Annotated in this window: 118 protein-coding genes and 1 pseudogene (2 of these 119 only partly in view); 33 read left to right on the top strand and 86 right to left on the bottom strand. The window is 57.5% G+C overall.

Features of this window, described 5'->3' with window-relative positions; translation table 11 throughout:
• A protein-coding gene (gene lnt, locus V6L79_RS06120; RefSeq protein ID WP_261740812.1) for an apolipoprotein N-acyltransferase crosses the window boundary here: on the top strand, nucleotides 1-274 show its 3' portion. The gene continues 1250 nt to the left of window position 1, outside the view; 274 of the gene's 1524 nt are visible here — the last part of the coding sequence; the start codon falls outside the window, past its left edge; the stop codon is at nucleotides 272-274.
• Between the two features lie 108 nt (nucleotides 275-382).
• Here the strand turns inward: lnt and V6L79_RS06115 are convergent, their stop codons facing one another.
• Complete coding sequence (locus V6L79_RS06115; RefSeq protein ID WP_261740811.1) at nucleotides 383-1144, bottom strand: YdcF family protein; 762 nt, start codon at nucleotides 1142-1144, stop codon at nucleotides 383-385.
• 146 nt (nucleotides 1145-1290) lie between these two features.
• Nucleotides 1291-1590, bottom strand: coding sequence for a hypothetical protein (locus tag V6L79_RS06110; protein WP_261740810.1), 300 nt, complete (start codon nucleotides 1588-1590; stop codon nucleotides 1291-1293).
• A 233-nt stretch (nucleotides 1591-1823) separates the two neighbouring features.
• Between V6L79_RS06110 and leuS the strand changes: the two genes are divergently transcribed.
• The 5 genes from leuS (at nucleotide 1824) to V6L79_RS06085 (ending at nucleotide 7897) form a co-directional block, all read left to right on the top strand.
• Nucleotides 1824-4430, top strand: coding sequence for a leucine--tRNA ligase (gene leuS / locus V6L79_RS06105; protein ID WP_261740809.1), 2607 nt, complete (start codon nucleotides 1824-1826; stop codon nucleotides 4428-4430).
• An 89-nt stretch (nucleotides 4431-4519) separates the two neighbouring features.
• Nucleotides 4520-5125: an LPS assembly lipoprotein LptE gene (gene lptE, locus V6L79_RS06100; RefSeq protein ID WP_261740808.1), complete on the top strand. Its 606-nt coding sequence runs from the start codon at nucleotides 4520-4522 to the stop codon at nucleotides 5123-5125.
• Between the two features lie 42 nt (nucleotides 5126-5167).
• Complete coding sequence (gene holA / locus V6L79_RS06095; RefSeq protein WP_338579931.1) at nucleotides 5168-6205, top strand: DNA polymerase III subunit delta; 1038 nt, start codon at nucleotides 5168-5170, stop codon at nucleotides 6203-6205.
• A gap of 187 nt (nucleotides 6206-6392) precedes the next feature.
• Nucleotides 6393-6542, top strand: coding sequence for an alternative ribosome rescue factor ArfA (gene arfA / locus V6L79_RS06090; protein ID WP_003444166.1), 150 nt, complete (start codon nucleotides 6393-6395; stop codon nucleotides 6540-6542).
• 50 nt (nucleotides 6543-6592) lie between these two features.
• A complete protein-coding gene (locus V6L79_RS06085; protein WP_261740806.1) occupies nucleotides 6593-7897 on the top strand; it encodes a lytic murein transglycosylase in 1305 nt (434 codons plus the stop codon).
• Nucleotides 7898-7972: 75 nt separating this feature from the next.
• Here the strand turns inward: V6L79_RS06085 and V6L79_RS06080 are convergent, their stop codons facing one another.
• From V6L79_RS06080 to V6L79_RS06020, 13 genes are all read right to left on the bottom strand, one after another.
• Nucleotides 7973-8926, bottom strand: a complete 954-nt coding sequence (locus V6L79_RS06080; RefSeq protein ID WP_338579930.1) for an LD-carboxypeptidase — start codon at nucleotides 8924-8926, stop codon at nucleotides 7973-7975.
• Nucleotides 8927-8930: 4 nt separating this feature from the next.
• A complete protein-coding gene (lipA, locus tag V6L79_RS06075) occupies nucleotides 8931-9971 on the bottom strand; it encodes a lipoyl synthase (protein ID WP_261740804.1) in 1041 nt (346 codons plus the stop codon).
• 1 nt (nucleotide 9972) lies between these two features.
• Entirely contained in the window at nucleotides 9973-10626 is a 654-nt protein-coding gene (gene lipB, locus V6L79_RS06070) for a lipoyl(octanoyl) transferase LipB (protein ID WP_261740803.1), read from the bottom strand.
• Nucleotides 10626-10901 (bottom strand): DUF493 domain-containing protein, encoded by a 276-nt coding sequence (locus tag V6L79_RS06065; protein ID WP_261740802.1) that lies wholly within the window; start codon nucleotides 10899-10901, stop codon nucleotides 10626-10628. Before V6L79_RS06065 ends, lipB begins: the two co-directional genes overlap by 1 nt.
• A gap of 78 nt (nucleotides 10902-10979) precedes the next feature.
• Nucleotides 10980-12137, bottom strand: coding sequence for a D-alanyl-D-alanine carboxypeptidase family protein (locus V6L79_RS06060; protein WP_338579929.1), 1158 nt, complete (start codon nucleotides 12135-12137; stop codon nucleotides 10980-10982).
• A gap of 176 nt (nucleotides 12138-12313) precedes the next feature.
• A complete protein-coding gene (locus V6L79_RS06055; RefSeq protein WP_261740800.1) occupies nucleotides 12314-13303 on the bottom strand; it encodes a septal ring lytic transglycosylase RlpA family protein in 990 nt (329 codons plus the stop codon).
• Entirely contained in the window at nucleotides 13303-14313 is a 1011-nt protein-coding gene (gene mltB / locus V6L79_RS06050; protein ID WP_261740799.1) for a lytic murein transglycosylase B, read from the bottom strand. Before mltB ends, V6L79_RS06055 begins: the two co-directional genes overlap by 1 nt.
• 17 nt (nucleotides 14314-14330) lie before the next feature.
• Complete coding sequence (gene rodA, locus V6L79_RS06045) at nucleotides 14331-15434, bottom strand: rod shape-determining protein RodA (RefSeq protein WP_261742363.1); 1104 nt, start codon at nucleotides 15432-15434, stop codon at nucleotides 14331-14333.
• A 31-nt stretch (nucleotides 15435-15465) separates the two neighbouring features.
• Nucleotides 15466-17361 carry a penicillin-binding protein 2 gene (gene mrdA, locus V6L79_RS06040; protein WP_261740798.1) on the bottom strand — a complete coding sequence of 632 codons (1896 nt, stop codon included), beginning with the start codon at nucleotides 17359-17361 and terminating at the stop codon, nucleotides 15466-15468.
• A gap of 12 nt (nucleotides 17362-17373) precedes the next feature.
• Nucleotides 17374-17841: a 23S rRNA (pseudouridine(1915)-N(3))-methyltransferase RlmH gene (rlmH, locus tag V6L79_RS06035; protein WP_003444191.1), complete on the bottom strand. Its 468-nt coding sequence runs from the start codon at nucleotides 17839-17841 to the stop codon at nucleotides 17374-17376.
• A gap of 9 nt (nucleotides 17842-17850) precedes the next feature.
• On the bottom strand, nucleotides 17851-18345 hold the full coding sequence (rsfS, locus tag V6L79_RS06030) for a ribosome silencing factor (RefSeq protein WP_261740797.1): 495 nt from the start codon (nucleotides 18343-18345) through the stop codon (nucleotides 17851-17853).
• Nucleotides 18346-18416: 71 nt separating this feature from the next.
• A complete protein-coding gene (gene nadD, locus V6L79_RS06025; RefSeq protein WP_261740796.1) occupies nucleotides 18417-19139 on the bottom strand; it encodes a nicotinate-nucleotide adenylyltransferase in 723 nt (240 codons plus the stop codon).
• The gene (locus tag V6L79_RS06020; protein WP_338579928.1) at nucleotides 19108-20379 is read right to left on the bottom strand and encodes a glutamate-5-semialdehyde dehydrogenase; all 1272 of its coding nucleotides are present in this window, start codon (nucleotides 20377-20379) and stop codon (nucleotides 19108-19110) included. The genes nadD and V6L79_RS06020 overlap by 32 nt, the downstream gene beginning before the upstream one ends.
• Before the next feature lie 176 nt (nucleotides 20380-20555).
• On the opposite strand from V6L79_RS06020, the gene V6L79_RS06015 reads away from it, so the two are divergent.
• Nucleotides 20556-21224: a DNA-3-methyladenine glycosylase gene (locus V6L79_RS06015; protein WP_261742362.1), complete on the top strand. Its 669-nt coding sequence runs from the start codon at nucleotides 20556-20558 to the stop codon at nucleotides 21222-21224.
• Nucleotides 21225-21386: 162 nt separating this feature from the next.
• Entirely contained in the window at nucleotides 21387-22703 is a 1317-nt protein-coding gene (locus V6L79_RS06010; protein WP_338579927.1) for a bifunctional DedA family/phosphatase PAP2 family protein, read from the top strand.
• 12 nt (nucleotides 22704-22715) lie between these two features.
• Here V6L79_RS06010 and V6L79_RS06005 read toward each other — a convergent pair whose 3' ends face one another.
• From V6L79_RS06005 to V6L79_RS05995, 3 genes are read right to left on the bottom strand one after another with little or no spacing between them, the layout of a single operon-like run.
• Entirely contained in the window at nucleotides 22716-23306 is a 591-nt protein-coding gene (locus V6L79_RS06005) for an LON peptidase substrate-binding domain-containing protein (RefSeq protein WP_261740793.1), read from the bottom strand.
• Nucleotides 23307-23316: 10 nt separating this feature from the next.
• On the bottom strand, nucleotides 23317-24033 hold the full coding sequence (locus tag V6L79_RS06000) for an LrgB family protein (protein ID WP_261740792.1): 717 nt from the start codon (nucleotides 24031-24033) through the stop codon (nucleotides 23317-23319).
• Nucleotides 24030-24392: a CidA/LrgA family protein gene (locus V6L79_RS05995; RefSeq protein ID WP_261740791.1), complete on the bottom strand. Its 363-nt coding sequence runs from the start codon at nucleotides 24390-24392 to the stop codon at nucleotides 24030-24032. The genes V6L79_RS06000 and V6L79_RS05995 overlap by 4 nt, the downstream gene beginning before the upstream one ends.
• 186 nt (nucleotides 24393-24578) lie before the next feature.
• On the opposite strand from V6L79_RS05995, the gene V6L79_RS05990 reads away from it, so the two are divergent.
• Together V6L79_RS05990 and V6L79_RS05985 are read left to right on the top strand one after the other, a co-directional pair.
• Complete coding sequence (locus V6L79_RS05990; protein WP_261740790.1) at nucleotides 24579-26261, top strand: C13 family peptidase; 1683 nt, start codon at nucleotides 24579-24581, stop codon at nucleotides 26259-26261.
• A gap of 50 nt (nucleotides 26262-26311) precedes the next feature.
• Nucleotides 26312-26953 carry an oxidoreductase gene (locus V6L79_RS05985; RefSeq protein ID WP_261740789.1) on the top strand — a complete coding sequence of 214 codons (642 nt, stop codon included), beginning with the start codon at nucleotides 26312-26314 and terminating at the stop codon, nucleotides 26951-26953.
• 14 nt (nucleotides 26954-26967) lie between these two features.
• On the opposite strand, the gene V6L79_RS05980 is transcribed toward V6L79_RS05985, so the two are convergent.
• The 4 genes from V6L79_RS05980 to V6L79_RS05965 form a co-directional block, all read right to left on the bottom strand.
• On the bottom strand, nucleotides 26968-27255 hold the full coding sequence (locus V6L79_RS05980) for a YceK/YidQ family lipoprotein (RefSeq protein WP_261740788.1): 288 nt from the start codon (nucleotides 27253-27255) through the stop codon (nucleotides 26968-26970).
• Nucleotides 27248-27877, bottom strand: coding sequence for a flavin prenyltransferase UbiX (gene ubiX, locus V6L79_RS05975; protein WP_019824244.1), 630 nt, complete (start codon nucleotides 27875-27877; stop codon nucleotides 27248-27250). Before ubiX ends, V6L79_RS05980 begins: the two co-directional genes overlap by 8 nt.
• The gene (gene mpl, locus V6L79_RS05970) at nucleotides 27874-29223 is read right to left on the bottom strand and encodes a UDP-N-acetylmuramate:L-alanyl-gamma-D-glutamyl-meso-diaminopimelate ligase (RefSeq protein ID WP_261740787.1); all 1350 of its coding nucleotides are present in this window, start codon (nucleotides 29221-29223) and stop codon (nucleotides 27874-27876) included. Before mpl ends, ubiX begins: the two co-directional genes overlap by 4 nt.
• 155 nt (nucleotides 29224-29378) lie before the next feature.
• Complete coding sequence (locus tag V6L79_RS05965; protein WP_338579926.1) at nucleotides 29379-31301, bottom strand: sigma-54-dependent Fis family transcriptional regulator; 1923 nt, start codon at nucleotides 31299-31301, stop codon at nucleotides 29379-29381.
• A 345-nt stretch (nucleotides 31302-31646) separates the two neighbouring features.
• Here V6L79_RS05965 and V6L79_RS05960 point away from each other — a divergent pair, with 345 nt between their 5' ends.
• The 8 genes from V6L79_RS05960 to V6L79_RS05925 all read left to right on the top strand — a co-directional run bounded on the left by V6L79_RS05960 (nucleotide 31647) and on the right by V6L79_RS05925 (nucleotide 40385).
• Entirely contained in the window at nucleotides 31647-33167 is a 1521-nt protein-coding gene (locus V6L79_RS05960; RefSeq protein ID WP_019824248.1) for an aldehyde dehydrogenase family protein, read from the top strand.
• Nucleotides 33168-33368: 201 nt separating this feature from the next.
• Nucleotides 33369-34814, top strand: a complete 1446-nt coding sequence (gene eat, locus V6L79_RS05955; RefSeq protein WP_261740785.1) for an ethanolamine permease — start codon at nucleotides 33369-33371, stop codon at nucleotides 34812-34814.
• A gap of 52 nt (nucleotides 34815-34866) precedes the next feature.
• A complete protein-coding gene (locus V6L79_RS05950) occupies nucleotides 34867-36267 on the top strand; it encodes an ethanolamine ammonia-lyase subunit EutB (RefSeq protein ID WP_261740784.1) in 1401 nt (466 codons plus the stop codon).
• Nucleotides 36268-36269: 2 nt separating this feature from the next.
• Nucleotides 36270-37079, top strand: coding sequence for an ethanolamine ammonia-lyase subunit EutC (eutC, locus tag V6L79_RS05945; protein ID WP_261740783.1), 810 nt, complete (start codon nucleotides 36270-36272; stop codon nucleotides 37077-37079).
• Nucleotides 37080-37359: 280 nt separating this feature from the next.
• On the top strand, nucleotides 37360-38013 hold the full coding sequence (locus V6L79_RS05940) for a DedA family protein (RefSeq protein ID WP_261740782.1): 654 nt from the start codon (nucleotides 37360-37362) through the stop codon (nucleotides 38011-38013).
• 17 nt (nucleotides 38014-38030) lie between these two features.
• Nucleotides 38031-38843, top strand: a complete 813-nt coding sequence (locus V6L79_RS05935) for a zinc-dependent peptidase (RefSeq protein WP_261740781.1) — start codon at nucleotides 38031-38033, stop codon at nucleotides 38841-38843.
• Nucleotides 38844-38944: 101 nt separating this feature from the next.
• Complete coding sequence (ppa, locus tag V6L79_RS05930) at nucleotides 38945-39472, top strand: inorganic diphosphatase (RefSeq protein ID WP_338579925.1); 528 nt, start codon at nucleotides 38945-38947, stop codon at nucleotides 39470-39472.
• 193 nt (nucleotides 39473-39665) lie between these two features.
• A complete protein-coding gene (locus V6L79_RS05925; protein WP_261740779.1) occupies nucleotides 39666-40385 on the top strand; it encodes an XRE family transcriptional regulator in 720 nt (239 codons plus the stop codon).
• A 293-nt stretch (nucleotides 40386-40678) separates the two neighbouring features.
• Here the strand turns inward: V6L79_RS05925 and V6L79_RS05920 are convergent, their stop codons facing one another.
• The 4 genes and pseudogenes from V6L79_RS05920 to V6L79_RS05905 form a co-directional block, all read right to left on the bottom strand.
• The gene (locus tag V6L79_RS05920; RefSeq protein ID WP_321835653.1) at nucleotides 40679-41344 is read right to left on the bottom strand and encodes a DUF799 domain-containing protein; all 666 of its coding nucleotides are present in this window, start codon (nucleotides 41342-41344) and stop codon (nucleotides 40679-40681) included.
• Nucleotides 41341-41700 (bottom strand): DUF4810 domain-containing protein, encoded by a 360-nt coding sequence (locus V6L79_RS05915; protein WP_261740777.1) that lies wholly within the window; start codon nucleotides 41698-41700, stop codon nucleotides 41341-41343. Before V6L79_RS05915 ends, V6L79_RS05920 begins: the two co-directional genes overlap by 4 nt.
• Nucleotides 41701-41729: 29 nt before the next feature.
• The gene (locus V6L79_RS05910) at nucleotides 41730-42410 is read right to left on the bottom strand and encodes a CsgG/HfaB family protein (protein WP_321835649.1); all 681 of its coding nucleotides are present in this window, start codon (nucleotides 42408-42410) and stop codon (nucleotides 41730-41732) included.
• Nucleotides 42411-42690: 280 nt separating this feature from the next.
• Nucleotides 42691-43774 (bottom strand): annotated as a pseudogene (locus tag V6L79_RS05905) (YhcG family protein).
• A gap of 412 nt (nucleotides 43775-44186) precedes the next feature.
• On the opposite strand from V6L79_RS05905, the gene V6L79_RS05900 reads away from it, so the two are divergent.
• Nucleotides 44187-44537, top strand: a complete 351-nt coding sequence (locus tag V6L79_RS05900) for a DUF6124 family protein (protein ID WP_261740774.1) — start codon at nucleotides 44187-44189, stop codon at nucleotides 44535-44537.
• A 51-nt stretch (nucleotides 44538-44588) separates the two neighbouring features.
• Here the strand turns inward: V6L79_RS05900 and V6L79_RS05895 are convergent, their stop codons facing one another.
• The 5 genes from V6L79_RS05895 to V6L79_RS05875 all read right to left on the bottom strand — a co-directional run bounded on the left by V6L79_RS05895 (nucleotide 44589) and on the right by V6L79_RS05875 (nucleotide 50324).
• Nucleotides 44589-45368, bottom strand: coding sequence for an acetoin reductase (locus V6L79_RS05895; RefSeq protein WP_261740773.1), 780 nt, complete (start codon nucleotides 45366-45368; stop codon nucleotides 44589-44591).
• A gap of 69 nt (nucleotides 45369-45437) precedes the next feature.
• A complete protein-coding gene (gene lpdA / locus V6L79_RS05890; protein WP_321835642.1) occupies nucleotides 45438-46835 on the bottom strand; it encodes a dihydrolipoyl dehydrogenase in 1398 nt (465 codons plus the stop codon).
• Nucleotides 46836-46843: 8 nt separating this feature from the next.
• The gene (locus V6L79_RS05885) at nucleotides 46844-48328 is read right to left on the bottom strand and encodes a 2-oxo acid dehydrogenase subunit E2 (protein WP_338579924.1); all 1485 of its coding nucleotides are present in this window, start codon (nucleotides 48326-48328) and stop codon (nucleotides 46844-46846) included.
• Between the two features lie 2 nt (nucleotides 48329-48330).
• On the bottom strand, nucleotides 48331-49350 hold the full coding sequence (locus V6L79_RS05880; protein WP_261740770.1) for an alpha-ketoacid dehydrogenase subunit beta: 1020 nt from the start codon (nucleotides 49348-49350) through the stop codon (nucleotides 48331-48333).
• 11 nt (nucleotides 49351-49361) lie between these two features.
• Complete coding sequence (locus V6L79_RS05875; RefSeq protein ID WP_321837465.1) at nucleotides 49362-50324, bottom strand: thiamine pyrophosphate-dependent dehydrogenase E1 component subunit alpha; 963 nt, start codon at nucleotides 50322-50324, stop codon at nucleotides 49362-49364.
• 200 nt (nucleotides 50325-50524) lie between these two features.
• Between V6L79_RS05875 and V6L79_RS05870 the strand changes: the two genes are divergently transcribed.
• From V6L79_RS05870 to V6L79_RS05850, 5 genes are all read left to right on the top strand, one after another.
• Nucleotides 50525-53233: a LuxR C-terminal-related transcriptional regulator gene (locus V6L79_RS05870; RefSeq protein WP_338579921.1), complete on the top strand. Its 2709-nt coding sequence runs from the start codon at nucleotides 50525-50527 to the stop codon at nucleotides 53231-53233.
• A 134-nt stretch (nucleotides 53234-53367) separates the two neighbouring features.
• Nucleotides 53368-53610 carry an exodeoxyribonuclease VII small subunit gene (locus V6L79_RS05865; RefSeq protein ID WP_016779237.1) on the top strand — a complete coding sequence of 81 codons (243 nt, stop codon included), beginning with the start codon at nucleotides 53368-53370 and terminating at the stop codon, nucleotides 53608-53610.
• A complete protein-coding gene (gene ispA, locus V6L79_RS05860) occupies nucleotides 53607-54494 on the top strand; it encodes a (2E,6E)-farnesyl diphosphate synthase (RefSeq protein WP_338579920.1) in 888 nt (295 codons plus the stop codon). Before V6L79_RS05865 ends, ispA begins: the two co-directional genes overlap by 4 nt.
• Nucleotides 54495-54625: 131 nt before the next feature.
• Entirely contained in the window at nucleotides 54626-56524 is a 1899-nt protein-coding gene (gene dxs / locus V6L79_RS05855; protein ID WP_338579919.1) for a 1-deoxy-D-xylulose-5-phosphate synthase, read from the top strand.
• Between the two features lie 116 nt (nucleotides 56525-56640).
• Nucleotides 56641-58512: a TonB-dependent receptor domain-containing protein gene (locus V6L79_RS05850; protein ID WP_338579918.1), complete on the top strand. Its 1872-nt coding sequence runs from the start codon at nucleotides 56641-56643 to the stop codon at nucleotides 58510-58512.
• 52 nt (nucleotides 58513-58564) lie between these two features.
• Here the strand turns inward: V6L79_RS05850 and V6L79_RS05845 are convergent, their stop codons facing one another.
• From V6L79_RS05845 to nrdR, 10 genes are all read right to left on the bottom strand, one after another.
• A complete protein-coding gene (locus tag V6L79_RS05845) occupies nucleotides 58565-59359 on the bottom strand; it encodes a cobalamin-binding protein (RefSeq protein WP_321835619.1) in 795 nt (264 codons plus the stop codon).
• Complete coding sequence (locus V6L79_RS05840; RefSeq protein WP_261740763.1) at nucleotides 59359-59778, bottom strand: MFS transporter; 420 nt, start codon at nucleotides 59776-59778, stop codon at nucleotides 59359-59361. The genes V6L79_RS05845 and V6L79_RS05840 overlap by 1 nt, the downstream gene beginning before the upstream one ends.
• Nucleotides 59775-60392, bottom strand: coding sequence for a GTP cyclohydrolase II (gene ribA, locus V6L79_RS05835; protein WP_261740762.1), 618 nt, complete (start codon nucleotides 60390-60392; stop codon nucleotides 59775-59777). The genes V6L79_RS05840 and ribA overlap by 4 nt, the downstream gene beginning before the upstream one ends.
• Nucleotides 60393-60672: 280 nt before the next feature.
• Nucleotides 60673-61632 carry a thiamine-phosphate kinase gene (thiL, locus tag V6L79_RS05830; protein WP_321835615.1) on the bottom strand — a complete coding sequence of 320 codons (960 nt, stop codon included), beginning with the start codon at nucleotides 61630-61632 and terminating at the stop codon, nucleotides 60673-60675.
• Nucleotides 61633-61647: 15 nt separating this feature from the next.
• A complete protein-coding gene (gene nusB / locus V6L79_RS05825; protein WP_133077063.1) occupies nucleotides 61648-62148 on the bottom strand; it encodes a transcription antitermination factor NusB in 501 nt (166 codons plus the stop codon).
• Nucleotides 62145-62621: a 6,7-dimethyl-8-ribityllumazine synthase gene (gene ribE / locus V6L79_RS05820; RefSeq protein ID WP_003444275.1), complete on the bottom strand. Its 477-nt coding sequence runs from the start codon at nucleotides 62619-62621 to the stop codon at nucleotides 62145-62147. The genes nusB and ribE overlap by 4 nt, the downstream gene beginning before the upstream one ends.
• Before the next feature lie 91 nt (nucleotides 62622-62712).
• Nucleotides 62713-63804 (bottom strand): bifunctional 3,4-dihydroxy-2-butanone-4-phosphate synthase/GTP cyclohydrolase II, encoded by a 1092-nt coding sequence (gene ribBA, locus V6L79_RS05815; protein ID WP_261740760.1) that lies wholly within the window; start codon nucleotides 63802-63804, stop codon nucleotides 62713-62715.
• Nucleotides 63805-63820: 16 nt separating this feature from the next.
• Entirely contained in the window at nucleotides 63821-64483 is a 663-nt protein-coding gene (locus tag V6L79_RS05810) for a riboflavin synthase (RefSeq protein ID WP_261740759.1), read from the bottom strand.
• A 46-nt stretch (nucleotides 64484-64529) separates the two neighbouring features.
• Entirely contained in the window at nucleotides 64530-65663 is a 1134-nt protein-coding gene (ribD, locus tag V6L79_RS05805) for a bifunctional diaminohydroxyphosphoribosylaminopyrimidine deaminase/5-amino-6-(5-phosphoribosylamino)uracil reductase RibD (protein WP_261740758.1), read from the bottom strand.
• The gene (gene nrdR, locus V6L79_RS05800) at nucleotides 65660-66124 is read right to left on the bottom strand and encodes a transcriptional regulator NrdR (protein WP_029611200.1); all 465 of its coding nucleotides are present in this window, start codon (nucleotides 66122-66124) and stop codon (nucleotides 65660-65662) included. The genes ribD and nrdR overlap by 4 nt, the downstream gene beginning before the upstream one ends.
• Nucleotides 66125-66263: 139 nt before the next feature.
• On the opposite strand from nrdR, the gene V6L79_RS05795 reads away from it, so the two are divergent.
• Genes V6L79_RS05795 through trxA form a run of 3 tightly spaced genes read left to right on the top strand, consistent with a single transcriptional unit; the run spans nucleotide 66264 to nucleotide 68306 of the window.
• Nucleotides 66264-66713, top strand: coding sequence for a hypothetical protein (locus tag V6L79_RS05795; protein WP_261740757.1), 450 nt, complete (start codon nucleotides 66264-66266; stop codon nucleotides 66711-66713).
• Nucleotides 66710-67399 (top strand): 50S ribosomal protein L11 methyltransferase, encoded by a 690-nt coding sequence (locus V6L79_RS05790; protein WP_338579917.1) that lies wholly within the window; start codon nucleotides 66710-66712, stop codon nucleotides 67397-67399. The genes V6L79_RS05795 and V6L79_RS05790 overlap by 4 nt, the downstream gene beginning before the upstream one ends.
• Before the next feature lie 31 nt (nucleotides 67400-67430).
• Complete coding sequence (trxA, locus tag V6L79_RS05785; protein WP_321835603.1) at nucleotides 67431-68306, top strand: thioredoxin; 876 nt, start codon at nucleotides 67431-67433, stop codon at nucleotides 68304-68306.
• Between the two features lie 173 nt (nucleotides 68307-68479).
• On the opposite strand, the gene V6L79_RS05780 is transcribed toward trxA, so the two are convergent.
• Nucleotides 68480-68827, bottom strand: coding sequence for a hypothetical protein (locus V6L79_RS05780; protein WP_321835601.1), 348 nt, complete (start codon nucleotides 68825-68827; stop codon nucleotides 68480-68482).
• A 135-nt stretch (nucleotides 68828-68962) separates the two neighbouring features.
• Here V6L79_RS05780 and V6L79_RS05775 point away from each other — a divergent pair, with 135 nt between their 5' ends.
• The 5 genes from V6L79_RS05775 (at nucleotide 68963) to V6L79_RS05755 (ending at nucleotide 73166) form a co-directional block, all read left to right on the top strand.
• A complete protein-coding gene (locus V6L79_RS05775; protein ID WP_338579916.1) occupies nucleotides 68963-69520 on the top strand; it encodes a DUF2796 domain-containing protein in 558 nt (185 codons plus the stop codon).
• A gap of 114 nt (nucleotides 69521-69634) precedes the next feature.
• On the top strand, nucleotides 69635-70345 hold the full coding sequence (locus V6L79_RS05770; RefSeq protein WP_261740752.1) for an ABC transporter ATP-binding protein: 711 nt from the start codon (nucleotides 69635-69637) through the stop codon (nucleotides 70343-70345).
• A gap of 1 nt (nucleotide 70346) precedes the next feature.
• On the top strand, nucleotides 70347-71612 hold the full coding sequence (locus V6L79_RS05765) for an ABC transporter permease (protein WP_261740751.1): 1266 nt from the start codon (nucleotides 70347-70349) through the stop codon (nucleotides 71610-71612).
• Between the two features lie 25 nt (nucleotides 71613-71637).
• Nucleotides 71638-72147 carry a DUF3299 domain-containing protein gene (locus V6L79_RS05760; protein WP_395247180.1) on the top strand — a complete coding sequence of 170 codons (510 nt, stop codon included), beginning with the start codon at nucleotides 71638-71640 and terminating at the stop codon, nucleotides 72145-72147.
• 320 nt (nucleotides 72148-72467) lie between these two features.
• Nucleotides 72468-73166 carry an OmpW family protein gene (locus V6L79_RS05755; RefSeq protein ID WP_261740749.1) on the top strand — a complete coding sequence of 233 codons (699 nt, stop codon included), beginning with the start codon at nucleotides 72468-72470 and terminating at the stop codon, nucleotides 73164-73166.
• A 57-nt stretch (nucleotides 73167-73223) separates the two neighbouring features.
• Here V6L79_RS05755 and V6L79_RS05750 read toward each other — a convergent pair whose 3' ends face one another.
• From V6L79_RS05750 to V6L79_RS05730, 5 genes are all read right to left on the bottom strand, one after another.
• Nucleotides 73224-74153, bottom strand: a complete 930-nt coding sequence (locus tag V6L79_RS05750; protein ID WP_321835594.1) for an NAD-dependent epimerase/dehydratase family protein — start codon at nucleotides 74151-74153, stop codon at nucleotides 73224-73226.
• Entirely contained in the window at nucleotides 74146-75030 is an 885-nt protein-coding gene (locus tag V6L79_RS05745) for an NAD(P)-dependent oxidoreductase (protein ID WP_261740747.1), read from the bottom strand. Before V6L79_RS05745 ends, V6L79_RS05750 begins: the two co-directional genes overlap by 8 nt.
• A gap of 143 nt (nucleotides 75031-75173) precedes the next feature.
• The gene (locus V6L79_RS05740; RefSeq protein ID WP_338579915.1) at nucleotides 75174-77288 is read right to left on the bottom strand and encodes a mechanosensitive ion channel domain-containing protein; all 2115 of its coding nucleotides are present in this window, start codon (nucleotides 77286-77288) and stop codon (nucleotides 75174-75176) included.
• A 206-nt stretch (nucleotides 77289-77494) separates the two neighbouring features.
• On the bottom strand, nucleotides 77495-78028 hold the full coding sequence (locus V6L79_RS05735) for a single-stranded DNA-binding protein (RefSeq protein WP_338579914.1): 534 nt from the start codon (nucleotides 78026-78028) through the stop codon (nucleotides 77495-77497).
• Nucleotides 78029-78037: 9 nt separating this feature from the next.
• Complete coding sequence (locus V6L79_RS05730; protein WP_338579913.1) at nucleotides 78038-79429, bottom strand: MFS transporter; 1392 nt, start codon at nucleotides 79427-79429, stop codon at nucleotides 78038-78040.
• Nucleotides 79430-79626: 197 nt separating this feature from the next.
• Here V6L79_RS05730 and uvrA point away from each other — a divergent pair, with 197 nt between their 5' ends.
• The gene (gene uvrA, locus V6L79_RS05725) at nucleotides 79627-82461 is read left to right on the top strand and encodes an excinuclease ABC subunit UvrA (RefSeq protein ID WP_261740743.1); all 2835 of its coding nucleotides are present in this window, start codon (nucleotides 79627-79629) and stop codon (nucleotides 82459-82461) included.
• 181 nt (nucleotides 82462-82642) lie between these two features.
• On the opposite strand, the gene bfr is transcribed toward uvrA, so the two are convergent.
• The 39 genes from bfr to rplA all read right to left on the bottom strand — a co-directional run.
• A complete protein-coding gene (bfr, locus tag V6L79_RS05720) occupies nucleotides 82643-83107 on the bottom strand; it encodes a bacterioferritin (RefSeq protein WP_261740742.1) in 465 nt (154 codons plus the stop codon).
• Between the two features lie 155 nt (nucleotides 83108-83262).
• A complete protein-coding gene (locus V6L79_RS05715; RefSeq protein WP_338579912.1) occupies nucleotides 83263-84711 on the bottom strand; it encodes a catalase in 1449 nt (482 codons plus the stop codon).
• A 173-nt stretch (nucleotides 84712-84884) separates the two neighbouring features.
• Nucleotides 84885-85271, bottom strand: a complete 387-nt coding sequence (gene rplQ / locus V6L79_RS05710; protein ID WP_003444357.1) for a 50S ribosomal protein L17 — start codon at nucleotides 85269-85271, stop codon at nucleotides 84885-84887.
• A gap of 42 nt (nucleotides 85272-85313) precedes the next feature.
• Nucleotides 85314-86315, bottom strand: a complete 1002-nt coding sequence (locus V6L79_RS05705) for a DNA-directed RNA polymerase subunit alpha (protein ID WP_003176403.1) — start codon at nucleotides 86313-86315, stop codon at nucleotides 85314-85316.
• A gap of 22 nt (nucleotides 86316-86337) precedes the next feature.
• Nucleotides 86338-86958 carry a 30S ribosomal protein S4 gene (rpsD, locus tag V6L79_RS05700; RefSeq protein WP_003444359.1) on the bottom strand — a complete coding sequence of 207 codons (621 nt, stop codon included), beginning with the start codon at nucleotides 86956-86958 and terminating at the stop codon, nucleotides 86338-86340.
• 18 nt (nucleotides 86959-86976) lie between these two features.
• Nucleotides 86977-87366 (bottom strand): 30S ribosomal protein S11, encoded by a 390-nt coding sequence (rpsK, locus tag V6L79_RS05695; protein ID WP_002555466.1) that lies wholly within the window; start codon nucleotides 87364-87366, stop codon nucleotides 86977-86979.
• A 30-nt stretch (nucleotides 87367-87396) separates the two neighbouring features.
• Complete coding sequence (gene rpsM, locus V6L79_RS05690) at nucleotides 87397-87753, bottom strand: 30S ribosomal protein S13 (protein ID WP_016779184.1); 357 nt, start codon at nucleotides 87751-87753, stop codon at nucleotides 87397-87399.
• Nucleotides 87754-87882: 129 nt separating this feature from the next.
• Nucleotides 87883-87999 (bottom strand): 50S ribosomal protein L36, encoded by a 117-nt coding sequence (gene rpmJ, locus V6L79_RS05685; protein WP_002555468.1) that lies wholly within the window; start codon nucleotides 87997-87999, stop codon nucleotides 87883-87885.
• Nucleotides 88000-88031: 32 nt separating this feature from the next.
• Nucleotides 88032-89360, bottom strand: a complete 1329-nt coding sequence (secY, locus tag V6L79_RS05680; RefSeq protein ID WP_003444361.1) for a preprotein translocase subunit SecY — start codon at nucleotides 89358-89360, stop codon at nucleotides 88032-88034.
• On the bottom strand, nucleotides 89361-89798 hold the full coding sequence (gene rplO, locus V6L79_RS05675) for a 50S ribosomal protein L15 (protein ID WP_003444362.1): 438 nt from the start codon (nucleotides 89796-89798) through the stop codon (nucleotides 89361-89363).
• A gap of 3 nt (nucleotides 89799-89801) precedes the next feature.
• Nucleotides 89802-89978 carry a 50S ribosomal protein L30 gene (rpmD, locus tag V6L79_RS05670; RefSeq protein WP_003444363.1) on the bottom strand — a complete coding sequence of 59 codons (177 nt, stop codon included), beginning with the start codon at nucleotides 89976-89978 and terminating at the stop codon, nucleotides 89802-89804.
• Between the two features lie 2 nt (nucleotides 89979-89980).
• Nucleotides 89981-90481: a 30S ribosomal protein S5 gene (rpsE, locus tag V6L79_RS05665; RefSeq protein WP_003186035.1), complete on the bottom strand. Its 501-nt coding sequence runs from the start codon at nucleotides 90479-90481 to the stop codon at nucleotides 89981-89983.
• Nucleotides 90482-90484: 3 nt separating this feature from the next.
• Nucleotides 90485-90835 carry a 50S ribosomal protein L18 gene (rplR, locus tag V6L79_RS05660; protein WP_016779181.1) on the bottom strand — a complete coding sequence of 117 codons (351 nt, stop codon included), beginning with the start codon at nucleotides 90833-90835 and terminating at the stop codon, nucleotides 90485-90487.
• Between the two features lie 10 nt (nucleotides 90836-90845).
• Nucleotides 90846-91379 carry a 50S ribosomal protein L6 gene (gene rplF / locus V6L79_RS05655; protein WP_261740740.1) on the bottom strand — a complete coding sequence of 178 codons (534 nt, stop codon included), beginning with the start codon at nucleotides 91377-91379 and terminating at the stop codon, nucleotides 90846-90848.
• Between the two features lie 12 nt (nucleotides 91380-91391).
• A complete protein-coding gene (gene rpsH, locus V6L79_RS05650) occupies nucleotides 91392-91784 on the bottom strand; it encodes a 30S ribosomal protein S8 (RefSeq protein WP_003444366.1) in 393 nt (130 codons plus the stop codon).
• A gap of 212 nt (nucleotides 91785-91996) precedes the next feature.
• Entirely contained in the window at nucleotides 91997-92302 is a 306-nt protein-coding gene (gene rpsN / locus V6L79_RS05645; protein WP_019409906.1) for a 30S ribosomal protein S14, read from the bottom strand.
• A gap of 13 nt (nucleotides 92303-92315) precedes the next feature.
• Nucleotides 92316-92855 carry a 50S ribosomal protein L5 gene (rplE, locus tag V6L79_RS05640; RefSeq protein ID WP_003444368.1) on the bottom strand — a complete coding sequence of 180 codons (540 nt, stop codon included), beginning with the start codon at nucleotides 92853-92855 and terminating at the stop codon, nucleotides 92316-92318.
• A gap of 22 nt (nucleotides 92856-92877) precedes the next feature.
• Complete coding sequence (rplX, locus tag V6L79_RS05635; protein ID WP_003444369.1) at nucleotides 92878-93192, bottom strand: 50S ribosomal protein L24; 315 nt, start codon at nucleotides 93190-93192, stop codon at nucleotides 92878-92880.
• An 11-nt stretch (nucleotides 93193-93203) separates the two neighbouring features.
• The gene (gene rplN / locus V6L79_RS05630; protein WP_002555479.1) at nucleotides 93204-93572 is read right to left on the bottom strand and encodes a 50S ribosomal protein L14; all 369 of its coding nucleotides are present in this window, start codon (nucleotides 93570-93572) and stop codon (nucleotides 93204-93206) included.
• A gap of 23 nt (nucleotides 93573-93595) precedes the next feature.
• Nucleotides 93596-93862, bottom strand: coding sequence for a 30S ribosomal protein S17 (gene rpsQ, locus V6L79_RS05625; protein ID WP_003194644.1), 267 nt, complete (start codon nucleotides 93860-93862; stop codon nucleotides 93596-93598).
• Nucleotides 93863-93864: 2 nt separating this feature from the next.
• Nucleotides 93865-94056 (bottom strand): 50S ribosomal protein L29, encoded by a 192-nt coding sequence (gene rpmC, locus V6L79_RS05620; RefSeq protein WP_003444371.1) that lies wholly within the window; start codon nucleotides 94054-94056, stop codon nucleotides 93865-93867.
• On the bottom strand, nucleotides 94056-94469 hold the full coding sequence (rplP, locus tag V6L79_RS05615) for a 50S ribosomal protein L16 (protein WP_261740739.1): 414 nt from the start codon (nucleotides 94467-94469) through the stop codon (nucleotides 94056-94058). The genes rpmC and rplP overlap by 1 nt, the downstream gene beginning before the upstream one ends.
• A gap of 12 nt (nucleotides 94470-94481) precedes the next feature.
• Nucleotides 94482-95168: a 30S ribosomal protein S3 gene (gene rpsC, locus V6L79_RS05610; RefSeq protein WP_003176422.1), complete on the bottom strand. Its 687-nt coding sequence runs from the start codon at nucleotides 95166-95168 to the stop codon at nucleotides 94482-94484.
• A 13-nt stretch (nucleotides 95169-95181) separates the two neighbouring features.
• The gene (rplV, locus tag V6L79_RS05605) at nucleotides 95182-95514 is read right to left on the bottom strand and encodes a 50S ribosomal protein L22 (RefSeq protein ID WP_261742361.1); all 333 of its coding nucleotides are present in this window, start codon (nucleotides 95512-95514) and stop codon (nucleotides 95182-95184) included.
• Nucleotides 95515-95527: 13 nt separating this feature from the next.
• Nucleotides 95528-95803 (bottom strand): 30S ribosomal protein S19, encoded by a 276-nt coding sequence (rpsS, locus tag V6L79_RS05600; RefSeq protein ID WP_003232420.1) that lies wholly within the window; start codon nucleotides 95801-95803, stop codon nucleotides 95528-95530.
• A 16-nt stretch (nucleotides 95804-95819) separates the two neighbouring features.
• Entirely contained in the window at nucleotides 95820-96644 is an 825-nt protein-coding gene (rplB, locus tag V6L79_RS05595) for a 50S ribosomal protein L2 (RefSeq protein WP_019824364.1), read from the bottom strand.
• Nucleotides 96645-96658: 14 nt separating this feature from the next.
• On the bottom strand, nucleotides 96659-96958 hold the full coding sequence (gene rplW / locus V6L79_RS05590) for a 50S ribosomal protein L23 (RefSeq protein ID WP_003444375.1): 300 nt from the start codon (nucleotides 96956-96958) through the stop codon (nucleotides 96659-96661).
• A complete protein-coding gene (gene rplD, locus V6L79_RS05585; RefSeq protein WP_003444376.1) occupies nucleotides 96955-97557 on the bottom strand; it encodes a 50S ribosomal protein L4 in 603 nt (200 codons plus the stop codon). The genes rplW and rplD overlap by 4 nt, the downstream gene beginning before the upstream one ends.
• Nucleotides 97558-97569: 12 nt before the next feature.
• The gene (rplC, locus tag V6L79_RS05580; protein ID WP_003444377.1) at nucleotides 97570-98205 is read right to left on the bottom strand and encodes a 50S ribosomal protein L3; all 636 of its coding nucleotides are present in this window, start codon (nucleotides 98203-98205) and stop codon (nucleotides 97570-97572) included.
• An 81-nt stretch (nucleotides 98206-98286) separates the two neighbouring features.
• On the bottom strand, nucleotides 98287-98598 hold the full coding sequence (gene rpsJ, locus V6L79_RS05575; RefSeq protein ID WP_003186070.1) for a 30S ribosomal protein S10: 312 nt from the start codon (nucleotides 98596-98598) through the stop codon (nucleotides 98287-98289).
• A 142-nt stretch (nucleotides 98599-98740) separates the two neighbouring features.
• Nucleotides 98741-99934, bottom strand: a complete 1194-nt coding sequence (gene tuf / locus V6L79_RS05570) for an elongation factor Tu (protein ID WP_003444379.1) — start codon at nucleotides 99932-99934, stop codon at nucleotides 98741-98743.
• Nucleotides 99935-99969: 35 nt separating this feature from the next.
• A complete protein-coding gene (gene fusA / locus V6L79_RS05565) occupies nucleotides 99970-102075 on the bottom strand; it encodes an elongation factor G (RefSeq protein WP_261740738.1) in 2106 nt (701 codons plus the stop codon).
• A 30-nt stretch (nucleotides 102076-102105) separates the two neighbouring features.
• Nucleotides 102106-102576, bottom strand: coding sequence for a 30S ribosomal protein S7 (gene rpsG / locus V6L79_RS05560; RefSeq protein ID WP_019824369.1), 471 nt, complete (start codon nucleotides 102574-102576; stop codon nucleotides 102106-102108).
• Between the two features lie 123 nt (nucleotides 102577-102699).
• Nucleotides 102700-103071, bottom strand: a complete 372-nt coding sequence (gene rpsL, locus V6L79_RS05555) for a 30S ribosomal protein S12 (RefSeq protein WP_002555494.1) — start codon at nucleotides 103069-103071, stop codon at nucleotides 102700-102702.
• A gap of 216 nt (nucleotides 103072-103287) precedes the next feature.
• Entirely contained in the window at nucleotides 103288-107487 is a 4200-nt protein-coding gene (rpoC, locus tag V6L79_RS05550; RefSeq protein ID WP_261740737.1) for a DNA-directed RNA polymerase subunit beta', read from the bottom strand.
• Between the two features lie 64 nt (nucleotides 107488-107551).
• Nucleotides 107552-111625 (bottom strand): DNA-directed RNA polymerase subunit beta, encoded by a 4074-nt coding sequence (gene rpoB / locus V6L79_RS05545; RefSeq protein WP_261740736.1) that lies wholly within the window; start codon nucleotides 111623-111625, stop codon nucleotides 107552-107554.
• 219 nt (nucleotides 111626-111844) lie between these two features.
• Nucleotides 111845-112210, bottom strand: a complete 366-nt coding sequence (gene rplL / locus V6L79_RS05540) for a 50S ribosomal protein L7/L12 (protein ID WP_060696753.1) — start codon at nucleotides 112208-112210, stop codon at nucleotides 111845-111847.
• 80 nt (nucleotides 112211-112290) lie between these two features.
• Complete coding sequence (gene rplJ, locus V6L79_RS05535; protein WP_003444392.1) at nucleotides 112291-112791, bottom strand: 50S ribosomal protein L10; 501 nt, start codon at nucleotides 112789-112791, stop codon at nucleotides 112291-112293.
• Nucleotides 112792-112986: 195 nt separating this feature from the next.
• Nucleotides 112987-113108: the 3' end of a 50S ribosomal protein L1 gene (rplA, locus tag V6L79_RS05530; protein WP_261740735.1), read on the bottom strand. Its footprint extends 574 nt past the window's final position; 122 of the gene's 696 nt are visible here — the last part of the coding sequence; the start codon falls outside the window, past its right edge; it ends in the stop codon at nucleotides 112987-112989.

Genomic DNA, 113108 nt, shown 5'->3' with positions numbered 1-113108 from the left:
GTTGCAGCACTTGCAGATGGCGCAAATGCGCGCCCTGGAAGCCGGGCGCTGGATGATCCGGGCGACCAACAACGGCGTGACTGCGCTGATCAACCCGTTCGGGCAAATCACCACGCAAATCCCGCAGTTCGAGCAAGGCATCATGTATGGCGAAGTAGTGCCCATGCACAACCTCACGCCTTACCTGCAATGGCGCTCGTGGCCGCTGATCATCCTGTGCAGCCTGCTCATTGGCTGGGCACTGATCACCAGCCGGATTGCCAAGACGGTTTAGTGCTCACATAACCCGCTGCTCACAAGCCATTGTGGGGGGCGGGCCTGCTCGCGAACGCATCACTGACCGCAGCGTTTGCATCGCGAGCAGGCAGGTTACTCCCCTCAATTACCGATAAAACAACGGGTAGGAAATCTGCCCCACTGCCTCGTTGATCAGTAACCCGGACTGCCAGAACGACTTGTATTCGGGCATCCAGCCCCCCAGCGGGCGCGCATTGTCGGCACTCAAGAACCCGACAGGTGCGGGCACCACCTCAAAACCGGCCTTTTCGAAGCACCAAACTGAACGCGACATATGCCAGCCGTGAGTCACCACGACCACGCGCTTGATACCCAGCGGCAACAGAATGTCGGCTGTCATTTTGGCGTTTTCCCACGTGGTCCGGCTTTTCTCTTCTTTCCAGCGCACTTGCACATCAAAGTCATCACGCAGCGAATCCGCCATCAACTGCGCTTCGCTAGGTGGCGTACCGTAATGCAATCCACCTGTGGTCAATACCGGCAGGCCTGATGCCTTGGCCAGGCGGGCTGCATAGCGCTGGCGCTCCAGGCCGATGCCTGTCGGCTGATCACTGCCCCAAGCCGGATCACCCCGCTCACGCCCTGAGCCCAGCACCACGATCGCGTCAGCGCGCCCGGCCAGCGTCGACCACTCGCTCTGAGCCAGCGCGGGCTCTCGCTCGAGCAAGCGGGCGCTCCACTCCACCATGATCGGCAAACTCATCAACCAAAGCCCGCCCACCCCTAGGGCAAACAGTACGCCCGCCAAACGCGGGCGTGAACGCCGCAGCCACCAGGCGAGTACCAGGAGCAGCAAAAGAATTCCGGGAGGTAAAAGAAGTTGTTTCAAAAAATATCGAATAGGCATCGGACATCTCCAAAGATGCCCGAAGCCTAAGTGGGTTGAGTGACCGCATCAACAGCGCTGGTTAGAAACTCAAACACAATCGCCTTATGCATCAACCCGGGGTGTACCTCTGATTAATACGATTTTCACTGAAGGGCCGGTTTGAATCACCGGGTGACCCTTCCCCCCTGCACCCTGTCCTTGAGCCAGATGACCTTGGCTTTATAAGGGGCATCCTGTTGGTTCATGCTGCCTTGCGAGCGTTCTACAGCCTCACGCCCGATCCGGTTCAAATAGATGTTGATCAACTCCAGTTCGGCACGACTCAAGCCTCGCAACTCCAACTCGACAGGACGTTCATCACGTAATTGGACAGCCGTCTTTGCTGAATCAAGAGCCACACTCAAACGATCGATCAGCCGCTCATACACTTGCGATGTTGCTACGCTGCGTTGCAACTCTGCCATCCGTTCACCTCATTTAAGGAAATCAATCTCCCCCAGACAGAGCTTAGCCGCGCTTGTAAAACCAGAGTGCTGCCGCGACCAACGGAGTGATGTGGCAATCAGGGTTTCCCTCGATAGAGCGGGGTCATGTATGCTACGGGACTTCCTGTAACCCCTGCTCCAACCTGATCGGCAACACTGTCGCCGGTCTATGTTGAAGAGGATTAGGCCACCCTTTATTAGTACAAGTAGCCATGCACGAACAATATCAGCCCCGTGAAATAGAAGCCGCCGCCCAATCATTCTGGGACAACCAAAAGTCCTTCGAAGTCAGCGAAGATCTAGGCAAAGAGACGTTCTACTGCCTATCGATGTTCCCGTACCCAAGCGGCAAGCTACACATGGGGCACGTGCGCAACTACACCATCGGTGACGTGATCTCCCGCTACCAGCGCATGCTTGGCAAGAATGTCCTGCAACCTATGGGCTGGGACGCCTTCGGCATGCCGGCTGAAAACGCCGCGATGAAAAACAAGGTCGCGCCGGCCAAGTGGACCTACGAAAACATCGCCTACATGAAAACCCAGCTGCGTAGCCTGGGTCTGGCTGTTGACTGGTCCCGCGAAATCACTACCTGCCAGCCGGATTACTACCGCTGGGAACAATGGCTGTTCACTCGCCTGTTCGAAAAAGGTGTGATCTACCGTAAAAACGGCACCGTGAACTGGGACCCGGTGGACCAGACCGTACTGGCCAACGAACAAGTGATCGACGGCCGCGGCTGGCGTTCGGGCGCGGTGATCGAAAAACGCGAAATCCCGATGTATTACTTCAAGATCACCGCCTACGCGGATGAACTGCTCGAAGGCCTCGACGATATGCCAGGCTGGCCTGAGCAGGTCAAAACCATGCAGCGCAACTGGATTGGCAAATCCCGCGGCATGGAAGTGCAGTTCCCTTACAACGTCGAGTCCATCGGCGAAGCGGGCGCACTCAAAGTCTTCACCACCCGTCCGGATACCCTGATGGGCGCAACCTACGTGGCCGTAGCTGCCGAGCACCCGCTCGCCACCCTGGCTGCGCAAAACAGCCCTGAGCTGCAAGCGTTTATCGCTGAATGCAAAGGCGGCAGCGTTGCCGAAGCCGACATGGCGACCCAAGAGAAAAAGGGCCTGCCAACGTCGTTGTTCGTCGAACACCCGCTGACCGGCGAAAAGCTCCCGGTATGGGTCGCCAACTATGTATTGATGCATTACGGCGACGGCGCAGTCATGGCCGTGCCTGCACACGACGAGCGTGATTTCGAATTCGCCACCAAGTACCACCTGCCGATCACCGCGGTAGTGCGCACCAGTGCTGGCGACGAATCCCCTGCTCCATGGCAGGACGCCTATAACGAGCACGGCATTCTGATCAACTCAGGCGAGTTTGACGGCCTGAACTTTGATGAGGCATTCGCAGCCATCGAAGCCGCCTTGACCGCCAAAGGCCTGGGCCAGTCACGCACCCAGTTCCGCCTGCGTGACTGGGGCATCAGCCGTCAGCGCTACTGGGGCTGCCCGATCCCGATCGTGCATTGCGACACCTGTGGCGACGTTCCGGTACCTGAAGACCAGTTGCCTGTGATCCTGCCAGAAGACGTCGTACCCGATGGCGCAGGTTCGCCACTGGCGCGCATGCCCGAGTTCTACGAGTGCAGCTGCCCTAAATGCGGCGCACCGGCCAAGCGCGAAACCGACACGATGGACACTTTCGTCGAGTCGTCGTGGTACTACGCCCGCTACGCCTCGCCGCACTATGAAGGCGGTCTGGTCGAGAAGTCGGCAGCAGACCACTGGTTGCCGGTTGATCAGTATATCGGCGGCATCGAACACGCAATCTTGCACCTGCTGTATGCGCGCTTCTTCCACAAGCTGATGCGTGACGAAGGCCTGGTCAGCTCCAACGAGCCGTTCAAGAACCTGCTGACTCAGGGCATGGTGATCGCCGAGACTTACTTCCGTACGCTGGACAACGGCGGCAAGGACTACTTCAACCCGGACGACGTGGAAATCGAACGTGATGCCAAGGCCAAGATCATCGGCGCCAAGCTGAAGACTGATGGCCTGCCAGTAGAAATCGGCGGCACGCAGAAAATGTCCAAGTCGCTGAACAACGGCGTCGATCCGCAATACATGATCGAGCAATACGGCGCAGACACCTGCCGCCTGTTCATGATGTTTGCTTCGCCGCCTGACGCAAGTCTGGAATGGTCCGACTCGGGTGTTGAAGGCTCGCACCGCTTCCTCAAGCGTGTATGGCGCCTGGCCCATGCCCACGTAGGCCAAGGCCTGCCGGGCGCGTTGGATATCGCCAGCCTGAACGATGAGCAAAAAGTCGTTCGCCGCGCCATCCACCATGCTATCAAGCAAGCAAGCCAGGACGTTGGCCAGCATCATAAATTCAACACTGCCGTCGCCCAGGTGATGACCGTGATGAACGTGCTCGAAAAAGCACCGCAAGTGACCGAGCAAGACCGCTCCCTGTTGCAGGAAGGTCTTGAGACTGTTGCACTGGTACTGGCACCCATCACTCCGCACATCAGCCATGAGTTGTGGAACCAGCTAGGCCACGCCGGCGCCATCATCGACGCAGCATGGCCCACCCTGGACGAAAGCGCGCTGGTACAAGACACCCTGCAACTGGTTATCCAGGTCAACGGCAAGCTGCGCGGGCATATCGAAATGCCAGCCAGCGCCAGCCGTGAAGATGTTGAAGCCGCTGCCCGTACCAACGAAAACGTACTGCGGTTTACCGAAGGCCTGACGATTCGTAAAGTCATCGTGGTGCCCGGCAAACTGGTCAATATCGTCGCCAGCTAACTGGAACAGGCGCCCATGCCATGCACGGGCGCCCAACAAGACCTTCAGGGCCGCTTAGTCGGCCTATCTGGTTTCAAGGGGAGCAACACATGATCAAACGCAACTTGCTGGTGATGGGTCTCGCAATTTTGTTGAGCGCCTGCGGCTTCCAGCTGCGCGGCACCGGCACCAACCAGCTGACGATCACCGAACTCAACGTCAGCGCTCGCAACGCCTATGGCGATACCGTGCGCCAGCTGCGTCAGGTACTGGAAAACAGCGGTGTAAAACTCACCGCCAATGCGCCATACAAACTGATCTTGACCAACGAGAAAGAAACTCAGCGCGCTGCCACCTACTCCGGCAACGGTGGCACCGTCGAGTATCAACTGACCAACGTAGTGAGCTATGAAGTACGTGGCCAGAACAACTTGCCGCTACTGAACGACCGAGTTGAGGCGCAAAAAGTTGTCATGGAGGACGGCAGCAACATTGCTGGCGCCAACCAGGAAAGCCTGCTGATCCGCAAAGAGATGCGTCGCGACCTCATTCAGCAACTGGTCATGCGCCTGGAGCAACTGACCCCGGCCAAGCTGGAAAAACTGCAAGAGCTCGCAGATGCGAAGGCCAAGGCTGAAGCCGATGCCATTGAAGCTGCACGCAAGGCTCAAGAGGAAACTCCTCAACAGTCGCCACTTGAACTGCAAAACCAGTAAGGCATACGGGGCGCTCAAGCGCCCCGCTATCGTTATAGCCCTATGAAACTCGCCCCCGCTCAACTCGCCAAGCATCTGCAAGGCAATCTTTCGCCTGTCTACATCATCAGCGGCGATGACCCGTTGCTGTGCCAGGAAGCTGCCGACGCCATTCGCAGTACTGCACGCCAGCAAGGTTTCGACGAACGCCAGGTCTTCAGCGCCGATGCCAGTTTTGACTGGGGCACGTTGCTGCAAGCGGGCGCCAGCATGTCGCTGTTTGCCGAAAAGCGCCTGCTGGAACTGCGCTTGCCATCGGGCAAGCCCGGCGACAAGGGCGCGGCAGCACTGATCGAATACTGTTCACGCCCGGCCGAAGACACCTTGCTGCTGATCAGCCTGCCCAAGCTTGATGGCAGCGCGCAGAAGACCAAATGGGGCAAGGCGCTTATCGAAGGGCCACAGACCCAGTTCGTGCAGATCTGGCCAGTGGACGCCAACCAGTTGCCACAATGGATTCGCCAGCGCTTGTCTCAAGCTGGCTTGTCAGCCAGCCAAGACGCCGTTGAACTGATTGCCGCAAGGGTCGAAGGCAACCTGCTGGCCGCTGCGCAAGAAATCGAAAAGCTCAAGTTAATGGCCGAAGAGGGCCAAATCACGGTTGAAACAGTGCAAGCGGCGGTAGCCGATAGTGCGCGTTTTGACGTGTTTGGCCTGGTGGATGCCGTGCTCAACGGCGAAGCTGCCCATGCCTTGCGCATGCTTGAAGGCCTGCGCGGCGAAGGCGTTGAGCCTCCGGTAATTTTGTGGGCACTGGCACGCGAGCTGCGGGTGCTGGCCAATATTGCATTGCAATACAGCCAAGGCATTCCGCTGGACAAGGCTTTCAGCCAGGCACGCCCACCGGTGTGGGACAAGCGCAAGCCACTGATGAGCAAAGCCTTGCAGCGTTACTCGGCACAACGCTGGGCACAATTGCTGCTGGATGCGCAACATATCGATGCGCAAATCAAGGGTCAGGCAGCGGGTTCGGCCTGGAGCAGCCTGGGCCGTCTCGCCCTGTTGATGTGTGGGCAACGGCTGAATTTGCCTGCGCAATAAAGGCAAAACCTTGTAGATACTCTGTTCCAGGTCAAGCCCCAGTGGGAGCGAGCCTGCTTATTGATGGGCCAGCGGCCCATATCGCAGCCTTCGGCAGCGGCAACAGAGGGTTATGCCGTCGGGCTGGACAATGCAAAAAATCTGGCCGATGATTTGTACTTGTTTAAACCCAGTGAGAGCAAATGCCATGAGCAAGCGCCCCAACAAGGCCAAATCCATTGTTGCCCAACCCCTGTTCCGCAGCCGCCAGGAACGCCCCGCCAAAGGCAAAGGCAGCTACCGCCGCGAAGCCTTCCAGTCGAGAGACCGGGAGGCTTTTTACTTTCTGGCTGCCTGACAGCGGGGATGATAAGGTCTGCATCTGATTTGCATTACCTGGACCTGCGCATGCCCTTAAGTCATAAACGTGGTTGGCCGATGCGCCAACTGATCGCTGCTTCCAGCGTCATCCTTCTAGTCGCCTGCGCAGAGAAACCTACCGCAGCCGATGCTCAGCCCCTGCCTGTGACGCCTCCCGCCCCTGCGGTGACCACTATCGCGCCAGGTACCGATATCCCCTTTGTTCAGCCCGCACAGAGTTTCAGCGAGTGGCAGGCCAACTTCCGCGCGCAGGCACTTGCAGCCGGAATCAGCCCGCTGGTATTCGATAACGCCTTTGCTGACATCACGCCCGATATGAGTGTGATCAAGGCAGATCGCAGCCAACCTGAATTCAGCCGCCCTGTCTGGGAGTATCTCGACGGCGCGCTGTCGCCTTTGCGTGTGCGTAACGGTCAGCGTTTGCTGGAGCAAAATGCCGAGCTGCTAAGCCGCATCGAGCAGCGTTACGGCGTCGATCGCCAGGCCCTGGTTTCGGTATGGGGCATGGAGAGCAACTTCGGTACGTTCCAGGGCAACAAGTCCGTCATTCGTTCGCTGGCCACCCTGGCCTACGAAGGGCGGCGCCCTGAGTTTGCCCAGAGCCAATTGATCGCAGCGCTGAAGATCATTCAGCAAGGCGATATAAGCCCCGAGAAAATGCTCGGTTCCTGGGCGGGCGCAATGGGCCAGACCCAGTTCATCCCCACCACCTATGAAACCCACGCCGTGGATTTCGATGGCGATGGTCGTCGGGATATCTGGAACAGCTCGGCCGACGCCTTGGCCTCGACTGCGCATTACTTGCAAAGCTCGGGCTGGAAACAAGGTCAGCCGTGGGGCTTCGAAGTCACACTGCCTGCCGGTTTTGACTACGCGCTGGCCGATGGTGCGGTGAAAAAAAGTGTAAGTGAATGGCAGAAACTGGGGGTCACCCTACCTGCCAGCTCAGCCGGCTCGGATCAATTGAGCGCTACCCTGCTCCTGCCTGCGGGTTATCGTGGCCCGGCGTTCCTGGTACTGGATAACTTCCGCGCCATCCTTCGCTACAACAACTCATCGTCCTACGCTCTGGCCGTAGGTTTGCTGTCGCAACGCTTCAACGGTGGCGGAACCATTCTGGCCGACTGGCCAAAAGATGACCGACCATTGAGCCGCTCCGAACGCGTTGAACTGCAAACACTGCTCAGCCAACGCAATTACGATGCGGGCAATGCTGACGGCATCATCGGCGCCAACACCCGCAAAGCGATCCGCAGCGCGCAGCAAGCCATGGGTTGGCCTGCTGATGGCTACCCGAGTCATAAGTTGCTGGAAAGTTTGCGTAGCAACTAGCTAGCAGATGTGGGAGCGAGCCTGCTCGCGAACGGATTACGACGGCTGTTCGCGAGCAGGCTCGCTCCCACAGGATTAGCCCACAGCTGTTACTACCGCCTGCTCAAGCACCAACTGCTGCTTGTCCGCATCGAGGCGCACCTGAGCGCCCATCGGCAATGTCAGGTTCGGGTCGCAATGCCCGCTGCGCCATCCCGCCAACACAGGAATGCCAAGCGTGCCCAGCTCCCGTGCAAGCAACCGCTCAAGCGCCTGAACATCAACGCCTGCCACATCCCCCACCAAAACCCCGCGCAACCTGTTGAGCTTGCCTGCCAACCGCAAATGCGTGAGCAGGCGGTCAACCCGGTACAGCGGCTCGTTGACGTCTTCGATAAAGAGAACGATGTCCTCGCCATCCAGCTCGAACGCGGTCCCCATAGCGGCGCAGATCATCGACAGGTTACCGCCCAGCAAACGCCCGCTGGCGCAGCCCGGGGCAATGGTCGTTAACGGGTAGGCAGCTGGATGCTCCAGGACGGGCGATTGCTGCCCACTGAGCATACGTAGCAGTGAAGACTCGGTCGGCGGCTGTTTATTGCCCAACAGATCAGCGTTAAGCATCGGCCCGTGAAAGGTCACAAAGCCCGCGTAACGGGTGATCGCCAGATGCAACGCGGTGATATCGCTGTAACCCACAAATGGCTTGGGATGACGGCGCAGAAGCTCAAAATCGATACTATCCAGCAGACGCGGGCAGCCATAGCCGCCGCGCAAACAGAAAATCGCATCAATATTGTCATCGGCAAAGGCAGCGTGCAGGTCGCGTAAACGCACCGCATCGGAGCCTGCGAGATAGCCATCTTTTTCCCACACGCCTGGAAAAACCCGTAGCTGATAGCCACGAGCCTGCATCCATTGGGTAGCGAGGTTCAGATCAAGTTCGGCGGGACCTGCCGGGGCGATCAGTGCGATCACCCCGCCAGCGGGCAACGCGGGCACCGCGCTGTGAGCCTTGAAAGACACGTGCGCGGTGAGCCGGCTGTTCATGGAATCAAGCACTCACCAGCATGGATTTGACCAGCTTGGCTTGCTCATCGGCGTGGTACGAAGAACGTACCAGCGGGCCCGATGCCACGTTTTTGAAGCCCATTTTGTAGCCTTCCTCGGCGAACCAGGCAAACACGTCCGGGTGTACGAAACGCTGTACCGGCAAGTGGCTACGCGACGGCTGCAAGTACTGGCCCAGGGTCAGCATATCGATGTCGTGCTCACGCATGCGCTTCATTACTTCGATCACTTCTTCGTCCGTCTCGCCCAGACCCAGCATCAGGCCGGATTTGGTCGGGATGTGCGGCATCATCTGCTTGAAGCGCTGCAGCAAGGTCAGCGACCACTGATAGTCGGAACCAGGACGCGCAGCCTTGTACAGGCGCGGCACGGTTTCGAGGTTGTGGTTGAACACGTCCGGTGGCTCGGCTGCGGTGATTTCCAGCGCAACGTCCATGCGACCACGGTAGTCCGGGACCAGGGTTTCGAGGAGCACGCCCGGCGACAGCTTGCGGATCTCGCGGATGCAGTCTGCAAAGTGCTGAGCGCCGCCATCACGCAGGTCGTCGCGGTCAACCGAGGTGATCACTACGTACTTCAAGCGCAGGTCAGCAATGGCAACTGCCAGGCTTTGTGGCTCGTTGACGTCCAGAGGCTTCGGTCGGCCGTGACCCACGTCGCAGAACGGGCAGCGACGGGTGCAGATATCGCCCATGATCATGAACGTCGCAGTGCCGCCCGAGAAGCACTCGCCCAGGTTCGGGCAGGAAGCTTCTTCGCACACGCTGTGCAGCTTGTGCTTGCGCAGCAATGACTTGATGCGGTCGACCTCAGGCGAAACCGGGATGCGCACACGAATCCAGTCAGGCTTCTTCGGCAGCTCGGTGGTCGGAATGATCTTGACCGGGATACGCGCAACCTTTTCGGCACCGCGCAATTTGACGCCGGTCTCAACTTTGGAACGGGCCTCGCTTGCGCGGGCTGCACGTTCTGAGATGTCCAGCGTCGGGATCAGGGTTTGAACAGCGTCTTGCGCAGTAGTCATATCAGTCGATTCCGCCCGTCAGGGTCGTCTGCTCAGCATAGTCGAGGTGTTTGACGAGCTGCGCACGCAGCCGGGCACCTACCTCGGCAAATTCAATCGGCCCTGCATGGTCACGCAGCTGGGTCATCGCCAGCCCCGCGTAACCACAGGGGTTAATCCGTCGAAACGGTTCCAGGTCCATGTCCACATTCAGGGCCAGACCGTGGAAGGAGCAGCCATTACGTATCCGCAGCCCCAGAGAGGCTATTTTCGCGCCATCAACATACACCCCAGGCGCATCGGCCTTGGCTGCAGCGCTCACGCCATAGCTGGCGAGCAGGTCGATCAGGCACTGTTCCATCCGCGTTACCAGCTCACGTACACCATAGCCCAGCCGGCGTACGTCAAGCATCAGGTAAGCGACCAACTGGCCAGGACCGTGATAGGTCACCTGACCACCGCGATCCGACTTGATTACCGGGATATCACCCGGTAGCAACAGATGCTCGGCCTTGCCTGCCTGGCCTTGGGTAAACACCGGTGGGTGCTGCACCAGCCAGACTTCGTCTGGCGTGTCCGGGTCAAGTTTGCGCTCATCGGTAAACCGCTGCATCGCCAGCCAGCTGCGCTCGTAGTCAAGCAAACCCAGCTCGCGAATACCCAAGGCCTGCAACATCACAACACCATATGCACGAAGCCGGTGGCTCGCAGATCGCTGTTGATGTTGTAAAGCTGGTCCTGATCAGTTGCCACGATGTGCAACTGGATCGTCGTGTATTTGCCGTTACTGCTTTGGCGCTCGTCAACACGGTCATGATTGATCGTCGCGTGTTTCTTGACGATGTCGATGATCTTGTCCTTGTTACCCACGCCTGTATCGCTGATCACCTTAACCGGGTAGTCAACGTTAGGAAATTCGATCTTTGGCGCCTTTACTTCGGTATCGGTCATGGCGTAACGGCCTCGTAAGCCCTGAGCTACAAACGTGCCCCGCGCAGGGTGGGCGCGGGGTCACACTGGTGGATGAAATCAGTTGAACAGCCCGTAAAAGAATAGACGGATGCTGTCCCAAACGCGTCGGAAAATACCACCTTCCTCAACGGGTTCAAGTGCGATCAGGTCAGCGCTGTGCACAACCTTGTCATCGAGCTTGACCTCAACCTTGCCAATCACATCGCCTTTGGCGATAGGGGCCATCAGTTGCGGGTTCATGGTCATGCTTGCAGCCAGCTTTTTCAATTGGCCTTTAGGCAGGGTCATGGTCAAGTCTTCGGCCAGACCGGCTTTAACCTGGTTGGTCGTGCCTTTCCAGACTGGCGCCTGAGCCAGTTCTACGCCCTTCTGGTAGAAGGTCTGGGTTTCGAAGAAGCGGAAACCGTAGGTCAGCAGCTTCTGGGTCTCGGCAGCACGGGCCACTTCGCTGTTGGTACCGAATACCACAGCGATCAGGCGCTGGCCGTCACGAACAGCTGACGACACCATGCAGTAGCCAGCTTCGTCGGTGTGACCGGTTTTCAGACCATCAACGGTCTTGTCACGCCACAGCAACAGGTTGCGGTTAGTCTGCTTGATGCCGTTCCAGAAGAACTCTTTCTGCGAGTAGATCGCGTAGTGAGTCGGGTCTTCGTGAATGATGGCACGGGCCAGCAACGCCATGTCATGAGCCGACGAGTAGTGCTCCGGGCTCGGCAGGCCGGTCGGGTTCATGAAGTGGCTGTTGGTCATGCCCAGCTCGCCAGCAGTCTTGTTCATCATGTCGGCGAATCCGTCTTCGCTGCCGGCAATGTGCTCGGCCAGAGCCACGCTGGCGTCGTTACCCGACTGAATGATGATCCCGTGCAGCAGATCGCTGACCGACACCTGGGTGCCGACCTTGATGAACATGCGCGAGCCGCCGGTACGCCATGCGTTTTCGCTGACGGTTACCGGATCGCTTTCACCGACCTGGCCACGACGGATCTCCAGGGTCGCAATATAAGCGGTCATCAGCTTGGTCAGGCTGGCTGGCGGCAGACGCTGGTCGCCGTTGTTCTCGACCAGCACGTTACCGCTGCTGGCATCCATCAGAACGTAAGCCTTGGCAGCCAGTTGCGGCGGTGCGGGCATCATCTCGACCGCCCAGGCGGCAGGCGTGATGATCAGCGGTACAAGCAGGCACAGGCGTTTGGCAAAGGTGGTGATGTTCATCCGTCTCTCGAAGTTGTTAATGGAAACTTACCCTCACGGGCAAAACTGTACAGGCAGTCCTTTGACTGGCTGCCGCGTATTCAGTTGCAAGCCTGGCCCCTCGAAGGGCTTTTATTCTTGACCTCTACAACTGCGTTTGGGCCTGGAACACTCCTGGCCCAACGCTTTGATCGGTGTTACTGATCCGACGTCACAACGCTTGGCTGGCCCAAATTGGCCAGACGCACGCTGTTTTGCATTTGTGTCACCTCGCCTGCCGAGGCGATAGGCCCCAGACGCACGCGGTGCAAGGTCTGCTGATTGCGCACAATCGAGCTGATAAATACAGGAGCGCTGACCATGCCACTGAGCTTGGAACGAAGCAACTCGGCAGCGTCAGGATTGGCAAAGGCGCCTACCTGCAAATACGTACCCTGGCCCTTGACCATCGGGGTAACAGGCACGACATCGGCGGCATGCTGCTGGGCTGGCGGCGTCCACTGTTCCACCTTGCCGGTCGACACGGTCGGAGCTGTGTTCTGGGCCATTTTCGGCTCATTGAGCATCAAGGGTGCCGGGCGACCACGCTGGGCCCACCAGGCTTGAGGATCAATACCTTCAACCTTGACCCGCGCCGTGCCAGTTTCGGCATAACCGAGTTTTTTGGCGGCAGCGTAGGACAGATCGATAATACGGTCCGAATAAAACGGGCCACGATCGTTAACCCGCAAAACCACAGCCTTGCCGTTGTCGAGATTGGTCACCTTGACGTAGCTGGGCAGCGGCAGGGTCTTGTGTGCCGCGCTCATGCCATACAGGTCATAGACCTCGCCATTGGCGGTGTTCTGCCCGTGGAACTTGGTGCCGTACCAGGACGCAGTGCCAGAGGCGACATAGGTCTTTGACTCTTGCATCGGGAAGTAGGTCTTGCCCAGCACCGAGTACGGCGCAGCCTTGTAGGGACCGCTGTGCAGGGTCGGCGTGGCATCGGGGATACGCGATACGTCGACATCCCACCACGGCGCGCCGTCCTTGTGCGCGCGGTTGATGTCCAGGCCCGGCTTGGAACTGACGCCACTTGATGTCTGCGGGTTGCTCGAGCGACTGCTGGAGCAGCTCACCACCAGCAGCGCGATAGCGGCGCAGGCAGCGAGTTTCAAAGGTGTGCGAATCGCTAAAAACGGCATTACTTGTTGCCCCGTGCTTGAACCAGCAGGTCGGACAGTTGATGCACTGCCATGGCGTACATCACGCTTCTGTTATAGCGCGTGATCGCATAAAAGTTCTTCAGGCCCATCCAGTATTCAGGGCCATTGGCGCCTTCAAGACGGAATGCCGTAACCGGCATGTCGTCGCGCAGCGCATCATGACTCGACCAGCCCAGCGCTCGCAACTCCCCGACTGTTTTGACCGGCTCGATGCCCTGGGTCAAGCCTTCATCGGCCCGATCGCCCGTCACATCAGCCCGTATTACTACCGGCTCACCGGCTACCCAGCCATGCCGCTTGAAGTAGCTGGCAACGCTGCCAATGGCATCGTCCGGGTTGCTCCAGATATTGATGTGGCCGTCACCGTCGAAATCCACGGCATAGGCACGGAAGCTGCTCGGCATGAACTGCGGCAAACCCATCGCACCGGCATAGGAGCCTTTGAGCGTCAGCGGGTCAACCTGCTCTTCGCGGGTCAGCAGCAGAAACTCTCGCAACTCCTTGCGGAAAAACTCGGCACGCGGCGGGTAATCAAAACCCAGGGTCGACAGTGCATCGATCACCCGGTAGTTACCGGTATTGCGCCCATAAAAGGTTTCGACGCCGATGATCGACACAATCACCTGGGCCGGGACTCCGTATTCCTGCTCGGCACGAGCCAGCACGGCTTCGTGTTCACGCCAAAAGTCGACACCGCGGGCAACCCGGGCGTCGGTGAGGAACATCGGACCGTACTCTTTCCACTGTTTGACACGCTCAGCCGGGCGCGAGATCGCATCGAGGATGCTCTGCTTGCGTTCCGCCTCACGGAAAACGCCCATCAACTGCTCACCGGCAAACCCATAATCGCGGGTCATTTCACCTACGAACTCAGCCACCTGGGGCGAGCCTTCGTAGTCGCCGGCCACCGCACTCTGCGCTGCCCCGAACAGACCCAGCAGGCCCACCCATGACGCGTATCGAGCGGCCCAGCCACGCATTGCTTGCATTGAATTGTTCACCTTAATCAAACTTGTGCGATCCACTTGCGATGTGTGTGAATCGACATCAAAACCCCAAACGCTGACAACAGCGTCACGAGCGAAGTGCCGCCGTAACTGATAAATGGCAATGGCACGCCCACCACCGGTAACAAGCCACTGACCATACCGATGTTGACGAAAACATAAACAAAAAACGTCATGGTCAGGCTGCCAGCCAGCAATTTTCCGAACAGGGTCTGCGCCTGGGCGGTAATCACCAGGCCACGACCAATCAACAGCAGGTAAATCAGCAGCAGTGCGCAAATACCTACCAACCCGAACTCTTCGCCCATTACCGCAATAATGAAGTCGGTGTGGCTTTCAGGCAGAAAGTCCAGGTGCGACTGGGTGCCCAGCAACCAGCCTTTACCAAATACCCCGCCCGAGCCGATGGCGGCCTTGGACTGGATGATGTTCCAACCGGTGCCCAGCGGATCGCTTTCAGGGTCGAGGAAGGTCAGTACGCGCTGCTTCTGGTAGTCGTGCATCACGAACATCCACATGGCAATCGCCACCGGCACTGTCGCTGCCAACACGCTGAGGATCCAGCGCCAGCGCAACCCGCCCATAAACAGTACAAACGCGCCACCCGCCAGCACCAGCAAGGCGGTACCCAGGTCGGGCTGGCGCACGATCAGGGCAAAGGGTACCCCGATCAGCATCAGGCTAACCGCCACATGCTTGAGTTGCGGCGGCAAGGTGCGCTTGGACAGATACCAGGCAATCGTCGCCGGCATGAGGATTTTCATGAATTCCGAGGGTTGGAAGCGAATAACCCCCGGAATGTTGATCCAGCGCGTTGCCCCCATGGCGTTGTGGCCCATGACGTCCACCACCACCAGCAACATGACCCCGATCAAGTAGCCAATCGGCACCCAGCGTGCCATAAAGCGCGGCTCCAGCTGGGCGATGATAAACATCGACACCAGCCCGATTCCGAATGAAGTCGCCTGTTTGCTCAGCAAATCCCAGCTTTTGCCGCTGGCCGAATACAGCACAAACAAACTGCCAGCCGCCAGGGTCAGGAGCAAAATCAGCAGCGGGCCATCGATATGCAAGCGCTGAAGCAGCGTGGCACGGCGACGCATCACGTCCTCACTGGAGAGGATGCGGTCAAAATTACTGATCATTGGCCGTAACCTCTGCCTTTACGGGACCGCCGTACTCGGGTTTGAGTTTGCCGTCTGCACCCAGCAACCAGGCGTCCATGACCGAACGCACCACCGGCGACGCCACTCGACTGCCGGCTTCGCCGTTTTCAATCATGACCGAGACAGCAATTTGCGGGTTATTGGCCGGAGCAAAGCCAACGAACAGGGCATGGTCACGATGACGTTCCTGAACCTTGGAACGGTCGTATTTTTCGCCCTGTTTGATCGCCACCACCTGCGCCGTACCACTCTTGCCAGCAATCAGGTATTGCGCGCCAACCCCCGCAACCCGCGCCGTACCGCGTGCGCCATGCACCACTTGCTGCATGCCGTGAGTGACCTTGGCCCAATTGGACGGGTCACGCAGGACGATATCGGGCATCGGGTTCGGATCAACAGGCGGCACGCCCTCGATGGTCTTGGCCAGATGCGGACGGATCCACTTGCCCTTGCTGGCAATCAGCGCCGTGGCTTGGGCCAGCTGCAAAGGCGTGGACTGCATATAGCCCTGACCGATCCCCAGGATCAGCGTCTCACCCGGGAACCAGGCCTGGCGCCGGGTCGCTCGTTTCCACTCACGGGACGGCATAAGCCCGGCAGACTCTTCGAACATGTCGAGGGAGACTTTCTGGCCAATGCCAAACTGGTTCATGTAGGAAGACAGGCGATCAATACCCAGCTTGTGGGCCAGATCGTAAAAATAAGTGTCGTTGGAGCGCATGATTGCGGTATCCAGATCGACGTAGCCATCACCCGTGCGGTTCCAGTTACGGTATTTGTGATCGTAATTGGGCAACTGGTAATAGCCGGGGTCATAAACCCGCGTTGCGCCGCTGATCACGCCGCTGTCCAGGCCTGCAATCGCCACTGCGGGCTTGATGGTCGAGCCCGGAGGATACAGACCGCGCAAGATGCGGTTGAACAACGGTCGATCAATCGAATCGCGCAGCTCTGCATAAGCCTTGAAGCTGATACCGGTCACAAACAGGTTAGGGTCGAAGCTCGGCTGGCTGACCATGGCCAGCACTTCGCCCGTCAGCGGGTTGAGTGCGACCACCGCGCCACGACGCCCGGCAAGGGCTTCTTCGGCAGCCTCCTGCAGCTTGATATCGAGGCTGAGCACGATGTCTTTGCCGGGGATCGGGTCTGTGCGCTTAAGTACTCGCAACACGCGACCGCGGGCATTGGTTTCGACTTCTTCGTAACCCACCTGACCGTGCAGCTCGGCTTCGTAGAAACGCTCGATGCCGGTTTTGCCAATATGGTGGGTGCCGCTGTAACTGACCGGATCGAGGGTTTTAAGCTCTTTCTCGTTGATCCGCCCCATATAGCCCACCGAGTGCGCAAAATGCGCGCCCTGCGGGTAATGACGCACTAACTGCGCGTCCACCTCAACCCCGGGCAGGCGGAACTGGTTCACGGCAATCCGGGCGATCTGTTCTTCGTTGAGCTCAAACAGGATGGGCACGGCCTCAAATGGCCGCCGCCCCTGCTTCATGCGCTTTTCAAACAGGGCGCGATCTTCAGGCGTGAGCTCCAGTATCTCGACAACAACGTCGAGTTCCTGCTGCCAGCCCTTTGAACGCTCACGGGTCATGGTCAGGCTAAAGCTGGGCCGGTTGTCCGCGATAACCACACCATTGCGGTCAAAAATCAGGCCGCGGGGAGGAGGAAGCGGCCGCACATGCACCCGGTTGTTTTCTGACAAGGTGGAGTGGTATTCGTACTGCACCACCTGCAGATAGTACAGCCGCACAATCAACGCGCAAATGAGCGCTACAACGACAATTGCGCCGACCACGACTCGGCTACGCACAAGGCGTGCGTCTTTCTCGTGGTCTTTAAGGCGAATCGGCTGAGACATTCAGGACGCTGACTATTTGTGGTAAGGGTGCCCGGACAACACTGTCCAGGCGCGGTACAACTGCTCACCGATCAGAATCCTTACCAACGGGTGCGGCAACGTCAACGGCGACAGCGACCAGCGCTGATCAGCGCGGGCGCAGACTTCCGGCGCCAACCCTTCCGGGCCGCCGACCATAAAGTTCACCGTTCGCGAATCCAGGCGCCAGCGGTCGAGTTCAACCGCCAGTTGCTCGGTACTCCACGGCTTGCCGTGCACTTCGAGGGTGACGATCCGCTCACCCGGGCCGACCTTGGCCAGCATGGCCTCGCCTTCCTGACGGATGAAGCGAGCCACGTCGGCATTCTTGCCACGGGTATTGAGCGGTATTTCCACCAGTTCGAGAGCCAGTTCGGATGGCAGACGCTTGGCATACTCATGCCAGCCTTCTTCCACCCATTTAGGCATGCGCGAACCGACAGCGATCAAACGCAGGCGCACAGCGAACCCTTACTCTTGGTCTTTGTTGAGCTTCAGAAAATGCTCATGGGTGTTTTCCGGGCTGTGGTGAGCAGCGCTGCCTGCACGGCTTTGCTCAGCACCGGCCCACAGACGCTCCAGGTCGTAGAACTGACGAGCGCTGGCGGTCATCATGTGAACGATCACGTCGTCCATGTCCAACAGAACCCAGTCGCTGTCGCCCTTGCCTTCTTCGCCCAAAGGCTTGACGCCCAGAGCCTTGACCGCTTCGCGGATCTTGTCGAGCATCGCGCCGATCTGACGGTTGGACGTACCGGTAGCGATGATCATGAAGTCAGTGATGCTGTGCTTGTCACGAACGTCGATAACCTGAATGTCCTGGGCCTTGACGTCTTCCAGAGCAGCTACAGCGATCTTGACCAGCTCTTCGCCCTTGAGAGGCTCGCCGTTGAAGGTTTTTTCTGGCAGCGGGGCGCTTTTGAATGTGCCTTTGCGCTTTACTTTGCTTACATCTTTGTCAGTCATATAAAACTCGTTTTGCTCGTATGTTCGGGTGTTTCAATACACGTCAATTCGCGCCTTGAAACACACCCTTTTTAGTTCGACGCACGGTAAAGCCCGTGCGCATCGATGTAGGCCAGGACCGCGTCGGGCACCAGGAAACGTACCGACTTACCGCTGGCCAGCAGTTGACGGATCTGGGTGGCTGATACCGCGAGCGGCGTCTGCCAAACGAATGCAATCTGTCCGCTTGCCCCCTTCAGGGCCAGCGGGTCGCTTACCGAGCGCGCTGCCAGCAGGTTGCGCAAGGCATCCGGCGGTTCGCTGTCGGCATCCGGGCGCTGTAGCACCAGGATATGGCAATGCTGGAGCAACTCTTCCCAGCGATGCCACGTGGGCAGGCCGCAAAAAGCGTCCCAACCCAACAGTAAAAACAACTGGTCATCCGCGGCCATCTCGGCCCGCATCAGTTCCAGCGTATCGATCGTGTAAGACGGCTTGTCCCGTTGCAGCTCCCGGGCGTCCACCACCAGCGTAGCCACTCCTGCGACAGCGCACTCAACCATCGCCAAACGGTCGTGGGCTGACACCTGGGGCGTGTCGCGGTGGGGCGGCCTGGCGTTGGGTGTCAGACGCAGCTCGTCGAGCCCCATCATTTCAGCCACTTCAAGCCCGCCACGCAAATGCCCGATATGCACCGGATCGAAGGTTCCGCCCAGTACGCCAATGCGCCGGGGTAACGCTTCGATTATCGGTGCCAGCACTGACGCTTTAAGGTTGACCAAGTCAAACCGGCTCCTGACCGCGCAACTGGCCATCACCGACCACAATGTACTTCTCGCAGGTCAGACCTTCGAGACCCACCGGGCCGCGGGCGTGCAGCTTATCAGTAGAAATGCCAATCTCCGCACCCAATCCGTATTCAAATCCATCGGCAAAGCAGGTTGGTGTGTTGAGCATCACGGAACTGGAGTCCACTTCGGCCATAAAACGCCGGGCATCCCCCTGATGTTCGGTCACGATCGAGTCAGTATGGTGGGAGCCATAATGATTGATGTGTTCAATCGCCTGGTCCAGCCCATCGACAATGCGAATCGACAAAATAGCGTCCAGGTACTCGGTGTTCCAGTCTTCTTCAGTCGCTGCAACTACGTCAATCAGCGCCTGAGTGCGCTCACAACCGCGCAATTCGACGCCCTTGGCGCGAAATTGTTCAGCCATCGCCGGCAAAAACCGGGCTGCCACTGCCTGATCCACCAGCAGGGTTTCCATCGCCCCGCAGATCCCGTAGCGGTAGGTCTTGGCATTGAACGCAATACGCTGAGCCTTGGCCAGATCGGCCTGGGCACTGACGTACACATGGCAAATACCGTCCAGATGCTTGATCACCGGCACCTTGGCGTCACGGCTGACGCGCTCGATCAGGCCTTTGCCGCCCCGAGGCACGATCACATCAACGTACTCGGGCATGGTGATCAGCGCGCCAACAGCGGCGCGATCGGTCACTTCAACCACTTGCACCACGGCTGGTGGCAGCCCGGCCTCGGCCAGGCCGCGTTGAATGCAGACCGCAATGGCTCGGTTGGAGTGAATCGCCTCGGAGCCACCACGCAGGATGGTCGCATTACCTGACTTCAAGCACAGACTGGCCGCATCGATGGTCACGTTCGGACGCGACTCATAAATGATTCCGACTACACCCAACGGCACGCGCATCTTGCCTACCTGAATACCCGAAGGACGGTAGCTCATGTCGCGGATTGCGCCGACGGGGTCTGGCAAGCTTGCCACCTGACGCAAACCGACAATCATACTGTCGATGCGTGCAGGGGTCAGCGCCAGACGCTCCAGCATCGCAGGCTCAAGGCCTCTGGCTCGGCCAGCGGCCAAGTCCAGTTCGTTGGCAGCAACCAACTCCAGACGAGCGGCATCCAATGCCGCAGCAGCACTGTGCAGGGCACGGTTCTTCTGCGCCGTACTGGCACGGCCAATCACGCGGGAGGCTTCGCGAGCAGCGCGACCCAAGCGGGTCATGTAGTCAAGAACGGACTCAGTCATGGTCTCAAAGGTCTTGGCAGGGAGGAAAGCGGCCGATTATAGCGGTCCCGCCGCCTCACGCACAGCGGTGGCAGGCGGATGGTCGAAATGGGCAGTAAATACACTGCGTTCAGCCCCGATTAAGCATGACTTGCTATGATCTGCCACTTTTCAGCTATCCACTGACCGCCCTGAAAATGCCAATGATGCTGCCTGATGCCTTTTTCGACCGCGATGCCCAACTTCTTGCCCGCGATCTGCTGGGCAAGGTCATTCGGCATCGGGTCAACGGTCTGTGGCTCAGCGCACGAATAATCGAAACCGAAGCCTATTACATCGCCGACAAGGGCAGCCATGCCTCGCTGGGCTTCACGCAGAAGCGCAAAGCGCTGTTTCTCGATGGCGGGCACATCTATATGTATTACGCCCGTGGCGGCGACTCGCTGAATTTCAGTGCTCACGGGCCCGGCAATGCTGTACTGATCAAGTCGGCTTACCCGTGGCTCGATGATCTGTCGGGCCCCGACAGCCTGGCGCAGATGCAACGCAACAACCCCGATGCCCAAGGCCAGCCGCGAACCGAGCAAAAGCTCTGTGCTGGGCAAACCTTGCTGTGCAAGGCGCTGGGCCTGAAAGTGCGCGATTGGGATGCCAAATGTTTCGACCCCGAACGTTTATGGGTCGACGACGTCAGAGAACAACCTTCGCGGATCATCCAGACCACTCGTTTGGGCATCCCCCACGGGCGAGATGAACACTTGATGTACCGCTTTGTCGACGCTGACTACGCTGCTTTTTGCACCCGCAACCCGCTGCGTCGTGGGCAGATTGAGGGGCAGGACTATTTGATTCTGGAAACCCCATGATCTCTATTGTGAGAGCGGGCTTGCTCGCGATGCAGGCGACGCGGTCTGCCTGGTAAACCGCAGTGATGCCATCGCGAGCACGCCCGCTCCCACAAAAAAAGCGATCCACTTCAAGACACTAACCCCAACAAAAAACTTAAAAGCGAACAAGGAAATTGAAACATGGGCCCATGGCTCGATAGCTTGACTGGCTGGCTGACAGCCAACCCGCAGTGGCTGGGCCTTGCGGTACTTATTGTGGCGTTTATGGAGTGCCTGGCCATTGTCGGGACTATCGTCCCCGGCACCGTGCTGCTCTTTGCAATTACCGTCATGGCCGGCAGCGGAGCGCTATCACTGGGCGAAACCCTGGTGCTGGGCTTTCTCGGCGGGCTGCTGGGCGATGTGGTGTCTTACTTCCTGGGCAGACGTTTCCACCAGAACATCCGGCGCTTGCCACTTTTGCGCACTCACCCTGAGTGGATGAGCGGGGCCGAGAGCTATTTTCATCGTTACGGCATTGTCAGCTTGCTGATCGGGCGCTTTATCGGCCCGCTGCGCCCTATGCTGCCGATGGTTGCCGGGATGTGCGATATGCCACTCCCGCGTTTTATCGCCGTCAGTCTGCTGGCCGGAGCTGGCTGGTCGGTGGCGTATCTGCTGCCGGGGTGGGCAACCGGAGCGGCAATTCGCCTGCCGCTGCCCGAAGGCTTCTGGCCTCAGGCAGCCATCGTTGCCGTAGGCCTCGCCGCCCTGCTGGGTCTGAGCATCAATGCCAGTATTCGCCGCCAACCCAGGACCACCTTGCTGATCGGCGCATTAAGCCTGACCCTGCTGCTCGCGGTGTTTATCGGCTACCCGCACATGACAGCCTTCGACGAGGGCATCACCGCGCTGGTCCAGGAACATCGCAGTAGCGTCATGGATACCGCCGCCGTAATGGTCACGCAAGTCGGCAACTTCGGTACCCAACTTTTAGCCGCGGCGCTGGTGTGCGTCATTCTGTTCTGTACACGCCAATGGCGGGCGATGTGGTTCTTTGGCGGGGTCACCCTATTTACCGCCGTGGCCAATACGCTGACCAAGCACTTCTTTGCGCGGGTACGCCCCGAAGTGCTGGTCGACCCGCTGACCAGCTACAGCATGCCCAGCGGTCACAGCTCCGGCGCGTTTGCGTTTTTTGTCGCCCTGGCGATTCTGGCCGGGCGCAATCAGCCGCAGCGCATGCGCGTCACTTGGGTGCTACTGGGATGTTTGCTGGCGATCACCGTGGCGATGTCGCGGGTTTACCTGGGTGCTCATTGGCCAACCGATATCACTGCTGGTGCCCTGCTCGCCATCACCGTCAACGCATTCGCCATGGCGCTGAGCCAGCGATTCATGCCACTGGAACCGATACCGCAGAAAATCTGGTGGCTGCTCTTGCCTTCAGTAACCGCCTTATACGGTTTCTTCATGCTGGGGCACTTGCCCAAAGAGCTGCTGCGCTACGCCTATTAACGGATAGCGCAATCAGTTAAGCGCCTCACCCTGGATCTCATCGAGCAATACCTGGATCCCATCCAGACGCTGCTGCGGGTCATCAACCTGCAGCAGCTCGATCTTGTCCGCCTCGGCAAAAGGCAGCAGGTATGCCAGTTGATTGGCCAATGACTGCTGCCCCGCCACCTCGGTACTCATATTCAAGGCCGCAACCATCGGGTGCTCGGCCAGAGCCTTGAGCAAGGCCAACAGGTCCTGGTCTTCTTCCTGCAGCGGCTGCTCGGGAACCTCTTCCAGCCACTCGACCTCGGCCAACAGTAACTGGTCGCGCTGCAACTCGGTGCTCAGCACTTCAAAGCGCCGCCCGCCTTCGACCCTGATCCCCAGCAGGCCATTGTCCTGCTGCTGAAAGTCACGAATCAGCGCTTCGCAGCCGATTCTGGCAATGTCCTGCGGAGCATCCCCGACTTCACGGCCATCCAGGATGCACACCACGCCAAAGCCTGTGCCTTGCTTCATGCAGCGGGCAATCATGTCCAGATAGCGCGCTTCAAATATCTGCAAATCCAGCACACAACCCGGAAACAGCACCGTACTCAAAGGAAACAGCGGCAATCTCATACACTCACCCTTACACCACGAGGGTCACGGCCAGGGGCAAGAACACCGCCGTGGCAACGCCCATTAGACTCATCGCCAACGCCGCAAAGGCGCCGCACTCTTCACTCTCCTGCAGGGCTGCCGATGTGCCGACCGCATGCGCCGTCATGCCCAGCGCCATACCCCGTGCTTCAGGGCTGTGAACCCCCAAGATGCGCAGCAGGCCCGGCCCGAAAATCGCACCGATCACCCCGGTAATCAGCACAAACACCGCTGCCAGAGCAGCCACACCGCCAATTTGCTCCGCCACCAGCATGGCAATCGGCGAAGTCACGGACTTGGGCGCCAGGGTCATCAGCATCATGTGCTCGGCCCCGAACAACCAGGCCAGCCCCACCACCAGCCCGGTGGCAAATACGCCGCCAACCACCAGCGTAGTAAAGATAGGCCAGAACAATTGACGAATTCGGCGCAGGTTCAGATACAGCGGTACCGCCAGCGCCACGGTCGCGGGCCCCAGCAAAATACTTAAAATATCCGTGCTTTTACGGTACTCGGCGTAGCTCAAGCCGCAACTGAGCAACACGCCGATCACCAGCAGCATCGAGGCCAACACCGGTTGCAGGAAGATCCAGCGGGTTTTTTCGTAGGCTGCGAGCACCAGTTGATAAGCCCCGAGGGTGATCCCGATACCAAACAGCGGATGGTGGATGACTGACTCCCAGGCCCCTTGCCACTCAAGACTCATGGCCGCTCCTCGGGATGGCTGTGCCCCTTGAGCAAGCGCTGCATCAGCACCCCGATGAATGCCATGGAGATCAATAGCGACAGCACCAGCGCCCCGGCAATGGCCCAAAAGTCAGCTGCAATGTCGGCGGCATACACCATCACGCCCACCGCGGGGGGCACCAGCAGCAAAGGCAAGTAACGCAACAACCCGCTGGCAGCCTGGCTCAACGGCTCACTGACCTGACCGCGCACCATCAAAAAACCCAACAGCAGCAACAACCCGATAATGGGTCCGGGCAGTACGGGGACGAACAAGTGATTGAGGGCCGTGCCGAGCAATTGAAACAGCACCAGCCAAGTCAAGCCGCGTAACAACATCTCACCTCTCCAGCGAATATTCTTGTGCCGCATTATAAGCACGTCCCACCGGCCATCGGCATTGCTGCACCTTGCAGGCTTGGGTACATGCCCCCGGCATTGAATATCTATCGATGTTTCATCTGGGCCTATAGACAGCTTCTACTGCTGCGGCATACTCGCAGGCTTAATTATCCGGATCCCGCTATGCGCCCATTTGCCCCCCTTGCTTTGACCCTGCTGCTGACGGCCTGCGGTGACGGTGAATCACTGTTACCGCCAGACGCACGCCTGCCCGATGGCGGGCGTTATCGGGGCGAAGTGGTCAATGGGTTGCTGCAAGGCCAGGGCCGTATCGACTACCCGAACGGCAGTTGGTACACAGGCGACTTCAAAAATGGTCTGTGGCACGGTCAGGGTGAATGGCATGCCAGCAATGGCGATGTTTATCGCGGCGGGTTCGAGCAGGGGCAGTACAGCGGCCAAGGCAGTCTGACCACCCACGACAGCACTTATGTCGGCGGTTTCAAGCAAGGCCGGCGCGAGGGTGAAGGCACGCTAAAAGAAGGCGCCATGAGCTATCGCGGCCAATTCAAGGATGACCAGTTCTCGGGCGACGGTCATCTTGAGCTGGAAGACGGCAGCCAGTATCAAGGCCAATTTGCCCACGGCAAACCCCACGGCGAAGGCAAGCGCAGCGATGGCAGCGGCAACGAATTCAGCGGCCAGTTCGTCAATGGCGAGTTGGAAGGCAACGGTGTCTTTAACAGCGCTGACGGCGACCAGTACGAGGGAGCGTTCAAGAACAACCAGCTGAATGGCAAAGGGCGCTATGAAAATGCCGACGGTGATGTCTGGATCGGCAACTTCAAAGACGGCGCATTGACGGGTAAAGGCGAGCTGATCGGTATCGACGGTAGCCACTATCGCGGCATGTTCAACGAATGGCGCTTCAACGGCACCGGCCACTTGAACATGGCCGACGCAAGCAGCTATGTCGGTGAGTTCGCGGCAGACACCTATCAAGGCCACGGCAGCCTGACCCTGAGCGACGGCACCGTGCAAAGCGGTTTTTGGCTTAACGGGCAACGGGTCCGCGATGCCAATGGCGCTTTATTGCCTGATCCGCTGGAGCTGGGGCTGCTCAACCAGGGCACCTTGCTCAACGAGGCACTGGCGGGCGTTGCGCCATCGACTCCGGCTATTGAACTGTACAGCCTGGTGTTGGCAGGCGACGGCAAACAAAGCGTCTTCAAGCGCGAAGCCGATTATGTCAACGACATGCTCGCCAGCCGTTTTGGCAGCCGCGGCCAGATCACGCTGGTGAACCATCGCGACAATCTGCTGGATCGGCCCATGGCAACTCGCGAGAACCTGCACCGTGCAGCCAAAACCCTGGCCGAACGCACCGGCCCCGAAGACCTTGTGTTCATTTACCTGACCAGCCACGGTACACAGGAGCACGAACTGGTACTCGACCAGCCCCGCCTTGAACTGGCGGACCTGCCTGCCGATGAACTGGCAGCGGCGCTGGCTCCGCTGAAAAATCGCGACAAAATCATCGTGATTTCGTCCTGTTACTCAGGCGGCTTCATCCCGGCACTCAAGGATGAAAAGACCTTGATCATGACCGCATCGCGCGCAGACAAGGTATCGTTTGGCTGCTCGGAAGAAGCCGACTTCACCTACTTCGGCAATGCCTTGTTCGCTCAAGCCCTGAACCAGACCGACGACCTGCAAAAAGCCTTCAAGCTGGCCAAACAGTACGTCGCCGAGCGCGAACAGGCTGACGGCTACGAACCTTCCGAACCGCAAATCTGGGCGCCAAAAGGCGTTCTGAATCACTGGCAACGCTTACGTCAGCACCAAGCAAAACAGGCTTTGCAGTAAGCAAATAAACCTGGAATGACTACGCTGAATGTATCAAGGGGGGAAACACTATGCACTTGACGCCTTCACACATCCTGCTCGCTGGAGCCACTGGCCTTACAGGTGAGCTGCTGCTCGACCGTTTGCTCAATGAGCCCACCATCGCCCGTGTCCTTGCACCCTCTCGCAAGCCTTTGGCGGCGCATCCACACCTGGAAAACCCGGTAGGCGATCCGGTTGTGTTCTTGCCCCTGCTCAGTGGCAGGGTTGATGTTGCCTTCTGCTGCTTGGGTACCACAATCAAGCAGGCAGGCTCTGAAGCGGCCTTCCGTGCGGTTGACCATGACATGGTGGTGGCTTTCGCCAAGCGTGCCCGGGACATGGGCGCCCGGCATCTGATTGTTCTCAGTGCGATTGGTGCCGACCCTAAATCCTCGGTGTTCTACAACCGGGTCAAAGGTGAAATGGAGCACTCGGTGCGCGCCCAGGACTGGCCGCAACTGACTATCGCACGCCCTTCGCTACTGCTCGGCGATCGCGTTGAACCGCGACTGGCCGAACAAATAGCGGGGCCACTGTCAAAACTGCTTCCAGGCAAATACCACGGCATCGAAGCCTGCCAACTGGCCCGCGCCCTGTGGCGCTTGGCGCTGGAAGAACAGGACGGAGTGCGGGTGGTTGAGTCCGATGAGTTGCGCAAACTAGGCAAGTAAGCCCAACAGGCCAGCTACAACCCGCCGCTGGCCTGAAACCCGACACCCAGCACCGTTAGCACTGACAACGGCAACAGCACCGTGTCGAGCAGCGCGCTGGCAGGCAGATCAAGACCTGGATAGCGCGGTGCGTCCGCGCCAAAGCGATCTTTGGCGCAACACCCGCCCCCCAGCGCATACAAATCCAGTCTCGTCCCTGAATAGACAATCGGCGCACCCGGCATGGCGGCGTCCAGCGTGCGTACACTTGCGCACCCACAGACCAGAGCAGCCACCAACAAAGCCAGCAGCGCTTTACTCATCGCCGCCTACGTGGTGTTCACCCCAACGCGGGAGCATGTCTTGGGGGATGTTGAGCAGGTTGAGAATGCGTGCCACCACAAAGTCCACCAGGTCATCAATGGTCTGCGGCTGATGATAGAAGCCAGGCGAAGCCGGCATGATCACCGCGCCCATATTGGACAGCTTGAGCATGTTTTCAAGATGAATACTGGAGTACGGCGCCTCACGGGGTACCAGAATCAACTGGCGACGCTCCTTCAGAGTGACATCGGCCGCCCGCTCCACCAGGTTGTTGCAAGCGCCCGTGGCAATCGCCGACAACGTACCGGTCGAGCAAGGCACAACGACCATCGCTGCCGGAGCACCAGACCCCGAAGCCACGGGGGACATCCAGTCTTCCTTGCCGTACACCCGAATCTGCCCGGCAGCAGCCCCGGTGTATTCAGTCAGGAACGTCTGCATCGCCTGCGGCTTGGCCGGCAGGCTGACGTCGGTTTCGGTAGCCATCACCAGTTGCGCCGCCTTGGAGATCAGGAAGTGCACCTCGCGATCTTCGCGCACCAGACAGTCGAGCAAGCGCAATGCGTACTGCATGCCTGATGCACCGGTGACGGCCAGGGTTATACGTTCAGGGCCACTCATTGCAGCGAGTCCGCCAACTTGCCATGCAACCCGCCGAAACCACCGTTACTCATGATGACTACATGAGCGCCCGGCTTAACCTGAGCCTTGACCTCGGCGATGATGGCTTCCAGCGAATCGCACACCTTGGTCGGCACCGGGCTCGAAGCCACGGTAGCGGCCAAATCCCAGCCCAGATTGGCCGGCGCATACCAGACCACGTAGTCTGCCTGGACCACGCTTTGCGGCAAACCATCACGGTGGGCACCGAGCTTCATGGAGTTGGAGCGCGGCTCAATCACCGCAATCAGCGGTGCGTCTCCAATGCGCTTGCGCAGACCATCGAGCGTGGTCGCAATAGCGGTCGGGTGGTGGGCAAAGTCATCATAAATAGTAATACCGTGAACTTCGGCGACTTTTTCCATGCGGCGTTTAACGCTTTTAAAGGCGCTCAAACCATCAATTGCCATGCTCGGCACCACGCCCACATGACGTGCAGCGGCCAAGGTCGCCAGGGCATTGGCCACGTTGTGCTGGCCGGTCATATCCCAATCGACGGTGCCTTGCATCACACCCTCAAACAGCACTTCAAAGCGTGAGCCATCCTCGCTGAGCAGCCTGGCTTGCCATTGGCCATCAACGCCGGTGGTTTGTACCGGAGTCCAGCAGCCCATCTCGATCACGCGCTGCAACGCAGGTTCGGTGGTCGGGTGAATGACCAGCCCTTCACTCGGGATAGTACGTACCAAGTGGTGGAACTGGCGCTCGATTGCTGGCAAATCCGGGAAGATATCGGCGTGATCGAACTCAAGATTGTTGAGGATCGCCGTGCGCGGGCGGTAGTGAACGAACTTCGAGCGTTTGTCGAAGAAGGCACTGTCATATTCATCGGCTTCAACCACAAAGAACGGCGTGTCACCCAAGCGGGCCGACACGGCAAAGTTCTGCGGTACACCACCGATCAGAAACCCCGGCGCCATGCCCGCGTGCTCCAGCACCCAGGCCAGCATGCTGCTGGTAGTGGTTTTGCCATGCGTACCGGCCACGGCCAGCACCCAACGGCCTTGCAGCACATGGTCCGCCAGCCACTGCGGGCCGGAGACGTAAGGCAGGCCTTTGTTCAAAACGTATTCCACCGCCGGGTTGCCCCGCGACAGTGCGTTGCCGATCACCACCACATCCGGCGCAGGATCGAGCTGAGACGGGTCGTAGCCCTGAGTCAATTCAATACCTTGAGCCTGCAGCTGGGTGCTCATTGGCGGATAAACGTTGGCGTCAGAGCCAGTAACGTGATGGCCCAGTTCTTTGGCCAGAACCGCCAGCGAACCCATGAAAGTGCCGCAAATACCAAGAATATGAATGTGCATAGTCGACCTCGTAAATCATCGGCGAAGGGTAGCCCAGAGGGCTTTTTTTCGCACCTGATGATTCACTGCTCTGGCCACACTGCTTTGCAGTGGGAGCGAGCGTGCTCGCGAAGAATTCAAAAGCACTGCGATTCACCCGCAAGCACGCGCTATCGTTAACGACCTTCGCGAGCAGGCTCGCTCCCACCGTGGCTTTTCTCTATCCCATGCTTGCGCAGCTTTCTATAAAGGGTATTGCGGCTGACCCCAAGTTGCAGCGCGGTATGGGTCATGTGCCAGCGATGCAGTTCCAGCGCCAGGAGCAGCGCCTGCTTTTCTGCGTCTTCGAGTGGATGCTCACAGGGTTCAGGGACTTTGGACGGCGCCAGGCGAATATTGGCTGGCAGGTCGTCGAACTGGATCACCTCGTCTTCACAGAGGGCGGCCAAGGTGCGCAGCACGTTGCGCAGTTGGCGCACGTTGCCCGGCCACGGAAAACCCAGCAGCGCTTCGCGCGCCGCATGGCTAATTACCAGCCGTTGCTCACAAGCTTCTTCGGCCAGCAAGAAGTCCAGTAACTGCGACTTGTCAGTGCGATCACGCAATGCTGGCAATCCAACCTCAAGCCCGTTGAGACGGTAATACAAGTCTTCGCGAAAACTGCCAGCGGCCACGCGTTCCTGCAGGTTACGGTGGGTGGCGCTGATGATGCGCACGTTAACCGCCAACGGTTCACCGCCAATCGGCACTACCAGACGGTCTTCCAGAACTCTTAACAAACGGGTTTGCAGCGCCAGCGGCATGTCACCGATCTCGTCCAGAAACAAGGTGCCGCCATCGGCCTGCTGCAGCTTGCCCTGCATGCCTTCCTTACGCGCCCCGGTAAAACTGCCCCCGCGATAACCGAACAGCTCGCTTTCGATCAGGCTTTCCGGGATCGACGCGCAATTGAGCGCCACAAAAGGTTTGCTGCTGCGCACGCTGGCCTGATGTACCGCTTTGGCAAAGGCTTCTTTGCCAGAGCCGGTTTCACCATTGATCAACAGCGGTACATCACGTTCAAACACCCGTAGCGCACGGCGAAAATCGACCTGCAGGGCTTCATCCCCCAGACAAATCCCGCTCAGGCGCGGACGCTGCGGTTCAACGTGTACGGCGACCGGCGCTGGCGCATGCCGCGGTTGACCGCGCAGCGCTGCAAACAGTCGGCGGCCATCGCGGGTACGCAGCGGCCAACTGGTACTGGCCTGTGAGGTGGCCCGAGCGAACAGATCATCCCGCGAGCAATCGAAAACACTCTCGACCAACTGCCCAATCAACCCGCCGCGCACGTGGCCCAGCAGGTTCAGGGCACTCTGGTTAACCGCGCAAATAACCCCGTCACCATCAAACGCCAGCATGCCCTCACTGAACAGCCCGACCGATTCTGCCTGGAGATGAAAACGCAGCAGCCACTGGTTATCGAAATGACCCAAAAAGTAGCTGTTTTCGATGATTTTGGCCGAGAGATTGACCAACGCCATGGTGTGAAACTGGCTCTGACGCGAAACGTCATGGCGTGCCGACGATACGTCGAGCACCGCCAGCAACTCACCCTGTGGATCAAATACCGGGCTGGCCGAGCAGGTCAGCCCGGTGTGGCGACCACGAAAGTGCTCGTCCTGATGGATAGTCAGCGCCTGACGCTCTACCAGGCAAGTGCCAATGCCGTTGGTGCCCTCACACGCCTCGCTCCAGTCGGCGCCCAGCCACAGCCCGGCCTGCTCAAACACCTTGCGTTCGGAGGGAGCAGTAACACAGTTGAGAATGACCCCGCGAGCATCGGTCAGCAGCACCGCATGCCCGGCACCGGAGAGTTGCTGATGCAGGCTGTTCATTTCGTGACCGGCGATTTTCAGCACCTGCTGCAAACGCTCACGGCCTTCGAGAATGCGGCCCTGCTCAAGCACGGTCGGGGCGATGGTTTGCGCAGGATCGAGATGGTAATCCTCCAGGCAGCGCTGCCAGGAGCGGACGATAGACGGGTCACACCCTTGAGGACGGCCCTGGGTTACATCAATGACTTGCCGTGCGTGACGGCTCAAATCGGTGCTGTGCATTTCTTATTGTTCTCCGCTCTGCTTCGGTGGTCTCAGGCTCGACAGAGGCAACCCACCCTCAGCGGCAACAGAGATCCAGTCCAAACCGAACGCCCAGCATCCTCTCGCGTGCGAGCCATTGCAATCACGAACTGACTCACCGGTCGCCGACTGTGTCACCGATGGGACATTTTGTCACAGCTACTGTGTCACACCTGTTACAGCCGCCCTGTCACATCCCCCAGCTGAAACCCGCAAAGCCACGGTTTACAAGGCTTTCATAAATATGGCCCAGCCCTTGCTCCTGCTTATGTCAGCGCCACAGCGCGTCCCCCCATAAGCACAATAAAGCCAGGAGACACCCCCATGCGTTACGCACAACCCGGTACTGAAGGCTCGATCGTCTCGTTCAAGAGCCGCTACGGTAACTACATCGGCGGCGAATTCGTGGCGCCCGTCAAAGGCCAGTACTTCACCAATACCTCGCCTGTGAACGGCAAAGCTATCGCCGAATTCCCGCGTTCAACCGCAGAAGATATCGACAAAGCCCTCGACGCTGCCCACGCCGCTGCCGATGCCTGGGGTGCAACTTCAGTGCAAGCGCGCTCGCTGGTACTGTTGAAAATCGCTGATCGCATCGAACAAAACCTCGAACTGCTGGCTGTGACCGAAACCTGGGACAACGGCAAGGCCGTGCGCGAAACCCTGAACGCCGACGTACCGCTGGCCGCCGATCACTTCCGTTACTACGCCGGTTGCATCCGCGCACAAGAAGGCAGCGCGGCCGAGATTGATGGCAATACTGTGGCCTATCACATCCATGAGCCGCTGGGCGTGGTCGGGCAGATCATCCCGTGGAACTTCCCGCTGCTGATGGCCGCCTGGAAACTCGCGCCAGCACTGGCTGCCGGTAACTGCGTGGTGCTCAAACCTGCTGAGCAAACCCCATTGAGCATCACCGTGCTGATGGAGCTGATCGGCGACCTGCTGCCACCTGGCGTGCTCAACGTGGTGCAGGGTTTCGGCAAGGAAGCGGGCGAAGCCCTGGCGACCAGCAAACGCATCGCCAAGATTGCCTTCACTGGTTCTACGCCAGTGGGCTCGCACATCATGAAATGTGCTGCCGAAAACATCATCCCGTCGACGGTTGAGCTGGGCGGCAAGTCGCCGAACATCTTCTTCGAAGACATCATGCAGGCCGAGCCGACCTTTATTGAAAAAGCGGCAGAGGGCCTGGTGCTGGCATTCTTCAACCAAGGCGAAGTCTGCACCTGCCCATCGCGGGCACTGATTCAGGAATCGATCTACGACGACTTCATGAAAGTGGTGATGAAGAAAGTTGAATCGATCAAGCGTGGTGACCCGCTGGATACCGACACCATGGTCGGCGCCCAGGCCTCCGAGCAGCAATTCGACAAGATCCTGTCTTACCTCGAAATCGCCAAGGCTGAAGGCGCCGAACTGCTGACCGGCGGCCAGGTGGCGAAACTCGAAGGCGACCTGGCAACCGGCTATTACATCCAGCCGACACTGCTCAAGGGCACCAACAAAATGCGCGTGTTCCAGGAAGAAATCTTTGGCCCGGTGGTCAGCATCACTACCTTCAAGGACGAAGCCGAAGCGCTGGCCATCGCCAACGACACCGAGTTCGGTCTGGGCGCAGGCCTGTGGACTCGCGACATCAACCGCGCCTACCGCATGGGCCGGGCGATCAAGGCCGGGCGCGTATGGACCAACTGCTATCACCTGTACCCGGCCCACGCCGCGTTCGGTGGCTACAAAAAATCCGGCGTTGGCCGTGAAACTCACAAGATGATGCTCGACCACTATCAGCAGACCAAAAACCTGCTGGTGAGCTACGACATCAACCCACTGGGTTTCTTCTAACCACCCCAACCCTACCCCTGTGTGGGAGCGGGCTTGCTCGCGATTGGATCGCTGCGTTGTTACTGAACCACCGCAGCGCCTGCATCGCGAGCAAGCCCGCTCCCACAAGGGCACCTGGCGCTCTAACCCGTGCCTTTGGCCCAGCTCTTGCTTTGCTCCCTGTCATATCTTCTCAAACTATAAAAGAACAGGTGAATTCACATGCCTAGCGAACCTACTGCCGCTTCGGCGGCGTCTTCGGTCGACTTTGAAAAAGTCGGCTCCGAATATTTCCAGCAAAGAGAACTGAAAAAAGGCGCTGCCGGCTGGGTCCTGCTGGTGGGCCTAGGCGTTGCCTACGTGATATCCGGCGACTACGCCGGCTGGAACTTTGGCCTGGCCCAGGGCGGCTGGGGCGGGATGTTTATCGCCACATTGCTGATGGCCACCATGTACTTGTGCATGTGTTTCTCGTTAGCCGAACTGTCCTCGATGATCCCCACCGCGGGCGGCGGCTACGGCTTTGCGCGCAGCGCATTCGGGCCTTGGGGCGGGTTTCTGACCGGCACCGCGATCCTCATCGAGTACGCCATCGCTCCCGCTGCCATTGCGGTTTTTATCGGCGCTTATTGCGAGTCGTTATTCGGAATTGGCGGCTGGATGATCTATCTGGCGTTCTACATCATCTTTATCGGCATCCATATTTTCGGCGTCGGTGAAGCGCTCAAACTGATGTTTATCATCACCGCAGTAGCCGCCATTGCCTTGGGCGTGTTTCTGGTGGCGATGGTGCCGCACTTCAGCGTCGCCAACCTGTTGGACATCCCAGTCACCCAGGCCAAAGGGGCCAGCGCCTTCCTGCCCTTCGGCTATGTCGGCGTCTGGGCTGCGATTCCTTACGCGATCTGGTTTTTCCTCGCGGTCGAAGGCGTGCCGCTGGCCGCCGAAGAAACCAAAAACCCCAAGCGCGACCTGCCTCGCGGCCTGATCGGCGCCATGCTGGTGCTGGTCACCTTCGCCCTGCTGATTCTGGTAATCGGCCCGGGCGGCGCAGGCGCACACAACTTGATGGCATCGGGTAACCCGCTGGTTGAAGCGCTGAGCAAGGCCTATGGCGGCTCGACCTGGATGGGCGGCTTTGTGAACCTGGTCGGCCTGGCCGGTTTGATTGCCAGCTTCTTCTCGATCATTTACGCCTACTCGCGTCAGATCTTTGCCCTGTCCCGCGCAGGTTACTTGCCGCGCAAACTGTCCGAAACCAACAAGAGCAAGGCACCCGTACTGGCCTTGATCATTCCCGGCATCATCGGTTTTGGCCTGTCGCTGACCGGTCAGGGCGACTTGCTGATTCTGGTGGCGGTGTTTGGCGCGACAATTTCCTACGTGCTGATGATGGCCGCGCATATCACCCTGCGTATTCGTCGCCCCAAAATGGAGCGTCCGTATCGCACGCCGGGCGGTATTTTCACTTCAGGCATCGCTTTGGTGCTTGCTTGCGTGGCCGTAGTCGCCGGTTTCCTGGTGGACCCGCGCGTGGTGATTGGCGCCGCGGTGATCTATGGAGTATTAATTGCCTACTTCGCTTTTTACAGTCGGCACCACTTGGTAGCCGGTACGCCGGAAGAGGAATTCGCGGCTATCCAACAGGCCGAAAAAGCCTTGCACTAACCGCTGAGAATCCCGCCAGACGCGCTGCGTCTGGCGTTATGGAGAACCCTGAATGGCAACTTTCTCTCATGCGGTTGGTGCCCAGACCTACCGTTTCGACAGCCTCAAAGACGTAATGGCCAAGGCCAGCCCGGCGCGTTCCGGGGACTTTTTGGCAGGCGTGGCCGCGCTGAACGACGGTGAACGGGTCGCCGCGCAAATGGCGCTGGCTGACATCCCGCTCGCGTATTTCCTGCAAGAAGTGCTGATCCCTTACGAGTCCGATGAAGTCACTCGGCTGATAATCGACAGCCATGACCCGCTGGCCTTCACTGCGGTCAGCCACCTCACTGTCGGTGGCTTTCGCGACTGGCTGCTCAGCGACGCAGCCGATGAACACAGCCTGCGTGCACTCGCACCGGGACTGACCCCCGAGATGGCCGCTGCCGTATCGAAGATCATGCGCGTACAAGACCTGATCCTGGTGGCGCAAAAAATCCGCGTGGTCACCCAATTTCGCGGCACCATGGGCCTGCGTGGCAGGCTTTCAACCCGCCTGCAACCCAATCACCCCACCGACGACCCCGCCGGGATCGCGGCGAGCATTCTCGACGGGCTGCTGTATGGCAACGGCGACGCCATGATCGGCATCAACCCGGCCACCGACAGCATCGCCTCAATCTGCGACTTGCTGAATATGCTCGACGCCATCATCCAGCGCTATGAAATCCCCACCCAGTCCTGCGTGCTGACCCACGTCACCACCTCAATCGAAGCGATCAATCGCGGAGTTCCGCTGGATCTGGTGTTTCAGTCCATTGCCGGTACCGAAGCGGCCAACGCCAGTTTCGGCATCAATCTGAATGTGCTGCAGGAGGGTTATGACGCGGGCTTGAGCCTTAATCGCGGCACGCTGGGCAATAACCTGATGTATTTCGAAACTGGCCAGGGCAGCGCGTTGTCAGCCAATGCACATTTCGGGGTCGATCAACAAACCTGCGAGACTCGGGCCTACGCCGTGGCGCGGCATTTCAAACCGTTTCTGGTCAACACCGTGGTCGGTTTTATCGGCCCCGAGTACCTGTACAACGGCAAGCAGATCATCCGCGCCGGCCTTGAAGATCACTTCTGCGGCAAGCTGCTGGGCGTGCCGATGGGTTGCGACATCTGCTACACCAACCATGCCGAAGCGGATCAGGACGACATGGACAACCTGCTGACGTTGCTGGGCGTAGCCGGGATCAACTTCATCATGGGTATTCCGGGCTCGGACGACATCATGCTCAACTACCAGACCACCTCGTTCCATGACGCGCTGTATGCACGCAAAACCCTGGGCCTCAAACCGGCGCCCGAGTTTGAGCAATGGCTGAGCAAGGTCGGGATTTTCACCCAGACCGATGGCCGGATTGAGTTCGGTCATCAGTTGCCGCCAGCGTTTCGCCAGGCGCTGGCTCACTTGGGAGGACGCTAAGCATGGCCAATACCCCCACCGACAGCCTCAACCCGTGGCTGGAACTGCGCCGCCTGACCCCAGCGCGTATTGCGTTGGGCCGCACTGGCACCAGCATGCCGACCCAGGCCCAGCTTGATTTTCAGTTTGCCCACGCGCAAGCCCGTGATGCGGTGCATCTGCCGTTTGACCACCCGGGTTTGAGCGCACAACTGACCGAGCGTGGCCGTGAGAGCCTGTTACTGCACAGTGCAGCGCCAGACCGTCACAGCTACCTGCAACGCCCGGACCTTGGGCGCAAGCTCAACGACGACTCCGCTCAGCAATTGCGCGACTATGCCCTGGCCAACCCCGGCGGCATTGATGTAGCGGTGGTGGTCGCCGATGGCTTGTCGGCGCTGGCCGTTCATCGCCACACCCTGCCCTTTTTGGCGCGTATGGAGGAGCACACGGCAACAGAAGGCTGGTCGCTGTCGCCGGTCATTCTGGTGGAGCAAGGACGAGTCGCCGTGGCCGACGAGATCGGTGAATTGCTTGGCGCACGGATGGTGGTGATGCTGATTGGCGAACGCCCCGGTCTCAGCTCCCCCGACAGCCTGGGGCTGTACTTCACCTTCGCGCCCAAGGTCGGTTTGACCGATGCGTACCGCAACTGCATCTCCAATGTGCGGCTCGAGGGGCTGAGCTACGGCATGGCCGCTCACCGGCTGGCGTACCTGATGCGCGAAGCCTGCCGTCGGCAATTATCGGGGGTTAACCTGAAAGACGAAGCGCAAGTGCAAACCCTGGACGTGGACGCCCCGAGCGAGAACTTCTTGCTCAAGAACGATTGAAACCCGCTCCGCCCGGCTGTGTAGCCGCTGCCGAGGAACGATGGCTGCGAGCTGTTGAGGGCACAGGCACTCAAGCTCGCAGCCATCGTCCCTCGGCAGCGGCTACAGCTTTTGACGCTGAATACACGCTTCGCTACAAACTCAATAAGCAGAACTTGCATCAATACGTATAATCCGATTTCTTTAACGAAAGTACGAAAAATCTACATTCTTTGTAGTTAACTACTTCTCCCTCCCCGCACAGACCTGCAGAGCCGGGTCATCAACACAGGTGCTTTACATGGATTTCAACCCGATCGACATTATCCTGCACCTCGATGTGTACCTCGACATGCTGGTGAACAATTACGGGCCATGGATCTACGCCATCCTGTTTCTGGTGATCTTTTGCGAGACCGGCCTGGTGGTCATGCCATTTTTGCCGGGTGATTCGTTGCTCTTTATCGCAGGCGCTGTAGCCGCAGGCGGCGGCATGGACCCGGTACTGCTCGCAGGCTTGCTGATGCTGGCGGCGATCATGGGTGACAGCACCAACTACGTCATTGGACGAACGGTCGGCGAGCGTTTGTTCAGCAACCCCAACTCGAAGATTTTCCGCCGCGATTACCTGGAAAAAACCCACGACTTCTATGAGCGTCATGGTGGTAAAACCGTGACCATGGCGCGCTTCCTGCCGATTTTCCGTACCTTCGCGCCGTTTGTAGCCGGTGTGGCACGCATGTTTTACCCGCGCTTTTTCATGTTCAGCGTGTTTGGCACGATTCTATGGGTCGGCGGCCTGGTGACCCTGGGTTACTTCTTCGGCAACGTGCCTTTCATCAAGTCCAACTTGTCCTTGCTGGTAGTGGGCATCATCTTGCTGTCGCTGGTACCGATGATCATTGGCGTGATTCGCAGCCGTATGGGCCGCAGCCCTTCTAAAGCCAAAGCCTGATCGGGACCTCGCCCACTATGTGGTCTCTAAGTGAATGGCGGCGCCAGCGGATTCTGGCGCAACACCCGGTGGCGCCCGACCTGTGGCATGACGTGCGCCAGCGGTTGAGTATTCTCGACGGGCTGGATGACGAGCAGGACAAGTGGCTGCGCGACAGCAGCGTGTTGTTCCTGCAAGACAAGCACCTGACGCCCATGCCCGGGGTTGAGCTAACCGAAGAGGGCCGGCTGTTGCTGGCCGCTCAGGCACAACTGCCGTTGCTCAATCTGGGCGACCTGGACTGGTATCAGGGTTTTCACGAAATCGTGCTCTACCCCGACGACTTCATCAGCCCTCAGCGCCATCGCGACTCAAGCGGTGTCGAACATGAATGGGAAGGCCATCACAGCGGCGAAGCATGGCAGCATGGCCCCGTGGTGCTGGCCTGGCCGGGGGTGCTAAGTAGCGGCGGCTGGGAAGGCTATAACCTGGTGATTCACGAACTGGCGCACAAGCTGGACATGCTCAACGGTGCCGCCAATGGCATGCCGCCACTACACAGCAGCATGCAGGTGAGTGACTGGACCCAGGCCATGCAACAGGCCTACGACCATCTCAATCACTACCTTGACCATCACAACCCCGATCACGCACCTATCGATCCGTATGCGGCCGAAAACCCGGCGGAGTTCTTTGCGGTCACCAGCGAGTACTTTTTCAGCGCGCCAGACCTTTTGAGCCATGCTTACCCGCTGGTCTATCAACAACTGAGCCTGTTTTACCGTCAGGACCCGCTCGCACGCCTGAAACGACTGCAAAGCGAGCACCCCGAATACCGCGCACAGCACTGAGCGGCCAAGGGTGACGTGGTAACAGGAATACGCCTATAATCGCCGCCACTTTTTGGCCAAATCGGCCAAGTAAACTGGCCTACACACGGGGGCACCGCCCAATGAGCTACAGCAAGATTCCGGCTGGCAAAGACCTGCCGAATGACATCTACGTCGCTATCGAGATTCCGGCTAACCACGCGCCGATCAAATATGAAATCGACAAAGACAGCGATTGCCTGTTCGTTGACCGCTTCATGGCTACCCCGATGTTCTACCCGGCCAACTACGGCTTTATCCCTAACACCCTGGCTGACGACGGTGATCCGCTGGACGTGCTGGTTGTTACCCCTTACCCGGTAGCGCCAGGTTCGGTTATCCGCGCTCGCCCGGTTGGCATCCTGCACATGACTGACGACGGCGGCGGCGATGCCAAAGTAGTTGCAGTGCCTCACGACAAGCTGTCCCAGCTGTACGTTGACGTGAAAGAGTACACCGACCTGCCTCCTCTGCTGATTCAGCAAATCCAGCACTTCTTCGAGAACTACAAAGATCTCGAAAAAGGCAAATGGGTGAAGATCGAAGGTTGGGGCGATGCTCAAGCTGCCCGCGACGAAATCATCAAATCGGTTGCTGCCTACAAAGGCTAAGTAACCGGTTAAAAAACCTCGGCTCGCCGAGGTTTTTTTATGCCTGCATAAACGCAATAAAACAGCCTGTTCAATCCGGCTAACAGTCGTAGGAAGCAGCCCTGAAAGCCATAGGAATACCCGCACTTAGCCATGTTTTTTTGAACGCTTGGTTTATTTAAACGGGCTTGCCTTGCCCGTAGACTCTGTATTCATGAATACATCCGGTGATCGCCTCAAAACCCTCCTGAGGGAGTGTCATTTAACTGCTTCTGACTTCGCAGCCAATCGCCGCGTTACGCCGCAGCACGTCAACAACTGGTTCAAACGAGGCATCCCCATGGCTCGGCTGGACGAAATCGCCGAGCTGCTGTGCGTCAACAGCCGCTGGCTGCGCACTGGCGAAGGTCTCAAACACCCGGGCCTTGCACCTGCACAAATGGCAGAGCGCCTAAAACCTGCGGTCTGTGCTGCGGACATTGTTGCGCCCTTCTACAACGAAGCCCTGCACCCCGATGGCTCAGGTAGAACCCGGGTCGTGCAAATTCCTGACTGCACGGTGCGGCTGGCTGGCTCAATTCTGCAGGCCATGGACGTCAGCCCCGACCAAGTGATGTGCGTGCCCATGATCGGCAACAACATGGCACACAAAATCCCGGACGGTTCCACCGTCGCCATCGACCGCAGCCTGACTCAAATCGTCGACGGCGAAATCTACGCCCTCGAACAAGACGGCATGCTGCGCATCAAATACCTCTACCGCCTGCCGGGCAATGGCCTGCGTTTGCGCAGCGAAAACCGGTTGGAATACCCCGACGAACTACTCGACGACGCGCAAGTACAAGCGCAGCAGATACGCGTACTGGGTTGGATATTTTGGTGGTCCACGCTTAACCATCGGCGCCCACCTGTGCCGTACAAACTGGACGAATAGTGTTGGAGGCAGGCTTTTTCTGGGAAAAACGCTCTAACCCCAGTATGATTCGCCGCACTTGCGCATCCCCCTCGCGGCAAGCGAGCCGGAATGCAGGGCCAGGCAGCAAAAAGCCGCCACGCCCCACACCCAGCCACCACGCGCTGGATGTCCCGATTGAAGGCGAGTAAGGCTTATCAAAAATAAGCCAAACCCGCCCCCGAGAAGCCGGCCACAAGCCGGCTTTTTAATGCCTGAAATAAAGCTGACCTGCCGTCCTTAAGCTGGGCTTAATGCAGACTCTGCGTCACATACTAGTCCGACCCATACTTGGGTGAACGTGGGCCGTAGAGGATCCCCACGGGCCGAGCTGGTGACAGCATGCGCGCACTCGCGATACCGGCCATTGGGTGTGCTGCATCGGTCGAGGAGTTGAACACTTGCTTGACCGCTGCGCTGATCAACATGCCGATAAGCCCCCCACCGCTATTGCTTTTGCCTTCTTCGCTGGAGGCCCGCGCCGCGCCTGCCCACAAGGTAGTGCCCGTTTTCAGGTCTACCAGTTTGGCCGTCGCTGTCACTGACGTGTCACTGGAAAGCACCCTGTAACGAGTACCGTACTCGGTAACGGTGATATACAGCGCCGCGTCCGCGCCAAAAATCTCATGCAGTTTGTCCGTATCAACGGCCTGGATGTCGTGCGCAGTCGTCAAACCGTTCTGTCGGAAGGTCTCGTCTACCAGTGCAATGGGCAGAACGTAGTAGCCCGCTTCAGCCAGCGGAAAAGTAACTTGCGATAACAGGCTATAGGGGGCCTGAACTTCGGGTGACTCGTTGATCGGCGCTAGCACCAAAATACTTTTAGGACGGCTTTGTTTAAACGCCGAGTAATCATAAGCAATGGTCTTGGGCCCGGCACAGCCTGCGAGCAATACCGCGACCACCAACACAGCCGAATACTTTAGAAAACGCGGCATCATTTAGCGCCTCCGGTCTTGGCGTTCTTGAGTAAAAAGTCCATGTAGGGAGCCGACTCGGGAAACAGCGCCTTCTCGGTACTGAACTGCTGCACCATCTGATCATCCTTGCCTGAAGCGAGATACAACATGCCCAAATGCGCGTGATAACCCGGTGGCACCATACGACCACTGGCGCTGATCTTTTGCAGATCCCGCTCCAACGCCTCGATTTGAGCTTCCTTGGGCTCACCTTTTAAATATTCATACACTTGCGGCTGGTAACTTTCCCACTGATAGAGCGTTTTAGGTGCACTTTGGCACCCGACAACACTCATTATCGCGGTTAGCATTAGCGCCAACTTCACCGAATGATTCATTAGTGCTCTACTCCTTGAGTTGCAGTTGATCAGTTACCCGGTTTCCATGCGCCAGCATTGATGCCATCAACCAGTCGATTGATTGCTTCACGCATAGCCAAATCCAGCACTTTTCCATTCAGTGTCGAGTCGTAGCTGGCGGTGCCACCAAAACCAATGATTTCTCGATTGGAAAGTGCGTACTCCCCCGCCCCCTGGGTTGAATACACAACTTCCGAGGTATTGATATTGACGATGTTTAAATTGACTTTGGCGTAGGCCACCTGAGTTTTGCCGCGACCCAAAATGCCGAATAACTGACGATCACCGGTTTCTTTGCGCCCAAACTCGGTCACATCGCCGGTTACCACAAAATCTGCACCTTTCAATTTTTGCGCTTGCCCCTTGATCGCTGCTTCCTGGGCGATTTCACCCATATTGTCTCGATCCAGAACAGTGAAACGGTTGGTCTGCTGCAAGTGGGTGATCAAAATGGTCTTGGCTTGTCCGCCCAGGCGATCTACACCACTTGAGAATATTCCGCGCATATAACTGGAGCGGTTATCGAACTTGCCCACGGCAATGGGTACGCGTACGCCGTTATAGATAACTGCAACACTGGCGACTTTTTCCACTGGCAGGGCTCGCGAGTTCTCTGTGGCGCAACCCACAAGTGCCAGTAACACTGCAGCAGCGGTGCCAGACAGCAAAACTTTAAACAGTTTTTTCACGTAATAGCCCTTTTGATATAACGGACAGTCTTAAACTACAGGCCCGCCAATAGAGTAAATAAAAATAAAAAACTTATTTGTAACAAACAAACCGAATAAGCAGCACTTATTTTTAAATCAAGACACGCTCACAGGCACGAACGAAGCGCGTTATTACAGGGTTTGTTGATTATTTTTTCGCGCCCTCTGACAGGGTGTCAAAGGGCGTAATTATTAGTTATTTATGAAAATAATCATCTAGGACTTTTCCGAAGCTTAACTACGAATCATCTTGTTAGTCTTAAGAAGCGTCTGCTGCGCCCTCTAACAAATCGTCTTGCGCAGACACTTCTTCGCCTGCCAACTCACGTTCAATCTGTTCAATACTGGGCAGGCTGGTTTGCAACTCTTCCGGCAGGGACTCTACCAGCTGGTATTCGGCCACCCCGATGGGGCGGGTGTTATCACGCAAGGCGTACTCGGCCACTACCTTGTTCTTGCTGGTGCACAGCAGCAAGCCGATGGTGGGGCTGTCTTGTGGATGCTTGACCTGCCCATCCACGGCGGCCAGGTAAAACCCCAGTTGCCCTAGGTGCTCCGGTTTAAATTTACCGCCCTTGAGTTCGACCACTACATAGCAGCGCAGCTTGAGGTGATAGAACAGCAGATCAATGAAAAACTCGTCCCCCCCCCACATTCAGCAGCACTTGTTTGCCGACGAAGGCAAAGCCTGCGCCCAGTTCCAGCAGAAACTCGGTGACATGCTTGACCAAGGCTCTTTCGATCTCGCGCTCATGCGCATCAGCGCTCAGGCCAAGGAAGTCGAAACGGTAGGGATCTTTCAACGATTCACGCGCCAGATCAGACTGCGGCTTGGGCAAGAAGCTTTCAAAATTGCTCACCGCCTTGCCACTGCGCTCCAGCAAACGCCCCTTGATCTGCAGAGCCAGAACATTCCGCGACCAGTTGTGCTCGATTGCCTTGGCGGCATACCAGCGGCGGGTTTCGGGGCCGGGGAGTTTGTCCAGCAGCACTAGGTTGTGCCCCCAAGGCAATTGTGCAACAGCCTGCTGCACAATTGCCGTGTCCGGCCAAGCCTCGGCAAAGGCACGCATGTATTTGAGGTTGCGTGGAGAAAAGCCTCTCATGCTGGGGAAGGCTGCACGCAAATCCTGCGCCAGACGCTCAATCACTTTCGTACCCCAGCCCTGCTGAGATTGACGGGTCAAAATATCGTGGCCGATCTGCCAATACAGCAGCACCAGCTCACGATTGACTGCCAGCGTGGCTCGCTGCTGGGCACCGTGAATACGGCCTTTAAGGTCAGTCAACCAGTCACCGTAGCCCTCGGGCGGTGTGCTCAAACGGGCGGGAGTTTCACTCATGTATTGTTCTCGCGTGGCCAATTCCGGAGGAGGGATTTACCTGCTCGACAGCGGGCAGGCCACACAACATAAGCCTTTAAATTCAGCCGTTTCGTACGACGATTCGCTTTCATTCCAGTGAAACTTCCGAGAAAATCTCGTTCGCTTGCGCCTGCCAAAATCGGGGAATAGTCTCGGCCCATCGCTGCAAAATCAGCGGTCGGGTTTAGTAGCCCGATCTGTAATCCGGCGCAAGGCGCCACCTCCGCGAGGCGCTTTTTTACGGCCTGCGTTTTATGGTGGCCGTGCGCAGGGCGCCCTTGTGGCGCGCCGGGTTCCGGATGCACCGGTCTACTAACCTGCGTACGGCTGCCACCCAATTCGTTTAGTAGCGACAAGTGGTAGCTCCTTTGAATGCATCTGGAGTTACGTCATGAAAAAGATCACCCCCGATCCCCCCTCTTTTACCCTGCAAGATGCTGCTCAGTGCGATTCACAGTCGCTGGACCGTGCCGCCGCTGATCGTGCGCTCGATTTCTACCTGCAAGACCATAAGCCAGCTCGCCCCATGAGCATGGCCATGTTTGCCATCCCCAGCAGTGTCAATTCAGAAGCGGCTTTGGCCCAGGCGTCAGACTTGTTGCGCTGCGCGGGTGCCTCGGCGAGTGAGGCGGGGAATGGTTTGAGCGGGGTGCAGCGTGATCTGGTGTTGTCGGTAGCGCATTTGGTGGAGCTGGCCAAAGCGTATGTCGACAAGTCGCTGGATGGTCTGGCGATGCACTAAGCAGCACGCGCCTGGGGACAGCAGGCGCGTCTTTTCTGTTAACGGTCTGGCTTAACGGAACACCAACCCCCCATCAATCAGCGGCGCCTGACCGGTCATGTAGTCCGCATCCGGGCTGGCCAAATAGGCCACAAATGCCGCGACGTCATCCGGTGTTTCAGCCCGGCCCAAGGCAATACCGCTGACAAACTTTTCATAGGTTGCACCAATCGGCGCGCCGGTGAGTTCTGCCATGCGTTTGTCGATGTCGACCCACATATCAGTGCCCACTACGCCTGGGCAGTAAGCGTTGACGGTGATGCCGTGTACGGCCAGTTCCTTGGCCGCCGCTTGGGTCAGGGCGCGAACGGCAAATTTGGTGGAGGAGTAAACCCCCAGTAACGCATAGCCTTCATGCCCGGCAATGGAGCTGGCGTTGATGATTTTTCCCTTGCGCTTGAGCGCCTGGAATTTCTCGGCAGCGGCCTGAATGCCCCACAGGGTGCCTTGAACGTTGATGCGGTAAATGCGCTCGACTTCTTCCTGGGTGACATCAGCCAGCGGTTTAACCTGAGAAATGCCCGCGTTGTTGACCATGATGTCCAGCCCGCCAAGCTGGTTATGGGCGTAGTCAACCGCCGAGAACACTTGCTCGCGGTCGCCCACGTCAGCCACAAAAGTGACGGCCTTGCGCCCCAGGGCCTGAACTTCCCTGGCCACGTGTTCCAGCTTTTCCAGGTTCAGGTCAATCAGTGCGATATCAGCGCCATCCTTGGCCAGCCGCAGTGCAATACCGCGACCAATACCCTGCGCCGCCCCCGTTACCAATGCGATTTTGCCTGTGAGTCTCATTCGTTGGTTTCCTTTCAACAGTGGGTCCACGTCCAGCCAGCCTTCACCATAAGCCAACCAATACGCGGCTTATTGATGCAGGGCACGGTCCCGTGCCGCCAGCACCGCTTCGTGCATGGCTTCGCTGAGCGTGGGGTGGGCAAAGATGACCTGGCTCAATTCCACGTCGGTGGCTTCGAGGGTTTGCGCAATGCCGAAGCCCTGGATCTGTTCGGTCACGTGCGGGCCGACCATATGGGCGCCGAGCAATTCGCCGCTGTGCGCGTCAAAGATGGTTTTCACAAAACCTATGCCTTCGCCCATGGCCAGCGCCTTGCCGTTGGCCTGATAGTCGAAGCGCCCGACTGCGATGTTATGGCCGTTGGCCCTGGCTGCCGCTTCGGTCAGCCCGAGGCTGGCAACCTCTGGCCGGGCATAGGTGCAGCCGGGGATACGGCTTTTATCCAGTGGATGTACGCCTTCTACTCCCGCCAGTTTTTCTACGCATAGCACGCCTTCATGGCTGGCCTTGTGCGCCAGGCACGGTGCCCCGGCCACGTCGCCGATGGCATACAGCCCGGCAACACTGGTGCGGCACCACGGGTCGGTTTTGATAAAGCCTTTTTCAAACTCCACGCCCAGTGCTTCTAGGCCCATGTCCTGGGTATTGGGCTCGATCCCGGCCGCGAGTAATACCTGCGCTACGTGCAAGGTCTGCTCACGGCCATCACTGAGCACGACCTGACATTGCAGTGCACCGACGTCCCCATGCACGCTGTTGACTCGTGCTTGAGTCAGCACACGAATCCCCCGTTGTTCGAACTCACGCTGTACCAGGCTGGCCACGTCCTGATCCTCGACCGGCATGATTTGTTTGGCCACTTCGACCAGCGTGACCTGGCTGCCCAGATCGCTGTACAGGCTGGCGAACTCCACGCCAATGGCCCCGGAGCCGATCACCAGCAGTGACGGCGGTACGCTTTTGGGCACCAGCGCCTCAAAGTAGCTCCAGATTTTTTGCCCATCGGCGGCCAGACCGGGTAACGGTCTGGGGCGGGCACCAGTGGCCAGGATGATATGTCGCGCCTGCAGCACCTGATCGCCCTGCTCGGCGCTCACCGTCACCACGCCTTTGGCGGTGACGCGACCACGACCATCGATCACAGTGACGGCGTTTTTTTTCAACAGGTAAGCAATCCCCGTCGTGAGGCGTTGCGACACCCCACGGCTGTGGGCCACCAGTTGGGCGATATCGAACTGGACGTTTTCTGCGCTGAAACCAAAGGTGCCCAGGTGCTTCAAGGTATGCCCGACTTCGGCCCCTTTGAGCATTGCCTTGGTGGGAATGCAGCCCCAGTTCAGGCAGATGCCGCCCAGGTGCTGCTGCTCGACCAGCGCGGTGCTGAGCCCCAGCTGTGCGGCGCGAATAGCCGCGACATAGCCACCGGGGCCGCCGCCGATGACGACCACATCAAATTTATCGGTCATGGTCGCTCCTAGAGCATCATCAGGCTTGGGGTTTGCACCAGACGCTTGAGTTCCTTGAGGAACGCAGCACCCAGCGCGCCATCAATCACCCGGTGATCGCAGGACAGGGTCACGGTCATTTGCGTGCGCACCGCGACTTGCCCGTTGTGGGCCACGACTCGCTGCTCGCCCGCACCAATGGCCAGAATCGCCCCCTGGGGCGGGTTGATGATTGCGTCGAACTGGCTGACACCCAACATGCCCAGATTGGAAATACTGAAGCTGCCGCCCTGAAACTCTTCCGGCTTGAGGGTGCCCGCTTTGGCCCTGGTCACCAGGCTGAGCATTTCACCAGAGATTTGCGCCAGGCTTTTACGGTTGGCCTGACGCACGATAGGGGTGATCAAGCCACCGGGCAGGGCCACGGCCACAGAGATGTCGGCATCGCTAAAACGCAGCACCGCCTGGCGCGCTTCATCAAATTGCACATTCACGTCGGGTACTTTGATCAGCGCCAGCGCGCACGCCTTGATCAGCAAGTCATTGACCGACAGTTTGATCGCCGGGGCCGCAGCATTGAGTTCGCTGCGCAGGGTCAGCAGCGCTTCCAGATCCAGGTCCGCGTGCAGGCGGAAATGCGGCGCGGTGCGCTTGGACTCCTGCAAGCGCGCGGCAATCGCCTTGCGCATGCCTGTCATCGGTAGCACCTCGGCTTGTGCCTGCTCGGGGGCCACTTGAGTCGGCGCCGCCAGCACCGGGTTCTGCACCGCGCTGACTTGCAACACGTCCGCCTTGCTGACTCGCCCACGACTGCCGGTTACGCGGCAATCATTCAGATTGATGCCCAGCTCGGCGGCCAAACGACGCGCCAGCGGTGTCGCCAGCACTTGGCTGTCATCGCCACGGGAGCGTGCAGGCCCGGACGCTTTGAGCGCGGGCTCGAGCACTGCGACCTTACCGCCGCTATCGCGTACCGCCTGTTCAATGTCCGCCACACTGATCCGACCTTCGGGGCCCGATCCGCTGATACGGCTCAGGTCGATACCAAGTTCCTTGGCCAGACGCGTGGCATGCGGCGTAGCAAATACCGGGGCAACACTTGCGCCCAGCAACGCTTGAGGCACCTGCCAACCACCCGCTGATTTCATGCTCGGCACCGGTGCGGGCTCAGTTGCCTTCACGGTCACAGCAACTGCTGGCTCAGGGCTTGCGGCACCGGCGGGCGCGGCGCGTTGCGCCAAAAACGCATCAATATCGGCATCACTGACCGACGCATCCGCAACCACGCCCAGCACACCGCCCACCGGCAGGGTTTGCCCGGCAGTAGCAACCTTGCGCCGCAGCACACCATCGAATGGGGCCTCGAGCACGTTGGCAATTTTGCTGGTCTCGATTTCGCACACTTCCTGGTGCTGCTTGAAGCTGTCGCCCTCTTCGATCAACCAGCTGTTGAGCGTGCCTTCTTCCATCGACAGGCCCCACTTGGGCACTTCGATAATCTTGATCGCGCTCATGCTCAGGCCTCCATCACTTTGCGCACGGCCGCTTCAATGCGGTCAACGCTGGGTATCCAGGCCTGCTCCAGCACCGGCGAGAACGGCACCGGGGTATGCGGCGGCGTGACCATGATGATCGGCGCTTTGAGTTGGTAGAACGCTTTGGTGGCAATCAGCGCCGCCAGATCATGCGCAAAGCCAAGGCGCGCGGCGGACTCGTCAACAATCACTACGCGGCCGGTGGAGGTCACCGATTCCAGAATGCCGTCTTCATCCAATGGCGATACGGTGCGCGGGTCGACCACTTCGACAGAGATACCCTCGCCAGCCAGTTTGTCTGCCACCTGATTGGCTTTGTGCACCATCGCCGCCAGCGCGATGATGGTCACATCGGTGCCTTCGCGGGTGTAATTGGCCACGCCGAACGGGATGGTGTAAGGCTCTTCGGGCACTTCGCCCTTGATGTCGTAAAGCGCCTTGTGTTCACAGAACACCACCGGGTCGTCGTCACGAATTGCCTGAATCAACAGGCCCTTGACGTCGTATGGGCACGATGGCACCACGACTTTGAGGCCGGGTGTCGTCGCAAAAATATGGTAGGGCGACTGCGAGTGTTGCGCCGCTGCCGAAAAGCCGGCGCCGATCATGCCTCGCACCACCATCGGGGCCTTGGCCTTGCCTCCGAACATGTAGCGAAACTTGGCCGCCTGGTTGTAGAGCATGTCGTGGCAGACGCCGAAAAAATCCATAAACATCAGTTCGGCAACCGGGCGCAGGCCGGTCATGGCCGCGCCTGCCGCCATGCCGATAATCGCCGACTCGGTGATGGGCGTATCGATCACCCGCGCCGAACCGAACTCGGTCCACAGGCCCTTGGTCACGCCCAGTACGCCACCGAACGCTTCGCCCTTGCTGCCGACTTCGGCAGTGCCTGCCTGGCCGCCGCATACGTCTTCACCTATCAGCACCACTCGGTCGTCGAGGGCCATTTCCTGAGCCAGGGCTTCTTTGACCGCTTCACGATAAGTACGAATTGCCATGGTTCAAATCCTCAGTAAGACACGTAGACGTCGGTCAGCAAGCTCTCTAGCGCGGGGAAGTCTGCCGCCCGGGCCTTGGCCACGGCGTCATCGACCAAGGCATTGACCTCGGCGTCGATGGCTTGCAGTTCCTCGGGGGAGATTTGACCGGCAACGTGTTGACTGAAAATTTGCAGCGGATCGCTGTCCTTGCGCAGGCGCTCGACTTCGCCATCAGCGCGATAGAGCATCGGGTCGCCTTCAAAGTGGCCGTACCAACGATGGGCAACCGCCTCAATAGCGGTCGGGCCTTCACCGGCTCGGGCCCGTTCTACGGCAACCGCGACGGCCTCATATACGGAGAAAAAATCCGTACCGTCGACCTTGACCGCTGGCATCCCGAAGCCCGCGGCACGCTGCGCGATATTGCGCCCGCCGACGGCATAGTCATGCCCGGTAGCCTCGCCAAAACCATTGTTCTCAAACATGAAAATGACCGGTAATTGCAGCACCACGGCCATGTTCATGGCCTCGAATACCAGCCCTTGGTTCGAGCCGCCGTCACCGGTAAACGACACCGCCACACCACGATTGCCCAGGGTTTTGGCGGTCAGTGCCGCACCAATCGCCAGCGGTGGCGCCCCCCCGACAATGGCGTTGGCGCCGAGCATGCCCTTGCTCAAGTCAGCGATATGCATCGAGCCGCCCTTGCCGCGGCACAGCCCGGAATCCTTGCCAAAAATTTCCGCCATCATCCCGTGGATATCGCAGCCCTTGGCGATGCAGTGCCCATGCCCTCGATGAGTCGAGCCGATATAGTCGGTGTCTTCAAGGTTTTCGCAGACCCCCACGGCGATGGCCTCTTCACCGCAGTAAAGGTGAATGAACCCGGGGATGTCCCCGGTGGTGTTTTCCTGGTGCAGGCGTTCTTCGAACACGCGGATTTCGCGCATTTTGCGATAGGCCCTGAGCAGTTCTGACTTGCCAAGCGACATGGTTTCGCCCTCTTGTCCTGGTTTTTTTATTGGTTGTATCGAACACCCGAAGGCGAACGACGATGGCGTTCGCTTACGGTAAGAGCCTAAAGTCACAGCCATAACTACCCGGATGGGTGGGCGCTTAAATGCGATGGGGGGGCTACCCTTCAATCCTCAGGAACGGCGCCAGACAAACGCTAGAGGGATACATAACAACAATGACCCAGGCCAAGTTTCCCCAGCTGATCGATCACCAGGACCGCATTGACCTCAACCACGGTTTGCCGCTCATAGCCACCAAACTGGTACCTCCCCGCTCCACTGGCACGGTGCTGGTACGCGCGCGGCTGTTGGACAAACTGCGCCTGCTTGAGGAACGACGCCTGGCGCTGGTGTGCGGCCCCGCCGGGTTTGGCAAAACCACGTTGCTGGGGCAGTGGCGCCAGCGCTTGCTTGAGCAAGGCCATAGCGTGGCCTGGCTCAGCCTCGACGAGCAGGACGATACGCCCCTGACCTTTCGCCGTTATCTGCTGAGCGCGCTGAACCAGGCCAGCGGGCAACCTCTGGAAAACACCCAGCCTCTGTTTGAGTGCATCGCGTTGACCGGTTGTCGCTTTACTCGCGAGTTGATCAACCTGATGCAAGGGCGCAAACATTCCCTGTACCTGGTGCTCGATGACCTGCACCTGATCCAGCACCCGAGCATCGCGGGTGACATCGAGCAGTTGCTGCAACATGCACCGGACTGTTTTCACCTGCTGGTGGGCAGCCGCAGCGTTCCGGGTTTGCCCTTGAGCCGGTTGCAGGCGCGCAAGCAACTGCTGGAAGTCGACACCAACGATCTGCGTTTCAATCTCGAAGAAACCCAAGACTATCTGAGCCACGCAACCGCCCAGCGTTTTGTGCCCGCCGAGCTGCAACAAGTGCTGAACCTGACCGAAGGCTGGATCACCGGCATCCAGATGGCGGCACTGGCACCCAGTGATCCACTGCGCACCCTGGATCGCTTGCAACTGGGCAACCGTCAGGCAGGCCGCTATCTCTACGACGTGGTATTGGCGCCGCTGTCGTTGCCGTTACAGACGTTTTTACTGAAGACCTCAATTCTGGGGCGCCTGACGCCTTCACTGTGCAATGCCGTCACCGGGCGCGACGACGCGCAGCAGATGCTGGCCGAGATCGAACGGCACAATCTGTTTATCTTCTCGCTGGATGCGCAAGGTCAGTGGTTTCGCTATCACACGCTGTTTGTCGAAACTCTCAATGAGCGTCTGTTGCGCACCGACATTGATGTCGCGGATCTGCATGAGCGCGCCAGCAACTGGCTGGCCAACCATCAATACTGGGCCGAAGCGATTCGTCATGCACTGGCGGCGGGCCAACACGGAGGGCGCCACGACTGCGCCAATCAGGGCGCACAGTCGCTGGCCGAAGAAGGCGATGTCGACACGCTGGTGCGCTGGCTGCAAAAAATGCCCGAAGCCAGCGCAGAATCACTGGATGAGCAGCGCATCGATTTGCAGCTCAACCTGGCCTGGGCTTTGGGCCATCACTTCCATTTCAGCGCCTCAAGGGGGTTGCTGGAGAGCCTGTATCCGGTGTTCCAGACGCAGCATCCCAGCGCCCGGCTGAGCATCAAATATCAGGTGATCGGCGCTATCACGGAGGCGTTCGCAGAAAATATCAGCCACAGCATCGAGCGTGTCGAGCCCTTGCTGGCGCGGGTTCCGTGCGGCGACACATGGGTCGACGGGCTGATCTGCAACATTCTCAGCTATGGCTACATGACTCAAGGGCATTACCAGCAGGCGCAGGCAGTTCAACGCCATATGCCCTGCCCCACAACCCCGTCGCACAACTTGTTTGTGAGTGTTTACCGAGCTTTTGTGCTGGGGTTGAGTCATTTGCGCCAGGCTGATTTGTACAGCGCCGAGCAGTATTACCTACAAGCCTTGGGCCCGGCCGAACACCTCACAGGCCCCCAATCAAGCGGCAGTGCGACGCTGGCTGCACTGTTGGGCGAGTTGCTTTATGAGCGTGGCGAATGGCAACAGCTGCAGGCGCTGTTGACGCCGCGCCTGAGCCAGATCGACACCGTCGCGCCGCCGGATGCCCTGTTGTGCGCCTACGCCAGCCTGTCGCGCAGGGCACTGCTGATGGGCGAGCCGAGCCAGGCGCGCTATCTGCTGGAACATGCCCAGCAACTGGCGACAGTGCGACGCTGGCCACGCTTGCAAGCGTGGTTGCTGGTCGAGGAAATACGTATTCACCTGGCCAGTGAACAGCTGCCGCAGGCGCTCGGGTTACAACGACAGTTGCAGGCGCTTGACCCCGCCCACGAGCACCCGGAAATCAGGCGCGCTCAGATCCAGGCGCACTGCCATATCGCGGCGGCGCAAAAACAATGGCGCCTGGCTGCAACGCTGTTGCACGGTTTGCTGCAAGAGGACGAACGCCAAGGCCAGTTGCTCCGTGCTGCGGGTAGCCGCGCCGCACTGGCCTGTGCCTTGTGGCCGGACGACCAGGCCGGGGCGCTGAAAACCCTGCAGCCGCTGCTTAATCTGGCTTGCCGGCAGAACTTGCGGCGTACCTTGCTGGATGCGGGCGCAGCCATGCCGGCCCTGCTTCAGGCCACACTGAAAAATGCCCGGCCGCAGATCGCCGACTACCTGCGCAGCCTGCTCGACAGCCTGGACCCGCGCACGGCCAACGAGGATCCGAGTGCAGACGAACCGAACCTGAGTGAGCGCGAACAGCAGATCCTGCTACTGATTGCCCAAGGGCAAGCCAACAAGGAAATCGCCCGCAGCCTGGATATTTCGGCCGAAACCGTGAAGTGGCACCTCAAGAATCTGTTCTGCAAACTGCACGTCACCAGCCGCACACAGGCAATCACCCGCGCGCAAAAATTCAATCTACTGGGATGAGGCATGCTTGCAGCAACGCGTGCCTGGCCCATCAAACCGGCCAGAGTGAACACGGGGCATGCCACCCCCGATTTGCCCCAAAACCCGCTGTCTGCTAGTGTCAGCCGGTTTTAACGCCTACCGAGAATGCCGCCATGGCCCGCAAAAAAGCTTCCCTGGATTTCGAACAGTCACTCGCAGACCTGCAAACACTGGTCGAACGCCTGGAAAATGGCGAGCTGTCGCTGGAAGACTCCCTGACTGCCTTCGAACAAGGCATCCGCCTGACCCGTGACTGCCAGGGCGCACTGGCCCAGGCAGAACAGAAAGTTCAAATCCTGCTGGAGCGCGATGGTGAGCTGGCACAAGAACCCTTTGATGCGGAACAGTCCGAATGATTGATGCGTACCAGATCAGCAGCCAGGCCCGGGTCAATGCGGCGCTTGAACGCTTGTTTGTCGCTCCGGCCCCGGAGCTGGAACGCCTGTTTGAGGCCATGCACTACAGCGTCATGAATGGTGGCAAACGGGTTCGTCCGCTGCTGGCCTATGCCGCTTGCCAAGCGCTGGGCGGCGCGCCGGAGCAAGCCAATGGCGCGGCCTGTGCAGTTGAGCTGATCCACGCCTATTCGCTGGTGCATGATGATTTGCCCGCAATGGATGATGACGATCTGCGCCGCGGCCAGCCGACCACCCATAAAGCTTTTGACGAAGCCTGCGCCATTCTGGCCGGTGACGGCCTGCAAAGCCTGGCGTTCAGCGCCCTGCTCGACCCGCAACTGAACACCCTGGACGCTGACACGCGCTTGCGCATGGTCACCGCCCTCGCCCAGGCCGCAGGCCCGGCGGGCATGGTCGGCGGCCAAGCCATTGACCTCGGTTCGGTCGGCATCAAGCTCAATCAGGCGGCGCTGGAAAACATGCACCGCCACAAGACCGGAGCCCTGATCGAGGCCAGCGTAGAACTAGGCGCCCTGGCCAGCGGCAACGCGACTGCCGAAAGCCTGCACGCCTTGAACACCTACTCACGAGCCATTGGCCTGGCATTTCAAGTTCAGGACGACATTCTGGATGTTGAAAGCGATACCGCCACGCTGGGCAAACGCCAGGGCGCCGATATCGCACGGGACAAACCAACCTATCCGGCGCTAATGGGCCTGGAACAGGCCAAAGGCTATGCACTGGAACTGCGCGATCAGGCACTCAATGCCCTGCGGCATTTTGATGCAGGCGCTGAGCCGCTGCGTGAACTGGCGCGATATATCGTGGAGCGCCGCCACTGAAAACGCTTTTCAGTAACGATTTCTGACAGCTCTAATGCCAAGGTCTTACTAACGAGTACCAGACTGCGTGGGCAGCTTACGTTCCATAAGGTAAACTGCCGCCTCTTCTTATACCTATAACGATTCGCCTGATGCCAACGACGTTTCAAGAGATTCCCCGCAACCGTCCGACTACGCCCCTGCTTGACCGGGCAGGCACGCCTGCGGGCCTTCGCCGCCTGGCCGAAGCCGAGCTGGAAACCCTGGCTGATGAGTTGCGCCTGGAATTGCTCTATACCGTCGGCCAGACGGGTGGGCATTTTGGCGCCGGCTTGGGTGTCATTGAGCTGACCATTGCGTTGCACTACGTATTCGACACCCCGGACGACCGGCTGGTGTGGGATGTCGGCCATCAGGCGTATCCGCACAAAATCCTCACGGGCCGTCGCGAGCAAATGGCGACCTTGCGCCAGAAGGACGGCGTTGCCGCTTTCCCGCGTCGCTCCGAGAGCGAGTACGACACCTTTGGCGTCGGCCACTCCAGCACCTCGATCAGTGCAGCGCTGGGCATGGCCATTGCCGCCCGCCTGCAAAACAGCGACCGCAAGGCCATCGCCGTGATCGGTGACGGCGCGCTGACCGCGGGCATGGCCTTCGAAGCGCTGAACCACGCGCCTGAAGTGAATGCCAACATGCTGGTGATCCTCAACGACAACGACATGTCGATCTCGCGTAATGTCGGCGGTTTGTCCAACTACCTGGCCAAAATCCTCTCCAGCCGTACCTACGCCAGCATGCGCGAAGGCAGCAAAAAAGTGCTGTCACGTTTGCCAGGCGCCTGGGAAATTGCCCGCCGTACCGAAGAGTATGCCAAGGGCATGCTGGTCCCCGGCACACTGTTTGAAGAGCTGGGCTGGAACTACATCGGTCCTATCGATGGTCACGACCTGCCGACCCTGATTGCGACGCTGCGCAACATGCGCGATCTCAAAGGCCCGCAGTTCCTGCATATCGTCACTAAAAAGGGCAAGGGCTTTGCCCCGGCCGAAGCCGACCCGATCGGCTATCACGCCATCACCAAGCTTGAACCGCTGGACGCACCGAAAGCCGCGCCCAAAGTGGCGAGCGGGCCAAAGTACTCGGCAGTGTTTGGCGAGTGGCTGTGCGACATGGCGGCTGCCGATGAGCGCCTGATGGGCATCACCCCGGCCATGAAAGAAGGCTCGGACCTGATCGCCTTCAGCGAGCGCTTCCCCAAGCGTTATTTCGACGTGGCGATTGCCGAGCAGCACGCGGTGACCTTTGCGGCCGGTATGGCCTGCGAAGGCGCCAAGCCGGTGGTGGCTATTTACTCTACGTTCCTGCAGCGCGGTTACGACCAGCTGGTGCATGACGTTGCGGTACAAAACCTGGACGTGCTGTTCGCCATCGACCGTGCCGGTCTGGTAGGCGAAGACGGTCCGACCCACGCCGGTAGTTTCGACCTGTCGTTCCTGCGCTGCATTCCGGGCATGGTCATCATGACCCCGAGCGATGAGAACGAACTGCGCAAAATGCTTACCACTGGCCACCTGTACAACGGCCCAGCGGCAGTGCGCTACCCACGTGGCACCGGTCCGAACGCGCCGATCGAAAAAACCCTTGAGCCGCTGGAAATCGGCAAAGGCGTGATTCGTCGCCAGGGTTCAAAAGTCGCCATGCTGGTGTTTGGTGTGCAATTGACCGAAGCCCTGCTCGTCGCAGAAAAAATCGACGCCACGGTGGTCGACATGCGCTTCGTCAAACCGATGGATGAAGCACTGGTTCGCGAAATGGCTGATAGCCATGAGCTGCTGGTGACCCTTGAAGAGAACGCCATCATGGGCGGTGCCGGAGCTGGCGTCAGCGAGTTCCTGGCCCGTGAAAACGTGCTCAAGTCGGTGCTGCACCTGGGCTTGCCGGATGTGTACGTCGAACACGCCAAACCAAGCCAGATGCTGGCCGAGTGCGGCCTGGATGCGGCAGGCATCGAAGCTTCGGTGCGCCAGCGCATGCAGTTGCTGGGGCTCTGACCCACCCCGTACGCTGCCGCTGGCTGCGATCGCGCCCGAAGCACTTTGCATGAGCAAGGTCCTGCGGACCTTATCGCAGCCTGCGGCAGCGGCTACAGGTTTAATACCGAGAAACCATGAAACGCCTTCGCTTGGCTTTAATCCTCGCCAGCCCTCTGCTGGCCAATGCTGCTGAGCGTGAAGACGCGCTCAAACTCCCGCAAACCCTGATCACCGGCAACCGACAGGTTGAGGCGCGCTCGGACAGCAGCAGCGCCAACAGCGTGCTCACCCGTGAAGACATCGACCGCCTGCAACCCACCAGCCTGACCGACCTCCTGGGCCGGGTCCCGGGCGTGCAAGTGGCCCGCAGCGGCGGGCGCGGTGGCTTGCCGGGGATTTACATTCGCGGCACCAAGTCGGCGCAAAGCCTGGTACTGGTCGACGGCCAGCGCATGGCCAATGCCACCTCGGCCGACAGCAACCTGCAGTACCTCAATATTGATCAGATCGAGCGCGTTGAAGTCTTGCGTGGCTCGCGCTCGGTGATCTACGGCAGCGATGCGATTGGCGGGGTGATTCAGATTTTCACCCGCCGTGGTTCGGACCATGCCCCACAACTTCGGGTTCACAGTGCCGTGGGCAGTTATGGCAGCTCAGAGAACAGCGTCGGCGTCTCCGGTGGCGATGCGCAGACCCGCTACAACTTGAGTGGTAGCCTGGAGGAGACGGCGGGCATCAACCGCACCCACGAGTCCTTCCCCAGCGACAACGATCACGATGCCTATCGCAACAAGTCGCTGAGCCTGAACCTGAACCACTACCTGAACGAAGACCTTGAAGTCGGGCTGACAGCGATGAAAAACGTTGGCAAAACCGAACTCGATAACCCGTTCGGGCGCTGGGACCCGAGCACCATGACAGTCAGTGGCCAGCAGCTTTACAGCGATTTTGATATCAGCAGCGTTGGCAGCTTTATCGATGCGCAATTGAGTGAGCGCTGGAATTCGCGCCTGGAACTGGGCCACAGTGAAAACCGCGAAAAAACCCGGGACCAGCTCAGCGCTGATATCTACAGTTTCAATACCTACCGCGACTCGCTGAACTGGCAAAACAACCTGACGCTGGACGACAAAAACAGCCTGATCCTCGGCGCCGATACCTATCAAGACCGCGTGCGCAGCAGCACGGCTTTTGAGCAAGACAGCCGCTGGAACCACGCAGCGTTTGTTCAGCACCGGTTTCATGGCGATTATTTTTCGACCGAATTGGGCGTGCGTCATGACCAGAACCAGCAGTTCGGTAGCCACAACACCTGGAGCGCCAGCCTGAGCGTGCCGTTGAATGCCAACAACGATGTGCTCTTGTCTTACAGCGAAGGCTTCCGCGCGCCCACCTTCAATGACTTGTACTACCCACAGTTCGGCAACCCGAACCTCAAACCCGAGTATTCGAAAAGCTACGAAGTCCAATGGCGCAGCCAGTTGAGCGAGACCAGCAGGCTGGAAACATCGCTGTACCGCACCGATATTCGTGACGCGATTGTGGCCGATGCTGACTTTATCCAGCAGAACATCGGCGCGGCGCAAATCACCGGTTTCGAAAGCGCCCTGCAACAAGAATGGTTCGGCTGGCAGAGCAGCCTGGGCATCGCAATTATCGACCCGCGTGATCGCGATACCGGCCATACCCTGGGCCGCCGGGCACGCAGAACGTTGAGCCTGGATCTGGATCGGCAATTTGACCGGCTAGGCGTCGGCGCCAGTTGGCAAGCGGTGAGCAGCAGCTTCAATGATGAAGACAACAAGCAGCCCATTGGCGGCTACGGACTGTTGGGATTGCGTGGCAACTGGCAGGCCAGCTCGCAAGTCCGGTTCGACTTGAAAGTCGATAACCTGCTGGACAAGAGCTTCACCCGCGCGCTCTACAGCTATGAGGGCAACTACTATGGCTACCGCGAAGAGCGCCGCAGCTTGCAGTTGGCCGTGACCTGGACGCCTACTCTCTAGAAGGCGCAGCCCCCCTTGTGGGAGCGAGCCTGCTCGCGAAGGCTCAAGAGGGTTAGTGTGCCGCTAGCTGTTCACACAACTTGGCCGTGGCTTCAAGCATCTGCCCGCTCGGGCGCTCCAGGCCTTTGTCGGTCAGTAACAACAAGCGCCCGTGTTTGACGGCATCAATCTGCGGCCAAATTTTCCAAGCATCAAGTTGCGCCTGGGTACTGGCAATGATCACCTCGGGATTGCGCTGCAACACGGACTCAATACTGACCTGCGGAGCAGGCAACTTGAGGTCGTCAAACACATTGCTCGCCCCGCACACGGCCAACGCATCACTGATGATTTGCCCGCCACCGATGGTGTACAGCGGCTGGTCCCACACTTGGTAAAACACCCGCAACGGTGTGTCGCGCCAATACTGGGCACGCAGCCCGGCCAAACGCTGACGCAGTTCACCCGCCAGCTCATGCCCACGCTGCGGGCGATCCAGAGCAACAGCCAGCCCTTCGACCTGATCAGCCAACTGATCAAGGCTGCGCGGTTCACCAATGTAGGTCGGGATCTTCAGGCGATTCAGCTGTTCGCGCTGTGCAACACCCACACTGCCCGGCCAGAGCAAAAGCAGATCGGGTTGCAGGCTGAGCAAGCGCTCCATGTCCAACTGCCCGTAGCGGCCCACTGAGGGCACGCTGACAAGCTCCGGCAACGGCTCACCCGCATCCAGACGCCCCACCAGCAAATCGGCGGCGCCCAGTTCGACAACCATTTCGGATAAGGATGGAGACAGGCTGACCACACGCGTGGCGGCCAGCGAAGGAATGCTCGCGGTCAGCAGCAGAGCCGCCAGCCAAGCGCGCATCAGCCGACCTGGCGAGGAATGCGGTAGAGGTAAAACAGCACCAGCGTCGACAGGGTCAGCAGCAATAAAGGTACGCCTTCGAGCCCGACGAACACCGCCAGGGTAGCAACCCAGGTGGGCAATCCCGCCGCCAGCAAGGCACGGTGCCGCACATGCGCCAGCGCATCCCAGGCCGCAGGTTCCTGCGGGGTGTCGAGGGCTTTTTGCAGGTTGATCAGGCCATGTTTGTAAGGCCCGAACGTGCGCAGGGTGACAAACATCGAAGCCACGCCCGCGATGAAGAACGGCATCGCCAGTTCAGGCAGCAGCGGTTCGGCGTTGCCGAAAAACCAGTTAACCAACACCAGCGGCAGCAGAGTCAGTACCAACTGTTGCCACCAGCTGAAGCTCAGGCGCCGACGACGCTGGCCACGGGTCACGCCGGGTCGGCCTCGTTTTGATGCTGGTTGCCCATCATGTGACCGAGCTTGTTGGCTTTGGTCGCCAGGTACAATTTGTTGTGCGGGTTGTGCCCGGTGTGCAAAGGCACACGCTCGGCCACGGTGATGCCCATTTCGGTCAAGGCTTTGACCTTGCGCGGATTGTTGGTCATCAGGCGCAGCGACTGCACACCCACGTGCTCCAGCATCGGCAGGCAGATGGCGTAATCACGCTGATCGGCAGCAAAGCCCAGACGCTCGTTGGCTTCAACGGTATCGGCGCCGCCATCTTGCAGTTCGTAAGCACGGATTTTGTTCAGCAAACCGATGCCACGACCTTCCTGGCGCAGATACAGCAGAACGCCACGGCCTTCGCGGGCGATGGCCTGCAAGGCGGCTTCGAGCTGCGAACCACAATCGCAACGCTGGCTGAACAAGGCATCGCCAGTCAGGCATTCGGAATGCACCCGACCCAGAACCGGAGCACCATCAGTCACGTCGCCCAGACTGAGCACAACGTGTTCACGGCCCGAGGTTTTCTCAAGGAAGCCATGCATGGTGAATTCGGCAAAAGGAGTAGGTAATTTGCAAGCGGCAACGAAAACGACGGGCACCGTGTGCTCCTGATCAGTTTGAGGACTGGAGATTCGCAAAGGCGACATTGTAACAGGAGGTTCCTACAGACGCTTAGGCTGAATTACCGTGGATAAAGATCTAAAAGTTTGATAACTCGACCCGTCCCAATCCCGTAGCAGTTGCCGAAGGCTACGTTCGATTGCGAAGCGATCGTAAAATAAGAGTACGCGGTTTAACTAAAAAACCGCGCGTGATAATTTTGCGACGGCTGCGCCGCCGGACGCAGCCTCGTTCCTACGGCAGCTGCTACGAACAGTTTTATAGGCGAAAATGTTGATAGCCACGGATTGCCGGGGTGATGTCCTGGCCGTGCTCATCGAACAAGCCAACACCCTGCCCTTCAACCACACGACCCACCACATGGATCGGCCAACCATCAGCCAACAGCGTCGGCAGTTCAAGCGCAGGCAAGGTAAACGCCAACACGTAATCATCACCGCCGCTCAATGCTGCCTGCTGTGCATCGCCAGCGCCCAAAAACTCTTCCAGCGCCAGCGAGATGGGCACCCGGTCCAGTTCAATCTCCAGCCCCACCTTGGACGCCAGCGCAATATGGCCACAGTCGGCAAGCAGGCCATCAGAGATATCCAGCGCCGAGGTGGCTTTGCCGCGCAGGGCCTGGCCCAGCGCCAACTGCGGTTGCGGTGACCAGTAATGCGCCAGCAACGGCTCGCTGATAACCGGTGGCGCGCTGCGCTGCCCCAGTACCAGCGGCAACGCTCCCGCCGCGTTGCCCAGTTCGCCGCCCACACATAACAGGTCACCAGGGCGGGCGCCGCTACGAGTCAGGGCCTTGCCCTTGGGGATACGACCAAACACCGTGAGCGTCAGGCACAACGGCCCGCGAGTGGTGTCACCGCCGATCAGGCGCAGGTCGCAGGTTTGAGCCATCAGGTTCAAACCACGGGCGAACGCTTGCAACCAATCGGCTTCCACCGTCGGCAAGGTCAAGGCAAGGGTAAAGGCGAGAGGTGTTGCGCCCATGGCCGCCAAATCACTGGCCGCCACCGCCAGCGAACGCTGACCGAGCAAGAAAGGGTCGCAAGGATCTGCGAAGTGCACCCCGGCTACCAGGGTGTCAGTGGAAATTGCCAGCTGTTCCCCGAAGGGAACATCCAGCAGGGCGCAGTCGTCGCCAATGCCCAGAGCAACACCTTCGCCGCCTTGCGCACAGGGCGCGGCAGCGAAGAAGTTGCGGATCAGCTCAAACTCGCCCATGGCCGACAGCGCCGTTTAGCGCTTGTAAGCCTTTACTTCAGCTTCACGCAGGCGTGGCGCCAGTTTGTCGAGCACACCGTTGACGAACTTGTGGCCGTCGGTGGAGCCGAACACTTTGGCCAGCTCGATGCCTTCGTTGATCACAACGCGGTAAGGCACGTCGACACGTTTGATCAGCTCCCAGGTAGACAGGCGCAGAACAGACAGCTCAACCGGGTCGAGTTCTTCGATGGTGATATCCAGGCACGGGATCAAGGCAGCATCGATCTCGCCTTTGTGTGCAGGTACGCCGTGCAGGATTTCACGGAAGTACGCAGCATCAACGTCGGTGAAGTCGTTATCAACGCGGAACTGCGCTTCAATTTCGTTCAACGATTGCTTGGCCATATGCCACTGGTACAGGGCCTGAGTCGCGAGTTGACGCGCTTCACGGCGCTTGGCGCTCTTGGAAGGTTTGCCAGCGTCCGCAGGTTTTGGATCGCGCGGGTTGAAACGATCGCTTTCGTCGGAAATCACTTGGCCTCCAACTGTGCCAACAGGCTGACCATTTCAAGGGCGGACAAGGCAGCTTCAGCGCCTTTGTTACCGGCTTTGGTGCCGGAACGCTCGATGGCTTGCTCGATCGAATCAACAGTCAGCACGCCGAATGCAACCGGTACGCCGAACTGCATGGACACTTGGGACAAGCCCTTGGTGCATTCGCCAGCAACGTATTCGAAGTGCGGAGTACCGCCACGAATCACGGCGCCCAAGGCGATGATGGCGGCGAATTCGTTGCGCTGGGCAACCTTCTGCGCAACCAGCGGGATTTCGAACGCACCCGGCGCTCGAATGATGGTGATGTCGCTTTCGTTCACACCGTGGCGAACCAGGGCATCAACGGCACCACTCACCAGGCTTTCGACAACAAAGCTGTTGAAACGGCCAACTACCAGAGCGTAGCGCCCCTTGGGGGCGATGAAGGTACCTTCGATGGTCTTCAGGGTCATTCGGTATGTCTCGTATTAAAGAGCCAGAACGCACTCGCGTGCGTTCTTTAAGGATATTGGGCCACGAATTCGGACAGGACACGACCGGTCTTTATTCGGAGGGCACGTATTCTACAACTTCCAGATCGAAACCGGATATGGCATTGAACTTCATTGGTGAACTCATCAAGCGCATTTTACGCACGCCAAGGTCACGAAGGATCTGCGAACCGGCACCGACGATGCTGTAGGTGGTCGGTTTTTTTACCGGAATCTGGTCTGCGGTTTCGCGGATATGCGCCAGCAATACATCACCATCCAGCGGATGCCCCAGCAGCAGCACAACACCGCTGCCCGCCTCTGCCACCGCAGTCATGGCGGCGCGTAGGCTCCAGCGGCCCGGTTGCTTGACCATCAGCAGGTCGCGCAACGGGTCGGCATTGTGCACTCGCACCAGCGTCGGCTCTTCGGCGCAGATCTTGCCCAGGGTCAGCGCCATATGCACATCGCCTTCGACTGAATCACGATAGGTCACCAAATTGAATTGGCCCAGTTCGCTGTCCAGTGGCTGCTCGGCAATCCGCTGAACGGTACGTTCGTGGATCATGCGGTAGTGAATCAGGTCGGCGATGGTGCCGATCTTGATCCCGTGTTCGGCCGCAAACGTTTCCAGCTCAGGGCGGCGAGCCATGGTGCCGTCGTCGTTCATCACTTCACAGATCACGCCGCTTGGCTCGAAACCGGCCATGCGGGCCAGGTCGCAGGCCGCTTCGGTGTGACCGGCGCGGGCCAGGGTGCCGCCCGCTTGTGCCATCAGCGGGAAGATGTGACCAGGGCTGACAATGTCTTCGGCCTTGGCGTCCCTGGCGGCCGCTGCTTGCACAGTGCGTGCACGGTCAGCGGCGGAAATTCCGGTGGTCACGCCGGTCGCAGCTTCAATCGACACGGTGAACTTGGTGCCAAAGCCGGAACCGTTGCGCGGTGCCATCAATGGCAGTTTGAGCAATTCGCAGCGCTCGCGGCTCATCGGCATGCAGATCAGGCCACGGGCAAAACGCGCCATGAAGTTGATGTGCTCGGCCTTGCAGCACTCGGCGGCCATGATCAGGTCACCTTCGTTCTCACGGTCTTCGTCATCCATAAGAATGACCATCTTGCCTTGGCGGATGTCTTCAACCAGTTCTTCGATGCTGTTGAGCGCCACGCGGCACCCCCTTAAGTCAGGATTTGAGGTAGCCGTTGGCGGCCAGAAAACTTTCGCTGATGCCACCCGAGGTCGGCTCGGCGGCTTTATCGCCCAGCAGCAGACGCTCAAGGTAACGCGCCAGCAAGTCGACTTCGAGGTTGACCCGGCGACCCGGACGGTAATCGCCCATGATGGTTTCGCTCAGGGTGTGCGGAATGATCGTCAGCGAAAACTCGGCGCCATTGACCGAGTTCACGGTCAGGCTGGTGCCATCGACGGTGATCGAGCCTTTGTGCGCGATGTACTTGGCCAGTTCTTTGGGGGCGCGGATCACGAATTCGATAGCGCGAGCGTTCTCGTCACGCGAGATCACTTCGCCCACACCATCGACGTGACCGCTCACCAGGTGCCCACCCAAACGCGTGGTCGGGGTCAGCGCTTTTTCCAGGTTGACCCGGCTGCCGCTTTTCAAGTCGTTGAATGCGGTGCAATCGAGGGTCTCGCGACTTACGTCAGCCGCAAAGCCGTTGCCCGGCAGCTCAACCGCGGTCAGGCACACGCCATTGATCGCGATGCTGTCGCCAAGTTTGACGTCGCTCAGGTCGAGCTTGCCGGTGTCGATTGAAACTCGTATATCACCGCCTTTAGGGGTCAGTGCACGGATGCTGCCGATGGATTCAATGATGCCTGTAAACATGGCGTTCCCCTTGAGAACAAAGCCTGCGTAAAGCGAAGGCCGAGAATTATACGCTCGCTGGCGGCACGGGTATGGCGGTGACTCGCCAGTCATCGCCCACCGCGCGCATTTCAATGATTTTGAGCAAAGGCGCTTCGCGCATGTGGGTCAACGGCAGTTCCAGCAATGGCCGGGCGGTAGAACCCAAAAACTTGGCGGCGATGAAAATCTGGTATTCATCGACCAGACCTTGCTCGGCAAAGGCTCCGGCCAGATTCGGCCCCGCTTCGACCAGCACCTCGTTGACGCCGCGTGCAGCCAGCGCAACCAACAGTTTGCGCAGGTCCACATGGCCGTTGGCACCGTGGATCACCAGGCACTCAGGCCCTGTGCGGTACTGCTCGGCTGGCGGCACGCAGGTCGCGACCAGCGCTGGCCCCGCCTTGAAAAATGGCGCATCCAGCGGCACCCGCAAACGCCCGTCGACCAGCACCCGCAGCGGCGGACGGCTCAGCGCCAGCGCGGTCAACTCAGGGCTCAGCCCCAACTCAGGACCGCGAACGGTCAACCGTGCGCCATCAGCCAACACCGTGTCGGCGCCGGTCAATACCACGCTGGCCTGCGCCCGCAGACGCTGCACTGCAGAACGTGCGTCAGGGCCGGTGATCCACTGGCTTTCGCCGTTGGCCATCGCGGTGCGGCCATCAAGGCTCATCGCCAGCTTGACCCGCACAAACGGCAGGCCGTGTTCCATGCGCTTGAGGAAGCCAGGGTTCAATGCCCGGGCCTGAGCTTCAAGTACGCCGCTGACGACCTCTATTCCGGCATCGGCCAGACGTTTGAGGCCACGCCCGGCAACTTCCGGGTTAGGGTCCTGCATGGCCGCAACCACCCGCGCTACCCTGGCGTTGATCAGCCCTTCGGCACACGGCGGGGTATGCCCATGATGGCTGCACGGCTCCAGGGTGACATAGGCCGTGGCCCCACGGGCCAGCTCGCCCGCCGCCCGCAAGGCGTGGACTTCGGCATGCGGTTCGCCGGTGCGCACGTGCCAGCCTTCGCCGACAACCTGCCCGTCACGCACGATCACGCAACCGACACGCGGGTTGGGATGGGTGGTGTACAGACCGTTGCGCGCAAGCTCGATGGCTCGGGCCATGTAATGGGTGTCTAAAACAGCTTGTTCTGTGGACTGAGTCATTCTTTTGAGGGCTCACGGGCAAGTCGGTCGATCTCTTCCCGGAACTCGTTCAAGTCCTGGAAGCGTCGATAAACCGATGCAAAGCGGATATAGGCCACTTCGTCGAGCTTTTGCAGCTCGCCCATGACCAGTTCACCCACCACCAGCGATTTGACTTCACGTTCGCCGGTGGCGCGCAATTTGTGCTTGATTCGGGCCAGCGCAGCTTCAAGACGCTCGACACTTACCGGGCGTTTTTCCAGCGCACGCTGCATTCCGGCGCGCAATTTTTCTTCGTCAAAGGGCTGACGACTACCGTCTTGCTTGATTAGACGGGGTAAGACCAACTCGGCTGTTTCAAAGGTGGTGAAACGCTCACCACAGGCCAGGCATTCACGCCGGCGACGCACCTGGTCGCCCTCGGCAACCAGACGCGAGTCGATGACTTTAGTGTCGTTGGCACCGCAGAAGGGACAGTGCATGGTGGCAGCCAACAAAAATGGGGAGCGCCATGTTAGCGCATCCCACTGGCAAGACAAGCCATAGGCTTTACGGTATACAGACGGGCTACTATGTTTTACACAATCTGATACACCGACTGACCTGCCGCTGGAGCCGTGTATGCCGCTACGAACGCTTGTTTTGCTGTGCCTCGCCAGTTTGCTGGTCGCTTGTAGCAGTGAGCCGCCAAAATCGGCACAGACTCAAGTGCTGACGCAGCCAAAAACCGACGCCCCCGCTGACCTGGGCCCACTACCGGCTTATCAGCGTGAGCTGAGCGGCGTACTGACGGGCGTTCCGGCAGGCGCCGAAGTCGAGCTGGCGATGTTGATCATCGACGAGCGCGGACGTCCTCAGGGGCTGATGGCCAGCAGCAAGATTGCCGGTAATGATCAGGCGCTGCCGTTCAAGCTGCGCTTCAATCCCGAGGCATTCCCACAGGGTATGCGGGTCGAACTGCGCGGCCGAGCCAGTCAGTCCGGGCAATTGATCCTGCACCTGCCTTCGCGAATTATCAGCCAGCCCACTACGCAGGCGATGGGTACTCTGGCTTTCGTCAAAGCGCCATGAATACACCGCTAGACCTGCAGCAGTCGTTAAGCGAGTTGTTGGGCGATGCGCAACTGGTCGTCACCGACCTGCCTGATACAACGCTCAAGCTTTGGTTGATCGATGCGCACAATATGGATCGCGCCTTCACCCCCGACGAAACCCGCCGCATTCTCTACGAGCCCCCCTACTGGGCTTTTTGCTGGGCCAGCGGTCTGGCGTTGGCGCGGTTTCTGGCCGAGCAGCCACACTGGGTCAAAGGTAAGCGCGTGCTGGACTTCGGTGCCGGCTCCGGTGTGGCGGCGATTGCCGCTGCCAGGGCCGGGGCACTGGAAGTACTGGCCTGCGATCTTGATCCGCTGGCGTTGGCGGCGTGCCGGGCGAATGCGCAACTCAATGATGTGCAGCTCGGCTATTCCAGCGACTTCTTTGCCGAGGCAGACCGCTTCGATCTGATCCTGGTGGCAGACGTACTTTACGACCGCGAAAACTTGCCGCTGCTGGATCAATTTCTCAGCCGTGGCCAACAGGCGCTAGTCGCAGACTCCCGTGTGCGCGACTTCAAACATCCGCTGTATCAGCAACTGGCAATGCTCAAGGCCCTGACTTTGCCCGACCTGGCCGAACCCCACGAGTTTCGCAACGTCAGCCTGTATCACGCTCAGCGCGAGCCAAGCGCTTTCAGCCGCCAGGCCCAGCCTTTATAGTTGCCCTCATTTACCTGCTTCGAGACACATAATGAATCAGCCTACGCCTTCTTACAGCTTCGACGTGACCTCCGCTGACTTCGACAGACTGGTGGTCCAGGCCTCTTTCGATCAGCCCGTGCTGGTGGATTTCTGGGCCGAGTGGTGCGCACCGTGCAAGGTGATGCTGCCGATCCTGGAACAACTCGCCGAGGACTATCAGGGCGAGTTGCTGCTGGCCAAAGTCAATTGCGATGTCGAGCAGGACATTGTTGGCCGCATCGGGATTCAAACCTTGCCCACCGTAGTGCTGTTCAAGGACGGCAAGGTTGTTGACGGCTTCCAGGAAGCACAGCCTGAATCGGCGATTCGCGCCATGCTCGCGCCCCATGTCGTCATGCCCGAGGCCGTGGTTGAAGACCCGCTGGTGCAAGCGCAGGCACTATTTGCCGAAAGCCGGTTTGCCGATGCCGAAGCGCTGCTCAAAAGCATCCTGACCGAAGACAACAGCAACGCCAAGGCACTGATTCTGTATGGGCGCTGCTTGGCCGAGCGCGGTGAGTTGACCGAAGCACAAGCGGTGCTGGATGCGGTCAAAAGCGACGAGCACAAAGCCGAGCTGGCTGGCGCCAAGGCGCAACTGACATTTTTACGTCAGGCGGCGGACTTGCCGGATGTAGCCGATTTGAAAACCCGCGTGGCGCAAAACCCGCAGGACGACGAAGCGGCCTATCAACTGGCCATTCAGCAGTTGGCGCGCCAGCAATATGAAGGGGCTCTGGATGGGTTGCTGAAGCTGTTTACCCGCAACCGCAGCTATAACGAAGGCATCACCCACAAAACATTGCTGCAAGTGTTCGACCTGTTGGGCAACGACCACCCGCTGGTCACGACCTACCGCCGCAAGCTGTTTGCAGCGTTGTACTAAACCCGGATACATATCCGTAGCAGCTGCCGAAGGAACGAGGCTGCGCCCGGCGGCGAAGCCGTCGCAAACCCGGCAAACGCGATGTACCTGAAACACCTGGGCTGAATGGCTTTACGACTGCTGCGCAGCCGGACGTAGCCTCGCGTTGCTCGTCAACTGCTACAGGAAAGTTGCTACGACCCTTCAACCCAGCTGTAAACCGGTGAGTCGGCCCCGCTGACCACCTTGACCTCAGCACAATGACGCAGGCGCACCAACAGGCGCTTGCCTGCGCCCGTGCTGCCGGTCAACGCTTCAAGCTGCCCCAACAATTCAGGCCCGGTCATCTGCCCGGCCTTGCGCAGCATGTCTTTGGTCGTTTCCCACACGGCATCGTCCTGACTCACCGATTTAACAGGCGGCTGGCTGATTGGCGCGGCGCCGACAGGCAACTGCGCGCCCAGCTTCGCCCAATCACTCTCATCCAGCTCTACCGTCAAATCCACCGGCCAGTCGCCGATCATTCCGCGAATACGCACCATCACCCTGCTCCTCACTTTTTCTTCGCCGCATGCTCCCACGCGTCTTGCGTAACGCCAAGCACACGCGCAAACTCCCCCACCACTTGTTATAAGATCACATAACAAAACATTCATATCTTTTGCTGGAGTCATGCCATGCGCCGTTTGCTTCTTGCTCTGCCGTTTGCCTTGTTGCCGCTGGCGATGGCCCATGCCGCCGACGATCACGACCATGAACACGACAGCCTGCCAACCCATGAGCATGGCGTGGGCAGCTTGAATGTCGCGCTGGACGGCCAGACGCTGGAGCTGGACCTCGACGGTCCGTCGATGAACCTGGTGGGTTTCGAACACCTGGCCACTACTGACGCCGACAAGGCCAAGGTCGACTCGGCGCGCAAGCAACTGGAAGACCCGCTGGTGCTGTTCAGCATTCCCAAGGCAGCTGGTTGCACCGCCGATGAACAAGAGCTCAAGAGCCCACTGTTCGAACCTGCACCGGAAGAAAGCGCGGCCAAAGGCGAACATCACCATAGTGATATCGAAGCCCATTACGCGTTTACCTGCAGCACACCACACGCGTTGAAAACGCTGGATCTGACTCAGTTCTTCAAAACTTTCCCGGGCACTCATAAATTCAAGGTACAACTGATTGGCCCAAGTGGTCAGCAAGCCGTGGAAGTGACAGCGAAAGCACCCACGCTGAAGTTTTAACCGAAAATATCCATTTGTTGCCGCTGCCGTAGCCCTTCACTTAGGGGCTGCGATGCAGACCATCGCAGCCTGCGGCAGCGGCTACATAAGCAATAACCTCATTTCAGGCGACCCATGACCCAAGCACTTATTGAACTGAGCGACCTGAGCTTCAGCTGGCCGGGCCATCCCGTACTGCTGGATATCCCGGCGTTTCGCCTGGAGCCCGGTGAAACCCTGTTCCTGAAAGGCCCCAGTGGCAGTGGCAAAACTACCTTGCTGGGCCTGTTGGGCGGGGTGCAAAAAGCCAACCGGGGCACCATCCGCCTGCTGGGCCAGGAACTGGGCGAGCTCGGCTCCGGTGCCCGCGACCGCTTTCGGGTGGATCACACGGGGTATATCTTCCAGCAATTCAATTTGCTGCCGTTTTTATCGGTGCGCGAGAACGTGGAGCTGCCTTGTCACTTCTCCAAACTGCGCGCCAGCCGCGCCGTCCAACGGCACGGCAGTGTGGATAACGCAGCCCAGACCCTGCTGGCGCATTTGGGCCTCAAAGATCCTGCACTACTGGAGCGTCGCGCTGACTCGTTATCCATCGGCCAACAGCAGCGTGTGGCCGCAGCTCGCGCTCTGATTGGCCAGCCGGAATTGGTGATTGCCGACGAGCCGACCTCCGCCCTGGATGCCGACGCCCGCGAAGCCTTTATTCAATTACTGTTCGCCGAGTGCCGTGAGGCAGGCGCCAGCTTGCTGTTTGTCAGCCACGATCAAAGCCTGGCCCCCCTGTTCGACCGCAACCTGTCGTTGTCTGAACTCAATCGCGCCGCCGCATCGGCAGAGGTCTGAGATGTATCTGTTTCGTCTAGCTCTGGCCAGTCTGGCCAACCGGCGCTTTACCGCACTGCTGACCGCCTTCGCCATCGCCCTGTCCGTGTGCCTGCTGCTGGCGGTCGAACGGGTGCGCACCGAGGCCCGCGCCAGCTTTGCCAGCACCATCAGCGGCACCGACTTGATCGTCGGCGCACGTTCGGGCTCGGTCAACCTGCTGCTGTATTCGGTGTTTCGCATCGGCAATGCCACCAACAATATTCGCTGGGACAGCTTTGAGCACTTCGCCAACAATCCAAAGGTGAAGTGGGCAATCCCCATGTCCCTGGGCGACTCGCACCGTGGTTATCGGGTGATGGGCACCAGCGAGGCGTACTTTGAGCACTATCAGTACGGCCACAAGCAAAACCTGCAACTGGCCAGCGGCCGTCCGTTTGCAACCGACCCATTTGAAGTTGTGCTCGGGGCCGAAGTTGCTCAAGCACTGCATTACAAACTGGGCGACAAGCTGGTGCTGGCCCACGGCGTGGCAGCAATCAGCCTGGTCAAACATGACGACAAACCGTTTACCGTAGTCGGCATTCTCAAGCGTACCGGCACCCCGGTGGACCGCACGCTGCATATCAGCCTGGGCGGCATGGAAGCCATTCACATCGACTGGCATAACGGCGTGCCCGCCCATGGCGCCGGGCGTATCAGCGCTGATCAGGCGCGCAATATGGACCTCACGCCACAAGCCATCACTGCGTTCATGCTGGGCCTGAACAGCAAGATTTCGACCTTTGCCATGCAACGAGAGATCAATGAATTTCGCGGTGAGCCGATGATGGCTATTTTGCCGGGTGTGGCCCTGCAAGAACTTTGGAGCCTGATGAGCACCGCTGAAAAAGCGCTGTTTGTCGTTTCTCTATTTGTTGTGCTGACCGGTTTGATCGGCATGCTCACTGCGATTTTGACCAGTTTGAATGAACGTCGACGTGAGATGGCGATCCTGCGTTCAGTGGGTGCCCGGCCCTGGCATATCGCGACCCTGTTGATTTTCGAAGCACTGGCGCTGGCATTGGCCGGGGTAATCGCGGGGGTTGGCTTGCTCTATGTGTGTATCGCCGTGGCCCAAGGTTATGTGCAATCCAACTACGGGCTGTATTTACCGCTGGCATGGCCAAGTGAATATGAATGGACGCTGCTCGGCGGTATTCTGGCAGCCGCCCTGTTGATGGGCTGCGTGCCCGCATGGCGCGCCTACCGACAATCGCTGGCCGATGGTCTGTCCATTCGTTTATGAGCTTATGTTTATGAAAAGGTCTGCAATGTCCCGCGTGCTGCTGGCGCTGTTACTGCTGGTTGCTACACCGTTGTGGGCGGCCGAGCCGAAAGAGCTGACCTGGTCGGAAATGATCCCGCCGGATGCACCGCCCGAAGCCCCGGACATGACGCCGCTGCACGACCTGTCCCAGATGGGCAGCATGGAGGCCGCCCCGGCGGCGAAACAGGACTTGCCCAATGCACCGGTGGTCCCGGCACTCGACGGCCAACTGATTCGCCTGCCTGGGTATATCGTGCCCCTTGAAGTCAGCGAAGACGGCCGCACCACGGACTTTTTGCTGGTGCCGTACTTCGGCGCGTGCATCCACGTGCCACCACCCCCTTCAAACCAGATCGTGCATGTGACCAGCAAGGAAGGGGTCAAACTCGACGAGCTGTACCAGCCGTACTGGATCGTTGGCGCGCTGCAGGTCAAAGCCAGCACCAGCGAGCTGGCGGATGCGGGTTATCAGATGGATGCACAAAAGATCGTGGTGTACGAATTGCCGGAGTAAAACGCCAATTTTCTGTAGCCGCTGTCGAGGCACGAGGCTGCGCAGCAGTCGAATATTCATTAAACCCGGTGGCTCAGTCAGATCGCAATTGCCGGGTTTGCGAGCGCTTCGCACTCGAACGCAGCCTCGTGCCTCGGCAGCCACTACAAGGGTTGCCCCCCCGCTAGACCCGCAACACATAGCTCCAGGATTCATTTAATCCTCATGCAATTAACGAATTTTTCACAACTTCACGCTTTCATTGAGCTGGGTCAACTGAACAGGCATACGCGCTCATTACCATTGGTTATATAAATTTTAAATATCCCAATGGAGCTCCCATGCACAAGTCTTTGCTCAGCGCAGCCGCCCTTGCGCTCGCCGTCGTCGCCCCCCTTGCCCAGGCACACACTGAGGGCGACATCATCCTGCGTGCCGGTGCCATCACGGTAAACCCGAAAGCCGACAGCTCCAGTGTCAAGGTTGATCAGGGCCCATTGGCGGGCACTGATTTGGGTGGCAAGGCGACCATGAGCAGCGACACGCAACTGGGTCTCAACTTTGCTTACATGATCACCGACCATGTGGGTATTGAACTGTTGGCCGCCACACCGTTTGAGCATGACGTCAAACTCAAGGGCACTGGGCTGGCTGCGGCCAACGGCAAACTGGGTAGCCTCAAGCACTTGCCGCCAACCCTGAGCGTTGTTTACTACCCGCTGGATTCCAAGTCAGTGTTCCAGCCTTACGTCGGTGCCGGTATCAACTACACCTGGATCTATGACGAGCACGTTGGCAGCAGCGCCAGCGCTGAAGGCTTCGACAACTTCAAGGCGAAAAACTCGTGGGGCATGGCGTGGCAGCTGGGTGCTGACTACATGTTGACCGACAACATCATGATCAACGCCCAAGCGCGCTATATCGACATCGATACCCGCGCCACAGTGGAAAACAACGCCGTAGCTCCTGGCACTCGCGCCAAGGTCAACGTTGACGTGGACCCATGGGTTTACATGGTTGGCTTGGGCTATAAGTTTTAAGTAGCGGTAAGTAAAAAGGCGCCTTTGAAAGGCGCCTTTTTTGTGGGCGAGTGCTACCTAACGGCCGAGCAAACGCGCCAGCCCGACGCTCATTGATGTGGTTTCACCCAATGTGAAACGTTGCAACAGACGGCTGTTGTCGGCACGCGAGTGACGGATATCACCCGAACGCGCCGGGGCATAGCTGATCGGCGGCAGATCACCGACAACTTCACTCAGGGCTTCAAGCATTTGCTTTAGGGTGGTGGCCTTGTTCAAGCCCACGTTGACCGCGCCCTCTTCAACCTGCTGGGCCTCAATGGCCTGCACCAGAATCCTGACCACATCGCCCACATAGACGAAATCACGGGTTTGTTCGCCATCGCCGAATATGGTGATGGGCAGACCTTGCTCTACGCGCTCACTGAAAATACTGATTACGCCCGAGTAAGGCGAGGACGGGTCCTGGCGTGGGCCGAAGATATTGAAAAAGCGGAAGATCACCGGTTCCAGACCGTGCTGACGGCGATAGAAATCCAGGTAGTACTCGCTGGACAACTTGTCGACCGCATAAGGCGTCAACGGCGCTTTGGGCGTGTCTTCGACAATCGACTCACCTTCACCATTGTTGCCGTAGACCGCAGCACTGGACGCGAAGACAACCCGCTTGATACCCGTTTCACGCATGGCTTCACACACGTTCAGGGTGCCGACAAAGTTGCTCTGATGAGTTCGCACCGGGTCGTCCACCGAGGCTTGTACCGAAGCGACCGCAGCCAGATGAACCACCGCGCTGCAACCGGCCATTAGCCTGGAAACCAGCGCAGCATCCGCTACATCACCTTCGATCAACTCGACCTTGGGATTGTCCAATGGCAGATTACTGCGCTTGCCAGCCGACAAATCATCGAGGATTCGTACGGCATATCCTTTGGCCAGCAGGGCCTCTACCAGATTGGAACCAATGAAACCGGCGCCACCGGTGATAAAAACGGGCGCATTAACCATGACGATAAAACCTGTCCAGTAAAGCCGGGAGTGCCGCACGCCAAGCGCGGGGCTTGATCCCGAAAGTGTGAAGAATTTTTTTGCACGCCAGTACCGCATGCTGGGGCTCTTCTGCCGCATCCGGCCGCGCTGCGTGCGCTTGTGGCGTAGGGGCTTCGATTGCCAGCGTGTGCAGGTTGCGCGCTTCGGCCAGAATCGCCTGCCCCAGCGCCAGCGGCGTTGTCGCTTCATGCCCGGCGTAGTGGTAAGTGCCCCAGAGCGGCGCGGCACAATCAAGCTGCTTGAGCACCGAAATAATGACCCGTGCGGCGTCGTCTACCGGTGTCGGGTTACCCCGTCGATCATCGGCCATCAACAACTCGCCGGGCTTTTCGGCCTCGGCCAAAAATCGCCCGAGGGTGCCATCGGGGCTGTCATCGAGCAACCAGCCAAAACGCAGCAGCACGTGCTGAGGGCAGATGGCCCGCACACTTTGCTCGATACGCCACAGCGCCTGGCCACGCAACCCAAGTGGGACAGGCTCGTCCTTTTCGCTGTAGGCAGTTGCTCGCGAGCCATCGAAAACTCGGTAGCTGGAAGGTTGCAGCAACGTGATGTTGTGATGTTGGCACAACTCGGCCAAACGCTCGACAGCGCGCTCTTGGCCAGCAAGACGGACCTCGCTTACCGACTGCGCCTGAAACCAGTCGAAGTAGTACGCAAGGTTGATGACAGCATCCGGGCGAGTGTCATCGAGCAGTTGCGTGAGGCTCGCGGCGTCCCAACCGTCTTGCGGTGGACGTGGGGCAAGGAAATTAATGTCTTCCTCGGCACCCAGACGAATCAGCGCCTGCCCGAGGGCATTTCCGCCGCCCAATAACATAAGGCGCATTCGCATAAAGTATGCAGGCTCAGTCTATTCAGAACGGTGATGTATACCAGAAAACCAACCGTGAAAGCTGCTGGCCATGATCAAGATACCCGTATTTTGCGGGTTTATGCCCCTCTCGTCACTGACAAACTGCCCATATTCAAAGGCTTTCACTGCGAAGTCGGCGGGATGTCTGTCAATAACACAGTAGACCGTTGCGCCGAAGAGTCCGCTTGCGACGGCTGTTCGGGCTCGCGCACGGGCATCAGAAACCCCTGTGGATAATGTTGCGCAAAATGGACTTCCGGTGACTTATCCACAAGCTTTTTAAGCCGGTCGTTGAACGCTCGACTAATGCTATTTTGTGCCCCGGACAGGGTTCGGAACTGCGCAGTGATCGTTACCCCGTCGAGGTTCATGCTGTCGACACCAAAAATTGTCAGCGTGCCCTGCAGGCTAAGGCTCAACATAGGGTCATCACTGATCTGAGCCCCCGCCTCGCGGATCAGATCAGTAGCCTTATCCATGTCAGTGTCGTAGGTGAACTGCACTGAAAAAAACGCGTAGGCAAACTGCCGTGAATGGTTGATCACCGCCTTGATCTGACCAAAAGGCACCGAGTGAACAAAGCCGCGCGAGTCCCGCAAACGCAAAGTGCGGATAGTCAGCCCCTCTACCGTACCCGCATGGGCCGAGTCGATTACCACCCAGTCGCCGACCGAGATCGTGTCTTCAATAATGATAAACAGCCCGGTAATCACGTCTTGTACCAACTGCTGAGAACCAAAGCCGATGGCCAGACCGATAACCCCGGCACCGGCCAGGAAAGGCGCGACGTTGACCCCCAGATTGGCCATGGTGGTAATGGTACAGATCACTACCAGCATCACCTTGATCGCATTGCGCGCCAGCGGCAGGATGGTCTTGATCCGCGTACTGGGTTCGTGAGTGCCACGTCGGTTGGCCGTGGGTTCCAACGCTTGTTGAATGGCCGTGTCGAGTACTACCCAAGCCAGCCAGGTCACCAGAAAAATCAGCAGGATATGCCCCAGCGAATCACTGATGACCTTGCCAGTGCTGCTGTCTGAGGCAAAGGCCAACAACGAAAAACCCCAGATATTCGCCAACAGTTCGATAAAGGTCACGGCGAGGGCAATACGCAGCAGTGCGTAAACCACGGTTATAAAACGCTCTTTATAGGCTCCGGTGCTTTGAAATTTCGTAAGAAATGAATGATGCAGAACCGTGCTCAGAAAGACCGTTCCTATCAGCAATCCGGACGTCAGCAACGCATTACGCAATGCGCGCTCACTACCCTCGCCCACGCCCAACAAGTTGAGCGCTGTAGCCAGCAACATCAGCAGCATGGGCCAATACCAAAGCACCGAAAAAATGCGCAACGACTCTTGCAAGGCAGGCTGCCCAAGCCGTTGTGCCAAGGCACGATTGCGGATCAGGTGAGCTACCGGACGGCGTAGCCGGACTGCCAAAAATGCAAAGATCGCACACGCCACCAAGCCTGAAAAAACCGAGAGACAACTGGCGATGTTGCCACCGATTTGCAGAGTGATCTGCGGGCTATTCATGGCATCACTCAAGGCTGCCAAAAAGCCGATCAGGAACAGTGGGCGCCTGGCGTAACCGCGAATAATCTGCACGGCATGCCGTTTGTGGCCCACATCAAACATCGAACTCAGCGACAGCACCAGCGCCGCGCAGAACACCCCGCCGCTGCTGGCATACGACAGGCTCAGCGCCAATGAGCGACCCAGGGTGTCGTGAAGATAACGACTGACATACAGCGTCAATAATAACGTCACTAACGCCGGCAATAGATAAGGCACCCCATAACCGATGAGCGCCCGCACCCGAGGCCGGGTGTTTATCTGACGGCTTTGGCTCAGGTAACGCACCAGCAAGCGGCCTGCCAGCATTAAACCGACGAACGCTCCCAGCCAAACCAGCGACAACAGGAGGAAATCACTCACTCCGGTCCAGGAGGGATGAGTCGAGGCCTGCACGACAAGTTCCCCGACCTCATCGACAGCCCGCTTGGCGCGCAGGCCCCAGGTACCCAACTGCTGCACGCTCGAATCAAGCTGACTCTGTACCTCATCCATACCGGTGCCCAAGGCGCCGAGCAAACCGCCATCGACCAAAACCGGCGGCTTACCGTTGGGCTCTTCGGCCTTCATGATGGAGGCCAGCGTGGGGGCGGCCTGGAGGATGCCATTTCCTGATAACAACAGGATGAGAAACAACAGCGGTGTTTTAAATTTGAACAAACCCAAGAATCCTTCTGGACATGTCATGCGAGCTGATCGAAACGAACCGAGCCATTCGATTGGCCACTCAATGCGCATATTCCCGGTAGAGCGTAGTCAATCCACGGATCAACCCTGTCGTGCGTGCAAAAAAAACAATAAAAAAAAACCCCTGACTTGCTTTACACAAGTCAGGGGTTCTTGGGGTGCTAACCGCTTTTTACGGCTTAGAACGGAATATCGTCATCGAAGCTGTCGAAATCCGGAGCAGGTTGTGGTGCCTGCTGTTGTGGCGCTGGACGCGACTGCTGCTGTTGAGGCTGCTGCTGCGGCGCTGGGCGTTGAGCCTGCTGACGCGGAGCGGACTGCTGTTGCTGGTAGTTGTTACCACCACCCTGGTTTTGCTGATCGCCCTGAGGACGGCCGCCCAGCAGCTGCATGGTGCCTTGCATGTCGACCACGATTTCGGTGGTGTAACGCTTGATACCGTCTTTTTCCCACTCACGGGTTTGCAGCTTGCCTTCGATGTAAACCTGGGAACCCTTGCGCAGGTATTCGCCAGCGATCTCGGCAACTTTGCCGAACATCGATACACGGTGCCATTCAGTCTTTTCGACTTTTTGGCCGGTTTGCTTGTCAGTCCATTGTTCGCTGGTTGCCAGACTCAGGTTGGTCACGGCATTACCGTTAGGCAAGTAGCGAACTTCGGGATCCTGGCCGCATGTGCCGACCAATATAACTTTGTTAACCCCACGGGCCATAACGTTCTCCTAGGCTTCGCACGTCGGCGCTGGGTTAACCAACTGCTCGAGTGTCGCGCGATCCAATAGTTCGGTGTCCAATTTGATATAAATCGCAGACTCTTCAGCCACGATCACTGCATCTGTAACGCCATTAACTGCCTTTAAACGCTCAGCCAGACCTGCTTCGCGCAGCGCCTCGGGCGATAACGGCAGACGCAGGCTTGTTACATATGGTGGTTCACGCATGGTAACAGCAAAGGCTAGCCAGAGTGCAGCCAGACCTGCGCATCCAAGGAACACAACCGACAGACCGCCATGCTGGAACAACCAGCCGCCCAGTATGCCGCCCAGTGCCGAACCGAGGAATTGGCTGGTGGAGTAAACCCCCATCGCCGTACCTTTGCCGCCTGCGGGTGAGACTTTGCTGATCAACGAAGGTAATGATGCTTCCAACAGGTTGAACGCGGTAAAAAACACTACGGTGCCAATCACCAATGCCCGCAAGCTATCGCCGAACTTCCAGAAGAATAGCTCAGTGAGCATCAACGTAACGACGGCGCCGAGTAAAACTCGTTTCATTTTGCGTTTCTTTTCACCGTAGATAATGAACGGGATCATCGCGAAAAATGAAATCAGCAACGCTGTCAGGTATACCCACCAATGCTGTTCCTTGGGCAGACCGGCTTTTTCGACCAGCGCCAGCGGCAAGGCGATAAAGCTCGACATCAACATGGCGTGTAACACAAAAATGCCAAGATCCAGACGCAACAGGTCGGGGTGACGCAAGGTTGGTAGCAAGGCCTGCTTAGCCACACCGGACTCACGATGCTGCAAGGTACCGGTAGAACGCGGCACCATGAACATCACGATCACAATCCCGCACAACGCCATTGCCCCCGTCGCCAGAAACAGCCCGGACAACCCAAAGACACGGGTCAGCAACGGCCCCACGACCATGGCTACGGCAAATGACAAACCGATGGTCATGCCGATCATGGCCATTGCCTTGGTGCGATGTTGTTCACGGGTCAGGTCTGATAGCAATGCCATAACGGCTGCAGAAATAGCACCTGCGCCTTGCAGGACGCGTCCGGCAATTACGCCCCAGATCGAATCGGAATTGGCTGCCAGCACACTGCCCAGGGCGAAGACGATCAACCCCAGATAAATGACCGGGCGCCGTCCAATACGATCAGAAATCATACCAAACGGGATCTGAAAAATGGCTTGGGTCAGGCCATAAGCGCCAATTGCCAAACCGATCAGGGCAGGCGTCGCACCGGCGAGGTCCATCCCATAGGTTGCCAGGACCGGCAACACCATAAACATGCCCAGCATACGGAAGGCGAACACAAGGGCCAGACCGCTTGCTGCTCGGGTCTCGCCGCTGCTCATGCGTTCGCTGTGGGGATCGTGCATGGAAAAACCTCATGTGAACCGGCGGCGATTCTATCAGTCCCATCGAGTAACAGCACATACACGAGAGTGCCGCGACGCTTTGTCACGCAAAAGTTATAAAGGCTGCTTGAATGACATCGTGCCATCAAGGCCTGCACACCTTTCGCACAGATCCGTATACTCATTCGTTTACGTTATGCCCGCCAAGCGAGGCCGCAGTGGACAAGATCCTGATACGTGGGGCACGAACCCACAACCTGAAGAACATCGACCTGACCCTGCCTAGGGACAAACTGATCGTCATCACCGGACTGTCTGGCTCCGGCAAATCATCCCTGGCGTTTGACACTTTGTATGCCGAAGGCCAGCGGCGCTATGTCGAATCGCTGTCAGCCTATGCCCGGCAGTTTTTGTCGATGATGGAAAAGCCTGACGTCGATACCATCGAAGGTCTGTCGCCAGCGATTTCTATCGAACAGAAATCGACTTCGCACAACCCGCGCTCCACTGTCGGCACCATCACCGAAATTTACGATTACCTGCGCCTGTTGTATGCCCGCGTGGGTATCCCTCGTTGCCCGGATCACGACATCCCTCTGGAAGCCCAGACGGTCAGCCAAATGGTCGATCTGGTGCTGGCGCAGCCTGAGGGCAGCAAGCTGATGTTGCTGGCGCCGGTAATTCGCGAGCGCAAGGGTGAACACCTTTCCGTATTTGAAGAGCTGCGCGCTCAGGGCTTTGTTCGAGCCCGCGTAAACGGCAAGCTCTGTGAACTTGATGAGTTGCCTAAACTCGACAAACAAAAGAAGCACACCATTGATGTGGTGGTCGACCGCTTTAAAGTGCGCGCGGACTTGCAGCAGCGTTTGGCTGAGTCGTTCGAGACTGCACTGAAGCTGGCTGACGGCATTGCCCTGGTCGCGCCAATGGACGACGAGCCGGGCGAAGAGCTGATCTTCTCCGCGCGCTTCGCCTGCCCGATCTGCGGCCACGCGATCAGTGAGCTGGAACCCAAGCTGTTTTCCTTCAACAACCCGGCAGGCGCATGTCCGACCTGTGACGGCCTTGGGGTCAAGCAGTTCTTCGATATCAAACGTCTGGTCAATGGCGAACTGACGCTGGCCGAAGGCGCCATACGTGGCTGGGACCGGCGCAACGTCTATTACTTCCAGATGCTCGGAGCGCTGGCCAAGCATTACGACTTCAGCCTTGAAGTCCCGTTCAACGAGCTGGCGGCCGAGAAGCAAAAAGTCATTCTGTATGGCAGCGGCACGCAAAATGTTGATTTCCGTTATCTGAATGATCGCGGCGACATTGTTAAACGCGCGCATCCGTTTGAAGGCATCGTGCCGAACCTTGAGCGCCGCTATCGCGAAACCGAATCGGCTACCGTGCGCGAAGAACTGGCCAAGTTCCTGAGTACTCAGTCTTGCCCCGATTGCCGTGGTACACGCCTGCGCCGTGAGGCACGTCATGTTTGGGTTGGCGAAAAAACCCTGCCGGCCGTAACCAATATGCCTATTGGCGATGCGACTGAGTACTTCAGCACGCTGAGCCTAACCGGGCGTCGTGGTGAAATCGCCGACAAGATCCTCAAGGAAATTCGAGAGCGCCTGCAGTTCCTGGTGAATGTGGGGCTGGACTATCTGTCGCTGGATCGGAGTGCCGATACGCTGTCGGGCGGCGAAGCTCAGCGTATTCGTTTGGCCAGCCAGATCGGCGCGGGCCTGGTCGGGGTGCTATATATCCTCGACGAGCCCTCTATCGGCTTGCATCAACGTGATAACGATCGTTTGCTGGGCACCCTCAAGCATCTGCGCGATATCGGTAACACGGTGATTGTGGTGGAGCATGACGAGGACGCGATTCGGCTGGCCGACTATGTGGTTGATATTGGCCCGGGCGCGGGTGTGCATGGCGGTCATATCGTTGCACAAGGCACCCCGGCTGAAGTCATGGCTCACCCCGACTCATTGACCGGTAAATACCTGTCGGGCCGGGTGAAGATCGCCGTGCCCGCCAAGCGCACGCCCCGCAACAAAAAGCTGACGCTGTCGCTCAAGGGCGCCCGCGGCAACAACTTGCGCAATGTGGACCTGGAAATTCCGATTGGCCTGTTGACCTGCGTGACCGGGGTTTCGGGTTCGGGCAAGTCGACCCTGATCAACAACACCCTCTACCCGCTCAGCGCCACGGCACTCAATGGCGCAACCACACTGGAAGCGGCTGCTCACGACAGCATCAAGGGGCTTGAGCATCTGGACAAGGTCGTCGATATCGACCAAAGCCCGATTGGCCGTACGCCGCGCTCCAACCCTGCAACTTACACCGGGCTGTTTACACCGATCCGCGAGTTGTTCTCGGGCGTACCGGAATCACGCTCGCGGGGCTACGGTCCAGGCCGTTTCTCCTTCAACGTGAAGGGCGGACGCTGCGAGGCCTGTCAGGGTGATGGCTTGATCAAGGTAGAAATGCACTTTCTGCCAGACATCTACGTGCCTTGCGATGTGTGCAAGAGCAAGCGCTATAACCGCGAAACCCTTGAGATCAAATACAAGGGCAAGAACATCCACGAAGTGCTGGAAATGACCATTGAAGAAGCGCGAGTGTTCTTCGATGCCGTCCCTGCACTGGCGCGTAAGCTGCAAACGTTGATGGATGTAGGTCTGTCGTACATCAAGCTGGGTCAGTCCGCCACGACGCTGTCAGGCGGTGAGGCGCAACGGGTGAAATTATCCCGCGAGCTGTCCAAGCGCGATACCGGCAAGACACTGTATATCCTCGACGAGCCGACAACGGGTTTGCACTTTGCCGATATTCAGCAATTGCTGGATGTGCTGCATCGACTGCGTGATCACGGCAATACCGTCGTAGTGATCGAACACAACCTGGACGTTATCAAGACTGCCGACTGGTTAGTGGATCTCGGTCCGGAAGGCGGCTCCAAGGGTGGGCAGATTATTGCTACCGGCACACCTGAGGATGTAGCCGAAATGAAGCAATCACATACCGGCTTCTATCTGAAACCGCTATTAATTCGCGACAGGGATTAAATCGAGGTATGAAAAAGCCCCTGTCATCGTGAGATGGCAGGGGCTTTTTACTCAGCGCAATTCAAGCTCTTGTGGGAGCTGGCTTGCCTGCGATGGCAGCGGCGCGGTAAATCAGATAGAACGCGTTGCCTCTATCGCGGGCAAGCGCGCCCACAAAACACTTGAGCGCACCTGCCTGAAATCAGAACTGCGATTGCAGGTAGTTCTGCAGGCCAATCGATTTGATCAGGCCCAGCTGCTTTTCCAGCCAGTAGGTATGATCTTCTTCGGTATCTGCCAACTGAATACGCAGCATGTCGCGGCTCACGTAGTCCTGGTGCAGCTCGCACAGCGCAATGCCCTTGCACAGTGCGGCACGCACCTTGTACTCAAGGCGCAAGTCCGCAGCGAACATCTCAGGCACTGTGGTGCCTACATCAAGGTCGTCCGGGCGCATGCGCGGCGTGCCTTCGAGCATCAGAATCCGGCGCATCAACGCATCAGCGTGTTGTGCCTCTTCTTCCATTTCGTGATTGATACGCTCGTACAGCTTGGTAAAGCCCCAGTCCTCGTACATACGGGAATGGACAAAGTATTGGTCACGTGCAGCCAGCTCGCCGGTCAGCAACGTATTGAGGTAATCGATTACTTGCGGGTGCCCTAGCATCGGCCCACATCTCCCTGCTTCAAAGAATGTAGTTTGAACCAAGCAGACCGAGAGGTCACGGCCAAATCGCAATAAAAACCCTGTTTGGCAGAGAAAATGGCGTTAAAAAACGCAAAAACCGCCCATTTGAGGGCGGTTCTGCTTCTCACTTAGAGTTAGTTACTCTGTACACCCAACGCTTTTGCAACACCCTCACCATAAGCCTGATCAGCATTGTAGAAATGCTGTAGCTGACGCTGCACAACATCGTCCGATACCCCGGCCATGGCACCTGCAATGTTGTTGATCAACAGGGCTTTCTGATCTTCATTCATCAGACGGAACAGCGCACCGGCATGGCTGTAGTAATCGCTGTCTACACGATGATCGTAACGATCAGCTGCGCCACTCAGGGCCAAAGGCGGTTCAGCGTACTGAGGTGCTTGTTTTGGCGCATCACCATAGCTGTTTGGCTCGTAGTTTGGTGCAGCTCCACCATTGTTGCCAAAGGCCATCGAGCCATCGCGCTGATAGTTGTGCACAGGCACTCGTGGCGCGTTGATCGGCAAGTGCTGGTGGTTGGTGCCTACACGGTAGCGATGGGCATCCGCATACGCGAACACACGGCCTTGCAGCATGCGATCGGGCGACAGCCCCACACCCGGGATCATGTTGCTGGGGCCAAACGCGGCTTGCTCGACTTCAGCAAAGTAGTTGAGCGGATTACGGTTCAACTCCAGCTCACCGATTTCAATCAGCGGAAACTCTTTCTGCGACCAGGTTTTGGTGACGTCGAACGGGTTTTCGTAGTGCGCGGCAGCTTGTGCTTCGGTCATGACCTGCATACAGACGCGCCATTTCGGGAAGTCACCGCGCTCGATGGCACCAAACAAGTCGCGCTGAGCATAGTCCGGGTCAGTGCCTGCTAGTCGTGCAGCCTCTGCAGGCGCCAGGTTCTTGATGCCTTGCTTGGTTTTGTAGTGCCATTTGACCCAATGACGCTCACCCGCAGCATTGATCAGGCTGTAGGTGTGGCTGCCAAAGCCATGCATGTGACGGTAGCCATCTGGAATACCACGATCAGAAAACAGGATGGTGACCTGGTGCAGCGACTCAGGCGAGTGCGACCAGAAGTCCCACATCATCTGCGCACTTTTCAGGTTGCTCTGTGGCAGGCGTTTTTGGGTGTGGATAAAGTCGGGAAACTTCAGAGGGTCCCGTATGAAGAACACGGGCGTATTGTTGCCCACGATGTCCCAGTTACCTTCTTCGGTATAAAACTTGAGGGCAAAGCCACGCGGATCACGCTCGGTGTCTGCCGAACCGCGCTCACCGCCTACCGTAGAAAAGCGCAGAAACGTAGGGGTTTGCTTGCCGATGGTGTCGAACAGCTTGGCGCTGCTGTACTGAGCCATGTCGCGGGTAACGGTGAAGGTGCCATGCGCACCTGAACCCTTGGCGTGTACACGACGTTCCGGAATGTTCTCACGGTTGAAATGCGCGAGCTTTTCGATCAGATGAAAATCGTCAAGTAGCAAAGGGCCACGAGGGCCAGCAGAACGAGAATTCTGGTTATCAGCAACTGGAGCGCCGCTGGCGGTTGTAAGCGTTTTGGTCTGGCTCATGTGTTTGCTTCCTCAGTCAGTCTTTGTACTGCCGGCTAATCGGCTGAGGAGGAGTATTGACCATGATCTACGCACGGGCAAATGCATTAAATGATCAGAATCAATAGAAAATCATAATCAGACAGACACAAAAAACCGGGCACTAGGCCCGGTTCTTTGTAGAGACTGACGTCTTACTCAGCGGATACAGCTTCACCGCCAACTGGACGATCAACCAACTCGACGTACGCCATAGGCGCGTTGTCGCCAGCGCGGAAACCGCACTTGAGGATGCGCAGGTAGCCACCCTCACGAGTTGCATAACGCTTGCCCAGATCGTTGAACAGCTTACCAACGATGGCTTTCGAACGCGTACGGTCGAAGGCCAAACGGCGGTTAGCCAGACAATCATTCTTGGCCAGAGTAATCAGCGGCTCAGCAACGCGACGCAATTCTTTGGCTTTCGGCAGAGTCGTTTTGATCAGCTCGTGCTCAAACAACGACACTGCCATGTTTTGAAACATAGCCTTGCGGTGGGAGCTAGTGCGGCTCAGGTGACGACCACTTTTACGATGACGCATGGTTCATTCCTTACCAAACACAACGTTCGGTGATTACGACGATCAGGCAGTCGCCTTGTCGTCCTTCTTAAGACTTGCAGGCGGCCAGTTGTCGAGGCGCATGCCGAGGGACAGACCACGGGAGGCCAGAACGTCCTTGATTTCAGTCAAGGATTTCTTGCCCAGGTTCGGAGTCTTCAACAGTTCTACTTCGGTGCGCTGAATCAGGTCACCGATGTAGTAAATGTTCTCCGCCTTAAGGCAGTTGGCCGAACGCACGGTCAGTTCCAGATCGTCAACAGGACGAAGCAGGATCGGATCGATCTCGTCTTCCTGCTCGATTACCACTGGTTCGCTGTCACCTTTGAGGTCGACGAATGCAGCCAACTGCTGTTGCAGAATGGTTGCAGCACGACGAATGGCCTCTTCAGGATCCAGTGTACCGTTGGTTTCCAGATCAATAACCAGCTTGTCCAGGTTGGTACGCTGCTCGACACGGGCGTTTTCCACCACGTAGGCGATACGGCGAACCGGGCTGAACGAAGAATCAAGCTGCAAGCGACCAATGCTGCGGCTTTCGTCTTCATCGCTCTGACGCGAGTCTGCTGGTTCATAACCACGACCACGAGCTACGGTGAGCTTCATGTTCAAGGCGCCGTTAGACGCCAGGTTGGCGATTACGTGATCGGGATTAACGATCTCGACATCATGATCCAGCTGAATATCGGCAGCGGTAACCACCCCCGAACCCTTCTTCGACAAGGTCAGCGTAACTTCGTCACGGCCGTGCAGCTTGATAGCCAGACCTTTAAGGTTCAACAGGATTTCAATTACGTCTTCCTGTACACCTTCGATGGCGCTGTACTCGTGGAGCACACCGTCAATCTCGGCCTCGACTACTGCACAGCCTGGCATTGAGGACAACAGGATGCGGCGCAGCGCGTTGCCCAGGGTGTGGCCAAAACCACGCTCGAGAGGCTCGAGTGTGATTTTAGCGCGGGTTGGACTGACAACTTGCACATCAATATGGCGAGGTGTCAGGAACTCATTTACCGAAATCTGCATGGATGCACCTATTTTCTAGCCCTTACTTGGAGTAGAGCTCGACAATCAGGCTTTCGTTGATGTCGGCGGACAGATCACTGCGAGCAGGAACGTTCTTGAAAACGCCCGACTTCTTCTCAGTGTCTACTTCTACCCATTCTACGCGGCCACGTTGGGCACACAGATCGAGAGCTTGGACAATGCGAAGCTGGTTCTTTGCTTTCTCGCGGATAGCGACCACGTCACCAGCACGAACCTGGTAGGACGGAACGTTTACGGTCTGACCGTTAACGCTGATCGACTTGTGCGATACCAACTGACGAGATTCGGCACGAGTAGAACCGAAACCCATACGGTATACGACGTTATCCAGGCGGCATTCGAGCAGTTGCAACAGGTTTTCGCCAGTTGCACCTTTCTTGCCAGCAGCTTGTTTGTAGTAGCCGCTGAACTGACGCTCGAGAACGCCGTAGATACGACGGACCTTCTGCTTTTCACGCAGTTGGGTACCGTAGTCGGATTGGCGACCGCGGCGTTGGCCGTGGATGCCTGGAGCAGCTTCAATATTGCACTTCGATTCGATAGCGCGCACACCACTCTTCAGGAAGAGATCGGTGCCTTCACGACGTGCCAGTTTGCATTTTGGACCAATGTAACGAGCCATTCTTTACAGTCTCCTGGATTACACGCGGCGCTTCTTCGGCGGACGGCACCCGTTGTGCGGGATTGGCGTCACGTCGGTGATGCTGGCGATCTTATAGCCACAGCCGTTCAAAGCACGGACAGCGGACTCACGACCTGGACCTGGGCCCTTAACGTTAACGTCAAGGTTTTTCAGGCCATATTCCAGCGCAGCTTGACCAGCACGTTCAGCAGCTACTTGAGCAGCGAACGGGGTGGACTTGCGAGAACCGCGGAAACCCGAACCACCGGAGGTAGCCCAAGAAAGCGCGTTACCCTGACGGTCGGTGATGGTCACGATTGTGTTGTTGAAAGACGCGTGGATGTGGGCGATGCCATCAACCACTGTCTTTTTTACTTTTTTACGAGGACGAGCAGCAGGTTTTGCCATGACTAAATTCCTGTCGATTCGCTGGTGCGATTACTTGCGGATCGGCTTACGCGGACCTTTGCGAGTACGCGCGTTGGTCTTGGTACGCTGACCGCGCACTGGAAGACCACGACGATGGCGCAGACCGCGGTAGCAGCCCAAGTCCATCAAGCGTTTGATTTTCATGTTGACTTCACGACGCAGGTCACCTTCAGTGGTGAACTTTGCCACTTCGCCACGCAGCAACTCAATCTGCTCGTCGCTCAGATCCTTGATCTTAGCGGCTGGGTTTACACCAGCATCCGCACAGATTTTCTGTGAGGTAGTGCGACCAACACCATAGATGTAGGTCAGCGAGATAACAGTGTGCTTGTTATCTGGAATGTTAACGCCTGCAATACGGGCCATTCAGTGGGACTCCAATTGACAGCTACCTACGCCCCGGAAGCCAAGAAATAGGGCGCGAGATAATATCGCTGTAATAACAAATAATCAACCCAGCAGCGCACTAGCTGCTGGGCTTCAAACAGATCACACTCAGCCTTGGCGCTGTTTGTGACGTGGTTCCGCGCTGCAAATTACTCGAACAACACCTTCGCGGCGAATAATCTTGCAGTTACGGCACAGCTTTTTCACCGATGCACGAACTTTCATCACCAACTCCTCTCACCTTACGGGGTAGTACTTCAGCGGAGCATGCCGCTGCCGTAGCCCTTCAGGTTGGCTTTCTTCATCAGGGATTCGTACTGGTGCGAAACGAGGTGCGATTGTACTTGGGACATGAAGTCCATAACAACCACGACCACGATCAGCAACGAGGTCCCGCCAAGGTAGAACGGAACGTTTGCCGCAACCACCAGGAACTGGGGCAACAGGCACACGGCCGTCATATAAAGAGCACCGAACAGAGTCAAACGAGTCAAAACGCCATCAATATAGCGTGCCGACTGCTCACCTGGACGGATACCCGGAATAAAGGCACCGGACTTCTTCAGGTTTTCCGCTACGTCTTTCGGATTGAACATCAACGCCGTATAGAAGAAGCAGAAGAAAATAATCCCTGCACTAAACAGCAGAATATTCAACGGCTGACCAGGAGCGATCGACTGCGAGATGTCCTGCAACCAGCCCATACCTTCAGACTGACCGAACCAGGCACCCAGCGAAGCCGGGAACAGCAAAATGCTGCTCGCAAAAATAGCCGGGATAACGCCGGCCATATTCACTTTCAGCGGTAGGTGGCTAGTCTGCGCAGCAAAGACCTTGCGGCCCTGCTGACGCTTGGCGTAGTGAACAGCAATACGACGCTGGCCACGCTCAATGAACACCACAAAACCGATAATCGCTACTGCCAGCAAACCGATAGCAACCAGAGCGAAGATATTGATATCGCCCTGACGCGCAGACTCGAAAGACTGCCCAATTGCTCTCGGAAGACCGGCGACGATACCCGAAAAAATCAACATCGAGATACCGTTGCCAACACCACGCTCAGTAATCTGCTCACCCAGCCACATCATGAACATTGCACCCGCCACAAAAGTGGTTACTGCAACGAAATGGAAGCCTAGGTCACCAGTGAACGCTACGCCTTGCCCTGCCAGACCAATGGACATGCCAATAGCCTGAACAAGAGCAAGAGCGACAGTGAGGTAGCGGGTGTACTGGCTTATCTTGCGACGTCCAGCTTCACCTTCCTTCTTCAACTGCTCCAGCTGCGGGCTGACAGCGGACATAAGCTGCATGATGATCGATGCCGAAATGTACGGCATGATCCCCAGCGCAAAAATACTCATCCGCTCCAGCGCGCCGCCGGAAAACATGTTGAACAAGCTAAGTATGGTCCCCTCATTCTGTCGAAACAGGTCCGCCAACCGGTCCGGGTTAATACCAGGAACTGGGATGTGTGCGCCTATTCGGTAGACGATAATCGCCAGGAATAGAAAACGCAGTCGAGCCCAGAGCTCGGATAACCCGCCTTTGCTGAGCGCTGAGAGAGCACCTTGCTTAGCCATTTATTCCTCGAACTTGCCGCCAGCTGCTTCGATAGCCGAACGCGCACCTTTGGTGGCGCCGATTCCCTTGCCGATTGTGACAGCGCGAGTAACTTCACCGGACAGCATGATTTTCACACGCAGTACGTTGACGTTGATCACGTTGGCATCTTTCAGGGTCTGCACAGTAACGATGTCGCCTTCCACTTTAGCCAGCTCGGACAAACGCACTTCTGCGCGATCCATGGCTTTCAGGGAAACGAAACCGAACTTAGGCAGACGGCGATGCAGCGGCTGTTGACCGCCTTCAAAGCCTGGAGCAATAGTGCCACCGGAGCGGGAGGACTGACCTTTGTGACCACGGCCACCAGTCTTACCCAAACCACTACCGATACCACGGCCCGGACGATGCTTTTCGCGACGGGAACCCGGCGCTGGACTCAGATCATTGAGTTTCATCGATTAACCCTCTACACGCAGCATGTAGTAAGCCTTGTTGATCATCCCGCGATTCTCGGGAGTATCAAGTACTTCTACAGTGTGACCGATGCGACGCAGACCCAGACCCTTAATGCACAGTTTGTGATTAGGGATGCGGCCGGTCATGCTTTTGATCAGCGTTACTTTAACGGTAGCCATGATCAGAAGATCTCCTTGACGCTTTTGCCACGCTTAGCGGCAATAGATTCAGGAGATTGCATAGCTTTCAAACCTTTAAAAGTGGCGTGAACCACGTTTACCGGGTTAGTCGAGCCGTAGCACTTAGCCAGTACGTTCTGAACGCCAGCAACTTCGAGGACAGCACGCATAGCGCCGCCAGCGATGATACCGGTACCTTCAGAAGCAGGCTGCATGTAAACCTTGGAAGCGCCGTGGGCGGATTTCATGGCGTACTGCAGAGTGGTGCCGTTAAGGTCCACTTGAATCATGTTGCGGCGAGCAGCTTCCATTGCCTTCTGGATCGCAGCAGGCACTTCACGTGACTTGCCACGGCCGAAGCCAACGCGCCCTTTACCATCACCAACCACGGTCAACGCGGTGAAAGTGAAGATACGGCCGCCTTTAACGGTTTTGGCTACGCGGTTAACTTGAACCAGCTTCTCAATGTAGCCTTCGTCGCGCTTTTGGTCGTTATTTGACATAACTTAGAACTCCAGCCCAGCTTCACGAGCAGCCTCAGCCAACGCTTTCACGCGGCCGTGGTACTTGAAGCCAGAGCGGTCGAAAGCCACCTGCGAGACGCCAGCGGCTTTTGCACGCGTAGCGACCAGCTGGCCAACCTTTGTGGCCGCGTCGATGTTGCCAGTGGCACCATCACGCAGTTCTTTGTCCAAAGTCGAGGCGCTTGCCAAGACTTTGCTGCCGTCGGCCGAGATGACCTGGGCGTATATATGCTGAGCCGAGCGGAACACGCAGAGACGCACGACTTCTAGTTCGTGCATTTTCAGACGTGCTTTGCGAGCGCGACGCAGTCGAGTAACTTTTTTGTCGGTCATTTGCTATGCCCTACTTCTTCTTGGCTTCTTTACGACGGACGACTTCGTCCGCGTAACGTACACCCTTACCTTTATAAGGCTCTGGTGGACGGAAACCGCGGATCTCAGCGGCCACCTGACCTACCAGCTGCTTATCAATACCCTTGATCAGGATATCGGTTTGGCTAGGAGTCTCAGCGGTGATGCCTTCCGGCAACTCGTAATCCACTGGGTGCGAGAAGCCAAGAGCCAGGTTCAGCACTGTGCCTTTTGCTTGCGCTTTGTAACCAACACCGACCAGCTGGAGCTTGCGCTCGAAGCCTTGGCTTACGCCTTGGACCATGTTGTTTACCAACGCACGAGTGGTACCAGCCATTGCGCGAGTTTGTTGATCGCCATTGCGAGCAGCGAAACGCAGCTCACCAGCTTCTTCAACAATCTCAACGGACGAATGGATGTTCAGTTCTAGAGTACCCTTGGTACCCTTCACCGAAAGCTGTTGGCCGGCGAATTTTACTTCGACACCAGCTGGCAGCTTAACGGGGTTCTTAGCGACGCGTGACATGCTTATCCCCCCTTAGAACACAGTGCAAAGAACTTCGCCGCCGACACCGGCAGCGCGCGCAGCACGATCCGTCATCACACCTTTGCTGGTGGAGACGATAGACACACCTAGACCGCCACGAACTTTCGGCAGATCTTCGGAGGACTTGTACTGACGCAGGCCTGGACGGCTAACGCGCTTAACTTCTTCGATAACCGAACGGCCTTCGAAGTATTTCAGCTCGATAGACAGCAGTGGCTTGATTTCGCTGCTGATCTGATAATCCGCGATGTAACCTTCGTCTTTAAGAACTTTGGCTACAGCTACCTTCAACGTGGAAGATGGCATGCTTACGACGGACTTTTCAGCCATCTGGGCATTACGGATTCGAGTTAGCATGTCCGCTAACGGGTCCTGCATACTCATGGGCTAGACGCTCCTGATACAAAAAGAATTAGCCTTGCGGCTACAACTGTCGCCGAGTGACTCGATGCTTAAAAAGCACGGGCTCAGGCGAGCCGGTCATTCTAGACATACGCCAGAAATGAATCAAGCCCCAATAGGGGCTTGATTCATATTCAAGGTCACCGGCTGTCAGGATCTTGCAACCCTGACAGGGATAACTTTGCCTGTACGCCTTACCAGCTGGCTTTAACCAGACCTGGTACGTCACCGCGCATTGCTGCTTCACGCAATTTGTTACGGCCAAGGCCGAACTTGCGGTAAACACCATGCGGACGACCAGTGAGGCGGCAGCGGTTACGCATGCGCGCAGCGCTTGCGTCACGTGGCTGCTTCTGCAGAGCAACTTGAGCTTCCCAACGTGCTTCTGGACTTGCGTTCAGATCAACGATGATAGCTTTCAGCTCAGCACGCTTCTTGGCGAACTTGGCAACCGTGAGCTGACGTTTCAGCTCGCGGTTTTTCATGCTCATCTTAGCCATGGTCCTACTCCAATCAGTTGCGGAACGGGAATTTGAAAGCACGCAGCAAGGCGCGACCCTCATCATCCGTTCGAGCAGTGGTGGTCAGGGTAATGTCCAGACCGCGGAGGGCATCGATTTTGTCGTAGTCGATTTCCGGGAAAATGATCTGCTCTTTAACGCCCATGCTGTAGTTACCACGACCATCGAAGGACTTGGCATTCAGGCCGCGGAAGTCGCGAACCCGAGGCAGGGAGATCGACAGCAGACGATCTAGGAATTCGTACATACGCTCACGGCGCAGAGTAACCTTAACGCCGATCGGCCAGCCTTCGCGAACTTTAAAGCCTGCGATGGACTTGCGAGCGTAGGTCACTACACATTTTTGACCCGTGATTTTTTCCAAATCAGCTACAGCGTGCTCGATGATTTTCTTATCACCGATCGCTTCGCCCAAACCCATGTTCAGGGTGATTTTGGTAACGCGCGGAACTTCCATCACGTTCGAAAGCTTAAGTTCTTCCTTAAGTTTCGGAGCGATTTCCTTCCGGTAAATCTCTTTTAGTCGTGCCATGGTCTTATCTACCTAGCAGTGTTCAAGCATCAACCGCTTTTTGGGTCGACTTGAAGACACGAATTTTCTTGCCTTCTTCTACTTTGAAACCAACGCGGTCAGCCTTGTTGGTTTCGCCGTTGAAGATGGCGACGTTAGAAGCGTCCAGTGGAGCTTCTTTTTCGACGATACCGCCTTGTACGCCCGACATCGGGTTAGGCTTGGTATGACGCTTAACCAGGTTCAGACCGCCAATAACCAGACGGTTGTTAGCGAGAACCTTAAGCACCTTACCGCGCTTACCTTTGTCTTTGCCGGCGATCACGATGATCTCGTCGTCACGACGAATCTTTTGCATGTCGGATCTCCTTACAGCACTTCTGGGGCGAGCGAGACGATCTTCATGAACTTCTCAGTACGAAGTTCACGGGTCACTGGCCCAAAGATACGGGTGCCGATCGGCTCTTGCTTGTTGTTCAGAAGAACAGCAGCGTTGCCATCAAAGCGGATAATGGAGCCATCAGCACGACGTACGCCGTGACGAGTGCGGACTACAACAGCAGTCATCACTTGGCCTTTTTTCACTTTACCGCGAGGAATTGCTTCCTTGACGGTAACTTTGATGATGTCACCGATACCAGCGTAACGACGATGGGAGCCACCCAGCACCTTGATGCACATAACGCGGCGTGCGCCGCTGTTATCGGCCACATCGAGCATGGATTGAGTCTGAATCATATAATTTCTCCGACCCCTAGTCCTTAGACTTCCACAGCGCGTTCGAGAACATCAACCAGTGCCCAAGACTTGGTCTTGGCCATCGGACGAGTTTCACGAATAGTGACTTTGTCGCCGATGTGGCACTGATTGGTTTCGTCGTGCGCGTGCAGCTTAGTCGAACGCTTAACGTATTTACCGTAGATCGGGTGCTTAACGCGACGCTCGATCAAAACGGTGATGGTTTTGTCCATCTTGTCGCTGACAACACGGCCAGTCAGCGTACGGACAGTCTTTTCGGCTTCAGCCATGATTACTTACCTGCCTGCTGTTTGAGCACAGTCTTCACGCGAGCGATGTCACGCTTAACTTGCGAGAGCAGATGCGACTGCCCCAACTGGCCAGTTGCTTTCTGCATACGCAGATTGAACTGGTCGCGCAGCAAGCCGAGCAGTTGCTCGTTCAGCTGCTGTGCGGATTTTTCACGAAGTTCATTCGCTTTCATCACATCACCGTCCGTTTAACAAAGGCGGTGGCGAGCGGCAGCTTTGCAGCAGCCAGGGCAAAAGCCTCACGCGCCAGCTCTTCAGTTACACCCTCGATTTCATACAGGACTTTGCCTGGCTGAATCTGGGCAACCCAGTATTCCACGTTACCCTTACCTTTACCCATACGAACTTCGAGGGGCTTTTTGGAAATAGGCTTGTCCGGGAATACACGGATCCAGATCTTGCCGCCACGTTTAACGTGACGGGTCAGTGCACGACGCGCTGACTCGATCTGACGAGCGGTGAGACGACCACGAGCTACAGACTTCAGCGCATATTCGCCGAAGCTGACTTTGCTACCGCGCAATGCCAAGCCACGGTTGTGGCCTGTCATCTGCTTGCGGAACTTCGTACGCTTTGGTTGCAACATTTGGCGTACCCCTTACTTAGCAGCTTTTTTACGAGGCGCTGGTGCTTGTGGCTTCAGCTCTTCTTGGCGACCACCAATTACTTCGCCTTTGAAGATCCAAACCTTTACACCGATCACACCGTAAGTGGTGTGAGCTTCGTAGTTGGCATAGTCGATGTCGGCACGCAGGGTGTGCAGTGGCACACGACCTTCGCGATACCATTCAGTACGTGCGATTTCAGCACCGCCGAGACGACCGCTCACTTGGATTTTGATGCCTTTGGCACCAATGCGCATAGCGTTCTGTACAGCGCGTTTCATCGCGCGACGGAACATTACACGACGCTCCAGCTGCTGAGCTACGCTCTGCGCAACCAGCATACCGTCGAGTTCCGGCTTGCGGATCTCTTCGATATTGATGTGCACAGGCACACCCATTTGCTTGGTCAGGTCCTGACGCAGTTTCTCAACATCTTCACCTTTCTTCCCGATAACGATACCTGGACGAGCGGTATGGATGGTGATACGTGCAGTTTGGGCCGGACGATGGATATCGATACGGCTTACGGACGCGCTTTTTAGTTTGTCTTGGAGGTATTCACGCACCTTCAGATCAGCGAACAAATAGTCCGCATAAGTCCGGCCGTCTGCGTACCAGACGGAGGTGTGCTCCTTGACGATTCCCAGGCGAATGCCAATGGGATGTACTTTCTGACCCATCTCTTCGACTCCGTTACTTGTCAGCAACCTTGACAGTGATATGGCAAGACCGCTTGACGATGCGATCAGCGCGGCCTTTGGCACGCGGCATGATTCGCTTCAGCGAACGCCCTTCGTTGACGAAAACAGTGATGACTTTAAGGTCATCAACGTCTGCGCCTTCGTTATGCTCGGCGTTGGCTACGGCCGACTCCAGCACTTTCTTGATGATCTCGGCGGCTTTCTTGTTGCTGAAAGCCAACAGGTTGAGCGCTTCGCCCACCTTCTTCCCGCGGATCTGGTCGGCGACCAAGCGGGCTTTCTGGGCGGAGATTCGAGCGCCCGACAACTTAGCGGCTACTTCCATCATTCCTTACCCCTTAACGCTTGGCTTTCTTGTCTGCCACGTGCCCACGATAAGTGCGGGTACCGGCAAACTCGCCTAGTTTATGGCCAACCATGTCTTCGTTCACAAGAACTGGGACATGAAGACGACCGTTATGCACAGCGATGGTCAAACCGACCATTTGTGGCAGGATCATCGAACGACGCGACCAGGTTTTCACCGGTTTGCGATCGTTCTTTTCCGCCGCCACTTCGATCTTCTTCAGTAGGTGAAGATCAATAAAAGGACCTTTTTTCAGAGAACGTGGCACTGTCGTATCCCTCTATTTACTTGCGACGACGGACGATCATTTTGTCGGTACGCTTATTACCACGAGTCTTCGCGCCCTTAGTCGGGAAGCCCCATGGCGATACCGGATGACGACCACCAGAGGTACGACCTTCACCACCACCATGTGGGTGGTCAACCGGGTTCATGGCAACACCACGAACGGTTGGGCGAACGCCACGCCAGCGTTTGGCACCAGCTTTACCCAGCGAACGCAGGCTGTGCTCGGAGTTCGAGACTTCGCCCAAGGTCGCACGGCATTCAGCCAGTACTTTACGCATTTCACCAGAGCGCAGACGCAGGGTCACGTAGACACCATCACGAGCGACCAGCTGAGCCGAAGCACCAGCGGAACGTGCGATTTGCGCGCCTTTACCCGGCTTCAATTCGATGCCGTGTACGGTGCTACCAACTGGAATGCTGCGCAGTTGCAACTGGTTGCCTGGCTTGATCGGGGCCAAAGCACCCGAGATCAGCTGGTCGCCAGCGCTCACGCCTTTAGGGGCGATGATGTAACGGCGTTCGCCGTCTGCGTACAGCATAAGAGCAATGTGAGCAGTACGGTTTGGATCGTATTCGATACGCTCAACAGTGGCTGGAATGCCATCTTTGTCGTTGCGACGGAAATCGACCAAACGATAATGCTGCTTATGACCACCACCGATGTGACGAGTGGTAATACGGCCATTGTTGTTACGACCACCAGTCTTCGATTTCTTCTCGAGCAGCGGTGCGTGAGGAGCGCCTTTATGCAGCTCCTGGTTGACCACCTTGACCACATGACGGCGGCCAGGGGAAGTCGGTTTGCATTTAACGATTGCCATGATGCACCCCTTCCTTACTCAGCACTGCTGCTGAAATCGAGATCTTGGCCTGGCTGAAGGGAGATTACCGCCTTCTTCCAGTCATTACGCTTGCCCACGCCGCGAGCGGTGCGCTTGCTCTTACCCAGAACGTTCAGGGTAGTAACACGCTCAACTTTCACGCTGAACAGGCTTTCGACGGCCTTCTTGATTTCCAGCTTGGTTGCATCAGTAGCAACCTTGAAAACGAACTGGCCTTTCTTGTCTGCCAGAACCGTAGCCTTCTCGGAAACGTGCGGGCCAAGCAGAACTTTAAATACGCGTTCCTGGTTCATCCCAGCAGCTCCTCGAATTTCTTCACGGCCGACACGGTGATCAACACCTTGTCGTATGCGATCAGACTAACTGGGTCGGAACCTTGCACGTCACGTACATCAACGTGTGGCAGGTTGCGAGCAGCCAGGTACAGGTTCTGATCAACAACTTCAGACACGATCAGGACGTCTGTCAGACCCATGCCATTCAGTTTGTTCAGCAGATCTTTGGTTTTCGGCGCTTCAACTGCGAAGTCCTGAACCACGATCAGACGATCAGTACGAACCAGTTCAGCAAGGATGGAACGCATTGCTGCGCGATACATCTTCTTGTTGAGCTTCTGAGAGTGATCTTGTGGACGAGCTGCGAAAGTAGTACCACCGCCACGCCAGATTGGGCTACGGATAGTACCAGCACGAGCACGGCCAGTACCTTTCTGACGCCAAGGGCGCTTACCGCCACCACGAACGTCGGAACGGGTCTTTTGCTGCTTGCTACCTTGACGGCCGCCGGCCATGTAGGCCACGACTGCTTGGTGAACCAGCGTCTCGTTGAACTCGCCGCCGAACGTCAGTTCGGAAACTTCGATCGCTTGAGCATCATTTACATTTAATTGCATGTCAGCTTCCCCTTAACCGCGAGCCTTGGCCGCCGGACGTACAACCAGGTTGCCGCCAGTAGCGCCAGGAACAGCACCCTTGACCAACAACAGATTGCGTTCAGCGTCGACGCGCACTACTTCGAGGGACTGCACGGTCACGCGCTCAGCGCCCATATGACCGGACATTTTTTTGCCCTTGAATACACGACCAGGAGTCTGGCACTGGCCAATAGAGCCCGGGACGCGGTGGGAAACGGAGTTACCGTGAGTGTTATCTTGGCCACGGAAATTCCAACGCTTGATCGTACCCTGGAAGCCTTTACCTTTGGACTGACCGGTCACATCGACCATCTGACCTGCGGTGAAGATTTCAGCGTTGATCAGATCGCCTGCCTGGTACTCGCCTTCTTCAAGGCGGAATTCCATTACGGTACGACCAGCTGCAACGTTTGCTTTAGCGAAGTGACCCGCTTGAGCAGCAGTTACACGCGAAGCGCGACGCTCGCCGACAGTGACTTGCACTGCACGATAGCCATCGGTTTCTTCAGTTTTGAACTGGGTGACGCGATTCGGCTCGATCTCAATGACCGTAACCGGAATGGAGACACCTTCTTCGGTGAAAATACGGGTCATACCGCATTTACGACCGACTACACCAATAGTCATGTTGTAAACCTCATGAGTGTACGGGGCTTTCACCCGCTATGGCCGCCCATTTCAGAGCGTTACACGACTAAGACCCAAGTCTTAGCCGAGGCTGATCTGCACTTCCACACCGGCCGCAAGATCAAGCTTCATAAGAGCATCAACGGTTTTATCCGTTGGCTGGACGATGTCCAGTACGCGCTTATGAGTACGGATCTCGTACTGGTCACGCGCGTCTTTGTTGACGTGCGGGGAGACCAGAACGGTGAACCGCTCTTTACGGGTAGGCAGTGGAATTGGACCACGCACTTGAGCACCAGTACGTTTCGCGGTTTCCACGATTTCCTGGGTTGATTGGTCGATCAGGCGATGGTCAAAAGCCTTCAACCTGATACGGATTTGCTGATTTTGCATTGGATTTCAGACTCCGATTGCTATTCCCACCGAGCGCAATACGCCCGTTTAAAGGAGGCGCAATTCTATAGATGGCCCAACTGGGTGTCAACTCAATAAAAAAAGCCCCCGCTGAGCGGGGGCTTTTTCAGGCAATCAAAGCTTAAGCAATGATCTTGGCTACTACGCCAGCGCCGACGGTACGACCGCCTTCACGGATTGCGAAACGCAGACCGTCTTCCATTGCGATGGTTTTGATCAGGGTGACAACCATTTTGATGTTGTCGCCTGGCATTACCATTTCAACGCCTTCCGGCAGTTCGCAGTTACCGGTCACGTCAGTGGTCCGGAAGTAGAACTGTGGACGGTAGCCTTTGAAGAACGGAGTGTGACGACCGCCTTCTTCTTTGCTCAACACGTACACTTCAGCTTCGAAGGTAGTGTGCGGCTTAACCGAACCCGGCTTAACCAGAACCTGGCCACGCTCTACGTCGTCACGCTTGGTGCCGCGCAGCAGCACGCCGCAGTTCTCGCCAGCACGACCTTCGTCGAGCAGTTTGCGGAACATTTCAACGCCGGTGCAGGTGGTAACAGTAGTGTCACGCAGACCAACGATTTCCAGCGGATCTTGAACGCGAACGATACCGCGCTCGATACGACCAGTCACAACAGTACCGCGACCGGAGATCGAGAATACGTCTTCGATTGGCATCAGGAACGGCTTGTCGATAACACGAACTGGATCCGGAATGTAAGTATCCAGAGTTTCAACCAGTTTACGAACGGCAGTGGTGCCCATTTCGTTGTCGTCTTTGCCTTCCAGAGCCATACGAGCAGAACCGATGATGATCGGAGTGTCGTCGCCTGGGAAGTCGTAAGTGCTCAGCAGATCGCGCACTTCCATCTCAACCAGTTCCAGCAGCTCAGCGTCGTCTACCAGGTCAGCCTTGTTCAGGAAAACCACGATGTACGGAACGCCAACCTGACGGGACAGCAGGATGTGCTCACGAGTTTGTGGCATCGGACCATCAGCGGCCGAACAAACCAGGATCGCGCCATCCATCTGGGCAGCACCGGTGATCATGTTCTTCACATAGTCAGCGTGACCTGGGCAGTCAACGTGAGCGTAGTGACGGATCAGCGAGTTGTATTCAACGTGTGCAGTGTTGATGGTGATACCACGAGCTTTTTCTTCTGGCGCGCTGTCGATTTTATCGAAGTCAACGATGGCCGAACCGAAAATCTCGGAGCAAACACGAGTCAGAGCTGCAGTCAGCGTGGTTTTACCATGGTCAACGTGACCGATAGTGCCAACGTTGACGTGCGGTAGGGAACGATCAAATTTTTCTTTAGCCACGACAATTAACTCCTTGCCTAAAGGACTGAACTAAATCAGCCTTGTTTTTTAGTAACAGTTTCGACGATGTGCGCCGGAGCTGTATCGTATTTTTTGAATTCCATAGAGTAGCTTGCGCGACCCTGGGACATGGAACGAACGTCGGTCGCATAACCGAACATTTCACCCAACGGAACTTCAGCACGAATTACTTTGCCGGAGACCGTATCTTCCATACCCTGGATCATGCCGCGACGACGATTCAAGTCGCCCATCACGTCACCCATATAGTCTTCAGGTGTAACAACCTCTACCGCCATGATTGGCTCAAGCAGCTCACCACCACCTTTGGAGGCCAGTTGCTTGGTAGCCATGGAAGCAGCCACCTTAAACGCCATCTCGTTGGAGTCGACGTCGTGGTAAGAACCATCAAACACGGTAGCCTTCAGGCCGATCAGCGGATAGCCGGCAACAACACCGTTCTTCATCTGCTCTTCGATACCCTTCTGGATAGCCGGGATGTATTCCTTAGGAACCACACCACCTACCACTTCGTTCACGAACTGCAGACCTTCCTGACCTTCGTCAGCAGGTGCAAAACGGATCCAGCAGTGACCAAACTGGCCACGACCGCCGGACTGACGAACGAACTTGCCTTCGATTTCACACTTCTTCGTGATGCGCTCACGATACGAAACCTGAGGCTTACCGATGTTGGCTTCGACGTTGAACTCACGGCGCATCCGGTCAACCAGGATGTCCAGGTGCAACTCGCCCATGCCAGAGATGATCGTTTGACCAGTCTCTTCATCAGTTTTAACGCGGAAAGATGGATCTTCCTGAGCAAGTTTGCCCAGTGCAACACCCATTTTTTCCTGGTCATCCTTGGTCTTAGGCTCAACGGCAACCGAAATAACCGGCTCCGGGAAGTCCATACGAACCAGAATGATTGGCTTGTCAGCGTTGCACAAAGTCTCACCAGTGGTGACGTCCTTCATGCCGATCAAGGCCGCGATGTCACCAGCGCGTACTTCCTTGATTTCTTCACGGGCGTTTGCGTGCATTTGCACCATACGACCCACGCGCTCTTTCTTGCCTTTAACCGAGTTGATTACGCCGTCGCCGGAGTTCAACACGCCCGAGTAAACTCGAACGAAGGTCAAGGTACCCACGAATGGGTCGGTAGCGATCTTGAACGCCAGAGCCGAGAACGGCTCGCTGTCGTCAGCATGACGCTCCAGTTCGATGCTCTCGTCATCCGGGTCAGTACCCTTGATGGCAGGAATATCAGTCGGAGCAGGCAGGAAGTCGATAACGGCGTCGAGAACCAGGGGAACACCCTTGTTCTTGAAGGAAGAACCGCAAACAGCCAAGACGATCTCACCAGCGATAGTACGCTGACGCAGAGCGGCCTTGATTTCCGCGATGGTGAATTCTTCACCCTCGAGGTACTTGTTCATCAGCTCTTCATTGGCTTCGGCCGCAGCCTGCACCATGTTGTCGCGCCACTCGTCAGCAAGATCTTTCAGCTCAGCTGGAATTTCTTTGCGAACAGGAACCATACCCTTGTCAGCATCGTTCCAGTACACAGCTTCCATGTTGATCAGATCAATCTGACCCTGGAAGTTGTCTTCAGAACCGATAGCCAGCTGGATTGGAACCGGAGTGTGACCCAGACGCTTCTTGATCTGCTCAATAACGCGCAGGAAGTTCGCACCAGCACGGTCCATCTTGTTGACGTAAACAAGACGTGGAACGCCGTACTTGTTGGCTTGACGCCATACGGTTTCCGACTGAGGCTCAACACCCGAGGTACCACAGAACACAACGACAGCGCCGTCGAGTACACGCAGGGAACGTTCAACTTCAATAGTGAAGTCAACGTGGCCCGGGGTATCGATTACGTTGAAGCGATGCTCATCTTTGTACTGCTTGGCAGAACCTTTCCAGAAGGCGGTAATAGCAGCAGAAGTAATGGTAATACCACGCTCCTGCTCCTGCACCATCCAGTCTGTGGTCGCGGCGCCGTCATGCACCTCGCCCATCTTGTGACTTTTGCCAGTGTAAAAAAGGACGCGCTCGGTGGTGGTGGTTTTACCAGCATCCACGTGAGCGACGATACCGATGTTACGGTAGCGACTAATCGGAGTAGTACGAGCCATAAAGCCCTCGCAAAATTAGTGAAGCTGAAATTAGAAGCGGTAGTGCGAGAAAGCTTTGTTAGCTTCGGCCATACGGTGCACGTCTTCACGCTTCTTAACAGCAGCACCTTTACCTTCGGCAGCGTCCAACAGTTCGCCAGCCAAACGCAGAGCCATAGACTTCTCGCCGCGCTTGCGGGCGAAGTCTACCAACCAGCGCATTGCCAGGGCGTTACGACGGGACGGGCGAACTTCGACCGGAACCTGGTAAGTAGCACCGCCTACACGGCGCGACTTCACTTCGACCAGCGGAGCGATGGCGTCGAGAGCTTTCTCGAAGATTTCCAGGGGATCGCTGTTCTTGCGTTCTTTAACCTTTTCCAGCGCGCCATAAACGATACGCTCGGCAACGGCTTTTTTGCCGCTTTCCATCACGTGGTTCATGAACTTGGCCAGGATTTGGCTTCCGTATTTTGGATCGTCAAGCACATCGCGCTTGGCTGCTACGCGTCTTCTTGGCATGGATAAGCCCTCAAACGGTCTTCAGGTTAGCTCGGAACCATTACACCCAGTGGATGCACGTCCGACCTTACTCTTATCGACTCAGAAAAAAAGAAATCTGCATTGTTTACCAGCAACCGAATACTACTTCGGCTTTTTGGTACCGTACTTCGAACGACCTTGGTTACGACCTTTAACGCCGGAAGTATCCAAAGAGCCGCGAACGGTGTGATAACGAACACCTGGCAAGTCTTTTACACGACCGCCACGAATCAGTACCACGCTGTGTTCTTGCAGGTTGTGACCTTCACCACCGATGTACGAGGAAACCTCGAAACCGTTGGTCAGGCGCACACGGCATACTTTACGCAGTGCCGAGTTAGGTTTTTTCGGCGTAGTTGTATACACACGGGTGCATACGCCACGACGTTGCGGGCAGTTTTGCAGCGCAGGTACGTCGGATTTCTCGACGATACGCTTACGCGGCTGACGTACCAGCTGGTTGATAGTTGCCATCTACTAGCTCCACTGTTGTCTTGCGACGCTATTGTCTTGCAAGAAAAGCAAAATGGCAGGAACGAATTCCCGCCAAATTTAGGGGTACAAGAGTCTAAAGAGGATCTTGCCCCCAGTCAAGGCAAGGCCCCGACACTTCCACTCATCAAACCCAGACAAAATGTCTCAATTCGATGAATGGAACTGCCGGGGCCCACCCTTCATTTACCGCAGAACTCAGTTACCGCTCGAGTTCAGCGCTTCGGTCAGTGCAGCTTCCACTTCACTGGCGCTTACGCGCAACGGCTTGTCAGCCTCACGGCGGCGCTTACGCTCGCTGTGGTATGCCAAACCGGTACCTGCCGGGATCAAACGACCCACGACAACGTTTTCTTTCAGGCCGCGCAGGTAATCGCGCTTGCCGGTTACCGCTGCTTCGGTCAGTACGCGGGTGGTCTCTTGGAAAGAGGCCGCGGAGATGAACGATTCAGTCGACAACGACGCCTTGGTAATACCCAGCAGAACGCGAGTGAACTTGGATACGAATTTATCTTCGCCACCCAAACGTTCGTTCTCGGTCAACACATGGGTCAACTCCATCTGGTCGCCCTTGATGAAGGTGGAATCGCCAGACTCGGCAATCTCAACTTTACGCAGCATCTGACGCAGAATGGTCTCGATGTGCTTATCGTTGATTTTTACGCCTTGCAGACGGTAAACATCCTGGATCTCGTTAACGATGTACTTGGCCAGCGCGCTGACACCCAGCAGACGCAGGATATCGTGCGGATCGCTTGGACCGTCGGAGATAACTTCGCCGCGGTTCACTTGCTCGCCTTCGAAGACGTTCAGGTGACGCCACTTTGGAATCAGCTCTTCGTACGGATCAGTACCGTCGTTCGGGGTAATAACCAGACGGCGCTTGCCTTTGGTTTCTTTACCGAACGCGATGGTGCCGCTGACTTCAGCCAAAATCGAGGCTTCTTTCGGACGACGTGCTTCGAACAAGTCAGCAACCCGTGGCAAACCACCGGTGATGTCTCGAGTTTTCGAAGTTTCTTGTGGAATACGAGCGATAACATCACCGATCGCGATTTCCGCACCATCCGCTACACCAACCAAGGCGTTAGCAGGCAGGAAGTACTGAGCTGGTACGTCGGTACCTGGCAGCAGCAGATCCTTGCCATCTACACCCACCATCTTCACGGCTGGACGGATGTCCTTGCCGGCAGCTGGACGGTCTTTGGCATCAAGCACTTCAATGTTGGTCATACCGGTCAATTCGTCAGTCTGACGCTTGATCGTGATGCCTTCTTCCATGCCCACGTAGGTCACGGTACCTTTCATTTCGGTAACGATTGGGTGAGTGTGCGGATCCCACTTGGCTACGATCGAGCCAGCGTCAACCTTGTCACCTTCTTTAACCGAAATCACGGCGCCGTACGGCAGCTTGTAACGCTCACGCTCACGACCGAAGTCATCAGCGATGGCCAGCTCACCGGAACGCGATACAGCTACCAGGCAACCATCCACTCGTTCAACGTGCTTCAGGTTGTGCAGACGGACAGTACCGCCATTCTTCACCTGAACGCTGTCAGCAGCAGAGGTCCGGCTTGCCGCACCACCGATGTGGAACGTACGCATTGTCAGCTGTGTACCCGGCTCACCGATCGACTGAGCAGCGATTACGCCGACAGCTTCACCGATGTTCACCTGGTGACCACGAGCCAAGTCACGACCGTAGCACTTGGCGCAGATACCGAAGCGTGTTTCGCAGCTGATAGGCGAGCGCACGATAACTTCGTCGATGCTGTTCAGCTCGATGAATTCAACCCACTTCTCGTCTACCAGGGTGCCAGCAGGAACGATGATGTCATCGGTACCCGGCTTGAACACATCACGGGCGATTACTCGACCCAGTACGCGCTCACCCAACGGCTCAACAACGTCGCCGCCTTCAATGTGCGGAGTCATCAGCAGACCGTGTTCGGTCCCGCAGTCGACTTCGGTCACAACCAGATCCTGCGCAACGTCTACCAGACGACGCGTCAAGTAACCGGAGTTAGCAGTTTTCAAGGCGGTATCCGCCAGACCCTTACGAGCACCGTGAGTAGAGATGAAGTACTGAAGTACGCTCAAACCTTCACGGAAGTTCGCAGTAATCGGCGTTTCGATGATGGAGCCATCTGGCTTGGCCATCAGACCACGCATACCGGCCAGCTGACGGATCTGCGCAGCAGAACCCCGCGCGCCGGAGTCGGCCATCATGTACATCGAGTTGAACGACTCTTGCTCAACCTCAACGCCGTGACGGTCAATAACCTTCTCTTTCGAGAGGTTCGACATCATTGCCTTGGATACTTCGTCGTTAGCTTTCGACCAAAGGTCGATTACTTTGTTGTACTTCTCGCCCTGGGTTACCAGGCCGGAGGCGTACTGGCTTTCGATCTCTTTCACTTCATCGGTAGCAGCCGCGATGATGCTGGCTTTTTCATCAGGGATAACGAAGTCGTTAACACCGATGGAAACGCCGGAAATGGTCGAATAAGCAAAACCGGTGTACATCAACTGGTCAGCGAAGATCACGGTCTCTTTCAAACCAACCACGCGGTAGCACTGGTTGATCAGCTTGGAGATCGCTTTTTTCTTCATCGGCAGGTTGACGACGTCGTACGACAGACCTTTTGGCACAACCTGGAACAACAGCGCACGACCGACAGTGGTGTCGACGATACGGGTGTTGCTCACGCTGCCGCCATCACGGTCATTGACGGTTTCGCTGATGCGAACTTTAACCTTGGCATGCAGTGCGGCTTCGCCAGCACGGAATACACGGTCAACTTCTTGCAAGTCAGCGAATACACGACCTTCGCCCTTGGCGTTGATCGCTTCACGGGTCATGTAGTACAGACCCAATACAACGTCCTGCGACGGAACGATGATTGGCTCACCGTTGGCTGGCGACAGAATGTTGTTGGTCGACATCATCAACGCACGCGCTTCCAACTGGGCTTCCAGTGTCAACGGTACGTGCACGGCCATTTGGTCGCCGTCGAAGTCGGCGTTGTACGCAGCACAGACCAGAGGGTGCAGCTGGATAGCCTTACCTTCGATCAGTACCGGTTCAAACGCCTGGATACCCAGACGGTGAAGGGTCGGTGCACGGTTGAGGAGGACCGGGTGTTCGCGGATAACTTCAGCGAGAACGTCCCAAACTTCCGGCAGCTCGCGCTCAACCATCTTCTTGGCCGCTTTGATGGTGGTAGCGAGACCACGCATTTCCAGCTTGCCAAAAATGAACGGCTTGAACAGCTCGAGAGCCATTTTCTTCGGCAGACCGCACTGGTGCAGACGCAGGGTCGGACCTACGGTAATTACCGAACGACCCGAGTAGTCAACACGCTTACCGAGCAAGTTCTGACGGAAACGACCTTGCTTACCCTTGATCATGTCAGCCAAGGATTTCAGAGGGCGCTTGTTCGAACCGGTAATAGCGCGACCACGACGGCCGTTGTCGAGCAGTGCGTCGACCGCTTCTTGCAACATACGCTTTTCGTTGCGCACGATGATGTCCGGAGCGGACAGATCAAGCAGGCGCTTCAAGCGGTTGTTACGGTTGATCACTCGACGATACAGATCGTTGAGGTCGGAAGTCGCGAAACGACCACCATCCAACGGAACCAAAGGACGCAGATCCGGCGGCAGAACCGGCAGAACGGTCAGAACCATCCACTCAGGAAGGTTGCCGGAACCCAGGAAGGCTTCCATCAACTTCAAGCGCTTGGACAGTTTCTTGATTTTGGTTTCGGAGTTGGTTTGCGGAATCTCTTCGCGCAGACGGCCAATCTCGTGTTCCAGGTCGATAGCGTGCAGCAGCTCACGGACAGCTTCGGCACCCATACGGGCATCGAAATCGTCGCCGAACTCTTCCAGCGCTTCGAAATACTGCTCATCGTTCAGCAGCTGACCTTTTTCCAGAGTGGTCATGCCTGGATCGATAACGACATAGCTCTCGAAGTAGAGAACGCGTTCGATATCACGCAGGGTCATGTCCATCAGCAAACCGATACGGGACGGCAGCGATTTCAGGAACCAGATGTGTGCAACTGGCGAAGCCAGCTCGATGTGAGCCATGCGCTCGCGACGGACCTTGGCCAGTGCGACTTCAACGCCACACTTCTCACAGATCACACCACGGTGCTTCAAGCGCTTGTACTTACCGCACAGGCACTCGTAATCCTTTACCGGGCCAAAGATCTTGGCGCAGAACAGGCCGTCACGCTCAGGTTTGAACGTACGGTAGTTGATGGTTTCCGGCTTTTTAACTTCACCGAACGACCACGAACGGATCATCTCAGGCGATGCCAATCCAATACGGATGGCGTCGAACTCTTCGACTTGACCCTGGTTTTTCAGCAAATTCAGTAGGTCTTTCAAGGCCTTTCCTCCTGGCGGAGCAGAGAGCGGGCTAAATAGCCCCGCTCTCGATTCGCGTCACGTGTTATTCGGTTTCCAGATCGATATCGATGCCGAGGGAACGAATTTCTTTGATCAACACGTTGAAGGACTCGGGCATGCCCGGCTCCATACGGTGATCGCCGTCCACGATGTTTTTGTACATCTTGGTACGACCGTTCACATCGTCCGACTTCACTGTGAGCATTTCTTGCAGAGTGTATGCCGCGCCGTAGGCTTCCAGCGCCCAGACCTCCATCTCCCCGAAACGCTGACCACCGAACTGTGCCTTACCACCCAGCGGCTGCTGGGTAACCAGGCTGTAAGAACCGGTAGAACGAGCGTGCATCTTGTCGTCTACCAAGTGGTTCAGCTTCAGCATGTACATGTAGCCAACGGTAACCGGACGCTCGAACTTGTTGCCGGTACGGCCGTCAGTCAGTTCCATCTGGCCGCTGTCCGGCAGATCTGCCAAGCGCAGCATTGCCTTGATTTCGCTTTCTTTGGCGCCGTCGAACACCGGAGTAGCCATCGGCACACCGCCGCGAAGGTTCTTCGCCAGATCAAGAATTTCCTGATCGGAGAAGTCGTCCAGGCTTTCTTGACGACCGCCAATTTCGTTGTAGATCTCATGCAGGAACTTACGCAGGTCAGCGACCTTACGTTGCTCTTCAATCATGAGGTTGATCTTCTCGCCCAAACCTTTGGCTGCGAGGCCCAGGTGAGTTTCGAGAATCTGACCAACGTTCATACGCGAAGGTACGCCCAACGGGTTGAGGACCACATCAACCGGGGTGCCATTGGCATCGTACGGCATGTCTTCAACCGGCATGATCACGGAGACCACACCTTTGTTACCGTGACGACCAGCCATCTTGTCACCCGGCTGGATGCGACGACGGATTGCCAGGTAAACCTTGACGATTTTCAGCACGCCTGGAGCCAGGTCATCGCCCTGCTGCAGTTTGCGCTTCTTGTCTTCGAACTTGTCGTCCAGCAGACGACGGCGATCGATGATGTAAGCCTGAGCCTTTTCAAGCTGCTCGTTCAGAGCATCTTCAGCCATGCGCAGTTTGAACCACTGACCATGCTCAAGACCGTCCAGGATTTCATTAGTGATTTCCTGACCTTTCTTCAGACCAGCTCCACCTTCGGCGATACGGCCAACCAGTGCAGAGCGCAGACGTTCGAAAGTGGCGCCTTCAACGATACGGAACTCTTCGTTCAGATCCTTGCGGATCTCGTCCAGCTGGGTCTTCTCGATCGACAGGGCACGAGCATCACGCTCAACGCCGTCACGAGTGAAGACCTGCACGTCGATAACAGTACCTTTGGTACCGGTAGGTACACGCAGGGAAGTGTCTTTAACGTCGCTGGCTTTTTCACCGAAGATTGCACGCAACAGCTTCTCTTCTGGCGTCAGCTGAGTCTCGCCTTTCGGAGTGACCTTACCAACCAGAATGTCGCCAGCGCCAACTTCAGCACCTACATAAACGATACCGGCTTCGTCCAGTTTGTTCAGTGCAGCTTCACCCACGTTAGGGATGTCTGCAGTGATCTCTTCAGGCCCAAGCTTGGTGTCACGTGCCACACAGGTCAGTTCCTGAATGTGGATCGTGGTAAAGCGATCTTCTTGAACAACTCGTTCCGACAAGCAGATGGAGTCTTCGAAGTTGTAACCGTTCCAGGCCATGAACGCGATGCGCATGTTCTGACCCAAAGCCAGTTCACCCATATCGGTGGACGGGCCATCAGCCATGATGTCGCTGCGCTGAACACGATCACCCTTGCGAACCAGCGGACGCTGGTTAATGCAGGTGTTCTGGTTGGAGCGGGTGTACTTGGTCAGGTTGTAGATGTCGACACCGGCTTCGCCAGTTTCAACTTCGTCATCAGCAACACGAACCACAATACGGCTGGCATCAACAGAGTCGATCACGCCGCCACGACGAGCTACGACGCAAACGCCGGAGTCACGAGCTACGTTACGCTCCATGCCAGTACCAACCAGCGGCTTGTCAGCACGCAGAGTAGGTACAGCTTGACGCTGCATGTTGGAACCCATCAACGCACGGTTGGCGTCATCGTGTTCCAGGAACGGGATCAGCGACGCTGCAACCGAAACAACCTGCTTCGGCGAAACGTCCATCAAGGTGACGTCTTCCGGCGCCTTGACGGTGAATTCGTTCAAGTGACGAACAGCTACCAATTCGTCGATCAGCACTTTCTTGTCGTTCATCGTGGCCGAAGCCTGAGCGATCACGTGATCAGCTTCTTCGATGGCAGACAGGAAAACGATCTCGTCGGTAACCAGTGCGTCTTTCACTACACGGTACGGGCTCTCGAGGAAGCCGTACTGGTTGGTGCGCGCATAGGCTGCCAAGGAGTTGATCAGACCAATGTTCGGACCTTCCGGCGTCTCAATCGGGCAAACACGGCCGTAGTGAGTCGGGTGTACGTCACGAACTTCGAAGCCTGCACGCTCACGCGTCAGACCGCCCGGGCCCAGTGCAGAAACACGGCGCTTGTGGGTGATCTCGGACAACGGGTTGTTCTGGTCCATGAACTGGGACAGCTGGCTCGAACCGAAGAACTCTTTCACCGCTGCAGCCACTGGCTTGGCGTTGATCAAGTCTTGCGGCATCAGGCCTTCGCTTTCAGCCATCGACAGACGCTCTTTGACCGCACGCTCAACACGTACCAGGCCAACGCGGAACTGGTTCTCGGCCATTTCGCCTACACAGCGAACACGACGGTTACCCAAGTGGTCGATGTCATCGACGATGCCTTTACCGTTACGGATGTCGACCAGAGTCTTCAGTACGGCAACGATGTCTTCTTTGCACAACACGCCCGAACCTTCGATCTCGGTACGACCGATACGACGGTTGAACTTCATCCGGCCGACCGCAGACAGGTCATAGCGCTCAGGGCTGAAGAACAGGTTGTTGAACAGAGTCTCGGCAGCGTCTTTGGTTGGCGGCTCGCCTGGACGCATCATGCGATAGATTTCGACCAGCGCTTCCAATTGGTTGCTGGTGGAGTCGATCTTCAGAGTGTCGGAAACGAACGGACCGCAGTCGATATCGTTGGTGTACAACGTTTCGATGCGAACAACCTGACCCTTGGCAATTTTTGCCAGGATTTCAGTGGTCAGCTCGGTGTTGCACTCAGCAATGATTTCGCCGGTAGCCGGATGCACGATAGCCTTGGCCGTTGTGCGACCCAGGACATAGTCCAGAGGCATAACGAGCTCTTTGATACCGGCTTTTTCCAGCTGGTTGATGTGGCGAGCAGTAATACGACGACCCTGCTCAACAATCACCTTGCCTTTGTCATCGACGATATCGATGGCCGCGATTTCACCGCGCAGACGATGCGGAACCAGCTCCAGGCTGATGCTCTCACCCTGAACGTGGAACACGTTGGTGGTGTAGAACGCGTCCAGCACTTGCTCAGTGGTATAACCCAGCGCACGCAGCAGTACCGATGCAGGCAGCTTGCGACGACGGTCAATACGCACGAACACGCAGTCTTTCGGATCGAACTCGAAGTCCAACCACGAACCGCGGTAAGGAATGATACGCGCAGAATAAAGCAGCTTACCGGAGCTGTGCGTCTTGCCGCGGTCGTGGTCAAAGAACACGCCCGGGGAACGGTGCAGCTGGGAAACAATTACACGCTCGGTACCGTTGATTACGAAGGTACCGTTTTCAGTCATCAGGGGGATTTCACCCATGTAGACTTCTTGCTCTTTGATGTCCTTGATCGCTTTGTTCGACGATTCTTTGTCGAAAATGATCAGACGAACTTTTACCCGCAAAGGTACGGCGTACGTTACGCCACGCAACACGCATTCTTTGACATCAAACGCCGGCTCGCCCAAGCGATAACCGACGTACTCCAGCGCAGCATTGCCGGAGTAGCTGATGATCGGGAAAACGGATTTGAAGGCCGCATGCAGGCCCACGTCGCGGAACTGATCTTTAGTCGCTCCCGCCTGCAAGAATTCACGATACGAATCCAGCTGGATTGCCAAGAGATACGGCACATCCATGACGTCCGGCAACTTGCTAAAGTCCTTGCGGATACGTTTTTTCTCAGTATATGAGTAAGCCATCAGCGTTCCCCAGCTTGGTCACCTGCTTGTTTGGCCCCTCCCGACGGGAGCAGCCAGAAAATCGTGCAAACCCCTTGGTTTGCTCCACCGCACAGGGTGGTTACAGCACGTTAGAGGCGCCGACCTAGTCGGCTGCCAATAACGGAAAAAGGCCGGTGGCAAGAGCCACCAGCCATCAGCCTCGGCTTAACGCCCGGGCTGGAGACGCAAGGTCGATGCTTACTTCAGCTCGACTTTAGCGCCTGCTTCTTCCAAGGTAGCCTTGGCTTTGTCAGCTGCGTCTTTCGCAACAGCTTCCAGAACAACGCTAGGAGCGCTGTCTACAACTGCCTTGGCTTCTTTCAAGCCCAGACCAGTCAGCTCACGAACTGCCTTGATCACGTTAACTTTCTTCTCGCCAGCTTCCAGCAGCATGACGTTGAATTCAGTTTGCTCTTCAACAACAGCAGCGGCAGCAGCAGGACCAGCAGAAGCAGCAGCAGCGGAAACGCCGAATGCTTCTTCCATTGCCTTGATCAGCTCAACGATTTCCAGAACGGATTTCGAACCGATTGCGTCGATGATTTCTTGAGTAGTCAGAGACATGACTATAAATTCCTGTATTGGGGTGACAGCCTAGGCGGCTATCGAAATAAACAATAAACGCTGAAAGGAGTCGCTCAGCCTTAGGCTGCAGCAGCTTCTTTCTGGTCGCGAAGGGCCGCCAGAGTACGAGCCAATTTGCTGGTTGCGCCTTGAATCACGCTCATCAGCTGAGAAATTGCTTCGTCACGGGTCGGCAGACTTGCCAGTACGTCGATCTGATTAGCTGCGAGGAACTTGCCCTCGAACGCAGCTGCCTTGATCTCGAACTTATCCTGACCTTTAGCGAACTCTTTGAACAAACGGGCAGCAGCGCCTGGATGTTCGTTGGAGAATGCGATCAAGGTCGGGCCTGTGAACACGTCGTTGAGAACACTGTATTCAGTGTCAGCAACAGCGCGCTTGAGCAGGGTGTTACGTACAACACGTACGTAAACGCCAGCTTCACGAGCCTCTTTACGGAGTCCGGTCATAGCGCCTACTGTCACACCGCGGGCATCAGCCACAACAGCGGACAGGGCAACTTTGGCAGCCTCGTTGACTTCAGCGACGATGGCCTTCTTGTCTTCGAGTTTAATTGCCACGGGTTTAACTCCTGCTTGTTACCGTTTCATCTGGCCGAAGCCGGATGTCGTTTTGGTGTCTGATTCGGTAAGGAACCGGGAGCACCATCTGCGTAGGCTTAAGGTTTAAGGCTTGCGCCGCCTACGGTCTTGGATAGCCCCCGCCAGGCAGGGACCCCAATCTTTCATTGACGCGTTAAAACGCGCCAATTTGTCTTACGCGTCCAAAGAACCTTGGTCGATGACCAAGCCTGGGCCCATAGTGGTGCTCAGGGTAACGCGCTTAACATAAATACCTTTCGAAGAAGCTGGCTTGATACGCTTCAAATCAGCGATCA

The sequence above is a fragment of the Pseudomonas sp. ML2-2023-6 genome (assembly GCF_037055265.1).
Classification (GTDB): domain Bacteria; phylum Pseudomonadota; class Gammaproteobacteria; order Pseudomonadales; family Pseudomonadaceae; genus Aquipseudomonas; species Aquipseudomonas kulmbachensis.
This window is presented reverse-complemented; position numbering and strand designations above follow the sequence as displayed.

What these genes read in the sequence shown, in the direction of transcription:
- V6L79_RS06115 (WP_261740811.1), bottom strand. Translation starts at nt 1,144, where the DNA reads ATGCCTATTCGATATTTTTTGAAACAACTTCTTTTACCTCCCGGAATT.
- V6L79_RS06110 (WP_261740810.1), bottom strand. Translation starts at nt 1,590, where the DNA reads ATGGCAGAGTTGCAACGCAGCGTAGCAACATCGCAAGTGTATGAGCGG.
- leuS (WP_261740809.1), top strand. Translation starts at nt 1,824, where the DNA reads ATGCACGAACAATATCAGCCCCGTGAAATAGAAGCCGCCGCCCAATCA.
- lptE (WP_261740808.1), top strand. Translation starts at nt 4,520, where the DNA reads ATGATCAAACGCAACTTGCTGGTGATGGGTCTCGCAATTTTGTTGAGC.
- holA (WP_338579931.1), top strand. Translation starts at nt 5,168, where the DNA reads ATGAAACTCGCCCCCGCTCAACTCGCCAAGCATCTGCAAGGCAATCTT.
- arfA (WP_003444166.1), top strand. Translation starts at nt 6,393, where the DNA reads ATGAGCAAGCGCCCCAACAAGGCCAAATCCATTGTTGCCCAACCCCTG.
- V6L79_RS06085 (WP_261740806.1), top strand. Translation starts at nt 6,593, where the DNA reads ATGCCCTTAAGTCATAAACGTGGTTGGCCGATGCGCCAACTGATCGCT.
- V6L79_RS06080 (WP_338579930.1), bottom strand. Translation starts at nt 8,926, where the DNA reads ATGAACAGCCGGCTCACCGCGCACGTGTCTTTCAAGGCTCACAGCGCG.
- lipA (WP_261740804.1), bottom strand. Translation starts at nt 9,971, where the DNA reads ATGACTACTGCGCAAGACGCTGTTCAAACCCTGATCCCGACGCTGGAC.
- lipB (WP_261740803.1), bottom strand. Translation starts at nt 10,626, where the DNA reads ATGTTGCAGGCCTTGGGTATTCGCGAGCTGGGTTTGCTTGACTACGAG.
- V6L79_RS06065 (WP_261740802.1), bottom strand. Translation starts at nt 10,901, where the DNA reads ATGACCGATACCGAAGTAAAGGCGCCAAAGATCGAATTTCCTAACGTT.
- V6L79_RS06060 (WP_338579929.1), bottom strand. Translation starts at nt 12,137, where the DNA reads ATGAACATCACCACCTTTGCCAAACGCCTGTGCCTGCTTGTACCGCTG.
- V6L79_RS06055 (WP_261740800.1), bottom strand. Translation starts at nt 13,303, where the DNA reads ATGCCGTTTTTAGCGATTCGCACACCTTTGAAACTCGCTGCCTGCGCC.
- mltB (WP_261740799.1), bottom strand. Translation starts at nt 14,313, where the DNA reads ATGCAAGCAATGCGTGGCTGGGCCGCTCGATACGCGTCATGGGTGGGC.
- rodA (WP_261742363.1), bottom strand. Translation starts at nt 15,434, where the DNA reads ATGCGTCGCCGTGCCACGCTGCTTCAGCGCTTGCATATCGATGGCCCG.
- mrdA (WP_261740798.1), bottom strand. Translation starts at nt 17,361, where the DNA reads ATGTCTCAGCCGATTCGCCTTAAAGACCACGAGAAAGACGCACGCCTT.
- rsfS (WP_261740797.1), bottom strand. Translation starts at nt 18,345, where the DNA reads ATGACTGACAAAGATGTAAGCAAAGTAAAGCGCAAAGGCACATTCAAA.
- nadD (WP_261740796.1), bottom strand. Translation starts at nt 19,139, where the DNA reads ATGGCCAGTTGCGCGGTCAGGAGCCGGTTTGACTTGGTCAACCTTAAA.
- V6L79_RS06020 (WP_338579928.1), bottom strand. Translation starts at nt 20,379, where the DNA reads ATGACTGAGTCCGTTCTTGACTACATGACCCGCTTGGGTCGCGCTGCT.
- V6L79_RS06015 (WP_261742362.1), top strand. Translation starts at nt 20,556, where the DNA reads ATGCCAATGATGCTGCCTGATGCCTTTTTCGACCGCGATGCCCAACTT.
- V6L79_RS06010 (WP_338579927.1), top strand. Translation starts at nt 21,387, where the DNA reads ATGGGCCCATGGCTCGATAGCTTGACTGGCTGGCTGACAGCCAACCCG.
- V6L79_RS06005 (WP_261740793.1), bottom strand. Translation starts at nt 23,306, where the DNA reads ATGAGATTGCCGCTGTTTCCTTTGAGTACGGTGCTGTTTCCGGGTTGT.
- V6L79_RS06000 (WP_261740792.1), bottom strand. Translation starts at nt 24,033, where the DNA reads ATGAGTCTTGAGTGGCAAGGGGCCTGGGAGTCAGTCATCCACCATCCG.
- V6L79_RS05995 (WP_261740791.1), bottom strand. Translation starts at nt 24,392, where the DNA reads ATGTTGTTACGCGGCTTGACTTGGCTGGTGCTGTTTCAATTGCTCGGC.
- V6L79_RS05990 (WP_261740790.1), top strand. Translation starts at nt 24,579, where the DNA reads ATGCGCCCATTTGCCCCCCTTGCTTTGACCCTGCTGCTGACGGCCTGC.
- V6L79_RS05985 (WP_261740789.1), top strand. Translation starts at nt 26,312, where the DNA reads ATGCACTTGACGCCTTCACACATCCTGCTCGCTGGAGCCACTGGCCTT.
- V6L79_RS05980 (WP_261740788.1), bottom strand. Translation starts at nt 27,255, where the DNA reads ATGAGTAAAGCGCTGCTGGCTTTGTTGGTGGCTGCTCTGGTCTGTGGG.
- ubiX (WP_019824244.1), bottom strand. Translation starts at nt 27,877, where the DNA reads ATGAGTGGCCCTGAACGTATAACCCTGGCCGTCACCGGTGCATCAGGC.
- mpl (WP_261740787.1), bottom strand. Translation starts at nt 29,223, where the DNA reads ATGCACATTCATATTCTTGGTATTTGCGGCACTTTCATGGGTTCGCTG.
- V6L79_RS05965 (WP_338579926.1), bottom strand. Translation starts at nt 31,301, where the DNA reads ATGCACAGCACCGATTTGAGCCGTCACGCACGGCAAGTCATTGATGTA.
- V6L79_RS05960 (WP_019824248.1), top strand. Translation starts at nt 31,647, where the DNA reads ATGCGTTACGCACAACCCGGTACTGAAGGCTCGATCGTCTCGTTCAAG.
- eat (WP_261740785.1), top strand. Translation starts at nt 33,369, where the DNA reads ATGCCTAGCGAACCTACTGCCGCTTCGGCGGCGTCTTCGGTCGACTTT.
- V6L79_RS05950 (WP_261740784.1), top strand. Translation starts at nt 34,867, where the DNA reads ATGGCAACTTTCTCTCATGCGGTTGGTGCCCAGACCTACCGTTTCGAC.
- eutC (WP_261740783.1), top strand. Translation starts at nt 36,270, where the DNA reads ATGGCCAATACCCCCACCGACAGCCTCAACCCGTGGCTGGAACTGCGC.
- V6L79_RS05940 (WP_261740782.1), top strand. Translation starts at nt 37,360, where the DNA reads ATGGATTTCAACCCGATCGACATTATCCTGCACCTCGATGTGTACCTC.
- V6L79_RS05935 (WP_261740781.1), top strand. Translation starts at nt 38,031, where the DNA reads ATGTGGTCTCTAAGTGAATGGCGGCGCCAGCGGATTCTGGCGCAACAC.
- ppa (WP_338579925.1), top strand. Translation starts at nt 38,945, where the DNA reads ATGAGCTACAGCAAGATTCCGGCTGGCAAAGACCTGCCGAATGACATC.
- V6L79_RS05925 (WP_261740779.1), top strand. Translation starts at nt 39,666, where the DNA reads ATGAATACATCCGGTGATCGCCTCAAAACCCTCCTGAGGGAGTGTCAT.
- V6L79_RS05920 (WP_321835653.1), bottom strand. Translation starts at nt 41,344, where the DNA reads ATGATGCCGCGTTTTCTAAAGTATTCGGCTGTGTTGGTGGTCGCGGTA.
- V6L79_RS05915 (WP_261740777.1), bottom strand. Translation starts at nt 41,700, where the DNA reads ATGAATCATTCGGTGAAGTTGGCGCTAATGCTAACCGCGATAATGAGT.
- V6L79_RS05900 (WP_261740774.1), top strand. Translation starts at nt 44,187, where the DNA reads ATGAAAAAGATCACCCCCGATCCCCCCTCTTTTACCCTGCAAGATGCT.
- V6L79_RS05895 (WP_261740773.1), bottom strand. Translation starts at nt 45,368, where the DNA reads ATGAGACTCACAGGCAAAATCGCATTGGTAACGGGGGCGGCGCAGGGT.
- lpdA (WP_321835642.1), bottom strand. Translation starts at nt 46,835, where the DNA reads ATGACCGATAAATTTGATGTGGTCGTCATCGGCGGCGGCCCCGGTGGC.
- V6L79_RS05885 (WP_338579924.1), bottom strand. Translation starts at nt 48,328, where the DNA reads ATGAGCGCGATCAAGATTATCGAAGTGCCCAAGTGGGGCCTGTCGATG.
- V6L79_RS05880 (WP_261740770.1), bottom strand. Translation starts at nt 49,350, where the DNA reads ATGGCAATTCGTACTTATCGTGAAGCGGTCAAAGAAGCCCTGGCTCAG.
- V6L79_RS05875 (WP_321837465.1), bottom strand. Translation starts at nt 50,324, where the DNA reads ATGTCGCTTGGCAAGTCAGAACTGCTCAGGGCCTATCGCAAAATGCGC.
- V6L79_RS05870 (WP_338579921.1), top strand. Translation starts at nt 50,525, where the DNA reads ATGACCCAGGCCAAGTTTCCCCAGCTGATCGATCACCAGGACCGCATT.
- V6L79_RS05865 (WP_016779237.1), top strand. Translation starts at nt 53,368, where the DNA reads ATGGCCCGCAAAAAAGCTTCCCTGGATTTCGAACAGTCACTCGCAGAC.
- ispA (WP_338579920.1), top strand. Translation starts at nt 53,607, where the DNA reads ATGATTGATGCGTACCAGATCAGCAGCCAGGCCCGGGTCAATGCGGCG.
- dxs (WP_338579919.1), top strand. Translation starts at nt 54,626, where the DNA reads ATGCCAACGACGTTTCAAGAGATTCCCCGCAACCGTCCGACTACGCCC.
- V6L79_RS05850 (WP_338579918.1), top strand. Translation starts at nt 56,641, where the DNA reads ATGAAACGCCTTCGCTTGGCTTTAATCCTCGCCAGCCCTCTGCTGGCC.
- V6L79_RS05845 (WP_321835619.1), bottom strand. Translation starts at nt 59,359, where the DNA reads ATGCGCGCTTGGCTGGCGGCTCTGCTGCTGACCGCGAGCATTCCTTCG.
- thiL (WP_321835615.1), bottom strand. Translation starts at nt 61,632, where the DNA reads ATGGGCGAGTTTGAGCTGATCCGCAACTTCTTCGCTGCCGCGCCCTGT.
- ribE (WP_003444275.1), bottom strand. Translation starts at nt 62,621, where the DNA reads ATGACCCTGAAGACCATCGAAGGTACCTTCATCGCCCCCAAGGGGCGC.
- V6L79_RS05810 (WP_261740759.1), bottom strand. Translation starts at nt 64,483, where the DNA reads ATGTTTACAGGCATCATTGAATCCATCGGCAGCATCCGTGCACTGACC.
- ribD (WP_261740758.1), bottom strand. Translation starts at nt 65,663, where the DNA reads ATGACTCAGTCCACAGAACAAGCTGTTTTAGACACCCATTACATGGCC.
- nrdR (WP_029611200.1), bottom strand. Translation starts at nt 66,124, where the DNA reads ATGCACTGTCCCTTCTGCGGTGCCAACGACACTAAAGTCATCGACTCG.
- V6L79_RS05795 (WP_261740757.1), top strand. Translation starts at nt 66,264, where the DNA reads ATGCCGCTACGAACGCTTGTTTTGCTGTGCCTCGCCAGTTTGCTGGTC.
- V6L79_RS05790 (WP_338579917.1), top strand. Translation starts at nt 66,710, where the DNA reads ATGAATACACCGCTAGACCTGCAGCAGTCGTTAAGCGAGTTGTTGGGC.
- trxA (WP_321835603.1), top strand. Translation starts at nt 67,431, where the DNA reads ATGAATCAGCCTACGCCTTCTTACAGCTTCGACGTGACCTCCGCTGAC.
- V6L79_RS05780 (WP_321835601.1), bottom strand. Translation starts at nt 68,827, where the DNA reads ATGGTGCGTATTCGCGGAATGATCGGCGACTGGCCGGTGGATTTGACG.
- V6L79_RS05775 (WP_338579916.1), top strand. Translation starts at nt 68,963, where the DNA reads ATGCGCCGTTTGCTTCTTGCTCTGCCGTTTGCCTTGTTGCCGCTGGCG.
- V6L79_RS05770 (WP_261740752.1), top strand. Translation starts at nt 69,635, where the DNA reads ATGACCCAAGCACTTATTGAACTGAGCGACCTGAGCTTCAGCTGGCCG.
- V6L79_RS05765 (WP_261740751.1), top strand. Translation starts at nt 70,347, where the DNA reads ATGTATCTGTTTCGTCTAGCTCTGGCCAGTCTGGCCAACCGGCGCTTT.
- V6L79_RS05760 (WP_395247180.1), top strand. Translation starts at nt 71,638, where the DNA reads ATGTCCCGCGTGCTGCTGGCGCTGTTACTGCTGGTTGCTACACCGTTG.
- V6L79_RS05755 (WP_261740749.1), top strand. Translation starts at nt 72,468, where the DNA reads ATGCACAAGTCTTTGCTCAGCGCAGCCGCCCTTGCGCTCGCCGTCGTC.
- V6L79_RS05750 (WP_321835594.1), bottom strand. Translation starts at nt 74,153, where the DNA reads ATGGTTAATGCGCCCGTTTTTATCACCGGTGGCGCCGGTTTCATTGGT.
- V6L79_RS05745 (WP_261740747.1), bottom strand. Translation starts at nt 75,030, where the DNA reads ATGCGAATGCGCCTTATGTTATTGGGCGGCGGAAATGCCCTCGGGCAG.
- V6L79_RS05735 (WP_338579914.1), bottom strand. Translation starts at nt 78,028, where the DNA reads ATGGCCCGTGGGGTTAACAAAGTTATATTGGTCGGCACATGCGGCCAG.
- V6L79_RS05730 (WP_338579913.1), bottom strand. Translation starts at nt 79,429, where the DNA reads ATGCACGATCCCCACAGCGAACGCATGAGCAGCGGCGAGACCCGAGCA.
- bfr (WP_261740742.1), bottom strand. Translation starts at nt 83,107, where the DNA reads ATGCTAGGGCACCCGCAAGTAATCGATTACCTCAATACGTTGCTGACC.
- V6L79_RS05715 (WP_338579912.1), bottom strand. Translation starts at nt 84,711, where the DNA reads ATGAGCCAGACCAAAACGCTTACAACCGCCAGCGGCGCTCCAGTTGCT.
- rplQ (WP_003444357.1), bottom strand. Translation starts at nt 85,271, where the DNA reads ATGCGTCATCGTAAAAGTGGTCGTCACCTGAGCCGCACTAGCTCCCAC.
- V6L79_RS05705 (WP_003176403.1), bottom strand. Translation starts at nt 86,315, where the DNA reads ATGCAGATTTCGGTAAATGAGTTCCTGACACCTCGCCATATTGATGTG.
- rpsD (WP_003444359.1), bottom strand. Translation starts at nt 86,958, where the DNA reads ATGGCTCGTTACATTGGTCCAAAATGCAAACTGGCACGTCGTGAAGGC.
- rpsK (WP_002555466.1), bottom strand. Translation starts at nt 87,366, where the DNA reads ATGGCAAAACCTGCTGCTCGTCCTCGTAAAAAAGTAAAAAAGACAGTG.
- rpsM (WP_016779184.1), bottom strand. Translation starts at nt 87,753, where the DNA reads ATGGCCCGTATTGCAGGCGTTAACATTCCAGATAACAAGCACACTGTT.
- rpmJ (WP_002555468.1), bottom strand. Translation starts at nt 87,999, where the DNA reads ATGAAAGTTCGTGCATCGGTGAAAAAGCTGTGCCGTAACTGCAAGATT.
- secY (WP_003444361.1), bottom strand. Translation starts at nt 89,360, where the DNA reads ATGGCTAAGCAAGGTGCTCTCTCAGCGCTCAGCAAAGGCGGGTTATCC.
- rplO (WP_003444362.1), bottom strand. Translation starts at nt 89,798, where the DNA reads ATGAAACTCAATGATCTGAGTCCAGCGCCGGGTTCCCGTCGCGAAAAG.
- rpmD (WP_003444363.1), bottom strand. Translation starts at nt 89,978, where the DNA reads ATGGCTACCGTTAAAGTAACGCTGATCAAAAGCATGACCGGCCGCATC.
- rpsE (WP_003186035.1), bottom strand. Translation starts at nt 90,481, where the DNA reads ATGTCAAATAACGACCAAAAGCGCGACGAAGGCTACATTGAGAAGCTG.
- rplR (WP_016779181.1), bottom strand. Translation starts at nt 90,835, where the DNA reads ATGACCGACAAAAAAGTTACTCGACTGCGTCGCGCTCGCAAAGCACGT.
- rplF (WP_261740740.1), bottom strand. Translation starts at nt 91,379, where the DNA reads ATGTCACGCGTCGCTAAGAACCCCGTTAAGCTGCCAGCTGGTGTCGAA.
- rpsH (WP_003444366.1), bottom strand. Translation starts at nt 91,784, where the DNA reads ATGAGTATGCAGGACCCGTTAGCGGACATGCTAACTCGAATCCGTAAT.
- rpsN (WP_019409906.1), bottom strand. Translation starts at nt 92,302, where the DNA reads ATGGCTAAGATGAGCATGAAAAACCGCGAGCTGAAACGTCAGCTCACG.
- rplE (WP_003444368.1), bottom strand. Translation starts at nt 92,855, where the DNA reads ATGGCACGACTAAAAGAGATTTACCGGAAGGAAATCGCTCCGAAACTT.
- rplX (WP_003444369.1), bottom strand. Translation starts at nt 93,192, where the DNA reads ATGCAAAAGATTCGTCGTGACGACGAGATCATCGTGATCGCCGGCAAA.
- rplN (WP_002555479.1), bottom strand. Translation starts at nt 93,572, where the DNA reads ATGATTCAGACTCAATCCATGCTCGATGTGGCCGATAACAGCGGCGCA.
- rpsQ (WP_003194644.1), bottom strand. Translation starts at nt 93,862, where the DNA reads ATGGCTGAAGCCGAAAAGACTGTCCGTACGCTGACTGGCCGTGTTGTC.
- rpmC (WP_003444371.1), bottom strand. Translation starts at nt 94,056, where the DNA reads ATGAAAGCGAATGAACTTCGTGAAAAATCCGCACAGCAGCTGAACGAG.
- rplP (WP_261740739.1), bottom strand. Translation starts at nt 94,469, where the DNA reads ATGTTGCAACCAAAGCGTACGAAGTTCCGCAAGCAGATGACAGGCCAC.
- rpsC (WP_003176422.1), bottom strand. Translation starts at nt 95,168, where the DNA reads ATGGGTCAGAAAGTACATCCCATTGGCATTCGCCTGGGAATCGTCAAG.
- rplV (WP_261742361.1), bottom strand. Translation starts at nt 95,514, where the DNA reads ATGGAAGTAGCCGCTAAGTTGTCGGGCGCTCGAATCTCCGCCCAGAAA.
- rplB (WP_019824364.1), bottom strand. Translation starts at nt 96,644, where the DNA reads ATGGCAATCGTTAAATGCAAACCGACTTCCCCTGGCCGCCGTCATGTG.
- rplW (WP_003444375.1), bottom strand. Translation starts at nt 96,958, where the DNA reads ATGAACCAGGAACGCGTATTTAAAGTTCTGCTTGGCCCGCACGTTTCC.
- rplD (WP_003444376.1), bottom strand. Translation starts at nt 97,557, where the DNA reads ATGCAATTAAATGTAAATGATGCTCAAGCGATCGAAGTTTCCGAACTG.
- rplC (WP_003444377.1), bottom strand. Translation starts at nt 98,205, where the DNA reads ATGACTATTGGTGTAGTCGGTCGTAAATGCGGTATGACCCGTATTTTC.
- rpsJ (WP_003186070.1), bottom strand. Translation starts at nt 98,598, where the DNA reads ATGCAAAATCAGCAAATCCGTATCAGGTTGAAGGCTTTTGACCATCGC.
- fusA (WP_261740738.1), bottom strand. Translation starts at nt 102,075, where the DNA reads ATGGCTCGTACTACTCCGATTAGTCGCTACCGTAACATCGGTATCGTC.
- rpsG (WP_019824369.1), bottom strand. Translation starts at nt 102,576, where the DNA reads ATGCCAAGAAGACGCGTAGCAGCCAAGCGCGATGTGCTTGACGATCCA.
- rpsL (WP_002555494.1), bottom strand. Translation starts at nt 103,071, where the DNA reads ATGGCAACTATCAACCAGCTGGTACGTCAGCCGCGTAAGCGTATCGTC.
- rpoB (WP_261740736.1), bottom strand. Translation starts at nt 111,625, where the DNA reads ATGGCTTACTCATATACTGAGAAAAAACGTATCCGCAAGGACTTTAGC.
- rplL (WP_060696753.1), bottom strand. Translation starts at nt 112,210, where the DNA reads ATGTCTCTGACTACTCAAGAAATCATCGACGCAATCGGTTCGAAATCC.